Origin of the sequence: Streptomyces sp. NBC_01255 (assembly GCF_036226445.1) — a bacterium.
Lineage (GTDB): Bacteria > Actinomycetota > Actinomycetes > Streptomycetales > Streptomycetaceae > Streptomyces.
On record NZ_CP108474.1, the window covers coordinates 6,492,003 to 6,605,713 of the forward strand.

The 113,711-nt window shown below is 72.3% G+C and carries 102 protein-coding genes, 1 tRNA gene and 1 pseudogene (2 of these 104 cut by a window edge); 61 read left to right on the forward strand and 43 right to left on the reverse strand.

The genetic code is table 11. The features are described from left to right. Together OG357_RS29380 and OG357_RS29385 are read right to left on the reverse strand one after the other, a co-directional pair. A protein-coding gene (locus OG357_RS29380) for a hypothetical protein (protein ID WP_329624014.1) crosses the window boundary here: on the reverse strand, positions 1 to 74 show its start. The gene continues 613 nt to the left of window position 1, outside the view; only the first 74 of its 687 coding nucleotides appear in the window; its start codon is at positions 72 to 74; its stop codon lies beyond the left edge, outside the window. Positions 75 to 160: 86 nt separating this feature from the next. Continuing rightward, entirely contained in the window at positions 161 to 1,486 is a 1,326-nt protein-coding gene (locus OG357_RS29385) for a DUF2252 domain-containing protein (protein ID WP_329624015.1), read from the reverse strand. Between the two features lie 191 nt (positions 1,487 to 1,677). Here OG357_RS29385 and dnaE point away from each other — a divergent pair, with 191 nt between their 5' ends. Further along, complete coding sequence (dnaE, locus tag OG357_RS29390; RefSeq protein ID WP_329624016.1) at positions 1,678 to 5,217, forward strand: DNA polymerase III subunit alpha; 3,540 nt, start codon at positions 1,678 to 1,680, stop codon at positions 5,215 to 5,217. 75 nt (positions 5,218 to 5,292) lie between these two features. On the opposite strand, the gene OG357_RS29395 is transcribed toward dnaE, so the two are convergent. Further along, a complete protein-coding gene (locus OG357_RS29395) occupies positions 5,293 to 5,466 on the reverse strand; it encodes a hypothetical protein (RefSeq protein ID WP_317594289.1) in 174 nt (57 codons plus the stop codon). 250 nt (positions 5,467 to 5,716) lie between these two features. Here OG357_RS29395 and OG357_RS29400 point away from each other — a divergent pair, with 250 nt between their 5' ends. Genes OG357_RS29400 through OG357_RS29415 form a run of 4 tightly spaced genes read left to right on the forward strand, consistent with a single transcriptional unit; the run spans position 5,717 to position 9,554 of the window. Beyond that, a complete protein-coding gene (locus OG357_RS29400; RefSeq protein WP_329624017.1) occupies positions 5,717 to 7,018 on the forward strand; it encodes an NYN domain-containing protein in 1,302 nt (433 codons plus the stop codon). A 20-nt stretch (positions 7,019 to 7,038) separates the two neighbouring features. After that, entirely contained in the window at positions 7,039 to 8,010 is a 972-nt protein-coding gene (locus OG357_RS29405) for an ABC transporter ATP-binding protein (protein WP_329625734.1), read from the forward strand. Positions 8,011 to 8,062: 52 nt separating this feature from the next. Beyond that, entirely contained in the window at positions 8,063 to 8,890 is an 828-nt protein-coding gene (locus OG357_RS29410; protein WP_443066753.1) for an ABC transporter permease, read from the forward strand. Between the two features lie 34 nt (positions 8,891 to 8,924). Continuing rightward, positions 8,925 to 9,554 carry a DUF2567 domain-containing protein gene (locus tag OG357_RS29415; RefSeq protein ID WP_329624018.1) on the forward strand — a complete coding sequence of 210 codons (630 nt, stop codon included), beginning with the start codon at positions 8,925 to 8,927 and terminating at the stop codon, positions 9,552 to 9,554. 3 nt (positions 9,555 to 9,557) lie between these two features. Here the strand turns inward: OG357_RS29415 and ybaK are convergent, their stop codons facing one another. From ybaK to OG357_RS29435, 4 genes are all read right to left on the reverse strand, one after another. Further along, positions 9,558 to 10,055 (reverse strand): Cys-tRNA(Pro) deacylase, encoded by a 498-nt coding sequence (gene ybaK / locus OG357_RS29420; protein ID WP_329624019.1) that lies wholly within the window; start codon positions 10,053 to 10,055, stop codon positions 9,558 to 9,560. 32 nt (positions 10,056 to 10,087) lie between these two features. Further along, a complete protein-coding gene (locus OG357_RS29425; RefSeq protein WP_317594286.1) occupies positions 10,088 to 10,825 on the reverse strand; it encodes an LON peptidase substrate-binding domain-containing protein in 738 nt (245 codons plus the stop codon). A 10-nt stretch (positions 10,826 to 10,835) separates the two neighbouring features. Further along, a complete protein-coding gene (locus OG357_RS29430; protein ID WP_329624020.1) occupies positions 10,836 to 11,876 on the reverse strand; it encodes a hypothetical protein in 1,041 nt (346 codons plus the stop codon). Positions 11,877 to 12,040: 164 nt separating this feature from the next. Beyond that, a complete protein-coding gene (locus tag OG357_RS29435) occupies positions 12,041 to 13,690 on the reverse strand; it encodes an oxidoreductase (RefSeq protein WP_329624021.1) in 1,650 nt (549 codons plus the stop codon). A gap of 194 nt (positions 13,691 to 13,884) precedes the next feature. Here OG357_RS29435 and hisD point away from each other — a divergent pair, with 194 nt between their 5' ends. From hisD to OG357_RS29485, 10 genes are all read left to right on the forward strand, one after another. Next, positions 13,885 to 15,225: a histidinol dehydrogenase gene (gene hisD, locus OG357_RS29440; RefSeq protein ID WP_329624022.1), complete on the forward strand. Its 1,341-nt coding sequence runs from the start codon at positions 13,885 to 13,887 to the stop codon at positions 15,223 to 15,225. Further along, positions 15,204 to 16,352 (forward strand): histidinol-phosphate transaminase, encoded by a 1,149-nt coding sequence (locus OG357_RS29445; protein ID WP_329624023.1) that lies wholly within the window; start codon positions 15,204 to 15,206, stop codon positions 16,350 to 16,352. The genes hisD and OG357_RS29445 overlap by 22 nt, the downstream gene beginning before the upstream one ends. Continuing rightward, positions 16,349 to 16,942 carry an imidazoleglycerol-phosphate dehydratase HisB gene (gene hisB / locus OG357_RS29450; protein WP_015032911.1) on the forward strand — a complete coding sequence of 198 codons (594 nt, stop codon included), beginning with the start codon at positions 16,349 to 16,351 and terminating at the stop codon, positions 16,940 to 16,942. Before OG357_RS29445 ends, hisB begins: the two co-directional genes overlap by 4 nt. A gap of 2 nt (positions 16,943 to 16,944) precedes the next feature. Further along, positions 16,945 to 17,109, forward strand: a complete 165-nt coding sequence (locus OG357_RS29455; RefSeq protein ID WP_314618241.1) for a hypothetical protein — start codon at positions 16,945 to 16,947, stop codon at positions 17,107 to 17,109. Then, the gene (gene hisH / locus OG357_RS29460; protein ID WP_329624024.1) at positions 17,106 to 17,756 is read left to right on the forward strand and encodes an imidazole glycerol phosphate synthase subunit HisH; all 651 of its coding nucleotides are present in this window, start codon (positions 17,106 to 17,108) and stop codon (positions 17,754 to 17,756) included. The genes OG357_RS29455 and hisH overlap by 4 nt, the downstream gene beginning before the upstream one ends. Beyond that, positions 17,753 to 18,481 carry a bifunctional 1-(5-phosphoribosyl)-5-((5-phosphoribosylamino)methylideneamino)imidazole-4-carboxamide isomerase/phosphoribosylanthranilate isomerase PriA gene (priA, locus tag OG357_RS29465; RefSeq protein WP_329624025.1) on the forward strand — a complete coding sequence of 243 codons (729 nt, stop codon included), beginning with the start codon at positions 17,753 to 17,755 and terminating at the stop codon, positions 18,479 to 18,481. Before hisH ends, priA begins: the two co-directional genes overlap by 4 nt. Then, entirely contained in the window at positions 18,478 to 18,879 is a 402-nt protein-coding gene (locus OG357_RS29470; protein WP_329624026.1) for a RidA family protein, read from the forward strand. The genes priA and OG357_RS29470 overlap by 4 nt, the downstream gene beginning before the upstream one ends. Beyond that, the gene (hisF, locus tag OG357_RS29475) at positions 18,876 to 19,631 is read left to right on the forward strand and encodes an imidazole glycerol phosphate synthase subunit HisF (RefSeq protein ID WP_329624027.1); all 756 of its coding nucleotides are present in this window, start codon (positions 18,876 to 18,878) and stop codon (positions 19,629 to 19,631) included. The genes OG357_RS29470 and hisF overlap by 4 nt, the downstream gene beginning before the upstream one ends. 110 nt (positions 19,632 to 19,741) lie before the next feature. Beyond that, positions 19,742 to 20,329 carry an ArsR/SmtB family transcription factor gene (locus OG357_RS29480; RefSeq protein WP_329624028.1) on the forward strand — a complete coding sequence of 196 codons (588 nt, stop codon included), beginning with the start codon at positions 19,742 to 19,744 and terminating at the stop codon, positions 20,327 to 20,329. Further along, positions 20,326 to 21,582 (forward strand): MFS transporter, encoded by a 1,257-nt coding sequence (locus OG357_RS29485; RefSeq protein WP_329624029.1) that lies wholly within the window; start codon positions 20,326 to 20,328, stop codon positions 21,580 to 21,582. Before OG357_RS29480 ends, OG357_RS29485 begins: the two co-directional genes overlap by 4 nt. Here the strand turns inward: OG357_RS29485 and OG357_RS29490 are convergent. Then, positions 21,579 to 22,214 (reverse strand): TIGR03085 family metal-binding protein, encoded by a 636-nt coding sequence (locus OG357_RS29490; RefSeq protein WP_329624030.1) that lies wholly within the window; start codon positions 22,212 to 22,214, stop codon positions 21,579 to 21,581. The two genes, OG357_RS29485 and OG357_RS29490, sit on opposite strands and share 4 nt — an antisense overlap. An 84-nt stretch (positions 22,215 to 22,298) precedes the next feature. Here OG357_RS29490 and hisI point away from each other — a divergent pair, with 84 nt between their 5' ends. From hisI to lgt, 11 genes are all read left to right on the forward strand, one after another. After that, positions 22,299 to 22,649 (forward strand): phosphoribosyl-AMP cyclohydrolase, encoded by a 351-nt coding sequence (gene hisI, locus OG357_RS29495; protein WP_024757910.1) that lies wholly within the window; start codon positions 22,299 to 22,301, stop codon positions 22,647 to 22,649. A gap of 11 nt (positions 22,650 to 22,660) precedes the next feature. After that, positions 22,661 to 24,151 carry an anthranilate synthase component I gene (locus tag OG357_RS29500; RefSeq protein WP_329624031.1) on the forward strand — a complete coding sequence of 497 codons (1,491 nt, stop codon included), beginning with the start codon at positions 22,661 to 22,663 and terminating at the stop codon, positions 24,149 to 24,151. A 14-nt stretch (positions 24,152 to 24,165) separates the two neighbouring features. Continuing rightward, positions 24,166 to 24,819, forward strand: coding sequence for a TIGR02234 family membrane protein (locus OG357_RS29505; RefSeq protein ID WP_329624032.1), 654 nt, complete (start codon positions 24,166 to 24,168; stop codon positions 24,817 to 24,819). 150 nt (positions 24,820 to 24,969) lie between these two features. Beyond that, on the forward strand, positions 24,970 to 25,224 hold the full coding sequence (locus OG357_RS29510) for an HGxxPAAW family protein (protein ID WP_329624033.1): 255 nt from the start codon (positions 24,970 to 24,972) through the stop codon (positions 25,222 to 25,224). Positions 25,225 to 25,301: 77 nt separating this feature from the next. Then, positions 25,302 to 25,838: a DUF2752 domain-containing protein gene (locus tag OG357_RS29515; RefSeq protein ID WP_329624034.1), complete on the forward strand. Its 537-nt coding sequence runs from the start codon at positions 25,302 to 25,304 to the stop codon at positions 25,836 to 25,838. 154 nt (positions 25,839 to 25,992) lie between these two features. Next, positions 25,993 to 26,802, forward strand: coding sequence for an indole-3-glycerol phosphate synthase TrpC (trpC, locus tag OG357_RS29520; protein WP_317594268.1), 810 nt, complete (start codon positions 25,993 to 25,995; stop codon positions 26,800 to 26,802). Between the two features lie 7 nt (positions 26,803 to 26,809). Further along, entirely contained in the window at positions 26,810 to 27,100 is a 291-nt protein-coding gene (trpM, locus tag OG357_RS29525; RefSeq protein ID WP_329624035.1) for a tryptophan biosynthesis modulator TrpM, read from the forward strand. Between the two features lie 171 nt (positions 27,101 to 27,271). After that, entirely contained in the window at positions 27,272 to 28,510 is a 1,239-nt protein-coding gene (trpB, locus tag OG357_RS29530) for a tryptophan synthase subunit beta (protein ID WP_329624036.1), read from the forward strand. Further along, positions 28,507 to 29,343: a tryptophan synthase subunit alpha gene (gene trpA / locus OG357_RS29535; protein ID WP_329624037.1), complete on the forward strand. Its 837-nt coding sequence runs from the start codon at positions 28,507 to 28,509 to the stop codon at positions 29,341 to 29,343. The genes trpB and trpA overlap by 4 nt, the downstream gene beginning before the upstream one ends. A gap of 63 nt (positions 29,344 to 29,406) precedes the next feature. After that, a complete protein-coding gene (locus OG357_RS29540) occupies positions 29,407 to 30,249 on the forward strand; it encodes a DsbA family protein (protein ID WP_329624038.1) in 843 nt (280 codons plus the stop codon). A gap of 77 nt (positions 30,250 to 30,326) precedes the next feature. Then, the gene (gene lgt, locus OG357_RS29545) at positions 30,327 to 31,307 is read left to right on the forward strand and encodes a prolipoprotein diacylglyceryl transferase (protein ID WP_329624039.1); all 981 of its coding nucleotides are present in this window, start codon (positions 30,327 to 30,329) and stop codon (positions 31,305 to 31,307) included. Between the two features lie 70 nt (positions 31,308 to 31,377). Here the strand turns inward: lgt and OG357_RS29550 are convergent, their stop codons facing one another. The 7 genes from OG357_RS29550 to OG357_RS29580 all read right to left on the reverse strand — a co-directional run bounded on the left by OG357_RS29550 (position 31,378) and on the right by OG357_RS29580 (position 39,536). Then, the gene (locus OG357_RS29550) at positions 31,378 to 32,193 is read right to left on the reverse strand and encodes an HpcH/HpaI aldolase/citrate lyase family protein (RefSeq protein WP_329624040.1); all 816 of its coding nucleotides are present in this window, start codon (positions 32,191 to 32,193) and stop codon (positions 31,378 to 31,380) included. Then, a complete protein-coding gene (locus OG357_RS29555) occupies positions 32,190 to 33,431 on the reverse strand; it encodes a CaiB/BaiF CoA transferase family protein (RefSeq protein WP_329624041.1) in 1,242 nt (413 codons plus the stop codon). The genes OG357_RS29550 and OG357_RS29555 overlap by 4 nt, the downstream gene beginning before the upstream one ends. After that, positions 33,428 to 34,348 (reverse strand): ribokinase, encoded by a 921-nt coding sequence (gene rbsK / locus OG357_RS29560; RefSeq protein WP_329624042.1) that lies wholly within the window; start codon positions 34,346 to 34,348, stop codon positions 33,428 to 33,430. Before rbsK ends, OG357_RS29555 begins: the two co-directional genes overlap by 4 nt. Further along, positions 34,345 to 35,853, reverse strand: coding sequence for an ADP-ribosylglycohydrolase family protein (locus OG357_RS29565; RefSeq protein ID WP_329624043.1), 1,509 nt, complete (start codon positions 35,851 to 35,853; stop codon positions 34,345 to 34,347). Before OG357_RS29565 ends, rbsK begins: the two co-directional genes overlap by 4 nt. Beyond that, the gene (locus tag OG357_RS29570; RefSeq protein ID WP_329624044.1) at positions 35,850 to 37,016 is read right to left on the reverse strand and encodes an ADP-ribosylglycohydrolase family protein; all 1,167 of its coding nucleotides are present in this window, start codon (positions 37,014 to 37,016) and stop codon (positions 35,850 to 35,852) included. The genes OG357_RS29565 and OG357_RS29570 overlap by 4 nt, the downstream gene beginning before the upstream one ends. Further along, positions 36,982 to 38,286, reverse strand: a complete 1,305-nt coding sequence (locus OG357_RS29575) for an ADP-ribosylglycohydrolase family protein (RefSeq protein WP_329625736.1) — start codon at positions 38,284 to 38,286, stop codon at positions 36,982 to 36,984. Before OG357_RS29575 ends, OG357_RS29570 begins: the two co-directional genes overlap by 35 nt. Positions 38,287 to 38,540: 254 nt before the next feature. Then, positions 38,541 to 39,536 (reverse strand): ADP-ribosylglycohydrolase family protein, encoded by a 996-nt coding sequence (locus OG357_RS29580; RefSeq protein WP_024759535.1) that lies wholly within the window; start codon positions 39,534 to 39,536, stop codon positions 38,541 to 38,543. Positions 39,537 to 39,801: 265 nt separating this feature from the next. Between OG357_RS29580 and OG357_RS29585 the strand changes: the two genes are divergently transcribed. From OG357_RS29585 to OG357_RS29595, 3 genes are all read left to right on the forward strand, one after another. After that, on the forward strand, positions 39,802 to 40,530 hold the full coding sequence (locus OG357_RS29585) for a VIT1/CCC1 transporter family protein (RefSeq protein WP_317594256.1): 729 nt from the start codon (positions 39,802 to 39,804) through the stop codon (positions 40,528 to 40,530). A 498-nt stretch (positions 40,531 to 41,028) separates the two neighbouring features. Beyond that, positions 41,029 to 45,588: a glutamate synthase large subunit gene (gene gltB, locus OG357_RS29590; RefSeq protein WP_329624045.1), complete on the forward strand. Its 4,560-nt coding sequence runs from the start codon at positions 41,029 to 41,031 to the stop codon at positions 45,586 to 45,588. Beyond that, positions 45,581 to 47,041 (forward strand): glutamate synthase subunit beta, encoded by a 1,461-nt coding sequence (locus OG357_RS29595; protein ID WP_329624046.1) that lies wholly within the window; start codon positions 45,581 to 45,583, stop codon positions 47,039 to 47,041. Before gltB ends, OG357_RS29595 begins: the two co-directional genes overlap by 8 nt. 106 nt (positions 47,042 to 47,147) lie before the next feature. Here OG357_RS29595 and OG357_RS29600 read toward each other — a convergent pair whose 3' ends face one another. Continuing rightward, entirely contained in the window at positions 47,148 to 48,272 is a 1,125-nt protein-coding gene (locus OG357_RS29600; RefSeq protein ID WP_329624047.1) for an LLM class flavin-dependent oxidoreductase, read from the reverse strand. A gap of 122 nt (positions 48,273 to 48,394) precedes the next feature. On the opposite strand from OG357_RS29600, the gene OG357_RS29605 reads away from it, so the two are divergent. Then, positions 48,395 to 49,006 (forward strand): PadR family transcriptional regulator, encoded by a 612-nt coding sequence (locus OG357_RS29605; protein WP_329624048.1) that lies wholly within the window; start codon positions 48,395 to 48,397, stop codon positions 49,004 to 49,006. A 37-nt stretch (positions 49,007 to 49,043) separates the two neighbouring features. Here OG357_RS29605 and OG357_RS29610 read toward each other — a convergent pair whose 3' ends face one another. Further along, entirely contained in the window at positions 49,044 to 49,934 is an 891-nt protein-coding gene (locus tag OG357_RS29610; RefSeq protein WP_329624049.1) for an aldo/keto reductase, read from the reverse strand. 70 nt (positions 49,935 to 50,004) lie between these two features. Between OG357_RS29610 and OG357_RS29615 the strand changes: the two genes are divergently transcribed. The 5 genes from OG357_RS29615 (at position 50,005) to OG357_RS29635 (ending at position 54,125) form a co-directional block, all read left to right on the forward strand. Then, complete coding sequence (locus OG357_RS29615; protein ID WP_329624050.1) at positions 50,005 to 50,418, forward strand: MerR family transcriptional regulator; 414 nt, start codon at positions 50,005 to 50,007, stop codon at positions 50,416 to 50,418. 4 nt (positions 50,419 to 50,422) lie between these two features. Continuing rightward, a complete protein-coding gene (locus tag OG357_RS29620; RefSeq protein ID WP_443066754.1) occupies positions 50,423 to 50,803 on the forward strand; it encodes a VOC family protein in 381 nt (126 codons plus the stop codon). A gap of 76 nt (positions 50,804 to 50,879) precedes the next feature. Then, entirely contained in the window at positions 50,880 to 51,407 is a 528-nt protein-coding gene (locus OG357_RS29625) for a pyridoxamine 5'-phosphate oxidase family protein (protein ID WP_329624051.1), read from the forward strand. Between the two features lie 48 nt (positions 51,408 to 51,455). Further along, on the forward strand, positions 51,456 to 52,076 hold the full coding sequence (locus OG357_RS29630) for a TetR/AcrR family transcriptional regulator (RefSeq protein ID WP_317594248.1): 621 nt from the start codon (positions 51,456 to 51,458) through the stop codon (positions 52,074 to 52,076). A 309-nt stretch (positions 52,077 to 52,385) separates the two neighbouring features. Further along, positions 52,386 to 54,125 (forward strand): DEAD/DEAH box helicase, encoded by a 1,740-nt coding sequence (locus OG357_RS29635; RefSeq protein ID WP_329624052.1) that lies wholly within the window; start codon positions 52,386 to 52,388, stop codon positions 54,123 to 54,125. Here the strand turns inward: OG357_RS29635 and OG357_RS29640 are convergent. Beyond that, positions 54,050 to 54,955 carry a tyrosine-protein phosphatase gene (locus OG357_RS29640; protein ID WP_329624053.1) on the reverse strand — a complete coding sequence of 302 codons (906 nt, stop codon included), beginning with the start codon at positions 54,953 to 54,955 and terminating at the stop codon, positions 54,050 to 54,052. The genes OG357_RS29635 and OG357_RS29640 overlap by 76 nt on opposite strands. Positions 54,956 to 55,187: 232 nt before the next feature. On the opposite strand from OG357_RS29640, the gene OG357_RS29645 reads away from it, so the two are divergent. Further along, the gene (locus tag OG357_RS29645; RefSeq protein ID WP_329624054.1) at positions 55,188 to 55,613 is read left to right on the forward strand and encodes a ribonuclease domain-containing protein; all 426 of its coding nucleotides are present in this window, start codon (positions 55,188 to 55,190) and stop codon (positions 55,611 to 55,613) included. 24 nt (positions 55,614 to 55,637) lie between these two features. Here the strand turns inward: OG357_RS29645 and OG357_RS29650 are convergent, their stop codons facing one another. Both OG357_RS29650 and OG357_RS29655 read right to left on the reverse strand, forming a co-directional pair. Next, positions 55,638 to 57,107, reverse strand: a complete 1,470-nt coding sequence (locus OG357_RS29650) for an ankyrin repeat domain-containing protein (protein ID WP_329624055.1) — start codon at positions 57,105 to 57,107, stop codon at positions 55,638 to 55,640. A gap of 91 nt (positions 57,108 to 57,198) precedes the next feature. Further along, positions 57,199 to 58,083: a hypothetical protein gene (locus tag OG357_RS29655; RefSeq protein WP_317594243.1), complete on the reverse strand. Its 885-nt coding sequence runs from the start codon at positions 58,081 to 58,083 to the stop codon at positions 57,199 to 57,201. Positions 58,084 to 58,242: 159 nt separating this feature from the next. Here OG357_RS29655 and OG357_RS29660 point away from each other — a divergent pair, with 159 nt between their 5' ends. Beyond that, on the forward strand, positions 58,243 to 59,025 hold the full coding sequence (locus tag OG357_RS29660) for a S1 family peptidase (RefSeq protein ID WP_329624056.1): 783 nt from the start codon (positions 58,243 to 58,245) through the stop codon (positions 59,023 to 59,025). Between the two features lie 71 nt (positions 59,026 to 59,096). Here OG357_RS29660 and OG357_RS29665 read toward each other — a convergent pair whose 3' ends face one another. After that, on the reverse strand, positions 59,097 to 60,854 hold the full coding sequence (locus OG357_RS29665; protein WP_329624057.1) for a glycoside hydrolase family 35 protein: 1,758 nt from the start codon (positions 60,852 to 60,854) through the stop codon (positions 59,097 to 59,099). Between the two features lie 103 nt (positions 60,855 to 60,957). Between OG357_RS29665 and OG357_RS29670 the strand changes: the two genes are divergently transcribed. The 6 genes from OG357_RS29670 (at position 60,958) to OG357_RS29695 (ending at position 68,670) form a co-directional block, all read left to right on the forward strand. Beyond that, positions 60,958 to 61,845, forward strand: a complete 888-nt coding sequence (locus OG357_RS29670; protein WP_329624058.1) for a helix-turn-helix transcriptional regulator — start codon at positions 60,958 to 60,960, stop codon at positions 61,843 to 61,845. Positions 61,846 to 61,856: 11 nt separating this feature from the next. Further along, positions 61,857 to 62,180 carry a chorismate mutase gene (locus OG357_RS29675; RefSeq protein ID WP_056645811.1) on the forward strand — a complete coding sequence of 108 codons (324 nt, stop codon included), beginning with the start codon at positions 61,857 to 61,859 and terminating at the stop codon, positions 62,178 to 62,180. Continuing rightward, positions 62,180 to 63,166, forward strand: coding sequence for an asparaginase (locus tag OG357_RS29680; protein ID WP_329624059.1), 987 nt, complete (start codon positions 62,180 to 62,182; stop codon positions 63,164 to 63,166). Before OG357_RS29675 ends, OG357_RS29680 begins: the two co-directional genes overlap by 1 nt. Positions 63,167 to 63,223: 57 nt before the next feature. After that, positions 63,224 to 65,710: an aminopeptidase N gene (gene pepN, locus OG357_RS29685; protein WP_329624060.1), complete on the forward strand. Its 2,487-nt coding sequence runs from the start codon at positions 63,224 to 63,226 to the stop codon at positions 65,708 to 65,710. Between the two features lie 153 nt (positions 65,711 to 65,863). Next, complete coding sequence (locus OG357_RS29690) at positions 65,864 to 67,249, forward strand: pyridoxal phosphate-dependent decarboxylase family protein (RefSeq protein ID WP_329624061.1); 1,386 nt, start codon at positions 65,864 to 65,866, stop codon at positions 67,247 to 67,249. Further along, positions 67,246 to 68,670 (forward strand): lysine N(6)-hydroxylase/L-ornithine N(5)-oxygenase family protein, encoded by a 1,425-nt coding sequence (locus OG357_RS29695; protein WP_329624062.1) that lies wholly within the window; start codon positions 67,246 to 67,248, stop codon positions 68,668 to 68,670. The genes OG357_RS29690 and OG357_RS29695 overlap by 4 nt, the downstream gene beginning before the upstream one ends. A 40-nt stretch (positions 68,671 to 68,710) precedes the next feature. On the opposite strand, the gene OG357_RS29700 is transcribed toward OG357_RS29695, so the two are convergent. Then, positions 68,711 to 70,507: a bifunctional metallophosphatase/5'-nucleotidase gene (locus OG357_RS29700; RefSeq protein ID WP_329624063.1), complete on the reverse strand. Its 1,797-nt coding sequence runs from the start codon at positions 70,505 to 70,507 to the stop codon at positions 68,711 to 68,713. Between the two features lie 172 nt (positions 70,508 to 70,679). On the opposite strand from OG357_RS29700, the gene OG357_RS29705 reads away from it, so the two are divergent. Continuing rightward, complete coding sequence (locus OG357_RS29705) at positions 70,680 to 71,366, forward strand: SIMPL domain-containing protein (RefSeq protein WP_329624064.1); 687 nt, start codon at positions 70,680 to 70,682, stop codon at positions 71,364 to 71,366. Between the two features lie 146 nt (positions 71,367 to 71,512). After that, positions 71,513 to 72,940 (forward strand): pyruvate kinase, encoded by a 1,428-nt coding sequence (gene pyk, locus OG357_RS29710; protein WP_329624065.1) that lies wholly within the window; start codon positions 71,513 to 71,515, stop codon positions 72,938 to 72,940. A gap of 54 nt (positions 72,941 to 72,994) precedes the next feature. On the opposite strand, the gene OG357_RS29715 is transcribed toward pyk, so the two are convergent. Then, positions 72,995 to 73,067: transfer RNA gene (locus tag OG357_RS29715), tRNA-Leu, on the reverse strand. 116 nt (positions 73,068 to 73,183) lie between these two features. Here OG357_RS29715 and OG357_RS29720 point away from each other — a divergent pair. After that, positions 73,184 to 73,837, forward strand: coding sequence for an ANTAR domain-containing response regulator (locus OG357_RS29720; protein ID WP_317594233.1), 654 nt, complete (start codon positions 73,184 to 73,186; stop codon positions 73,835 to 73,837). An 82-nt stretch (positions 73,838 to 73,919) separates the two neighbouring features. Here the strand turns inward: OG357_RS29720 and OG357_RS29725 are convergent, their stop codons facing one another. From OG357_RS29725 to OG357_RS29755, 7 genes are all read right to left on the reverse strand, one after another. After that, a complete protein-coding gene (locus tag OG357_RS29725) occupies positions 73,920 to 74,636 on the reverse strand; it encodes an ABC transporter ATP-binding protein (protein WP_030325214.1) in 717 nt (238 codons plus the stop codon). Next, positions 74,633 to 75,667, reverse strand: a complete 1,035-nt coding sequence (locus OG357_RS29730; RefSeq protein WP_329624066.1) for an ABC transporter ATP-binding protein — start codon at positions 75,665 to 75,667, stop codon at positions 74,633 to 74,635. The genes OG357_RS29725 and OG357_RS29730 overlap by 4 nt, the downstream gene beginning before the upstream one ends. Before the next feature lie 3 nt (positions 75,668 to 75,670). Beyond that, positions 75,671 to 77,503, reverse strand: a complete 1,833-nt coding sequence (locus tag OG357_RS29735) for a branched-chain amino acid ABC transporter permease (protein ID WP_329624067.1) — start codon at positions 77,501 to 77,503, stop codon at positions 75,671 to 75,673. A 5-nt stretch (positions 77,504 to 77,508) separates the two neighbouring features. After that, the gene (locus OG357_RS29740; protein ID WP_317594229.1) at positions 77,509 to 78,438 is read right to left on the reverse strand and encodes a branched-chain amino acid ABC transporter permease; all 930 of its coding nucleotides are present in this window, start codon (positions 78,436 to 78,438) and stop codon (positions 77,509 to 77,511) included. A gap of 116 nt (positions 78,439 to 78,554) precedes the next feature. Further along, positions 78,555 to 79,790: a branched-chain amino acid ABC transporter substrate-binding protein gene (locus OG357_RS29745; protein WP_329624068.1), complete on the reverse strand. Its 1,236-nt coding sequence runs from the start codon at positions 79,788 to 79,790 to the stop codon at positions 78,555 to 78,557. 534 nt (positions 79,791 to 80,324) lie between these two features. Then, entirely contained in the window at positions 80,325 to 80,810 is a 486-nt protein-coding gene (locus OG357_RS29750) for a hotdog fold thioesterase (RefSeq protein ID WP_329624069.1), read from the reverse strand. A gap of 62 nt (positions 80,811 to 80,872) precedes the next feature. Further along, positions 80,873 to 83,155 (reverse strand): FdhF/YdeP family oxidoreductase, encoded by a 2,283-nt coding sequence (locus OG357_RS29755; RefSeq protein WP_329624070.1) that lies wholly within the window; start codon positions 83,153 to 83,155, stop codon positions 80,873 to 80,875. Between the two features lie 136 nt (positions 83,156 to 83,291). On the opposite strand from OG357_RS29755, the gene polA reads away from it, so the two are divergent. Both polA and OG357_RS29765 read left to right on the forward strand, forming a co-directional pair. Further along, a complete protein-coding gene (gene polA, locus OG357_RS29760; protein ID WP_329624071.1) occupies positions 83,292 to 86,012 on the forward strand; it encodes a DNA polymerase I in 2,721 nt (906 codons plus the stop codon). Positions 86,013 to 86,686: 674 nt separating this feature from the next. Continuing rightward, a pseudogene (locus tag OG357_RS29765) lies at positions 86,687 to 86,983 on the forward strand (serine hydrolase); the annotation flags it as partial. Between the two features lie 238 nt (positions 86,984 to 87,221). On the opposite strand, the gene OG357_RS29770 reads toward OG357_RS29765, so the two are convergent. Further along, on the reverse strand, positions 87,222 to 88,127 hold the full coding sequence (locus OG357_RS29770; RefSeq protein ID WP_329625737.1) for a DUF4184 family protein: 906 nt from the start codon (positions 88,125 to 88,127) through the stop codon (positions 87,222 to 87,224). Positions 88,128 to 88,402: 275 nt separating this feature from the next. Between OG357_RS29770 and OG357_RS29775 the strand changes: the two genes are divergently transcribed. From OG357_RS29775 to OG357_RS29785, 3 genes are all read left to right on the forward strand, one after another. Continuing rightward, positions 88,403 to 90,262, forward strand: a complete 1,860-nt coding sequence (locus OG357_RS29775) for a lytic transglycosylase domain-containing protein (protein WP_329624072.1) — start codon at positions 88,403 to 88,405, stop codon at positions 90,260 to 90,262. A 170-nt stretch (positions 90,263 to 90,432) separates the two neighbouring features. Continuing rightward, on the forward strand, positions 90,433 to 90,573 hold the full coding sequence (locus OG357_RS29780) for an SPW_0924 family protein (protein WP_107105423.1): 141 nt from the start codon (positions 90,433 to 90,435) through the stop codon (positions 90,571 to 90,573). Positions 90,574 to 90,582: 9 nt separating this feature from the next. Next, positions 90,583 to 91,575, forward strand: a complete 993-nt coding sequence (locus tag OG357_RS29785) for a DUF3068 domain-containing protein (RefSeq protein ID WP_329624073.1) — start codon at positions 90,583 to 90,585, stop codon at positions 91,573 to 91,575. Here the strand turns inward: OG357_RS29785 and hrpB are convergent. Both hrpB and OG357_RS29795 read right to left on the reverse strand, forming a co-directional pair. After that, positions 91,559 to 94,129, reverse strand: a complete 2,571-nt coding sequence (gene hrpB / locus OG357_RS29790; RefSeq protein ID WP_329624074.1) for an ATP-dependent helicase HrpB — start codon at positions 94,127 to 94,129, stop codon at positions 91,559 to 91,561. The two genes, OG357_RS29785 and hrpB, sit on opposite strands and share 17 nt — an antisense overlap. A gap of 68 nt (positions 94,130 to 94,197) precedes the next feature. Continuing rightward, positions 94,198 to 95,037, reverse strand: a complete 840-nt coding sequence (locus OG357_RS29795; RefSeq protein ID WP_329624075.1) for a class I SAM-dependent methyltransferase — start codon at positions 95,035 to 95,037, stop codon at positions 94,198 to 94,200. A 356-nt stretch (positions 95,038 to 95,393) separates the two neighbouring features. On the opposite strand from OG357_RS29795, the gene rpsA reads away from it, so the two are divergent. The 4 genes from rpsA to OG357_RS29815 all read left to right on the forward strand — a co-directional run bounded on the left by rpsA (position 95,394) and on the right by OG357_RS29815 (position 99,142). Further along, positions 95,394 to 96,902: a 30S ribosomal protein S1 gene (gene rpsA / locus OG357_RS29800; RefSeq protein WP_024757309.1), complete on the forward strand. Its 1,509-nt coding sequence runs from the start codon at positions 95,394 to 95,396 to the stop codon at positions 96,900 to 96,902. Between the two features lie 186 nt (positions 96,903 to 97,088). Beyond that, the gene (locus OG357_RS29805; protein ID WP_329624076.1) at positions 97,089 to 98,027 is read left to right on the forward strand and encodes a PAC2 family protein; all 939 of its coding nucleotides are present in this window, start codon (positions 97,089 to 97,091) and stop codon (positions 98,025 to 98,027) included. 31 nt (positions 98,028 to 98,058) lie between these two features. Next, positions 98,059 to 98,664: a dephospho-CoA kinase gene (gene coaE, locus OG357_RS29810; protein ID WP_329624077.1), complete on the forward strand. Its 606-nt coding sequence runs from the start codon at positions 98,059 to 98,061 to the stop codon at positions 98,662 to 98,664. A gap of 109 nt (positions 98,665 to 98,773) precedes the next feature. Further along, complete coding sequence (locus OG357_RS29815) at positions 98,774 to 99,142, forward strand: tetratricopeptide repeat protein (RefSeq protein WP_329624078.1); 369 nt, start codon at positions 98,774 to 98,776, stop codon at positions 99,140 to 99,142. A gap of 10 nt (positions 99,143 to 99,152) precedes the next feature. Here the strand turns inward: OG357_RS29815 and OG357_RS29820 are convergent, their stop codons facing one another. Next, on the reverse strand, positions 99,153 to 99,422 hold the full coding sequence (locus OG357_RS29820; RefSeq protein ID WP_329624079.1) for a DUF6343 family protein: 270 nt from the start codon (positions 99,420 to 99,422) through the stop codon (positions 99,153 to 99,155). A gap of 92 nt (positions 99,423 to 99,514) precedes the next feature. Then, positions 99,515 to 99,850 carry a hypothetical protein gene (locus OG357_RS29825; protein WP_329624080.1) on the reverse strand — a complete coding sequence of 112 codons (336 nt, stop codon included), beginning with the start codon at positions 99,848 to 99,850 and terminating at the stop codon, positions 99,515 to 99,517. 237 nt (positions 99,851 to 100,087) lie between these two features. Between OG357_RS29825 and OG357_RS29830 the strand changes: the two genes are divergently transcribed. The 3 genes from OG357_RS29830 (at position 100,088) to OG357_RS29840 (ending at position 105,210) form a co-directional block, all read left to right on the forward strand. Continuing rightward, positions 100,088 to 102,973: a DEAD/DEAH box helicase gene (locus OG357_RS29830; protein WP_329625738.1), complete on the forward strand. Its 2,886-nt coding sequence runs from the start codon at positions 100,088 to 100,090 to the stop codon at positions 102,971 to 102,973. Continuing rightward, positions 102,970 to 104,256 carry an SWIM zinc finger family protein gene (locus OG357_RS29835; RefSeq protein WP_329624081.1) on the forward strand — a complete coding sequence of 429 codons (1,287 nt, stop codon included), beginning with the start codon at positions 102,970 to 102,972 and terminating at the stop codon, positions 104,254 to 104,256. The genes OG357_RS29830 and OG357_RS29835 overlap by 4 nt, the downstream gene beginning before the upstream one ends. 138 nt (positions 104,257 to 104,394) lie before the next feature. Then, positions 104,395 to 105,210, forward strand: coding sequence for a chaplin (locus OG357_RS29840; protein ID WP_329624082.1), 816 nt, complete (start codon positions 104,395 to 104,397; stop codon positions 105,208 to 105,210). Positions 105,211 to 105,289: 79 nt separating this feature from the next. On the opposite strand, the gene OG357_RS29845 is transcribed toward OG357_RS29840, so the two are convergent. The 3 genes from OG357_RS29845 to OG357_RS29855 all read right to left on the reverse strand — a co-directional run bounded on the left by OG357_RS29845 (position 105,290) and on the right by OG357_RS29855 (position 107,771). Next, positions 105,290 to 105,979 (reverse strand): DUF2293 domain-containing protein, encoded by a 690-nt coding sequence (locus tag OG357_RS29845; RefSeq protein ID WP_329624083.1) that lies wholly within the window; start codon positions 105,977 to 105,979, stop codon positions 105,290 to 105,292. A 13-nt stretch (positions 105,980 to 105,992) separates the two neighbouring features. Further along, complete coding sequence (locus OG357_RS29850; protein WP_329624084.1) at positions 105,993 to 106,409, reverse strand: hypothetical protein; 417 nt, start codon at positions 106,407 to 106,409, stop codon at positions 105,993 to 105,995. Positions 106,410 to 106,559: 150 nt separating this feature from the next. Then, positions 106,560 to 107,771 carry a pyridoxal phosphate-dependent aminotransferase gene (locus tag OG357_RS29855; protein ID WP_329624085.1) on the reverse strand — a complete coding sequence of 404 codons (1,212 nt, stop codon included), beginning with the start codon at positions 107,769 to 107,771 and terminating at the stop codon, positions 106,560 to 106,562. Positions 107,772 to 107,862: 91 nt separating this feature from the next. On the opposite strand from OG357_RS29855, the gene OG357_RS29860 reads away from it, so the two are divergent. Together OG357_RS29860 and OG357_RS29865 are read left to right on the forward strand one after the other, a co-directional pair. Further along, entirely contained in the window at positions 107,863 to 108,510 is a 648-nt protein-coding gene (locus OG357_RS29860; protein WP_329624086.1) for a winged helix-turn-helix transcriptional regulator, read from the forward strand. 99 nt (positions 108,511 to 108,609) lie between these two features. Continuing rightward, positions 108,610 to 109,104 (forward strand): cupin domain-containing protein, encoded by a 495-nt coding sequence (locus tag OG357_RS29865; RefSeq protein ID WP_329624087.1) that lies wholly within the window; start codon positions 108,610 to 108,612, stop codon positions 109,102 to 109,104. Here the strand turns inward: OG357_RS29865 and OG357_RS29870 are convergent. Further along, positions 109,038 to 109,481, reverse strand: a complete 444-nt coding sequence (locus OG357_RS29870) for a MerR family transcriptional regulator (RefSeq protein WP_329624088.1) — start codon at positions 109,479 to 109,481, stop codon at positions 109,038 to 109,040. The genes OG357_RS29865 and OG357_RS29870 overlap by 67 nt on opposite strands. 27 nt (positions 109,482 to 109,508) lie before the next feature. Then, positions 109,509 to 110,261 (reverse strand): SDR family NAD(P)-dependent oxidoreductase, encoded by a 753-nt coding sequence (locus tag OG357_RS29875; RefSeq protein WP_329624089.1) that lies wholly within the window; start codon positions 110,259 to 110,261, stop codon positions 109,509 to 109,511. A 130-nt stretch (positions 110,262 to 110,391) separates the two neighbouring features. On the opposite strand from OG357_RS29875, the gene OG357_RS29880 reads away from it, so the two are divergent. Beyond that, positions 110,392 to 111,033 (forward strand): uridine kinase, encoded by a 642-nt coding sequence (locus OG357_RS29880; protein WP_329624090.1) that lies wholly within the window; start codon positions 110,392 to 110,394, stop codon positions 111,031 to 111,033. 177 nt (positions 111,034 to 111,210) lie between these two features. Here the strand turns inward: OG357_RS29880 and OG357_RS29885 are convergent, their stop codons facing one another. The 3 genes from OG357_RS29885 to OG357_RS29895 form a co-directional block, all read right to left on the reverse strand. After that, a complete protein-coding gene (locus tag OG357_RS29885; RefSeq protein ID WP_443066622.1) occupies positions 111,211 to 112,440 on the reverse strand; it encodes an IS701 family transposase in 1,230 nt (409 codons plus the stop codon). A 320-nt stretch (positions 112,441 to 112,760) separates the two neighbouring features. Next, complete coding sequence (locus OG357_RS29890) at positions 112,761 to 113,690, reverse strand: carbohydrate kinase family protein (protein WP_329624091.1); 930 nt, start codon at positions 113,688 to 113,690, stop codon at positions 112,761 to 112,763. Next, a protein-coding gene (locus OG357_RS29895; protein WP_329624092.1) for a pseudouridine-5'-phosphate glycosidase crosses the window boundary here: on the reverse strand, positions 113,687 to 113,711 show its final stretch. 965 nt of this gene lie beyond the right edge of the window; the window shows 25 of its 990 coding nt (coding positions 966-990); its start codon lies off the right edge, out of view — the gene reads right to left on this strand; the stop codon is at positions 113,687 to 113,689. The genes OG357_RS29890 and OG357_RS29895 overlap by 4 nt, the downstream gene beginning before the upstream one ends.

The following is a 113,711-nucleotide window of genomic DNA, read 5'->3' on the forward strand; positions in this document are numbered from 1 at the left end:
ACGGACAGCGTCACGACCAGTGCCGTGAAGAACGCCGCCCGCAGCGCTCTCAGCTGCGTCCCTGCCATGTCCATCGTCGTGGAGTGTCCCATGCCGTGCCGTAAGGGGTCGCTAAAGGAAGGCTGTGAACCGTCCCACCGGCCCCGGCAGACGGCAGCCCTTACAGCCCGGGGATCCGGCCGTTGCGGAAGAGGTCCACGAAGATCTGGTGGTCGGCCCGGGCCCGGGCCCCGTACGCGTGCGCGAAGTCGACGAGGAGATCGGCGAAGCCCTCCTCGTCGGCGGCGATCGCCGCGTCGATGGCCCGCTCCGTCGAGAAGGGCACCAGCGACTGCCCGCTGGACTCGTCCGCCGCCGCGTGCATGGTCGCCGTCGCCCGGCCCAGGTCCGCGACGGTCGCCGCGATCTCGTCGAGGTCGTCGATGTCCGACCAGTCCAGGTCCACCGCGTACGGTGAGACCTCGGCGACCAGCTGCCCGGCGCCGTCGAGCTCCGCCCAGCCCAGCCAGGGGTCGGCGTGCGCCTGGAGCGCCCGCTGCGAGATCACGGTGCGGTGGCCCTCGTGCCGGAAGTACTCCCGTACCGCCGGGTCCGTGACGTGCCGGGAGACCGCCGGGGTCTGCGCCTGCTTCAGGTAGATCACGACGTCGTTCTCCAGGGCGTCGCTGTGGCCCTCCAGGAGGATGTTGTACGAGGGGAGGCCGGCCGAGCCGATGCCGATCCCGCGCCGGCCGACGACGTCCTTGACCCGGTACGAGTCGGGGCGGACCAGGCTGGCCTCCGGCAGGGTCTCCAGATAGCCGTCGAAGGCGGCCAGGACCTTGTACCGGGTGGCCGCGTCCAGGTCGATCGCGCCCCCGCCGGCCGCGAAGCGGCGCTCGAAGTCGCGGATCTCCGTCATCGAGTCGAGCAGCCCGAAGCGGGTCTTCGCCCGGGCGGCGCGCAGGGCGCCGAGCAGCGCGCCGTCGGCGGTCTCCAGGGTGAAGGGCGGCACCTCGTCCTCGCCGGCGCCGGTCGCGAGGGCGTGGATCCGCTCGCGGTAGGCGGCGGCGCAGATCCGGACCCCTCGGGTGATCTGCTCGTCACTGAGCGCCTTCGCGTAGCCGATCAGGGCGAGCGAGGCGGCGAGGCGCTTCAGGTCCCAGGTGAAGGGCCCCACATAGGCCTCGTCGAAGTCGTTGACGTTGAAGACCAGCCGGCCGTTGGCGTCCATGTACGTGCCGAAGTTCTCGGCGTGCAGATCGCCGTGGATCCAGACCCGGCCGGTGCGCTCGTCCAGGTAGGGGCCTCCCTGGGCCTCCTTCTCCAGGTCCGCGTAGAAGAGGCAGGCCGTCCCCCGGTAGAAGGCGAAGGCGGAGCCGGCCATCTTCCGGAACTTGACGCGGAAGGCGGCGGGGTCGGCGGCGAGGAGCTCGCCGAAGGCGGTCTCGAAGACGGCGAGGATGTGCTCACCGCGCTCGGCGACGGTGGGCTGGGGGACCGACATTCGAGGTGCCTCCTGGTACCGGCCGTGTTGTGAGGCCAGTCATGACAAATGGGACGGGTGTTCTCTGTCTCTCAACGGGCGACCCTAGCTTCGAGTGCCCGACGTCTGTCAGTCCGGAGACGTAGACTTCCACGCTGTCCCCCCAGACTGTCCGCAGCCTGTTTCTCAGCGTTCTCCGGAGGCCTTCCGCCGTGACCAAGCCGCCCTTCACGCACCTCCACGTCCACACCCAGTACTCGCTGCTGGACGGTGCCGCGCGGCTCAAGGACATGTTCAACGCGTGCAACGAGATGGGCATGACCCATATCGCGATGTCCGACCACGGCAACCTGCACGGGGCGTACGACTTCTTCCACACGGCCAAGAAGGCCGGGGTGACGCCGATCATCGGCATCGAGGCGTACGTCGCCCCCGAGTCCCGGCGCAACAAGCGCAAGATCCAGTGGGGCCAGCCGCACCAGAAGCGGGACGACGTCTCCGGCTCCGGCGGTTACACCCACAAGACGATCTGGGCGGCCAACGCCACCGGACTGCACAACCTCTTCAAGCTCTCCTCCGACGCGTACGCGGAGGGCTGGCTGCAGAAGTGGCCCCGGATGGACAAGGAGACCATCTCCAAGTGGTCGGAGGGGCTCATCGCCTCCACCGGCTGCCCCTCCGGCGAGCTGCAGACCCGGCTCCGCCTCGGCCAGTTCGACGAGGCCCTGAAGGCCGCCTCCGAGTACCAGGACATCTTCGGCAAGGAGCGGTACTTCCTGGAGCTGATGGACCACGGCATCGAGATCGAGCGCCGGGTCCGCGACGGACTCCTGGAGATCGGCAAGAAGCTCGGCATCCCGCCGCTCGTCACCAACGACTCGCACTACACCTACGCGCACGAGTCGACCGCGCACGACGCCCTGCTGTGCATCCAGACCGGCAAGAACCTCTCCGACCCGGACCGCTTCCGCTTCGACGGCACCGGCTACTACCTCAAGTCCACGGACGAGATGTACGCCATCGACTCGTCGGACGCCTGGCAGGAGGGCTGCCGCAACACCCTCCTGGTCGCCGAGCAGATCAGCACCGACGGCATGTTCGTCGAGAAGAACCTCATGCCGAAGTTCGACATCCCGGAGGGGTACACCGACACGACCTGGTTCCGCGAGGAGACCATGCGGGGCATGCACCGCCGCTTCCCCGGGGGCATCCCCGAGGACCGCATGAAGCAGGTCGAGTACGAGATGGACACGATCATCTCGATGGGCTTCCCCGGCTACTTCCTCGTCGTCGCCGACTTCATCATGTGGGCGAAGAAGCAGGGCATCGCCGTGGGCCCCGGCCGAGGCTCCGCGGCCGGGTCGATCGTCGCGTACGCCATGGGCATCACCGACCTCGACCCGATCCCGCACGGACTGATCTTCGAGCGCTTCCTCAACCCCGAGCGCATCTCGATGCCCGATGTCGACATCGACTTCGACGAGCGTCGGCGCGTCGAGGTGATCCGGTACGTGACGGAGAAGTACGGCTCCGACAAGGTCGCCATGATCGGCACGTACGGCAAGATCAAGGCGAAGAACGCCATCAAGGACTCCGCGCGCGTCCTCGGCTACCCCTACGCCATGGGCGACCGGCTCACCAAGGCCATGCCCGCCGACGTCCTCGGCAAGGGCATCGACCTCAACGGCATCACCGACCCCTCGCACCCGCGGTACGGCGAGGCCGGCGAGATCCGCGCGATGTACGAGAACGAGCCGGACGTCAAGAAGGTCATCGACACCGCCCGGGGCGTCGAGGGCCTGGTCCGGCAGATGGGTGTGCACGCGGCCGGCGTGATCATGTCCAGCGAGCCGATCGTCGACCACGCCCCGATCTGGGTGCGGCACACGGACGGCGTGACCATCACGCAGTGGGACTACCCCCAGTGCGAGTCGCTCGGCCTGATCAAGATGGACTTCCTGGGCCTCAGGAACCTCACGATCATGGACGACGCCGTCAAGATGGTGAAGGCGAACAAGGGCATCGAGCTCGACCTGCTCGCCCTGCCGCTGGACGACCCCAAGACGTACGAACTGCTCTGCCGTGGTGACACGCTCGGCGTCTTCCAGTTCGACGGCGGCCCCATGCGCTCGCTGCTGCGGCTGATGAAGCCCGACAACTTCGAGGACATCTCCGCCGTCTCGGCCCTGTACCGGCCGGGCCCGATGGGCATGAACTCGCACACGAACTACGCCCTGCGCAAGAACAAGCAGCAGGAGATCACCCCGATCCACCCCGAGCTGGAGAAGCCGCTCGAAGAGGTGCTCGCGGTCACCTACGGCCTGATCGTGTACCAGGAGCAGGTGCAGAAGGCCGCCCAGATCATCGCCGGGTACTCGCTCGGCGAGGCCGACATCCTGCGCCGCGTGATGGGCAAGAAGAAGCCCGAGGAGCTGGCGAAGAACTTCGTCATCTTCCAGGAGGGCGCGAAGAAGAACGGCTTCAGCGACGAGGCCATCCAGGCCCTCTGGGACGTCCTGGTCCCCTTCGCCGGCTACGCCTTCAACAAGGCGCACTCCGCCGCGTACGGACTGGTCTCCTACTGGACCGCCTACCTCAAGGCGAACTACCCCGCCGAGTACATGGCCGGTCTGCTCACCTCGGTCAAGGACGACAAGGACAAGTCCGCCGTCTACCTCAACGAGTGCCGCCGCATGGGCATCAAGGTGCTCCCGCCGAACGTGAACGAGTCCGAGTCGAACTTCGCCGCCCAGGGCGACGACGTGATCCTCTTCGGCCTCTCCGCCGTGCGGAACGTCGGCACCAACGTCGTCGAGTCGATCATCAAGTCGCGCAAGGCGAAGGGGAAGTACAGCACCTTCCCCGACTTCCTCGACAAGGTCGAGGCCGTCGTCTGCAACAAGCGGACCATCGAATCGCTGATCAAGGCCGGCGCCTTCGACGAGATGGGCCACACCCGCAAGGGCATGGTCGCCCACCACGAACCGATGATCGACAACGTGGTGGCGGTCAAGCGCAAGGAGGCCGAGGGACAGTTCGACCTCTTCGGCGGCATGGGCGAGGAGACGAACGACGAGCCCGGCTTCGGCCTGGACGTCGAGTTCTCCGACGTCGAGTGGGAGAAGTCGTACCTGCTCGCCCAGGAGCGCGAGATGCTCGGCCTCTACGTCTCCGACCACCCGCTCTTCGGTATCGAGCACGTCCTGTCCGACAAGACCGACGCGGCGATCTCGCAGCTCACCGGCGGCGAGCACAGCGACGGCGCGGTCGTCACCATCGGCGGCATCATCTCGGGCCTCCAGCGCAAGATGACCAAGCAGGGCAACGCCTGGGCGATCGCCACCGTCGAGGACCTGGCCGGCTCCATCGAGTGCATGTTCTTCCCGGCCACGTACCAGCTGGTCTCCACCCAGCTCGTCGAGGACACGGTCGTCTTCGTCAAGGGACGGCTCGACAAGCGCGAGGACATCCCCCGGCTCGTCGCCATGGAACTGATGGTCCCCGACCTGTCGAACGCCGGGACCAACGCGCCGGTGATCCTCACCATCCCGACGGTGAAGGTGACCCCGCCGATGGTCAGCAGGCTCGGCGAGATCCTCAAGCACCACAAGGGCAACACCGAGGTGCGGATCAAGCTCCAGGGCCCCCGGACCACGACCGTGCTCCGTCTCGACCGGCACCGGGTGACGGCCGACCCGGCCCTCTTCGGGGACCTGAAGGTGCTGCTCGGCCCGTCCTGCCTGGCCGGCTAGCGGCCTCCGTACGGCCCATCACACCGGAAGGGGCGCGCCCGTCGTCACGGGCGCGCCCCTTCCGGTGCATACGTGTCAGTTGTGACCGAAGCGCTTCTGGCGGCCCTTGCGGGCCATGTCGCCCGGGGTCACCTGGGTGGCGCGCTGCTCGGCCTGCGACTCCATCGCGGACTGCTGCGCCTGCTGCGTGCCGCGTTCTGCTGCCGACGACTTCTGCTGCATACGGTCCTGCTTGCGGTTCTTGGCCATGGGGATGATGCCTCCTCAAAGGGATCTAGGGGCCAGGGCCGCTGTCAGATTCACACACGGGCGAATCGGCCGCATTTTGGATCATTACGGAACGTAACGGCCGGGTGAACGTGATATCCGCCACGCCGATGATCCAGTTCCGACCGTCAAGCTCCCGGCCGTCGGGCAGACTCGATGAGAACGAACGAGAACGAAGAGGTACCTAGCACCTTCCGACCCCCGAGTCCGACCCCGAGGTTCCCGAAAGAGGGTGGAACACGTGGACCGCTGCGTCGTCCTGGTGGACGCCGGCTACCTGCTGGGCGCCGCCGCCAGTCTCCTCGCCGGGGAACCGGCCCGCTCCAGGATCGCCGTCGACCACGCCGCGCTCATCCAGCAGCTGCGTGAACGCGCCGAGGCCGAGACGGCGCTGCCGCTCCTGCGGATCTACTGGTTCGACGGCGCACCCGACCGGGTGCCCCAGCCCGAGCACCGCAGACTGCGCGTGATGCCCCGGGTCACCGTCCGGCTAGGCGCCCTGACCAGGAGCGACGGGCGCTGGGCGCAGAAGGGCGTCGACGCGGCCATGCACACCGAGCTGACCGAGCTGGCGCGCAACAGGGCCTGCTCCGACATCGTGCTCGTCACCGGCGACGGCGACCTGCTGCCCGGCCTCATGTCCGCCAAGGAGCACGGCGTCGCCGTCCACCTGTGGGCCGTCCAGGCCGCCGACGGCGACTACAACCAGTCCGAGGACCTGGTGGCCGAGGCCGACGAGCGGCGCGTCCTCGACCGGACCTGGATCACCCGGGCCGTCCGCGCCCGGGACCTCACCGGCATCTGCGCGCCGCCGCCCGCCCCCCGCCCCGAGATCGCCGCCATCCTCTCGGCCCCGCTGCCCGAAGCCGCCCTCGCGGCCTCCGCCGAACGGGCCGCCGATGCCGCCGCGGCCGCGGCGCGGAACGGAGTCGGACCGGACTCCGCCGAAACGCCCGCCGCCTCCAACGGGCACGCCCACGGTGGCCCCGGCGCCGCCGCGGGCAAGGGCGTCCCCACGCCCAAGGACCTGGCGGGCCTGCGCGGCCCCAACGGCTCGGGCGCGTCGCTCGCCCCGGTGCCGCAGGGTGCGAGCGCGCTCCGCTGGTCCTCCGACCGGGGCTGGATCGACCGCCCGGCCACCTCCTCCCTCGGCGAACCGGCGGAGACCGCGTCCCTGCCCACCCTCGCCCTGCTCACCAGCGCCGAGCAGCGCTGGGCGGACCGCGAGGAGGACATCACCACCGTCGGCGGCGACCCCTTCGAGGTCGGGCAGGTGTTCGCCCGCCGCTGGATGGAGCGGCTCCCCGAACAGAGCCACGTCCAGAAGCTCTCCACCCTCTACCCGCGCATCCCGCACCGCATCGACGGCGAACTCCTCCGCTACGCCGCACGGTTCGGTCTCCTCGCGCACAAGGACGACCAGATCGACGAGCACGACCGGTACGCCATCCGGGCCGGCTTCTGGCGCGAGATCGACGTCCGGGCCGCCGCCGAACACGCCCCCGCGCCCGGGGCCGGCCCGGCGACCCCGTAGGCTCTTCCCCCGTGAGTACGGTGTGCGTGGTGCGGGATCTGGTCAAGACGTACCCCGCCACGCGGGGCAGGCGCGGCGCGCCCGCGACACCCGAGGTGCGCGCCACCGACGGGATCAGCCTCGACGTGCGCGGCGGCGAGATCTTCGGGCTGCTCGGACCCAACGGAGCCGGCAAGTCCACGCTGGTCCGCCAGCTCACCGGACTCATGCGCCCCGACTCCGGCTCCGTCGAGCTCCTCGGCCACGACCTCGTACGCCACCCCGAGCGGGCGGCCCGGCTCCTCGCCTACCTCGGCCAGGAGTCCACGGCCCTCGACGAGCTGACCGTCGCCCTCGCCGCCGAGACCACCGCACGTCTGCGCGGGCTCGGCGCCCACGACGCGCGCGCCGAGCGCGACGCCGTCCTGGAGGAGCTCGGCCTCACCGCGCTCGCCGGCCGGCCCCTCAAGAAGCTCTCCGGCGGCCAGCGGCGGCTCGCCTGCCTCGCCACCGCGCTCGTCGGCCGCCGGTCCGTCCTCGTCCTCGACGAACCCACCACCGGCATGGACCCCGTCGCCCGCCGGGCCGTCTGGGCCGCCGTCGACCGGCGGCGCGCCGAGGACGGCACCACCGTGCTGCTCGTCACCCACAACGTCATCGAGGCCGAGACCGTCCTCGACCGCGTCGCCGTCCTCGACCGCGGCCGGGTCATCGCCTGCGACACCCCGGCCGGACTCAAGGAACGCGTCGCCGGGGAGGTCCGGGTGGAGCTGGTGTGGCGCGAGGCGCCGCCGCTCCAGCTGCCCGAGGTCGCCGCCCTGCGCGGACTCGCCCAGGAGACCGGACGGCGCTGGATCCTCCGGCTCGCCCCCGACGAGGCCCGCGCGGCCGTCGCCACCGTCACCGGCGGGGCCGCCTTCGCCGCGCTCGACGACTTCACGCTGGCCACGCCCAGCCTGGAGGACGTGTACCTGGCGCTGGGCGGCGCGACCGAGGGACTGGTGAAGGCGTGAGCCGCGTTCCTCGTTTCCTCGTCCCGTACGTGACTGTCAGGAGCTGTACGCAGTGAGCACCGTGCCCGCCGAGGCCCTGCCGAACGGCGCGCTCCCCGTCCGCGCGCACGACGCCGAGGAGGGGGCGGCGCCCCTCGCCCCGCGCGCCCGGCTGCTGCCCGCGATGGCCGCCGTCTACCGCGCGCAGCTCTCGCGTGCCCGCGTGGCCCGCATCCCGCTGCTCTTCGTGGCCACCTTCCAGTCGATCGGGATCATGGTCCTGATGCGCGGGGTCGTCGACGGCGGCTCCGAGGCGCGGGCCGTCGTGGCCGGCTCCACCGTCCTCGTCGTCGCCTTCGTCGCGCTCAACCTGCTCGCCCAGTACTTCGGGCAGCTGCGGGCGAGCGGCGGCCTCGACCACTACGCCACCCTGCCCGTGCCGCCGGCGGCCGTCGTGCTCGGCGCGGCCGGCGCGTACGCCTCCTTCACCGTGCCCGGGACCGTCGTCACCGCCGTCGCCGGGTCCGTGCTCTTCGGGCTGCCCCTCGGCCAGCTGTGGATCCTCGGCGCCGTCGTCCCGCTCGCCGGGGCGGCCCTCGCCGGACTCGGCGCCGCGCTCGGACTCCTCGCCCCCCGCCAGGAGCTGGCCACGCTCCTCGGCCAGCTCGGCATGTCGGCGGCGCTGCTCCTCGGCGTGCTCCCGGCCGAGCGGCTGCCGGAGCCGATCGGCTGGGCGCGGGACCTGCTGCCGTCGACGTACGGCGTGGAGGCCCTGGCCCGTACCTTCGACCCGCACCCGGACTGGCCGGCCGTCGGCCTCGACCTCGCCATCTGCGGGGCCGTCGGCGTGGTGTCCCTGGCGGTCGCCACCTGGGCCTACCGGCGGGCGGCCGTCCGCTGAGGCGGGCCACAGACACACCTGGCACGATGGCGGGGTGACCGCACCCCTGACTCCGCCTCACCAGCCTCCGCACGACCCCGACTGGCCCCCGCCGCCTCCGCCGCTCGGCCCCGCAGGGGACCCGATCACGGCGGCCGAGGTCCTGCGGGGTGTCGTCGTGACCGCCGTCTTGGCGGTCGCGGGTGCGGTGCTGGGAGTGCTGTGGCTGTGGCTGGCGCCGCGCGTCCTGCTGATCTCGGACGGCAAGGGGGTCTACCTCCGCGACTCCGAGGGCGAGTCCGCCATCGGCGCGGACGGGACGTTCGTGCTCCTCGCCCTGGCCTTCGGGGCGGTCGCCGCGCTCGTCGTCTTCCTGCTGCGCCGGGAGGGCGGGGTGCCGCTGGTGCTCGGCCTGGCGCTCGGCGGCGTCCTCGGATCGCTGCTCGCCTGGGGCGTGGGGACGTACTTCGGCCCGGCGCGGGACGTGGTCGCCCACGCGAAGGCGGTCGGCCCCAACGTCGTCTTCGAGGCACCCCTCGAACTCGACATGGCGGCCGCGGCGATGCTGGCCTGGCCGCTCGCCGCGATGATCGTCCACCTGGCGCTCACGGCCCTCTTCGGCCCCCGCGACCCGGAACCGGAGTACTGGGGGCCGCACCCGCAGCCCGAGCAGAAGTCGCTCTGAGGGTCAGCCGCGGCCGATCGGGGCCACGACCGCCGAGGTGAGGGCGGCCAGGTCCGCGGGGGAAAGCTCGACCTCCAGGCCGCGGCGGCCCGCCGAGATGCAGATCGTCGCGTGGTCCGAGGCCGAGGCGTCGAGGACCGTACGCAGGCGCTTGCGCTGGCCCAGGGGCGAGATACCGCCCCGGACGTACCCCGTCGTGCGCTCCGCCGCCGCCGGGTCCGCCATCGCCGCGCGCTTCCCGCCGACCGCCGAGGCCAGCGCCTTCAGGTCCAGCTGCCCCGCGACCGGGACCACCGCGACCGTCAGCTCGCCGTCGACGTCCGCCACCAGCGTCTTGAAGACCCGGTCGGGGGAGACGCCGAGTGCCTCCGCCGCCTCCTCGCCGTACGAGGCGGAGGCCGGGTCGTGCTCGTACGCGTGCAGGGTGAACGGGGTCCCGGCCGTGGTCAGCGCGACCGTCGCCGGGGTGCCCCCGCTGTTCTTCTTCTGCTTCTTCGCCACGCGCTCTTCCTCGGATCGTGACCGGGTTCGGCTCAGTTCGGGTTCGTCGGACCCTGTGTCAGGTCGACCGCCGGCAGCGAGGGCAGATGCCGCAGCACCGCCGTCTCCGCGCGCAGCAGCGCCAGCTCCTCGCGCAGCCGCGTCGCCGTGTCCGGGGCCTGGAGCAGCCGCTGCTTCGACGGGGTGTCGAGCACCGCCGCCGCCGCGACCAGATACGACACCACCGACGGGTCGTCCGGCAGGTCGCTCGTCGTCAGCGACCGCTCCCGCGCCCCCGCAAGCCGCTTCTGGTAGTTCCGGAAGGCCCGCAGCACACCCTCGGAGAGGGTGCCCGCGTCCTCGCCCCGTTCCTCCGGGATCTCCTCGACCTCGGCGACCAGGAACGGCCCGCTCGCGTCGACCGAGAGGAGCTTCACCCGGGTCGTCCCGGTCGCCATCACCTCGAAGCTGCCGTTGGAGCGCTCGCGGATGCTCGCCGCGTCGGCGATGCAGCCGACCCGGTGGAAGGCCTGGACGGGGTCCGCGCCGAAGCCGGCCGCGGGGCCCTTCTCCGGCAGCGCCGTCGGGTCCGGCATTCCGGGAGCGGTCGGCGCGACCTCGCGCCCGTCACGGATGGCGACGACGGCGAAGCGGCGCGGCTCCGTGTCGTCGATCGTGAGCAACTCCCGCATCATGGCGCGATAACGCTCCTCGAAGACGTTCAGCGGCAGCACGAGGCCGGGGAACAGCACCGTGTTGAGCGGGAACAGAGGCAGGCGAGCGGTGGTCACGGCGGCAAGCCTAATGGCCGCCGCGACCGCCCCGTCCGGCCCGTCCGTCTCCGGGCCTCCACAAGGGCGTCCGGCCGGCCGACTCCGCCCGTACGACGTCCCGTACGGCCAGGAACCGGCGCAGAGGATCCTCCTGTACGGCTCCCCGTGGCGCACCCCACGGAAAGGAGGTCGCGTGGGGGCCGATCCGGCCGAACTCGTCCAGTGCCTCGTCCCACCGCGCCCGCTCCACCAGCACGAACGCGAGCAGATTGCGGACCTCGGCGGGCCACGGGTCGCCCGCCGGGAAGGCCGCCGACAGCGCGAGGGCCCGGTCGGCCGCCCGGTCGAGCCGTGTCGCGGCCGCCGAACGGTCCGGCCTGGGCAGCGCCCGGAGCCGGTCGTAGGCCGCGCGGACCGGGAGTGCCCGCACGAGCGAATCCGCCGCGGCGTCGTCGGCGGCCTGCTCGGCGAAGTCGAAGGCGGCCCGGTGTGAGCCGTACCACTGCGCGGAGAGGTACTTGAGCGCCGCGACGTGGCTGCCGTAGTGGTGCGGGGAGCGGCGCACGGCCTGCTCCCACAGTGTCTCGAAGACGGCGTGCCCGGCGTGCGCCCCGCGCGCGTGGTCCAGGGCCAGCCGCCACGGCACCGGATCGTCGGGCGCTTCCTCGGTGACCGTGCGGATCAGCGGGTCGAGCTCGCGCAGCCGTTCGGCCCGGGCGGGGGACTCCCAGGCCCGGCGGACGGCGAGCTGGGCCGAGACAAGGAGGGCGTCGGGGTCGCGCGGCGCGGCGGAGAGCCAGTGGGCCAGCCAGTCGCCCCTGTTGTACGCGAAGGTGGCGAGCCGGGTGACGTACCGGTCGCGGTCCTCCCACTCGGCGGCGTCCCGGGTCGTGGCGAGCAGCTTCGCCGCGGGTTCCGGGTCGGCCAGGGCGGCGGCGACCAGGGCGGGGGCGAGCCGCGCGTCCGGGGCGTCGAGCAGCACGTCGTCGTCCGGCACGAGCCCGGCGGCGAGCCGCGGGGTGTGCCGGGCCGAGCGGACGGCGCCGATCAGAGCGCGGAGGAAGGCCATGGTGCGACGTATTTTCCCACCGGGCCGTGCTGTTTCACGCCCATCTGCCCAGCCCTTTCACCCCCACCTCACCCGGCCCCCTCACATCGCCGCCTCCTCGCCTCCTGCGGCGCGCCTCCCCGCCCTCCCGCGGCGCGACTCCTCGGCCTCCGAGGCCCGCCCGGTCAGCCGCGGCGCAGAAGGCGCGTCGCGCCCGCCGCCACCGTCGTCGCCAGGATCCAGCCGAGGAGTATCAGCGCCGCCGCCGCCCACTGCCAGACACCCTCCAGACGCCAGTAGCCCTCCTGCCCGAGGTTGATCACCGGCAGCAGGAGGTCCAGTGCGTACAGCGTCCCGTTCCACTCCGGACCCTCGTCCTTCTTGAGCGGTATCGGGGGGTACCGCGAGAAGGCCACCGTGCCCGCCGCCCACAGGATCGCCATCCACAGCGCCGCCCGGCCGGGCCGGTAGCCGTACGCCACCGTCCAGTCCTGGACGAACCCCCACAGCTTTCCCGCCAGCGGCAGCGTCTCCCGCCGGCGCCGCTGCTTGGCGAGCAGCACCTCGCGCGCGTCCGCGTCCTCCCCGCTGTTGCGCAGGACCGTCGCCAGGCGTTCGTACGGCTCGGGGGCGTACTCCGGGGTGGCCGCCGCCACCCACTCCAGGCGCCGGGACAGCGGGAAGTGTCCGTACGGCACGAGGTTCTCGTAGACGAACCCGCCCATCGCCAGGCCGCCGGGCCCCGGCCAGCTGGTCGACAGGTCGATCAGCGTGACGATCCTGGCGCCGTTGAGCACCACCCGCCCCTCCTCCGGGCGCTCCCCGTTGAACCGCAGCTCCGGGGTGGCGATCCGGCGCAGGGACACCTCCTCCCGGCGCGAGCCGTTCAGCAGGAAGCGGGCGTGGTTCAAGTCCACCGCGTCGCCGAACCGGCCGTCGTCGAGCCGGACGCCGCCGTGGCACTCCACGGGCTTGCGCCGGGCGCCGTGGGCCGGCGTCACGCCGTACGGCGGGGTGGCCATCGAATGGCCCGTGTTCCCGGAGTTCCCGGAGTTCCCCGACGTCTCCGCGTTTCCCGAGGCCTCCGGCTCCTCGTACACCCATGCCGCGTTCAGGTAGAGCGAGCGCTCCACCGTGAGTTGCGGGGCGTTGAGCGCGCGGCGCTGCTGGGCCCCGCGGAGCACGCTGCCCCGCAGGCTGAGCGAGACGCCGACCTTCGCGCCGCGCAGGCTCAGCTCGCCGTGCGTCTCGATCAGTTCGGCCTGGAGGTCCTGGGCCACCACCATCCCGTCGGCGGTGATGGCCCGCCCGCGCCGGTCCGGCCACACCTGGATCTGGTTGATGAGCAGGTCCGTGCCGATCTGCGCGTCCGTGAGCCGGATACCGCGTCCCACCCGGCAGCGCGGGAGATGCAGATCGCCCGTCGTGTGCAGCCGGGCCGCCTCCAGGCGCGGTATGGCGCAGGCGACCATCCGCAAGGTGCCGAACTGGGCCTCGGGGAGCACCACCTCGCCGTCGAAGCGGCAGCCGTGCAGCTCCACGTACGGCCCTATCGTCCCGCCGGCCAGATTCAGCACGCCGGTGATCCGCACCCCGCGCAGCTTCAGCGCGGCCACCCGTCCCGACCGGGCCTGCGGCCCGTCGAGCAGCAGCAGCGCCACCACGTCGGCGCGGACGCTCCGCTCCGGACCCCACTCCCGCGACCCGAACGGGTCGTCCCGCTCGGCGACCCCCTCCGTCAGATCGCAGGTCCTGCCGATCCGGAACGCCCGCCACACGGCCCTCTCCGGGCCCGTCAGCCCGTCGGGCATCCCGTCCTCGTGCGGCTCGGTCACGCCGCCCCCTCGCTTTCCCCGTGAATCCGGCCATGCCGTTGATGGATTCGCACAGCCGTTCTTCCCGCTGTGTGACGGGCTGAACGCTAACGGTCAGGTGTGGCGACAAGACGCCACTGTGGCGGGTATCAGCGCGTGTATCAGCCAGTGATACACGCGACCGGCGCCGTGGTGCCGTCTGCGAGAATTGACCCGTGATCTCTCGAATCGATCTGCGCGACGAAGCCCTCCCCGAGGGTGCCGCCCTGCGCGACCTGCTGCCCCGTGCCGAGTTCGACGTGGAAGCCGCCCTGGAGACGGTGCGGCCGATCTGCGAGGACGTGCGGCATCGTGGCGCGGCGGCAGTGATCGACTATGGCGAGAAATTCGACCATGTGCGGGTCCCGAGCCTGCGCGTGCCCGCCGAGGCGATCAGCCGTGCCCTCGAAGAGCTCGACCCGGCCGTCCGGGCCGCCCTCGAGGAGTCCATCCGGCGCACCCGCCTCGTCCACCGCGAGCAGCGCCGCACCACGCACACCACCCAGGTCGTCCCCGGCGGCACGGTCACCGAGAAGTGGATCCCGGTCGAGCGCGTCGGCCTGTACGTGCCGGGCGGCCGCGCCGTCTACCCGTCCTCCGTCGTGATGAACGTCGTCCCGGCGCAGGAGGCCGGTGTCGAGGGCCTGGCCGTAGCCTCGCCCCCGCAGAAGGAGTTCGGCGGACTGCCGCACCCGACGATCCTCGCCGCCTGCGCCCTGCTCGGCGTCGACGAGGTGTACGCCGCCGGCGGCGCCCAGGCCGTCGCCATGTTCGCGTACGGCACCGAAGCACGCGCCGACGAGCCCGGCTGCGCCCCCGTCAACCTGGTGACCGGCCCCGGCAACATCTACGTGGCCGCCGCCAAGCGCCTCCTCAAGGGCCGTATCGGCATCGACGCCGAGGCCGGCCCGACGGAGATCGCGATCCTCGCGGACTCCACCGCCGACCCCGTGCACGTCGCCGCCGACCTCATCAGCCAGGCCGAGCACGACCCCATGGCCGCCTCCGTCCTCGTCACCGACTCGGAGGAGCTGGCCGCCGCCACCGAGGCCGAGCTGAAGACCCAGGTCGCCGCCTCCAAGCACGTCGACGACCGGATCGTCCCGGCCCTGGCCGGCCGCCAGTCCGCGATCGTCCTCGTCCGCGACCTCGCCGACGGCCTCAAGGTCGTCGACGCGTACGGCGCCGAGCACCTGGAGATCCAGACCCGTGACGCGGCCGCCGTCGCCGACCGGGTCCGCAACGCGGGCGCGATCTTCGTCGGCCCCTGGGCCCCCGTCTCGCTCGGCGACTACTGCGCCGGCTCCAACCACGTTCTGCCCACCGGCGGCTGCGCCTGCCACTCCTCGGGCCTCTCCGTGCAGTCGTTCCTGCGCGGCGTGCACATCGTGGACTACACGCGCGACGCGCTCGCCGAGGTCGCCCACCACGTGGTGACCCTCGCCGAGGCCGAGGACCTCCCGGCCCACGGCGCCGCGATCAAGGCCCGGTTCGGATGGAAGGTCCCCCAGCAGTGACCGAGATCCGCAACCCCGACCGATCCCCCTGGGACGAACTCCCCGTCCGGGACGAGCTGCGCGGCAAGTCCCCGTACGGCGCGCCCCAGCTCGACGTCCCCGTCCAGCTGAACACCAACGAGAACCCCTACCCGCTGCCCGAGGCGCTCGTCGCCCGGATCGCGGAGCGCGTCGCCGACGCCGCCCGGAGCCTCAACCGCTACCCCGACCGGGACGCGGTCGAGCTGCGCACCGAGCTCGCCCGCTACCTCTCCCGCACCGGGAAGCACCCGGTCTCCGTCGAGAACGTCTGGGCGGCCAACGGCTCCAACGAGGTCCTCCAGCAGCTGCTGCAGACCTTCGGCGGCCCGGGCCGTACCGCGATCGGCTTCGAGCCCTCGTACTCGATGCACGCACTGATCGCCCGCGGCACCGGCACCGGCTGGATCTCGGGCCCGCGCAACGACGACTTCACCATCGACCTGGTCGCGGCCGAGAAGGCGATCGCCGAGCACCGCCCGGACGTCGTCTTCATCACCTCGCCCAACAACCCCACCGGCACCGCCGTCGACGCCGACACCGTCCTCGCCCTGTACGAGGCGGCCCAGGCGGCCAAGCCCTCCATGGTGGTCGTCGACGAGGCGTACGTGGAGTTCAGCCACCGCGACTCGCTGCTGCCCCTCATCGAGGGCCGGCCGAACCTGGTGGTCTCCCGGACCATGTCCAAGGCCTTCGGTGCCGCCGGGCTGCGCCTCGGCTACCTCGCCGCGCACCCGGCCGTGGTCGACGCCGTCCAGCTGGTCCGCCTGCCGTACCACCTCTCCGCCGTCACCCAGGCCACCGCGCTCGCCGCCCTGGAGCACACCGACACCCTCCTCGGGTACGTCGAGCAGCTCAAGGTCGAGCGCGACCGGCTCGTCACCGAACTGCGTGCCCTCGGCTACGAGGTCACCGAGTCCGACGCCAACTTCGTGCAGTTCGGCAGGTTCGCCGACACGCACGCGGCCTGGCAGCGGATCCTCGACCGGGGCGTCCTGGTCCGGGACAACGGCGTACCGGGCTGGCTGCGGGTCACCGCGGGCACCCCCGAAGAGAACGACGCGTTCCTCGACGCGGTCCGTGAACTGATGAAGGAGCAGAAGCGATGAGCCGCGTAGGCCGCGTTGAGCGCACCACCAAGGAGACCTCCGTCGTCGTCGAGATCGACCTCGACGGCACCGGAAAGGTCGACGTGTCGACCGGGGTCGGCTTCTACGACCACATGCTCGACCAGCTCGGCCGGCACGGTCTGTTCGACCTCACCGTCAAGACCGACGGCGACCTGCACATCGACTCGCACCACACCATCGAGGACACCGCCCTCGCCCTCGGCGCCGCCTTCAAGCAGGCCCTCGGCGACAAGGTCGGCATCTACCGCTTCGGCAACTGCACCGTCCCGCTGGACGAGTCGCTCGCCCAGGTGACCGTCGACCTCTCCGGCCGTCCGTACCTCGTGCACACCGAGCCCGAGAACATGGCGCCGATGATCGGGTCGTACGACACGACGATGACCCGGCACATCTTCGAGTCCTTCGTCGCGCAGGCCCAGATCGCGCTGCACATCCACGTCCCGTACGGTCGCAACGCCCACCACATCGTGGAGTGCCAGTTCAAGGCCTTCGCCCGCGCCCTGCGCTACGCCTCGGAGCGCGACCCGCGCGCCGCCGGAATCCTCCCCTCCACGAAGGGCGCGCTCTAACCGTGAACGGCCTCTCCACCATCCTCATCGTCGTCGGGCTCTTCCTGCTCGGCGGCATCTACTCGTTCGTGAAGCAGCAGATGCCCAAGGGCCTCATCGTGCTCGTCGCCTTCGGCGCCGTGCTGTCGCTCGCCGCCGGCGTGATGCGGCTGGACGTGTGGTCATGAGCGTGACCGGCAGCCCCAAGAAGGTCGTCGTCTTCGACTACGGCTTCGGCAACGTCCGCTCCGCCGAGCGCGCGCTCGCCCGGGTCGGCGCCGACGTCGAGATCACCCGCGACTACGACAAGGCGATGAACGCCGACGGACTCCTCGTCCCCGGCGTCGGCGCCTTCTCCGCCTGCATGGACGGCCTCAAGGAGGCCCGCGGCGACTGGATCGTCGGCCGCAGGCTCGCCGGCGGTCGTCCCGTCATGGGCATCTGCGTCGGCATGCAGATCCTCTTCGCCCGCGGCATCGAGCACGGCGTGGAGAGCGAGGGCCTCGACGAGTGGCCCGGTACGGTCGAGCCGTTGAACGCCCCCGTCGTACCGCACATGGGCTGGAACACGGTGGACGCGCCCGAGGGCAGCGAGCAGTTCGCGGGCCTCGACGCCGACGCCCGGTTCTACTTCGTGCACTCCTACGCGGTGCGCGAGTGGAGCCTCGAGGTCGGCAACCCCAACATGCGCGCCCCCAAGGTCACCTGGGCCACCCACGGCGAGCCGTTCGTCGCGGCCGTCGAGAACGGCGCCCTGTGGGCGACCCAGTTCCACCCCGAGAAGTCCGGCGACGCCGGAGCCCAGCTCCTCACCAACTGGATCGGAACCCTGTGAGCACTCTCGAACTCCTCCCCGCCGTCGACGTGCGCGACGGCCAGGCCGTGCGTCTCGTGCACGGCGAGTCCGGCAGCGAGACCTCCTACGGCTCCCCGCTGGAGGCGGCCCTCGCCTGGCAGAACTCGGGCGCCGAGTGGCTGCACCTGGTCGACCTCGACGCCGCCTTCGGCACCGGTGACAACCGCGCGCTGATCGCCGAGGTCGCGCAGGCCATGGACATCAAGGTGGAGCTCTCCGGCGGCATCCGCGACGACGCCTCGCTCGCGGCGGCGCTCGCCACCGGCTGCACCCGCGTCAACCTGGGCACCGCGGCCCTGGAGACCCCCGAGTGGGTCGCCAAGGTCATCGCCGAGTTCGGCGACAAGATCGCCGTCGGCCTCGACGTGCGCGGCACGACCCTGCGCGGCCGCGGCTGGACCCGCGACGGCGGCGACCTGTACGAGACGATGGCCCGCCTCGACGCCGAGGGCTGCGCCCGCTACGTCGTCACCGACATCGCCAAGGACGGCACGCTCCAGGGCCCCAACCTGGAGCTCCTGAGGAACGTCTGCGCGGCCACCGACAAGCCCGTCGTCGCCTCCGGCGGCGTCTCCTCCCTGGACGACCTGCGGGCCCTGTCCGGTCTCGTCCCGCTGGGCGTCGAGGGCGCGATCGTCGGCAAGGCGCTCTACGCCAAGGCGTTCACCCTCGAAGAGGCGCTGGAGGCGGTGGCCGCCGTATGACCGATTCCGTACGCAAGGTGGTGACCGGCGCCCCCTGGGAGGAGCAGTTCGGCTACTCCCGCGCGGTGGAGCTGCCGAACGGCCTGGTCCTGGTCTCCGGCTGTACGTCGGTGGTCGGCGGCCAGATCGCCGGGGGAGGCCCCTACGAGCAGACGGTCAACTCCTTCAACGTGGCCCTCGACGCGCTGAAGCAGCTGGACCTGGGTGCGGAGCACGTCGTACGGACCCGGATGTACATCACGCACGCCCGAGACGTGGACGAGGTCGGCCGCGCCCACAAGGAGTTCTTCGACACCGTCCGTCCGGCCGCGTCGATGATCATCGTCTCCGGCTTCGTCGACCCGAGCCTGGTCGTCGAGGTCGAGGTCGAGGCCTACCGGGGGGAGGAGTCCGCATGAGCCTCGCCGTACGGGTGATCCCCTGCCTGGACGTGGACAACGGCCGGGTCGTCAAGGGCGTCAACTTCCAGAACCTCCGTGACGCGGGCGACCCCGTCGAGATGGCCAAGTTGTACGACGCCGAGGGCGCCGACGAGCTGACCTTCCTCGACATCACCGCCTCCTCCGGGAACCGCGAGACCACCTACGACGTGGTGCGCCGTACCGCCGAGCAGGTCTTCATCCCGCTCACCGTGGGCGGCGGGGTCCGCGCGGCCGGGGACGTCGACAAGCTGCTGCGGGCCGGGGCCGACAAGGTGGGCGTCAACACCGCCGCCATCGAGCGCCCCGAGCTGATCAAGGAGATCGCGGAGCGCTTCGGCCGCCAGGTGCTCGTCCTCTCCGTGGACGCGCGCCGGACCGAGTCGGGCTCCTTCGAGGTCACCACCCACGGCGGGCGCCGGGGCACCGGCATCGACGCCGTCGAGTGGGCGCACCGGGCCGCCGAGCTGGGCGCGGGCGAGATCCTGCTCAACTCGATGGACGCGGACGGCACCAAGGACGGCTACGACACCGAGATGATCGCGGCCGTGCGCAAGCACGTCACGGTCCCGGTGATCGCCTCCGGCGGCGCCGGCAAGCTCTCCGACTTCCCGCCGGCGGTCGCGGCCGGCGCGGACGCGGTGCTCGCCGCCTCGGTCTTCCACTTCGGCGATCTGCGGATCTCGCAGGTCAAGGACGCACTGCGGGAGGCGGGCCACCCGGTCCGCTGAGCGGTCGTCACGAAGGGCCCCCACGGGGGCCCTTCTTCTTCCCCGGATGTGCAGGATTATTTGTGCAATTTATGTTGTGCAAGTTTTCCTGCGCATCTAGGGTCGGTGTCATGACCTCGCAGGAGAACCGTCGGATCACCGACCTCGGCACCCTCAAGGCCATCTCGCACCCGCTGCGGATGCGCCTCTACCGCGCCCTCTTCGTGGCCCGCACCGCCACCGCGTCCCAGCTCGCCGACCAGGTCGACGAGGCCGTCTCGCTCGTCAGCTACCACCTGCGCAAGCTCGCCGACCACGGCCTCATCGAGGAGGCCGAGACCCGGTCGGCGGACGGCCGCGAGCGCTGGTGGCAGCCCAGCTCGTACGGCGTCTCCATCCACGACGAGGACGTCCGGGGCACCCCCGAGCTGGCCGCCGCGAGCGACGCCCTCGGCCGCACCATCAACGAACAGCGCACCGAACTCCACCGGCGCTTCCTCGACGAGCGTCTGACCTGGTCCGACGCGTGGCGCTCCGCCTCCATCAGCTCCGAGTGGCTGCCCCGCCTCACTGCCGCCGAACTCGCCGCCCTCGAAGAGGAGCTGGGCGCCGTCCTGGAGAAGCACGACCAGAAGGCCCGCGCCGCCGAAGCGGCCGGGGACACCGAGGGCCGCGAGAACGTCGCCATCCACCTCCACGCGTTCCCGTACCGCTCATGACCGCCACCCAGCTCGCCCCCGTCGAGCGCCCCGCCTACCGCGACCCCAACATCCTGCGCTGGCTCGGCGCGTACACCGCGTCCGCCACCGGCGACATGGTCTACCACCTGGCCCTCTCCTGGGCCGCCGTGCAGAGCGGCACCCCCGCGCAGGCCGGGATCGTCCTCGCCCTCAGCGCCGTGATGCGCGCCCTGCTCATGCTCGGCGGGGGAGTGGTCGCCGACCGCTTCGGGCCCTGGCGGGTCGTCATATCCTCCGACGCCGTCCGCTGCGTCGTCGTCCTCGGCCTCGCGGCGACACTGGCCCTCGCCACCCCAGGCCTCTGGGTCCTCGCCGCCGTCGCGCTCGTCTTCGGAGCCGTGGACGCCCTGTTCATGCCCGCCGTCGGCGCCCTGCCGCCACGGATCGCCTCCGCCGGACAGCTCGGCCGGGTCCAGGGGATGCGGGGCCTCGCCTACCGGATCTCGGTCCTGGTCGGCGCCCCGCTCGGCGGACTCGCGGTCGCCCTCGGCGGGTCGGCCGCCGCGTTCGGCGCCGCCGGGCTGCTCTTCGCCCTCTCGCTGCCCCTGCTCCTGACGCTCCGCCTCAGGGCGCTGCAGCCCGGTGAAGGGGCGGAGGTCCGCGCGAAGACCACCGCCCTGCAGGACCTCACCGACGGACTGCGCTACATCCGCCGCCACCGCGTCCTCGGCCCGCTGGTCGTCGTCATCGCCCTCAGCGACCTCGGCTTCGTCGGTCCCCTCAACGTCGGCCTCGCGCTCCTCTCCGACCAGCGCGGCTGGGGCGCCGCCGGCATCGGCTGGATCCTCGCCGGATTCGGTACGGGCGCGGGGGCCGCGTCCCTGCTCCTGACCGTCAGGGGCCGCATCCCGCGCGCCGGGTTCGTCCTCTCCTGGACCATCGCCCTCGGCGCGGTGTCGATCGCCGCCCTCGCGTACGTACCGCAGCTGCCGGTGGCCGTCGCCGTGTCCGTCTCGGTCGGCCTGCTCGCCGGCCTCAGCGGCGCCCTGTGCGGAGCACTCACCCAGACCGAGTGCGACCCCGCCTACCTGGGCCGGGTCACCTCGGTCACCACCTTCTTCAGCCTCGGGATCGCCCCAATGAGCTTCCCGCTCACCGGCGCGGCCGTCGGCCTGTGGGGGCCCGCCCCCGTCTTCACCGCCAGCGCCGCGGTCTGCGCCCTCGGCGGGATCTACGGCCTCTCGGTGAAGGCCCTCCGCCGCGCCGAGCTGCCGCGTACCGAGAAGGTCTAGATCCCCAGCTGCTTCGTCTCGCGGAGCCGCTCGATCGCGTCGGGCTCGCCCTCCAGGGCCACCTTCGCCGCCGCCTGGCGCCCGTACAGGTACATCACGAGCTCGCCCGGCTCCCCGGAGGCCGTCACCACCGGGGTGCCGCGGTGCGCCACCGCCGTCTGGCCGTTCGGGCGGCGCAGCACCAGGCCCACCGGGGCCTTCCGGCCGAGGAGCCGGGCCATGCGCTCCAGCCGGGACCAGAGGGCGTCCGCGAAGACCGGGTCGAGCTCGCGCGCCGACCACTCCGGCTGGGCCCTCCGCACGTCCTCCGCGTGGACGTAGAACTCGACGACGTTCGCCCCCTCGTCCACCTGCTTGATGGTGAACGGGGAGAACCGCGGCGGGCCCGTACGGATGAGCTGGATCAGCTCCTCGTACGGCTTGTCGGCGAACTCCGCCTGTACCCGGTCCTGCCGCTCCTTCAGCGCCGGTACGAGCGAACCCGCCGCGGCGTCCGGGCGCCGCTCGCGGACCACCACATGGGCCGCGAGATCCCGGGTCCGCCAGCCCTCGCAGAGCGTCGGGGCGTCCGGGCCCGCCGCCTCCAACAGATCGGCGAGCAGAAGCCGTTCACGTTTCGCATGCGTCGACATGCCCGCCAGCGTACGACCGGCGCCACCGGTCCGCCCAGTGGACGTCCCGCCGGACACCGCGCCCGAGCGCGGCACAATGGCGCCATGAGCAGCAATCTCGACCCGGCCATCGCCGCCCGCCTCAAGCGCAGCCCCGACGGGCTGGTGCCCGCCATCGCCCAGCAGTACGACACCGGCGAGGTGCTGATGCTCGGCTGGATGGACGACGAGGCCCTCCACCGCACCCTCACCACCGGCCGCTGCACCTACTGGTCCCGCAGCCGCAACGAGTACTGGGTCAAGGGCGACACCTCCGGGCACGTCCAGCACGTCAAGTCCGTCGCCCTCGACTGCGACGCCGACACCGTCCTCGTCAAGGTCGACCAGGTCGGAGCCGCCTGCCACACCGGCGACCGCACCTGCTTCGACGCCGACGTGCTCCCGCTCTCCCAGTAAGGTCTGGCGCCATGGATCTCGAGACCTTCCGCAAGCTGGCGGCCGACCGCCGCGTCATCCCCGTCAGCCGCAGGCTCCTCGCGGACGGCGACACCCCGGTCGGGCTCTACCGCAAGCTCGCCGCCGAACGCCCCGGCACCTACCTCCTCGAATCCGCGGAGAACGGCCGCAGCTGGTCCCGCTACTCCTTCGTCGGAGTCCGCAGCGACGCCACCCTCACCGTCCGGGACGGCGAGGCCCACTGGCTCGGCACGCCGCCCGTCGGCGTCCCCACGGACGGCGACCCGCTCCAGGCCCTGCGCGCCACGGTCGAGACCCTCCACACCCCCCGGAGCCCCGAGCCCGGGATGCCCCCGTTCACCGGCGGCATGGTCGGCTACCTCGGTTACGACATCGTCCGCCGCCTGGAGAAGATCGGGGACTCCACCCGCGACGACCTGAAGCTCCCCGAGCTCACCATGCTCCTCACCAGTGACCTCGCGGTCCTCGACCACTGGGACGGCACGGTCCTGCTGATCGCCAACGCGATCAACCACAACGACCTGGAGACCGGCGTCGACGAGGCGTACGCGCACGCCGTCGCCCGCCTCGACGCCATGGAGGCCGACCTGGCCCGCCCGGTCGCCACCGTCCCCGCCGCGCTCCCGCCCTCCGAGCTCCCCGAGTTCTCCGCTCTCTGGGGCGGCCCGGCCTACCAGGACGCCGTCGAGGACATCAAGGAGCGCATCCGGGCCGGCGAGGCCTTCCAGGTCGTCCCCTCCCAGCGCTTCGAGACCCCGTGCGCCGCCTCCGCGCTCGACGTCTACCGGGTCCTGCGGGCCACCAACCCCTCCCCGTACATGTACCTCTTCCGCTTCGAGAACGGCTTCGACGTCGTCGGATCCAGCCCCGAGGCCCTCGTCAAGGTCGAGGACGGCCACGCGCTGCTCCACCCCATCGCCGGCACCCGGCACCGCGGCGCCACCCCGCAGGAGGACCACGACCTCGCCGAGGAGCTGCTCGCCGACCCCAAGGAGCGCGCCGAGCACCTCATGCTCGTCGACCTCGGCCGCAACGACCTCGGCCGGGTGTGCGCACCCGGCTCCGTGGAGGTCGTCGACTTCATGTCCGTCGAGCGCTACTCGCACGTCATGCACATCGTGTCCACCGTGACCGGCAAGGTCGCCGAGGGACGGACCGCCTTCGACGTCCTCACCGCCTGCTTCCCGGCCGGCACGCTCTCCGGCGCGCCCAAGCCCCGCGCCATGCAGATCATCGAGGAGCTCGAACCCTCCCGGCGCGGCCTGTACGGCGGATGTGTCGGTTATCTCGATTTCGCCGGCGACGCGGACACGGCCATCGCCATCCGCACCGCCCTGCTGCGCGACGGCACCGCGTACGTGCAGGCCGGAGCGGGTGTCGTCGCCGATTCCGATCCGGTCGCCGAGGACAACGAGTGCCGCAACAAGGCCGCGGCCGTGCTCCGCGCCGTCCACACCGCCAACCGGATGAACGGCTCCTGAGCCCGTAGGGGATAGTGGGGTACGTGAGTGCCGTACCCGTACCCCAGCCCCGGGCAGCCCGCGTGGCCGTCCCCACCGGCGGAGGCCGTCGCAGCCTGGCCGCGGCCCTCTTCCTCGGCGCCCTCGGTGCCACCGTCGTCCTGCTCTCCGCCGGCCAGATCTGGGCGGAGGGCGTCGCGTCCGTCAGCGGCGGCACCGTCCCCGTCGCGGCCGACGGCGGCGCCGTCACCGGTGTGCCGACCGCCCTCGCGATCGTCGGCCTGGCCGCGCTCTTCGCCGTCTTCGCCGTCCGCCGCACCGGCCGCACCCTCGTCGCCGCGCTCCTCGCGCTGAGCGGCGCGGGCGCCGCCCTCGCCGCGGTCCTCGGCGCCTCCGACAGCTCCGCCCTCGATGCGGAGGCCGCCCGGATCAGCGGCGACACAGCCGCCGTCGTGTCCGGCCTGACCCACACCGCCTGGCCGTACGTCACGGCCGCCGGCGCCGTCCTCATCCTGGTCGCCGGCCTCTTCGCGCTGCGCTTCGGCAAGACCTGGCCGGCGATGGGCGGCCGCTACGAGCGGTCCGGGACTCCGCGCACCGGGCGCACGGCCCCCGCGGTCGACCCGGACCGGCCCGAGGACCTCTGGAAGGCCCTGGACCGCGGCGAGGACCCCACCCGCGGCGAGTGAGCCGACGACGGTGACGCGGAGGCTCACCGCGACGCGTGATCGTCCGGGCACCCCCGATTCATCCTCGCGCGCCCGCGTGCGGGACAATGAACACGGAGTGTCCGCGCACGCGAGACCTCACCATCGAGCAACAGCAACGAGGAGCAACTCATGGCGGGCAGCGCCCACGGACACACCCCGGCCGCCTGGACCGGTGTCATCATCTCCTTCATCGGCTTCTGCATCGCCGGCGTCTTCATGGTGGCCGCCAACCAGCCCGGATTCTGGGCGGGCATGGGTGTCATCGTCCTCGGCGGCATCGTCGGCGGCGCGATGAAGGCCGCAGGCCTCGGCATGCCGAAGGAGTCGGCGGCCGTCGTCGCCGCCCGCGAGGCCGCGACCGCGACCGCGCAGGCCCGTTCCTGACGCGACACGACGTACCTGTAGGCGCAGTCCGGCCGTGCCGGGCTGCGCCTTCGCGCGTCAGGGGCGAGAATCACCGGGTGGACCCGCAGCCGACGGCCGAAGCCGACAATCCCCTCGCCCGACCGGGTGAATCCGCCCGACCGGGTGAATCCGCCCGGGCGGATGCTCCGGCGCCGACCGCGCACCCTGTTCCCCTTCCGCCGTGGGCCCGGCCTCGGCCGCTCGCCCGGCGGCTGCTCGCGCCGGTCGCGACCCTCGCCGGGGTCGCCGCCGCCTTCGCCTACGTCGGGGCCGTCGACCCCAACGAACCCGGGCACTACCCCGTCTGCCCCCTGCTCCGCTTCACCGGCATCTTCTGCCCCGGGTGCGGCGGACTCCGCAGCGCCCACGCCTTCGTCCACGGCGACCTCCCGGCCGCCCTGGGCGCGAACGCCCTCGCCGTCCTCGGCTACGGACTCTTCGCCGTCGTCATGGTCCTCTGGCTGGTTCGCGCCATCCGCGGGGTGCCGATGCGCCTCGCGATCTCCCCGGTCTGGTGGTGGGGGATCGGCGCCGTCCTCGCCCTCTTCACCCTGGTCCGGAACCTCCCCTTCGGCTCCGCGCTGGCCCCGTGAGGGTCCGCGCGCTCCCGGGTAAACCCCTACGGGAGTCCCAGCAGGTGGGACGCCACTCCGGCCGATGCGAGTCCGGGGCCGTCCTGCGGATAGGATCGATGTGGCTGAACCTGGTTCCTCATCACCATCACCGTCCCGGAAGGGGGCCCCTCGCGTGAGTGTGCTCGACGAGATCATCGAAGGCGTACGCGCCGACCTCGCAGAGCGGCAGGCGCGGGTCACCCTCGACGAGCTCAAGGAGCGCGCCGCCAAGGCGCCGCAGGCCAAGGACGGCGTCGCCGCACTGCGCGGCGACGGCGTCAAGGTGATCTGCGAGGTCAAGCGCTCCAGCCCGTCCAAGGGCGCGCTCGCCGCGATCGCCGACCCCGCAGGACTTGCCGCGGACTACGAGGCGGGCGGCGCGGCCGTCATCTCCGTCCTCACGGAAGAGCGCCGCTTCGGCGGCTCCCTCGCCGACCTGGAGGCCGTGCGCGCCCGGGTCGACATCCCCGTCCTGCGCAAGGACTTCATCGTCACCGCGTACCAGCTCTGGGAAGCCCGGGCGTACGGAGCGGATCTCGCGCTCCTCATCGTCTCCGCCCTGGAGCAGGAGGCGCTGGTCTCCCTCATCGAGCGTGCCGAGTCCATCGGGCTGACCCCGCTGGTCGAGGTCCACGACGAGGACGAGGTCGAGCGCGCCGTCGACGCGGGCGCCCGGATCATCGGCGTCAACGCCCGCGACCTCAAGACCCTCAAGGTCGACCGCACCACCTTCGAGCGTGTCGCCCCCGAGATCCCGGCGCACATCGTCAAGATCGCCGAGTCCGGCGTCCGCGGCCCGCACGACCTCATCGCGTACGCCAACGCCGGCGCAGACGCGGTCCTGGTCGGCGAGTCCCTCGTCACCGGCCGCGACCCGAAGGCCGCCGTCGCCGACCTGGTCGCCGCCGGCGCCCACCCGGCCCTCCGCCACGGCCGGAGCTGACCCCGACATGACCGCCGTCCGCGCCACGCCGACCCCTCCGGGCACCGCCCGGGGGACCGTCGTCGTGGCGTCGGCGGTCACCGGACGCGGCGGCCGACTGCGTACCGCCGCCGCGTTCGTACCGGCACCGCACGCCCCGCTGGCCAGGGGCTGCCGACCGCGCGGCTGCCGTGCACCCGCCCGCCGTGTCCACGGCCGCCGGGTCCGGTACGTGATCGGCGACGAGCCCGGCCAGGTCAACGGCATGCGATGGCGCGCGCGCCCCGCGCGCACCACCACGGACACCACCACCGCCTGACAAGGCCGGCCCTTGCCTCCGCCACTTCGTCGTGGCCGGGGTGCCCTCCCATGGGAACTCGGGTGCGGCCCTGACAGGCCGCGGTGTCTCCGTTCGTGAGGAGGTCGCGCGCATATCGTGACCACCGTCAGCACGTCACCCGGGGCACTCGGCCCCGCGAGGAGCATCCGCATGTCCAGCGAGTTCTTCATTCCGGACCTGGAAGGCCAGGTCCCCACCGCCGAGGGGTATTTCGGCGCGTACGGCGGCAAGTTCATCCCGGAGGCCCTCGTCGCCGCCGTGGACGAGGTCGCCGTCGAGTACGACAAGGCCAAGTCCGACCCCGAGTTCGCCCGCGAGCTCAACGACCTGATGGTCAACTACACCGGCCGCCCGAGCGCCCTCACCGAGGTCCCCCGGTTCGCCGAGCACGCCGGCGGTGCCCGGATCTTCCTCAAGCGCGAGGACCTCAACCACACCGGCTCGCACAAGATCAACAACGTGCTCGGTCAGGCCCTCCTGACCAAGCGCATGGGCAAGACGCGGGTCATCGCCGAGACCGGCGCCGGCCAGCACGGCGTGGCCACCGCCACCGCCTGCGCCCTCTTCGGCCTCGACTGCACCATCTACATGGGCGAGATCGACACCCAGCGCCAGGCCCTCAACGTGGCCCGGATGCGGATGCTCGGCGCCGAGGTCATCGCCGTGACGTCCGGCAGCCGCACCCTCAAGGACGCCATCAACGAGGCCTTCCGCGACTGGGTCGCCAACGTCGACAGGACGCACTACCTGTTCGGCACCGTCGCCGGCCCGCACCCCTTCCCGGCCATGGTCCGCGACTTCCACCGGGTCATCGGCGTCGAGGCCCGCCGCCAGATCCTGGAGCGCGCCGGACGCCTCCCCGACGCGGCGATCGCCTGCGTCGGCGGCGGCTCCAACGCCATCGGCCTCTTCCACGCCTTCGTCCCGGACGCGGGCGTGCGCCTGATCGGCTGCGAGCCGGCCGGTCACGGCGTCGAGACCGGCGAGCACGCGGCCACCCTCACCGCCGGCGAGCCCGGCATCCTGCACGGTTCGCGCTCGTACGTCCTCCAGGACGAGGAGGGCCAGATCACCGAGCCGTACTCGATCTCGGCCGGCCTCGACTACCCGGGCATCGGCCCCGAGCACGCGTACCTCAAGGACAGCGGGCGCGGCGAGTACCGCGCCGTCACCGACGACGCGGCCATGCAGGCGCTGCGACTGCTCTCCCGTACGGAGGGCATCATCCCGGCCATCGAGTCGGCGCACGCCCTCGCCGGGGCCCTGGAGGTCGGCAAGGAGCTCGGCAAGGACGCGCTGCTCCTCGTCAACCTCTCCGGGCGCGGCGACAAGGACATGGACACGGCCGCCCGCTACTTCGGGCTGTACGACGGGGAGGGCTCCAAGTGACGACCGGGACTGCATTCACGGGCAGGGTCCAGCTGCTGAGCGAGACCCTCGCCAAGGCCAAGGCCGAGAACCGGGCGGCGCTCATCGCCTACCTGCCGGCCGGCTTCCCGACCGTCGACGGCGGCATCGCGGCCATCAAGGCCGTCTTCGACGGCGGCGCGGACGTCGTCGAGGTCGGTCTGCCCCACAGCGACCCGGTCCTCGACGGCCCGGTCATCCAGACGGCCGACGACATCGCCCTGCGCGGCGGCGTCAAGATCGCCGACGTCATGCGGACGGTCAAGGAGGCCTACGAGGCCACCGGCAAGCCCGTCCTCGTCATGACGTACTGGAACCCGATCGACCGGTACGGCATCGAGCGCTTCACCGAGGAGCTCGCCGCGGCCGGCGGTGCGGGCTGCATCCTGCCCGACCTGCCGGTCCAGGAGTCCGCCGTCTGGCGCGAGAACGCCGACAAGCACGGTCTCGCCACCGTCTTCGTCGTCGCGCCCAGCAGCAAGGACGCGCGCCTCGCCACCATCACCGCGGCCGGCTCCGGCTTCGTCTACGCCGCCTCGCTCATGGGTGTCACCGGCACCCGCGAGTCGGTCGGCGAGCAGGCCGCCGACCTCGTCCGCCGCACCCGCGCCACCTCCGAACTGCCGGTGTGCGTCGGACTCGGCGTCTCCAACGCCACCCAGGCGAAGGAGGTCGCCGTCTTCGCCGACGGCGTCATCGTCGGCTCCGCCTTCGTCCAGCGGATCCTGGACGCCGACGGCGACGAGGCCGCAGGGCTCGCCGCCGTAAGGGAACTGGCGGGCGAACTCGCGGCGGGCGTGCGTCGCGTTTCGTAACCCATTCGGGTGGATCCAGGACCGGGGAGGCACGTACGTGCCTCCCCGGTTCGTTCTGTGGGCGTGAGCGAGAAGAACCGTGGTGACGGTAACCGGAGCGCGCGGGAGCGCCTCCAGCAGCAGCGCGAGCGCGACAAGGCCCGCGAGAAGCAGCGGCGCGTCCTGATCGTGTCGGCGGCGGTGGTCGGCGTCCTCGGCCTGGCCGCGGTGGTCGGGGTGATCGCCGCGAACAGCGGCGACGACGGCGGATCGGACAAGGCGGGCCCGGTGGTGGCGCCGACGGGGTCCGTCGAGGGCGACAAGCCCGCCATCCCCACGGGCAAGGCGGACGCCCCGTCGACGCTCGCGATCTGGGAGGACTTCCGCTGCCCGGCGTGCGCCCAGTTCGAGAACGTCATGCGGGACGCCATCCACGAGCTGGAGGCCTCCGGCGCGCTCAAGACCGAGTACCACCTCGCCACCCTCATCGACGGGAACATGGGCGGCAGCGGCTCGCTGCGCGCGGCGAACGCGGCCGCGTGCGCCCAGGACGCGGGGAAGTTCACCGCGTACCACGACACGCTCTACATCAACCAGCCGCCGGAGACGGACGACGCCTTCGGGAACAACGCCAAGCTCCTCGAACTGGCGGCGAAGGTGCCCGGGCTCGACACGCCCGCCTTCCGCAGCTGTGTCGAGGACGGCACGCACGACACCTGGGTGGCGAAGTCCAACGAGGCCTTCCAGAACGGCGGCTTCCGCGGCACCCCGACCGTCCTCCTCAACGGCGAATCGATCTTCCCGACGAAGGGGAACGAGCAGATCTCCCCGGAGAACCTGAAGAAGTGGGTCGCCGAGGCCAACAAGGGCAAGAAGCCGGGCACGGCCTCTCCGGCGGCCTCCTCGGCCGCTCCCTCGGCCGGCTAGTCCGGCGGGTTAGTTACCCATACGTTGCCGGGTGGGCTGCCGTCGCGCCCGCCCGGCAAGGTAGCGTCGGACCTGCCATGGACCTTGCCTACATTCCCAGCCCATCGACCGGCGTGATCAATCTCGGACCGGTCCCGCTGCGCGGCTATGCCTTCTGCATCATCATCGGTGTCTTCGTCGCCGTCTGGTACGGCAACAAGCGCTGGATCGCCCGGGGCGGCACCGCCGGCACCGTGGCCGACATCGCCGTCTGGGCGGTGCCCTTCGGCCTCGTCGGCGGACGCCTGTACCACGTGATCACCGACTACCAGCTGTACTTCAGCGAGGGTGAGAACTGGGTCGACGCCTTCAAGATCTGGGAGGGCGGCCTCGGTATCTGGGGCGCCATCGCGCTCGGCGCGGTGGGTGCCTGGATCGGCTGCCGTCGACGGGGCATCCCGCTCCCGGCGTACGCGGACGCGATCGCGCCCGGTATCGTCCTCGCCCAGGCCATCGGCCGCTGGGGCAACTGGTTCAACCAGGAGCTCTACGGCAAGCCGACGGACCTGCCCTGGGCTCTGAAGATCACCGAGAGCGCGAACCGCGAGGCCGGGCTGTACCACCCGACCTTCCTGTACGAGTCGCTCTGGTGCGTCGGCGTCGCCGTCCTGGTCGTCTGGGCCGACCGCCGCTTCAAGCTGGGCCACGGGCGTGCCTTCGCGCTCTACGTCGCCGCGTACTGCGCGGGCCGTGTCTGGACCGAGTACCTGCGCGTCGACGAGGCGCACCACATCCTCGGTCTGCGACTGAACGTGTGGACGGCGATCATCGTCTTCCTGCTCGCGGTGATCTACATCGTGATCTCGGCGCGGATCCGGCCGGGACGCGAGGAGATCGTGGAACCCAAGGCTGACAAGGCCGAGAAGGCCGGGAAGGCCGGGGACGACGACATCGTGGACGGTGAGCTCGAGGACGCGGCTCTGGACGCGGACGCGGACGACGTGGATACGGATACGGACGCGGATACGGACGTGGAGCACGGTGCCGACAACGGCGCCGGGTCGGCCGCCAAGGGCTGATCCCGCTTTCCTCCTTCGTCGAAGGGCCGTCGGACCGAGAGGTTCCGGCGGCCCTTTCGCGTGCCGGGGCTCAGGCCGTGCGGGAGGCGAGGGCGAGGACCCGGTGGGCGCCCTCCACGACCGCCGCGTCGACGAAGCGGCCGTCGGGGAGGGCCAGGGCGCCCCGGTCGGCCGCGGCCGCCGCGACGACCTCCCGCGCCGCGTCGATCTCCTCCGGGGTGGGGAGGTAGGCCCGCTCGATGACGGGGAGCTGGCGGGGGTGGATCGCGGCCCGGCCGAGGAAGCCCATCGCGCGGCCCCGGGCGCAGCCGGCGGCCAGGGCGTCCAGGTCGCCGATGTCGGGGTGGACCGACTGGGCGGGCGGGGGCAGGGCGGCCGCGCGGGCCGCGACCACCACGCGGCTGCGCGGCCAGTCGAGCCCCCGGTCGTCCCGTACCCCGAGGTCGGCGCGGAGGTCGGCCTCGCCGAGCGCGATGCCGCGCACGGCGGGGTGGGCGGTGGCGATGGCGTACGCGTGCTCCACGGCGAGGGCGTTCTCCAGGAGCGGGTAGAGGGGGAGACCAGGGGCGAGGCCGGCGATCCGGTGGATGTCAGTGGCGTGTGTCACCTTGGGTACACGGAGACCGCAGAGGCCGGGGAGGGGGGCCAGGGTGGGGATGTCGAGCGGGGAGTGGACGCGGACGTGCACCGGGACGGGGTGGGCGTCGGCGAGCAGATCGACCGTGGCGTCGAGGGCGTACGCCTTGCGGTGCGGGGCGACCGCGTCCTCCAGGTCGACGATGACGACGTCGGCGCCGGACGACAGGGCCTTGCACACGACCTCGGGGCGGTCGCCGGGGACGTACAGCCAGGTGAGGGGAGTGCGCAGGCGCTCCATATCGTTCATACCGCTCCCCGGGCGCGGAGGGCGTCGATCTCGGCGGGCGTGAGGCCGAGTTCGGTGAGGACGCCGTCGGTGTCGGCGCCGTGGGGGCGGCCGGGCCAGCGGATCGCCCCGGGGGTCTCGGAGAGCCGGAAGAGCACGTTCTGCATCCTGATCGGGCCGAGTTCCGGGTCCTGCACCTCGGTGACGGTGCCGAGCGCCTGGTACTGCGGATCGTCGAGGACGTCCCGGATGTCGTAGACCGGGGCGATGGCGGCCTCGGCCTTCTCGAAGCAGGCCATGGCCTCGTCGCGGGTGTGACGCGCGATCCAGGTGCCGACCGCCTCGTCCAGGACGTCCGCGTGCTCGGCGCGGCCCGTGCCGTCGGCGAACCACGGCTCGTCGATGAGCTCCGGACGCCCGACGAGGCGCAGCACGCGCTCGGCGATCGACTGGGCCGAGGTGGAGACGGCCACCCAGGAGCCGTCGGCGGTCCGGTAGGTGTTGCGCGGGGCGTTGTTGCGGGAGCGGTTGCCGGTGCGGGGCTGGACGTAGCCGAGCTGGTCGTACCAGAGGGGGTGGGGTCCGATGACGGAGAGCATCGGTTCGATGATCGCCATGTCGACGACCTGGCCGCGGCCGGTCGTGTTCCTGGCGGTGAGCGCGGTCATCACCGCGTACGCGGTGGCGAGGGCGGCGATCGAGTCGGCCAGGCCGAAGGGGGGCAGGGTGGGCGGGCCGTCGGGCTCGCCGGTGATGGAGGCGAAGCCGCTCATCGCCTCGGCGAGGGTGCCGAAGCCGGGGCGGTGGGCGTACGGGCCGAACTGGCCGAAGCCGGTGACGCGGGCGAGGACGAGACGCGGGTTGACGGTGGAGAGCTCCTCCCAGCCCAGACCCCAGCGTTCCAGGGTGCCGGGGCGGAAGTTCTCCACGATCACGTCGGCGTCGGCGGCGAGCTTGAGGAGGGTGTCGCGGCCGCCCGGCGCGGAGAGATCGAGGGTGATCGTCCGCTTGTTCCGGCCGAGGACCTTCCACCACAGGCCGACACCGTCCTTGGCGGGGCCGTGGCCGCGGGACGGATCGGGCTTGCGGGGGTGCTCGACCTTGACGACGTCGGCGCCGAAGTCGCCGAGCATCGTGGCGGCGATCGGTCCGGCGAAGAGGGTCGCGAGGTCGAGCACGCGCAGTCCGTGGAGGGGCGGTGCGGCGGGAGCGGCGGTGTGCGGGGTGGTCTGCGGGGTGGTCTGCGGGGTGGTCGTCATACGGGGTCGGCCTCCAGGTCGTCGAGGGAGCCGAAGGCCGCCTCGATCTCGGTCCGGTACGGCATCGAGGTCGACGCGCCCTCGCGCTGGACGGACAGCGCGGCGGCGGTCTGCGCCCAGGCGAGCGCCTCCGGGACGGGCCGGCCCTCGCCGAGGGCGACCGCGAGGGCGCCGACGAAGGTGTCGCCGGCGGCGGTGGTGTCCACGGCCCTGACGCGGGGGGCGGGCACGGTGACCGGCTCGGCGCCGCGTGCCGCGTACAGGCTGCCGGCCGAGCCCAGCGTGACGACGACCTCGGGGACGTCCCGCAGCAGAGCCTGGGCGGCGGCGCGCGGGTCGGTGAGTCCGGTGAGCGCGGTGGCCTCGTGCTCGTTGGGGACCAGCAGGTCGGTGGCGGCGAGGAGTTCGGGAGGGAGCTGCTGGGCGGGGGCGGGCGTGAGGACGGTGCGGACGCCGAGGCGGCGGGCGGTCGTGGCGCCCTCGGTGACGGCGGAGAGGGGGAGTTCGAGCTGGAGGAGCAGGGTGTCGGCGGTGCCGATGAGGGCTTCGTCGCCGTGGCTGAGTGAGGTGACGGCGGCGTTGGCGCCGGGGACGACGACGATCGCGTTGCCGCCCTCGTCGTCGACGACGATGTGGGCGGTGCCGGACGGGCCCTCGGCGGTCCGCAGGAGGTCGGTGTCGACCGCGCAGTGCTCCAGGTTGGCCCGGAGGCGTACGCCGAAGTCGTCCGCGCCGACCGCGCCGATCATCGCCACCTCGGCGCCGGCGCGGGCGGCGGCCACGGCCTGGTTGGCGCCCTTGCCGCCGGGGACCGTGCGGAACGCGCGGCCGGTGACCGTCTCGCCGCGGGCCGGGGCCCTCGATACGAAGGCGACGAGGTCCATGTTCATGCTGCCGAGTACGACGATGCTGGTCATGGGCGTACTGCCTCCAGATGTGTCAGTTCGGCCAGGGTGTCGAAGCCGATGTCGTCGAAGGACGGGACCGAGGTCGCGAGACGGTTCTTGAGGGGGGTGGTCCAGTGTTCGGGCAGCCGGTCGGGGTGACCGGCGAGCAGCCCGGCGACCGAACCGGCGGTGGCGCCGTTGGAGTCGGTGTCCCAGCCGCCCGACACCGCCGCGCAGACGGAGCGGGAGAAGTCGCCGTCGCCGTGGGTGAGGGCGGCGGCGAGGAGGGCGGCGTTGGGGACGGCATGGACCCAGTGGTACCCGCCGAGCCCGGCGTGCAGGCGGTCGACGACCGTGTCGAAGTCGTCGTGGGCGCGGGCGGAGTCGATGCCGAGGCGGACGGCCCGGGCGAGGCGGGAGCGGGGCGGGATCACGCCGAGTCCGGCGGTGAGCGACCGGTGGACGTCGGCGGTGCCGGTAGCGGCGGTGGCGAGGGTGGCGGCGACGAACATGGCGCCGTAGACGCCGTTCGCGGTGTGGGTGAGCGCCGCGTCCCGGTACGCCTGCGCGGCGGCGGCGGCCGGGTCGCCCGGGTGGGTCCAGCCGTGGACGTCCGCCCGGATCTGGGCGCCGATCCACTCGCGGAAGGGGTTGCGGCGGACGGCGGTGAGCGGGGGCTCGACGCCGTCGAGGAGGTTGCGGTAGGCGACGCGCTCGGCCGTGAAGGTGCGGCCGGCGGGGAGTTCGTCGAGCCAGAGGCGGGCGACGTCGGCGGTGGTGAAGCCGCGGCCGTACCGCTGGAGGAGCAGCAGGTTGAGGAGGGGGTAGTTGAGGTCGTCGTCCTCGGGCATCCCGTCGATGTTCTCGGCGAGGGAGGTGGTGGCGGAACGACGGTTCCAGGGGTGGGCGGCGAGCAGTTCGGGCGGTACGCCGCGGGCGGTGAACCAGGTCGAGAGGGGCCAGTTGCCGGCGGCGCGGGCGAGGGCGCGGATGGCGGGGAGGGGAAGCTTCTCGACGGGCTTGCCGAGCAGACACCCGGCGGCCCGCCCGAGCCAGGCGGCGTGCAGCCGGTGGAGGAGGGCGTTGCTTTCCCCCACCCCGCCCCTTCCCGAAACTCTGACGAGACCGGGGGCGCCGCCCCCGGACCCCTGGGTCCCCGGCGCTTCGCGCGGGGGGAGCCGGGGTGCTCCGCCGCCGGTCCCGGCAGGGTTGGGGGGCGGGGGTACCACCCGGGCGGAGCTCTGGGGGAGGGCGGTGAGGGGGGTCGTCAGTGCCTGGATGCTCGGTAGCGACGTCGGTTCGTGGTGCGAGGAGGGGGTGGGGAGGGACGCAAGGGTGTCCAGGAGTTCCTCCGCGAGGGGGCGGAGGTCCGGGCGGGGCTCGGCGGAGGCGCCGGCCGTGTCCGGGGCCGGGGTGCCGCCCGCCGCCGCCCAGCGGGTGGCGATCGCGTGGGTGTCGCGGCCGTCCTCCGCCGCCTGGCGGAGCTCGTGGCCCACCAGGTCCTCCGGCTGCACCCAGGTCAGCCGGAGGTTCACCGGTCCGCGCTCGTCAGCGTCGCGAACGCCGACTCGTGCGCCCGGCGCGCCTCCTCGTCCCGGGCGAAGACCTCGCGCGTCACCCGGGCCAGTGCCGCCGCCGGGGCGTGCAGGTCGAGCCGGCTCGCCTCCGCGACGCGTTTCGCCCAGTCGGCGGGGACGGCGGACTCGCCGTGCAGCGCGCCCACGATCGCGCCCGCCATTGTGGCGATCGAGTCGCAGTCACGGCCGTAGTTGACCGAGCCCAGGACCGTACGGCGGTAATCGCCCTCGCCGACGAGGAGCATGCCGAGGGCGATCGGGAGTTCCTCGATCGCGTGCAGGCGAGACGGGCGGCGGGCTCCCAGGGAGGGAGAGCGGTAGTCCGGGCCGACCGTGTCGAAGGGGGCCACCGCCGTCCGGAGCGGAGTGAGCGCGGACTCGAAGTCCGTGTGGCGGGCCGCCACTTCGGCGACCGCTTCGATCGCCGACCTCGTGCCGTCCTTGGCGAGAGACAGGGCTGTGTCGACGACCGTGCCCGGCGTGGCGCCCGGTGCGCACGCCGCCGCTACCGCCGCCGCGAACACGCCCGCCGCCTCCCGGCCGTACGAGGACTGGTGCGCGCCGGCGACGTCGAGGGCCTCGGCGTAGGCGGCCGCCGGGTGGGCGGCGTTGACGAGTCCGACCGGTGCCATGTACATCGCGGCGCCGCAGTTGACGATGTTGCCGTCGCCGGCCTCGCGCGGGTCCACGTGGCCGTAGTGGAGCCGGGCCACGAGCCACTTCTCGGCGAGGAAGATCCGCTGGAGGGGGAGCGCCTCGGCTTCCAGCTCCGGGATCCAGACGGGGGCGCCCATGAGTTCGGGGACGAGGAAGTCCGCGACCGCGTACGCGTCGAGGTGGCCGCGGACCTTCTCGTACACCCGGATCAGGGCGTGGGTCATCAAGGTGTCGTCGGTGACGTGCCCGTCGCCCTTGTGGTACGGCGCGATGGGGCGGGCGGTGCGCCAGTCGTCGCCGTTCCAGGGGCCGACGACGCCGGTGACGCGGCCGCCGTGACGCTCCAGGATCTGCTGGGGGGTGTAGCCCTCGACGGGGCCGCCGAGCGCGTCGCCGACGGCGGCCCCGAGAAGGCTGCCGGTGATCCGGTCATCCAGGGTGGGCACATCCAGTGTGGGGGTCATGTCGGAATTGTCCACCTGAGGTGGTCGGTTCCGTGGCTCCTAGCAGCCCGGCGAGTTCGACCAGGTCCGTCCCCGCGAACCGCGGCAGCGCGCACCCCGCGAGCGTCCGGCAGGCCTCGCGCCAGGTCGCCGGTACCGAACGGCCGCCGCCCAGCGCGCCGGTGAGCGCGCCCGCGAGCGCGGGGGCGGAGTCCGCGACCCGGGAGAGGCAGACGGCGGCCGGTACCGCGGCCGTCATCTCGCCCCGGGCGGCGGTGGCGAGGGCGAGGGCGACCGGGACGGTCTCGGCCGCGGCGATCCCGTAGCTGTAGACGTGGTCCACGATCTGGTGCTCCAGGAGCGGGACCAGTTCGAAGGCCGAACCGGCCGTCTGGGCCAGCTTCACCGCGTACCGGGCGTTGCGGCCGATCTCGGTGACGGGCGGGAGTTCGGCGAGCGCCGCCTCGACGGCCTCGTCGACCGTCGCCCCGCCGAGCGCCGCGGCGATGGCCGCCGCCGTCGCGCGGGCGCCGTGGACGCCGTCGCCGTCCTGGGTGTACCGGGCGTCGAACTCGGCGAGTTCGGCGGCGGCGCGCGGGTCGCCGGGGTGGACGACGGCGAGGACGGCGGCGCGGACGCAGGCGGCGTCGTCGAAGTAGTGCGGGTTGTCGTGGCCGGTGGCGGGCGGGCGCAGGCCGGTGGCGAGGTTGCCGAGCCCGGCGCGTACGGAGATCCGGGCGCGGAGGGGGAGGATGGCGGACTCGACCTCGGGGGCGCGGTCGGCAGCGGCGGCGACCTGGCCGGCGAGGGCGTTCCAGGCGAGGTCCACGGCGGCGCGGAGGCGGCGCTCCGGGGGGAGGCCGGCGAAGACGGGGCCGGAGGCGGTGAGGATCGCCTCGGCGGTGAAGGCCGCCCACTCGGCGTCGTCGGAGGGGCCGAGGCGGAGGGGCTCGGGGGGCTGGTTGAGGGCGATGGGGACGGGGAGGGTGGTCGTCGCGTTCTGCTCGGCGAAGGTGTCGAGCTCGCGGGTGAGGCGGCGGGTCCACTCCGGCATGCGGGCGGCGCGGTGGCGGGCGGCGGGCCAGCCGGCGGCGTCGCCTGCGGCGAGCCCGAGGAGGAGGCCCTCGACGGCGTCGCGGCCGGCCCTGCGGGTGGCCTCGGGCTCCGGGGCCTCGTGGGTGCCGCCCCACGAACCGGTGCCGCGTACCGGGGCGGATCCAGGCGGGGCGTCGGCGCCCGGCAGCGGGGCGGGGTCCTGCGGGTCACCGAGCAGGGGGCCGGTACCCGGCATCGGGGGCTGTGCCCACCCTCCCCCAGAGCTTCGCATGGGAGGTTCCCCCAGCCCTGCGGGACGATTGCCCACAGCGGTGGTGGCGGCGCACACAGCGGTGGCGCCCGCAGCGGTGGCCGCGCCAGGGGCGGCGGCCCCGGTGGGGACGTGGGCGGCCGCGCCCGTGGCGGTGGCCCCGGTCCTGGCGGCGGCGGTGGCCCCGGCGATCCCGGTGGCCGTGTCGGCGGCCGTGGGTTCCATCGTGATGTCCGCGCTCATGACAGGGTCTCCTCCGGGGTCAGAAGGTCCGCGACGTCCAGGACGTGGTAGCCGCGCATCGAGGGCAGGCAGCTGCCGGTGACCGGGGCGATCGCCGTCGCCCATTCCTCCGGGATCGCCGGAGCGCCCGACATCGCTCCGGCCAGGGCGCCGGCGACCGCTGCCGTCGTGTCGGCGTCGCGGCCCATGTTGACCGCGGTCAGGACCGCCGTACGGAAGTCCCCGCGGGCCGCCGCGAAGGCGCCGAAGGCCAGGCCCACCGCCTCCGGTGCCAGGTCCGTCCACGGGTAGCCGCCGATGACGACCGCCGAGCGGACCTGACGCTCGCGGGTGAGCGGGTCCGGCTGGACGCGCTGGGCGGCGACGACCGCGCGGCGCAGGGAGCGGGCCGTCCAGGAGTCCATCGGGACGACGGAGAGGGCCGCCGCGATGATCGAGGTCACCCCCGCGCCCGCCATCGCCGCCGCGACGCCCGCGGCGACGGCCTGGCCCCCGTAGATGCCTTCTCCCTCGTGGCTGACGCTGCCGTCGATCGCGACGAGGCGCGCCGCCTCCGCCGGGCGTCCGGCGGCGAAGACCCCGAACGGTGCGGCGCGCATCGCGAGCCCGTCGCTCCAGGCGTGGCGGTGCTGGGCGGAGATGGGCGCGGCGAGTCCCCGGCGAAGGTTCTCCAGCGTGCCGCGCTCCGAGAAGCCCGCACCGCGGAAGGGGCCTTCGTCGAGGTCGGCGATCCAGTGGTGCCAGGCCCGTTCGACGTGGTGGACGGTGAGCGCCGAGCCGTGCCGGGCGAGGAGCAGGGCCGAGAAGATCGCGTACTCGGTGTCGTCGGTGCCCGCCGGACGGTCCGTCACGAAGCCCTCGATGCGGCCCCATCGGCGGCGGATCTCCGAGGGGCGCATGTTCTCCGCGGGGGCTCCGAGGGCGTCGCCGACGGCGAGGCCGAGGAGCGCCCCTCTCGCCCGTTCACGCGTGTCGCATGCCGTGGTCGTCATTCTCGCGGCCCCTTCCTCGGTGGGGGCGCGCAGTTCGGCGCCCCGATGCCTGGATCTGTGCCACCGCGGGCCGCGAACTCGCCGAAGAAACGTCTCTGTCACCCGGCTGACACCTCGCCAGAATCAGGTTCACCCGGCACGCAACTCCTAAGGGGGGCCTTAGTAAGTACGGCCTGCCTTGCTGGCGGGCCCCTTACATCGCGCGTATTTTCGAGGTGTTGGGGGCGGCGGGTGCGACCCGGCCCGCCGGAACAAGGGGAGAGTCATGTCCATCATCGAAGCCCAGGCGCCACTGCACGAGGCCCATCGCGACAACCACACGCACCGAGACGTGAACGGCGGTTGGCTGCGGCCCGCGGTGTTCGGCGCGATGGACGGCCTCGTCTCCAACCTCGCCCTGATGACCGGCGTCGCCGGTGGCGCGGTGTCCACGCAGACCGTGGTCATCACCGGCGTCGCGGGACTCGCCGCCGGCGCCTTCTCCATGGCGGCCGGCGAGTACACCTCCGTGGCCTCGCAGCGCGAGCTCGTCCAGGCGGAACTGGACGTCGAGCGTCGTCAGTTGCGCAAGCACCCCATCGACGAGATGGAGGAGCTCGCCGCGCTGTACGTGTCCCGGGGCGTCGAGCCCGCGCTCGCCCGCGAGGTCGCGATGCAGTTGTCGAAGGACCCCGAGCAGGCCCTGGAGATCCACGCCCGCGAGGAGCTCGGCATCGATCCGGACGACCTGCCGTCGCCGATGGTCGCCGCCGTGTCGTCCTTCGGCTCCTTCGCGCTCGGCGCCCTGCTGCCCGTGCTGCCGTTCCTGCTCGGCGCGACCGCGCTCTGGCCCGCCGTGCTGCTCGCGCTCCTCGGGCTCTTCGCCTGCGGCGCGCTGGTGGCCCGGGTGACCGCCCGCGGCTGGCTCTTCAGCGGGCTGCGCCAGCTCGTCCTGGGCGGGGCCGCGGCCGCCGTGACGTACGGGCTCGGGATGCTCTTCGGAGCGGCGCTGTAGCTCCGGATATCGGAACGGATTCCGTAGCCGTAAGGGAGATCGGGAGGGCCTCGCAAGGGGCCTTTCCGGCATTTCGGGGCACCTTTTCGGGATGTAAGGCCCGTATCGGCTGTGACGTATATCCCTGGCTCGATCCGCCGCCGCGATGAGACACTATGCACGACGCCACATAAGTAGCCGGTTACTCGGCGGTTTCGAACCCGTGACCAACGGGAATGAGGCATGAGCGTCGTTGGGCAATGAGGCCCACTCCATGACGGACCGCCGGAAGCCCGGAGATCCTCCGGCTCCCCCCGGTCCGTCCCCTGCGGAAACGTCCCTGTTCCCGCATCCCATAGGTGAGAACGCACCACCACTGCGTGTCGGTGGTGTCCGCATGCTGGAATGAGCTATCCACTTCGCGAGAAGCCAGCCATCATGTAACCTGCACGAAATTTCGCGGAGGGCCAACGTCGTCCCTCGGCAGTTACATATGCCAATACGACGACGGGAGAGCCGATGCGTTCCGACGCCTGGTCGCCCATGGACGGTCGCCCCGCTCCGCAGGGGATGTACGACCCCCGTAACGAACACGACGCCTGTGGTGTCGGGTTCGTGGCCACCCTCACCGGTGTAGCCAGCCACGCGCTGGTCGAGCAGGCGCTGACCGTACTGCGCAATCTCGAGCACCGCGGCGCCACCGGCTCCGAGCCCGACTCCGGCGACGGCGCCGGCATCCTTTTCCAGGTCCCGGACGCCTTCCTCCGCGAGGTCGCCGGATTCGAGCTCCCCGAGGCCGGTGCGTACGCCGTCGGCATCGCCTTCCTCCCCGAGGACGGCACGGACGAGACCGTCTCGAAGATCGAGACGATCGCCGCCGAAGAGGGCCTCACCGTCCTCGGCTGGCGCGAGGTCCCCGTCGCCCCCGAGCTGCTCGGCGCCTCCGCCCGCTCCACCATGCCGGTCTTCCGCCAGGTCTTCGTGGCCGATGGGGAGAGCACGGGCATCGCGCTGGACCGCAAGGCGTTCGTGCTGCGCAAGCGCGCCGAGCGTGAGGCCGGGACCTACTTCCCGTCGCTCTCCGCCCGCACGATCGTCTACAAGGGCATGCTGACCACCGGCCAGCTGGAGCCCTTCTTCCCGGACCTGTCGGACCGCCGCTGCGCCTCCGCCGTGGCCCTGGTCCACTCCCGGTTCTCCACCAACACCTTCCCGAGCTGGCCGCTGGCCCACCCGTACCGCTTCGTCGCCCACAACGGTGAGATCAACACCGTCAAGGGCAACCGGAACTGGATGACCGCCCGCGAGGCGCAGCTCGACTCCGACATCCTCGGAGAGGGTTCGCTGGACCGGATCTTCCCGATCTGCACCCCGGACGCCTCCGACTCGGCCTCCTTCGACGAGGTCCTGGAGCTGCTCCACCTCGGCGGCCGTTCCCTGCCGCACGCGGTCCTGATGATGGTCCCGGAGGCGTGGGAGAACCACGACTCCATGGACCCGGCCCGCCGTGCCTTCTACCAGTACCACTCCACGATGATGGAGCCCTGGGACGGACCGGCCTGCGTCACCTTCACCGACGGCGTCCAGGTCGGCGCGGTCCTCGACCGCAACGGTCTGCGCCCCGGCCGCTACTGGGTCACCGACGAGGGCCTCGTCGTCCTCTCGTCCGAGGTCGGCGTCCTCGACATCGACCCGGCCAAGGTCGTCCGCAAGGGCCGCCTCCAGCCCGGCAAGATGTTCCTCGTCGACACCGCCGAGCACCGGATCATCGAGGACGACGAGATCAAGGCCGGTCTCGCCGCCGAGAACCCGTACGCGGAGTGGCTGGAGACCGGCGAGATCGAGCTCTCCGACCTCCCCGAGCGCGAGCACATCGTGCACACCCACGCCTCGGTCACCCGCCGCCAGCAGACCTTCGGCTACACCGAGGAAGAGCTCCGCGTCATCCTCGCCCCGATGGCCCGCACCGGCGGCGAGCCGCTCGGCTCCATGGGCACGGACTCGCCGATCGCGGCCCTGTCCGCCCGCCCGCGGCTGCTCTTCGACTACTTCACCCAGCTCTTCGCGCAGGTCACCAACCCGCCGCTCGACGCCATCCGCGAGGAGCTCGTGACGAGCCTCCGCTCCTCGCTCGGCCCCCAGGGCAACCTGCTCGACCCGACCTCCGTGTCGTGTCGCAGCGTCACCCTGCCCTTCCCGGTGATCGACAACGACGAGCTCGCCAAGCTCATACACATCAACGCCGACGGCGACATGCCCGGCATGAAGGCCGTGACCCTCTCCGGTCTCTACCGGGTCTCCGGCGGCGGCGAGGCCCTCGCGGCCCGCATCGAGGCGATCTGCGCCGAGGCCGACACCGCGATCGAGGGCGGCGCCCGCCTGATCGTGCTCTCCGACCGGCACTCCGACGCCGAGCACGCGCCGATCCCGTCGCTGCTGCTCACCTCGGCCGTCCACCACCACCTCATCCGCACCAAGCAGCGCACCAAGGTGGGCCTGCTGGTCGAGGCCGGTGACGTCCGCGAGGTCCACCACGTCGCCCTGCTCATCGGCTACGGCGCCGCGGCGGTCAACCCGTACCTCGCCATGGAGTCCGTCGAGGACCTGGTCCGCGCCGGCACCTTCATCGAGGACATGGAGCCCGAGCAGGCCATCCGGAACCTGATCTACGCCCTCGGCAAGGGCGTCCTCAAGGTCATGTCGAAGATGGGCATCTCGACCGTCGCCTCCTACCGCGGCGCCCAGGTCTTCGAGGCCGTCGGCCTCGACGCCGGCTTCGTCGCCACGTACTTCAACGGCACGGCCACCAAGATCGGCGGCGCCGGCCTCGACGTCGTCGCCAAGGAGGTCGCCGCCCGCCACGTCAAGGCGTACCCCGTCTCCGGCGTCCCCTCGGCGCACCGCGCCCTGGAGATCGGCGGCGAGTACCAGTGGCGCCGCGAGGGCGAGCCGCACCTGTTCGACCCGGAGACCGTCTTCCGCCTCCAGCACGCCACGCGCAACAAGCGGTACGACATCTTCAAGCAGTACACGGAGCGGGTGAACGAGCAGTCCGAGCGCCTCATGACGCTCCGCGGCCTCTTCGGCATCACCGCCGACCGCCCGTCGATCTCCGTCGACGAGGTCGAGCCGGTCAGCGAGATCGTCAAGCGGTTCTCGACGGGTGCCATGTCGTACGGCTCCATCTCCCGCGAGGCGCACGAGACCCTCGCCATCGCCATGAACCAGCTGGGCGCCAAGTCCAACACCGGTGAGGGCGGCGAGGACCCGGACCGCCTGTACGACCCGGCGCGCCGCTCCTCCATCAAGCAGGTCGCCTCCGGCCGCTTCGGCGTCACCAGCGAGTACCTGGTCAACGCCGACGACATCCAGATCAAGATGGCGCAGGGCGCCAAGCCCGGCGAGGGCGGCCAGCTGCCCGGCCACAAGGTCTACCCGTGGGTCGCCAAGACGCGTCACTCGACGCCCGGCGTCGGCCTCATCTCGCCGCCGCCGCACCACGACATCTACTCCATCGAGGACCTGGCTCAGCTGATCCACGACCTCAAGAACGCCAACCCGGTCGCCCGCATCCACGTGAAGCTGGTCTCCGAGGTCGGCGTCGGCACGGTCGCCGCCGGTGTCTCCAAGGCCCACGCGGACGTCGTCCTCATCTCCGGCCACGACGGCGGAACGGGCGCCTCCCCGCTGACCTCCCTGAAGCACGCGGGCGGCCCCTGGGAGCTCGGCCTCGCCGAGACCCAGCAGACCCTGCTGCTCAACGGCCTGCGCGACCGCATCGTCGTCCAGACCGACGGCCAGCTCAAGACCGGCCGTGACGTCGTCATCGCCGCGCTGCTCGGCGCCGAGGAGTTCGGTTTCGCGACCGCGCCGCTCGTCGTCTCCGGCTGCGTCATGATGCGCGTCTGCCACCTCGACACCTGCCCGGTGGGCATCGCCACCCAGAACCCGGCGCTGCGCGACCGGTTCTCCGGCAAGGCCGAGTACGTCGTCAACTTCTTCGAGTTCATCGCCGAGGAGGTCCGCGAGCTCCTCGCCGAGCTGGGCTTCCGCACCATCGAAGAGGCCGTCGGCCACGCCGAGCTGCTCGACACCAGCCGTGCCGTCACGCACTGGAAGGCGCAGGGTCTCGACCTGGAGCCGCTCTTCTACGTGCCCGAGCTGCCCGAGGGCGCGGTCCGCCACGCCCTGATCGAGCAGGACCACGGTCTGGAGAAGGCCCTCGACAACGAGCTGATCCAGCTCGCCGCCGAGGCCCTCAACGCCGCCTCCGCCGAGGAGGCGCAGCCGGTCCGCGCCCAGGTCGCGATCCGCAACATCAACCGGACCGTGGGCACCATGCTCGGCCACCAGGTGACGAAGAAGTTCGGTGGCGCCGGCCTCCCGGCCGACACCATCGACATCACCTTCACCGGCTCCGCCGGCCAGTCCTTCGGCGCCTTCCTGCCGAGCGGTGTCACCCTCCGCCTGGAGGGCGACGCGAACGACTACGTCGGCAAGGGCCTCTCCGGCGGCCGCGTCGTCGTCCGCCCGGACCGCGGCGCCGACCACCTGGCCGAGTACTCGACCATCGCGGGCAACACGATCGGCTACGGCGCGACCGGCGGCGAGCTGTTCCTGCGCGGCCGCACCGGCGAGCGCTTCTGCGTCCGCAACTCCGGCGCGCTGGTCGTCTCGGAGGGCGTGGGCGACCACGGCTGCGAGTACATGACCGGCGGTACGGCGGTCGTCCTCGGCGAGACCGGCCGCAACTTCGCGGCGGGCATGTCGGGCGGTGTCGCCTACGTCATCGACCTCGACCGGGACAACGTCAACTCCGGCAACCTGGGAGCGGTCGAGACCCCGTCGGACTCCGACAAGGCGTGGCTGCACGACGTCGTGCGCCGCCACCAGGAGGAGACCGGCTCGACGGTCGCGGAGAAGCTCCTCGCCGACTGGGACGCCGCGGCGGCCCGGTTCAGCAAGATCATCCCCACCACGTACAAGGCAGTGCTCGCCGCCAAGGACGCCGCTGAGCTCGCCGGTCTCTCCGAGACCGAGACCACCGAGAAGATGATGGAGGCGGCGACCAATGGCTGACCCCAAGGGCTTCCTGACCACCGGGCGCGAGGTCGCCAAGACCCGGCCGGTGGGCGAGCGAGTCAGAGACTGGAACGAGGTCTACGTTCCCGGCTCCCTGCTGCCGATCATCAGCAAGCAGGCCGGCCGCTGCATGGACTGCGGCATCCCGTTCTGCCACAACGGCTGCCCCCTCGGGAACCTGATCCCCGAGTGGAACGACTACGCCTACCGCGAGGACTGGTCGGCGGCGCAGGAGCGTCTGCACGCCACCAACAACTTCCCGGAGTTCACCGGCCGCCTGTGCCCGGCTCCGTGCGAGTCGGCGTGCGTGCTCGGCATCAACCAGCCGGCCGTCACGATCAAGAACGTCGAAGTCTCCATCATCGACAAGGCCTGGGACGCCAACGACGTCAAGCCGCAGGTGCCCGAGCGCCTGTCCGGCAAGACCGCCGCCGTCATCGGCTCGGGCCCGGCGGGTCTCGCCGCCGCCCAGCAGCTGACCCGGGCCGGCCACACCGTGGTCGTGTACGAGCGCGCCGACCGCATCGGCGGCCTGCTGCGCTACGGCATCCCCGAGTTCAAGATGGAGAAGCGGCACATCAACCGCCGCATCGAGCAGATGCGCGCGGAGGGCACCAAGTTCCGTACCGGCATCGAGATCGGCCGCGACCTGACCTCGACGGACCTGCGCAAGCGGTTCGACGCCGTGGTCATCGCCGCCGGCGCCACCACCGCGCGTGACCTGCCCGTCCCGGGCCGCGAACTCAACGGCATCCACCAGGCGATGGAGTACCTGCCGCTGGCGAACAAGGTCGTCGAGGGCGACTTCGTGGCCCCGCCGATCACCGCCGAGGGCAAGCACGTCGTCGTCATCGGCGGCGGCGACACCGGCGCGGACTGCGTCGGTACGGCGCACCGCCAGGGCGCGGCCTCGGTCACACAGCTGGAGATCATGCCGAGGCCGGGCGAGGACCGGAACGCCGGCCAGCCCTGGCCGACCTTCCCGATGCTGTACAAGGTCACCTCGGCGCACGAGGAGGGCGGCGAGCGGGTCTACTCCGTCTCCACCACCCACTTCGAGGGCGACGAGGACGGCAACGTCCAGTTCCTCCACCTCGTCGAGGTCGAGTTCGTCGAGGGCAAGCTGACCCAGAAGCCGGGCACGGAGCGCAAGATCCCCGCCCAGCTGGTCACGCTCGCGATGGGCTTCACCGGCACGGACGTGGAGAACGGTCTGGTCGCCCAGTTTGGTCTGGACCTGGATGCGCGGGGTAACATCGCCCGTGACGCGGACTTCGCCACCAACGTCGATGGCGTGTACGTCGCCGGTGACGCGGGTCGCGGCCAGTCCCTCATCGTGTGGGCCATCGCCGAGGGCCGCTCCGCCGCCCGTGGCGTGGACCGCTACCTGACCGGAGCCAGCTCGCTGCCGGCCCCGATCCGCCCGACGGACCGTTCGCTGACGGTCTGATCCCGCCGGATCACCCCCTGAACGTCCCGTACAACGACGTACGGAACTGAGCGCGGCGCCCCCCGAATGTCCCCGACCGGACGACTGGGAGGGCGCCGCGGTGCGTTCACTCGCCGGAGAGTGCCCGGAAGTGCGGGATGACCTTCGTGCCCCACTGGCGGATGGTCTCCAGGCAGACCTCCTGCGGCACCGTGCCCATCTGGATCAGGCACATCACCTCGTCCACGCCGATCTCCCGCAGCCGCTCCACGTAGGCGATCGCGGTCGCGGAGTCCCCGTAGGCGTGGTCGGTGTTGTACGTGCCGGTGTCGACCGGCCGGGCCGGGATGTCCGCCTCGTGCAGCCGGGCCACCAGCTTCTGCCGCTCCTCCTCCAGGGCGCCCGCGTGGTCCTCGTCCTCCGCGTAACCGGTGGGCGCCGGGGCGCCGCCGTACCAGTGGGCGATCGACTCGGCGAAGAAGCGCTGGCCGCGCGTGCCGAGCCGCAGGGCGCGGTCGGCGTCGTCCAGGACGATCGTCGGGCAGAGGGCGGAGAAGTGGTCGTTGACCTCGGTGGAGACGAACCGCGATCCGTCCCGTACGGCGAGGGTCTCGTCGTACACCGCGCGCATCGCGCGGACGTCGTCGGCGCCCGCGAACCCCATCACCAGCGCGCCGATGCCGAGTTCGGCCGCCTGCCGGAGCGAGTCGTGCTGCGAGCAGGCCATGAAGAGCGGCGGGTGCGGATGCTGCACGGGGCGCGGCAGGACCGCGCCGGGGCCGATGTCGAGGGAGCCGTGCCACTCGAACTCCGGCTCGCGCCACGCCGCGGCGAAGATCCGCAGGGCCTCCTCCGTCTGCGGCCGGGTGTCCTCGGGGTCCACCCCGAACATCCGCATCTCCTGGCGGGTCGCGCCCCGGCCGGCGCCGACGTCGAGGCGGCCGCCGGAGAGCACGTCGAGCATGGCGGCGCGTTCGGCGACCCGGACGGGGTGCTGGTACCCGAAGGGCATGGTGACCACACCGTGCCCGACGCGGATGGTCCGCGTACGGGCGGCGACCCAGGTCAGGAAGATCTCGGACGCGCTCATGTGGGCGTACTGGGTGAGGGAGTGGTGCTCGACCGCCCAGACACGGTCGAAGCCCATCTCCTCGGCGAGGACTGCCTGTTCGACGCAGTCGTGGATGACCGCGCGTTCGCGTGCGGGGGTGGGGTCGACGAGCTGTGCTTCGAAGATCATGGAGAACTTCACGGTGAGCTCCTCCCGAACCTGTGCGGGTGCGCTGCGGCTGCGGCTCGCTGCGACAGGTATGCCTAATCGAAATACTTCTAGCAGGCATAGATGGAAGAGGGAAGCGCCGTACACTTCCGTCCGTGGACGAGACGACGGAGGGGGCCCCGGAGGCACTGCCCGGGCTTCCCGCGACCAGCTGGGCCGTGCTCGGACTGCTCTCCTTCGGACGGGAGTTGTCCGGCTACGACCTCAAGAAATGGTCCGACCGGTCGCTGCGCCTCTTCTACTGGAGCCCGTCGTTCAGCCAGATCTACAGCGAGCTCAAACGGCTGGAGACGACCGGCTACGCCACCTCGCGCCTGGTCGCACCCGAGACCGGCACGCGCGACAAGCGCGTCTACCGGATCACCGACGCGGGCCTCGCCGCCGTCCGCCTCTGGGCCCGCACGGCCCCCCTCGACCCGCCCGTCCTCAAGCACGGGCCGATGCTGCGGCTCTGGCTGGGCCATCTCCTCGAACCCGACCGGATGCGCGAGATCCTGGCCGGACACCGGGAGTACGCCGAGGGGATGCGGCTGCGCGCCGAAGCCGACGTGGCGGACGCCGGGGCCGACGAGGCGTGGGCGTACCCCCGGCTCACCCTCACCTGGGCCGAGCGGTACTACGCGGCCGAGCGCGACCTGGCCGACGCCATGCTCGCGGACATCGAGCACCTGGGGAAGGGGACGGGGGAGGAGCGCCCATGGCCATGACCCGCCCCTGTCCGCCGCCCCGCCGGGGCCGTCGGCGTCAGCCTTCCTCCCCCAGCCGCGCGAACTGCTCCTCGGTGAGCGTGAGATCGAGCGCGCCCAGGTTCTCCAGGAGGTGCGCCGCCGAGGACGTACCGGGGATGGGGAGGATGTGCGGGGCCCGGTGCAGGAGCCAGGCCAGGGCCGTCTGGGACGGGGTGGCGCCGACCTCGCGGGCGACGCGGGCCACGCGGCCGTCCGGCCCCGCGTGCCCGCCCATGGCGATCGGGAAGAAGGGGACGAAGGCGATGCCACGCCCCGCCGTGTGCTCGACGACAGCCTCGTGGTCGCGGGTCGCCAGGTTGTAGAGGTTCTGCACGGCCGCGATCGGCGTGACGGACTCGGCCTCCTCCAGCTGCGCGACCGTCACCTCCGAAAGGCCGACGTGCCGGACCTTGCCCTCCTCCTGGAGCCGGCGCAACGCCCCCACCTGCTCGGCGACCGGGTAGTTCTCGTCGAGACGGTGCAGATACAGCAGGTCGATCCGCTCCGTACCCAGCCGGCGCAGGCTCAGTTCGGCCTGCTGGCGCAGATAGGCGGGGTGCCCGAGCGGCACCCACTCGGTGGGGGAGGGCCTGACCACACCGACCTTGGTGGCCACCGCGACGGTGTCGCCGTACGGGCGGAGCGCCTCGGCGAGGAGCTCCTCGCCCGCCCCCAGCGCGTACGCGTCGGCCGTGTCGAAGAGGGTGACCCCCGCCTCGGCGGCCGTCCGCAGCAGGGCCAGCGCGGCCGTCCGGCCGGCCGGGGCCGACCAGATGCGGGCCTCGGGGCCGGTCGGGTCGCCAGGGCCGTCGGCGAGGCGCATCGTGCCGTAGCCGATGCGCCGGACCGGGAGGTCGCCCCCGAGCTGGAATATCGTCGTGTCAGCGGAGTCCGCGTTGTTTGTCATGTCCGGAACCGTAGGAGCTCACACCGGTGTGAGCTTCAAGCGGAAACGGGCCGATGTGAGGGGGGTCACAGTGAAGATCGGTGAGCTGTCACGCGAGACCGGGGTCGGTGTCCGGCTGCTCCGCTACTACGAGGAGCAGGGTCTCCTCGCCTCGGAGCGCACCCCGGGCGGGCAGCGGGTGTACGGCCCCGACGCCCCCGCGGTCGTCCGCCGCATCCGGGCCCTCCTCGGCGCCGGACTGCCGACCCGGGTCATCGCCGAGGTCCTGGACTGCGTGTGCGGCAGCGAGGCGGAGATCGAGCCCTGCCTCAGTCCGATGCTCGTCGCCCAGCTCGACGCCATCGACGAGAAGATCCACGGCCTCCAGGACACCCGTTCCTCCCTCGCGGCGCTCGTCGCGGTCACCGAGAACAGGCAACTCGTCGCCGACGACCGGGCGATGGGTATTCCAGTGGCCGACTCCGGGACGCACGGGCGATCATGACGCCATGACTTCTCTCGTACGACACGTCACCATCGACTGCGCCGACGCCTACGCCCTGGCGAGCTTCTGGGCCGTGGCGCTGGACGCGAAGCTCGGCGCCGACGACTTCCCCGGAGACCCCGAGGCCATCGTCGAGTCGCCCGGCGTGAGCCTCCTCTTCATCCAGGTACCCGAGGCGAAGTCGGTGAAGAACCGCGTCCACCTCGACCTCCAGCCGCAGGACCGCACCCGCGACGAGGAGATCGAGCGGCTGCTCGCCCTCGGCGCCACCCTCCTCGACGACCGGCGGAACGCCGACGGCACCGGCTGGGCGACCCTCGCCGACCCGGAGGGCAACGAGTTCTGCGTCGAGCGCAGTGCGGGGGAGCGTGCCGCGACCTCGTAGGGAGTGCGCTGAGCCCAGGGAAACGTTCGGAGTAATCCGGACAGAGGGTGTCGGGTATCCGGTGTTTCCTGGAGTCATGGGAGACAAGGGACACACCGCAGCCAACGCAGCCACCTGGCCGGCCTTCGAGGCCGCCGAACCCGAGCTGGCCGCGGCCGTGCGCGAGCGCTTCGGCCAGTACACGCACCACGCGCTCGCCACCGTACGGAAGGACGGCTCGCCCCGGCTCAGCGGCATCGAGGCGGACTTCCGCTTCGGCGAGCTCTGGCTCGGCATGATGCCGCACTCCCGGAAGGCGCTCGACCTGCGCCGCGACCCGCGCTTCGCGCTGCTCGCCAACCCCGGCTCCGGCACTGGCATGGGCGGCGGGGACGTCCGCGTCTCCGGGCGGGCGGTAGAGATCACCGACCCGGAGACCGTCGAGCGGTACGCGGCCGACGCGGGCGCGCCGCTGCCCTTCCACCTCTTCCGGGTGGAACCCACCGAGGTCGTACGGATCCGGGTGGAGGGCGACGAGATGGTCCTGCGGACCTGGGCCCCCGGGCGTCCCGTGCGGACGATCCGGCGCGGCAACGACGACAGCCCGCCGCGCGAGGAGTCCTGAGGCACCCGCCAGGGCCCGCCGGACACGCCCTGGGGCGAGAATGGGCGGGTGCCGAACACTGCCAGCAAGAAGAAGACCCAGGTGAGCGCCGGGCCCGAGCGGCGCCGTGAGCTCCTCGACACGGCGGCCGAGGTCTTCGCCGCCCAGGGGTACAACGCCACCACCGTCCGCAAGATCGCGGACGCCGCCGGCATGCTCGCCGGCAGCCTCTACTACCACTTCGACTCCAAGGAGTCGATGCTCGACGAGATCCTCTCCGGCTTCCTGAACGAGCTGTGGGAGGGGTACGACGCCGTCCTCGGCGCCGGGCTCGGGCCCCGCGAGACCATCGAGGCGCTGGTCACCGAGTCCTTCCGGGAGATCGACCGGCATCGCGCCGCCGTCGCCATCTACCAGAAGGAGTCCCGGCACCTCACCGACCTGCCCCGCTTCCACTACCTCGTGGACTCGCAGGAGAGGTTCGAGAAGGCCTGGCTCGGTACGCTGGAGCGCGGTGTCGCGGCCGGGGTGTTCCGCGCCGACCTCGACGTCCGGCTGACCTACCGGTTCGTGCGCGACACGGTCTGGGTCGCCGCGTCCTGGTACCGGCCCGGCGGCCGGCACAGCCCGGAGGAGATCGCCCGCCAGTACCTGTCGATGGTCCTGGACGGCGTCGCCGTACGCGCGTGACCGACAGGCCCGTCGCCTCCGGCGATCACGGAACGGCTGTGAAGTCGCCCACGTCGCGGCGCCCGGGCCTGGTGTGATCCGTCCAGGCATCGGTCGGGCGGGGCGGGAAGGTCCTGAGGCGCACTATTGTTCCGGTAGAGACATCCGGAGTGCGTATCGCGTGTTCCGGGAGAAGCAGCCGGGGTCCGTTCACGTGCTCCGGGAGACACAGCCGGGGCCCGTTCACGTGTTCCGGGTAGAACAGCCGGGGCCCGCATCGTGCAGGTGCGGGCCCCGGCTGTGCCGCGAGCACCGGCCAGGAAGGCACGCATGACCCGCTCCGAACGCCCCTTCAAGCGCAGCTCCCGCACCGCCCAGGTGAAGTCCACGTCACAGCCGAAGGCCTCCCGCGGTGGCCGTCGTCCCACCGCGCCCCCGCCGCCGAGCGAGTTCACCCCGCCGGAGACGGTGACGCCCGCGCTTCCCGCGGTGGCCTCCTTCGCCGACCTGGACATGCCCGAGGGCCTCCTGCGGATTCTGGGCGAGCAGGGTGTGACGGAGCCGTTCCCGATCCAGGCCGCGACCCTGCCGAACTCCCTCGCCGGGCGCGACGTCCTCGGCCGGGGCCGCACCGGCTCCGGCAAGACCCTCGCCTTCGGCCTCGCGCTGCTCGCCCGCACCGCCGGCCGCCGCGCCGAGCCGACCGCGCCCCTCGCGCTGGTCCTGGTGCCCACCCGCGAGCTCGCGCAGCAGGTCACGGACGCCCTCACCCCGTACGCCGGCGCCCTGCGCCTGCGGATCACCACGGTCGTCGGCGGCATGTCGATCTCCCGGCAGTCCTCCGCGCTGCGGCGCGGCGCCGAGGTCCTCATCGCCACGCCCGGCCGGCTCATGGACCTCATCGAGCGCGGCGACTGCCGTCTCGACCGGGTCGCCGTCACCGTCCTCGACGAGGCCGACCAGATGGCCGACATGGGCTTCCTGCCGCAGGTCACCAAGCTGCTCAAGCAGGTCGAGCCGGGCGGTCAGCGGCTGCTCTTCTCGGCCACGCTCGACCGGAACATCGACAAGCTGGTCAAGATGTTCCTGGACGACCCGGTCGTGCACTCGGTCGACCCCTCGGCCGGTGCCGTGACCACCATGGAGCACCACGTCCTGTACGTCATGGACGAGACCGACAAGAAGGCCGTCACGCTGAAGATCGCGGCCCGCGACGGCCGGACGATCCTCTTCCTCGACACCAAGCGGTCCGTGGACCGGCTGGTCAAGCGGCTCCTCGCCAACGGCGTACGGGCCTCGGGCCTGCACGGCGGCCGCTCGCAGCCGCAGCGGAACCGGACCCTGGACCAGTTCAAGACCGGCCAGGTCACCACGCTCGTCGCGACGAACGTGGCGGCCCGCGGCATCCACGTCGACGACCTCGACATGGTCGTGAACGTCGACCCGCCGATGGACCACAAGGACTACCTGCACCGCGGCGGCCGGACCGCCCGCGCCGGCGAGTCCGGCAGCGTCTTCACCCTGGTCCTGCCCGAGCAGAAGCGGGACATGGGCCGGCTGATGTCGAACGCCGGGATCAGCCCGCGCACGGCGCAGATCAAGTCCAGCGACCAGCACCTGACCGACCTGACCGGCGCCAAGGAGCCCTCCGGCGTCCCGATCGTCATCGAGACGCCGCAGCCGACCCAGCCGCGCAAGGCGGCGGGAGCCGGTGGCAGCGGCGCCGGTGGCGGCCGAGGCCGTCGTCGCCGTCCCGCCCCCGCCGGTGGCGGAAGCGGGACGGGCTCGACCACGTCGATGGGCTCGGGGCGCGCCTCCGGCTCCGGTACGTCCACGGGCCGTGGATCCGGCTCCGCGGGCGGCTCCGGGCGCTCCGCGGGCGGCACGGGCCGTGCCGCGGCCGGTGCGGGTCGCGGCTCCGGCGGTGGCCGGGGCGCCGGCTCCGGCGCGGGTGCGGGTCGCGGTGCCGGGGCGGGAGCCGCCCGCGGCGGACGTCAGGCGCCGAGCACGAGCCGTTCCCGCAGCGCCAGCACGTCGCGGAACTCCAGGCCGAGGCCGACGGAGCAGTAACGGAGAAGGCTTCCGTATGAGGCCCGGACCTGGTCGAGGGCAGTGTCGAGATACTCCGGACGTACTTCCTGGAGCGGCACGATCAGGTCCGGGTTCTGCATGAGCCCGCCCTGCTTGAGTCCCTCGCGCACCTTGGCGTCGTAGGCGGCGCGGATGGTGTTCGAGGCCAGGTAGTCGTCGCGGGCCGACGCCGTCGGCACGCCCAGCAGGGTGAGCAGGAGATAGCCGGTCCAGCCGGTGCGGTCCTTGCCCGAGGTGCAGTGGAAGAGCACCGGCCCCCGGGCGGGGTCGCCCAGGTCCCGCAGGTTCGCGGCGAACGCGGCCCGGTTCGCGGCGTCGGTGACGAAGGTCCGGTACACGTCGCTCATGAAGGCGGCCGCCCGCCCGCCGCCGAGCATCTCCTCCTGCCGCACCGGGTCGCGGGAGCCGATCGCGGCCATCAGCTGCCCGAACAGACCGTTGTCGGTGATGGGCCGGGCGACCGGGACCGTACCGGCCGGCAGGCGGTCGGCGCCGTCGTACTGCACCTCCAGCGGGATCCGCAGGTCGACGACGGTCCCGAGGCCGATTCCGGCGAGGGTGGTGAGGTCGGCGGCGGTGAGCTTGCCGAGGTGGTCGCCCCGGTAGGCGAGGCCGTGGCGGACCCGGCCGCCGTCGTAGGTGCGGTATCCACCGAGGTCACGGACGTTGACCGCGCCCTGGAGCGGGATCTGGCGGATCGTGTTCCGGGGTGCTCGCGGTTTCGCGTGCGCCTGCGCGTTCGTGGGCAGGGCCGTGAACAGGGCGGTGGCGCCGGTGGTGGTGAGCAGCGCGCGTCGGGACAGGGGCATGGCCGGACTCCCTCATGAACATACGGGCTGACGGGCGGACGGGCCCACCAAACGTTTGTTAGGCGACTGGGGAGGAAGGTAGCAGCCGCCGGGGCCGTACGGGAGAGGCCTGCTCGTGATCGGTGAAACGTCGTGCACGACATCCGCACGAGTGGTGACGAGCGGTGAACGTCCGGGGAATTGAAGAGGGTTGGCCTTCCGGGGGCCGCTCTACGCGCGTCATCATCCAGCCATGCGAATCCCCCCTCGATTCACCCTCGCCGGCGGTGTCGCCACCGCCCTCCTCTCCTCCCTCCTCCTCGGGGCCCCCGCCACCGCCGCGCCGGCCCCCGCACCCGCGACCGTCGCGTCCTCGCTCGCGGCGACCGCGGCCGTCGGGGACATCTGTTACTCCGACCTGCCGTCCCAGGCCCACACCACCCTGCGGCTGATCGACGCGGGCGGCCCCTTCCCGTACCGCCAGGACGGCGCCGTCTTCCAGAACCGGGAAGGGATCCTCCCGTCCCACTCGCTGGGCTACTACCACGAGTACACGGTCAAGACCCCGGGCGTCTCCACCCGCGGTGCCCGCCGGATCGTGACCGGGAACTCGTTCCAGGAGGACTACTACACGGCCGACCACTACGCCTCGTTCGACCTGATCGACCACGACTGCTGATCGACCACTCCTGCTGATGTCCCGTCAGCCGCGGCGCGGGGCCGTCCACTCCAGACGGGTCCTGACCCGGGCGTCCCGGACGTGTTCGAGGGCGGCGAGTGCCGTCTCGCGCGCCGCGCCGTCCGGGTCGCCGTCCGCGAGGATCGTCGCCAAGGCGTCCACGGCCCGCGGGTCCTGACGGATCGCCAGGCCGCGCGCCGCCTCCGCCGCCGTCTCCGGATCGTCGTCGCCGAGCCGCTCGGCGAGCCCCTCCCGTACGAGAGGGGTGTCGTCGGGCAGCTCGGCGAGGGCGAGCGTCGCCCAGTCCCGCACCCGGGCGTCGCCGTCCCGGCTCAGCGCGAGGAGCACCCCGAGGGCCTCGGTGTGCCCCGCCGGCACGATCCCGGCCAACGCCCCCGCGACCGCCCGCCGTACCGCCGCCTCCGGATGCCCGGCCGCCGCGAGCAGCTCGGGCACCGCCTCCGCGTCCCCGCACTCCCCGAGCGCGAGCACCGTCGACAGCAGGGGTTCCCGCGCCGTGGGCCCGGCCTCCGCGGCCAGCGGGCGCAGCACCGGCAGCGCGCTCGCCGCGAAGCCCGGCAGCGCGCCGAGCACCCGCGCGCCGAGCGCCCGCCGCAGCGGATCGCGATAGGCGCACCAGCCCGCCGCCGCCACGAAGGTCTCCTCGTCGGCCCGGCCGGCCAGTTCGGCCACCGCCGTCGTCCAGGCGTCGAGCTCCGGATCCCCGCAGCGCAGCGCCCGCGCCGCGAGTTCCTCGTGCGGGGTGCGCAGCCCGATCGCCGCCTCCAGGAGCGTGGCGATCGCCGCGTGACCGGTCTGCCGCTCGTCGCCGCGCGTGGGAGCGCCGTCCTCCCGCAGCAGCTCGACGACGACCGTCACCCCGCCGTCCTCCCGGACCCGGCGGACGACCGCCTCGTACGTCTGCCCGCCGTCGTTCCCCGCGACGAGCCCGCGCCGCAGCTCGGCCGCGATGTCGGCGCCGATCCACCGCCGCGCCTCCCGCAGCGCGGCCTCCGGGGCGGCCGCCCCGTGGTCGAGCAGCGCCCGTACGCAGGCGGTGGAGCCGCGCCGGGCGGCGGCGACGAGCGGGAGGAAACCGTCGGGTCCCGGGCGGTCCGGGTCGGCGCCGTGCTCCAGGAGCACCCGCGCCGTGCCGGCGTGGCCGAGCCGGAGCGCCCAGGCGAGCGCCGTGAAGCCGAACTCCTCCTCCTGGTCGGCCGGCGCGCCGCCCGCGAGCAGCGCCCGGACGACCTCGGCGTGCCCGCCGCAGGCCGCCCCGCACAGGGGCAGGTCGCTGTCCTCCTCGCCACTGCGCCGCCCCGGATCGGCACCGGCGGCGAGCAGCACCCGGACGATCCCCGGCTCGTCGCCGACGGCGGCCCGGTACAGCGCGGTCTCCCCGTCCTCCCGGCCCTCGGGGTCCGCCCCGCTCCGCAGGGCGCGTACGGCCCCGTCCTCGTCCCCGGCTCGGATGGCGTCGAACAACGTACTCATGCGCCGACCCTGACGCCCCGTCCGTACATGGCGCAAATCCATTCCCCGTACGGCGGCGGGCCCAGGCACTTTCGCGTCCCCGTGGGGCCGGTCAGGCCGCGCACTCCAGGACCGAGCCGCACACCCCGCACCGCGCCCGCAGGGTCCGCCCCGCGGGGACCCGCAGCCGCTGGAGGCAGACCGGGCAGGCGAAGGAGACGCCGGTCGCCGGGGTCCCGCCGTCGAAGGAGTACGGGGCTCCCGCCGCCGCCCGGCCCTGGCGCCGCTCCCTGCCGTACCGCCGCCGCTCCGCCCAGCCCGCCCCGGCGAGCGGCGGCTGCCGCCGCTCCCGCTCCGCCTCGGCCCGGCCCCGTACCCACGCCTCGTACGCCACCGCGCTGGTGAACCACGGCGAGGGGTCCTCCCCGAAGACCTCGGCCCGCTTGGCGAGGACGTAGCCGAACTCCTCCGGGGTCAGATAGCCGAGCTTCTGGCTCTCGACCCCGTCCTGTCGGTACGCGTCGAGGAGCAGCCAGCCCGCGCCCAGGTAGGTGGTCACGACGTCGGTGAGGATCTCGTTCTCCGCGGTGCCGGGGAAGCCGAGGCCGAGCCGGTGCAGCAGGACGTGGGTGATCTCGTGGGCGAGGGCCGCGCCGATGTCCCGGCGGCGGGTCCGGAAGCGGTCGTTGAGTTCGACGAAGTACTCGGGTCCGGCGGCGAGCTCGACGGTGGCCGCGTGCTCCATGGGGCGGAAACTCGCCACGATGCGGGCGTCGGGGAGCCGTAGGTGGTGGACGAGCGCGCGGGCCACCCGCTGGGTGCCCAGATGGAGGTCCTCGTCGTCGCCGATGGCCATGTCGGCGGCCGGCACGCTCGCCGGAAACCGCTGGACACCGTCGGGGGAGAGGCGCCGGTAGAGCGCGGTGAGCGAGTCCCGGACCGCCGCGCGGTGCGGGAAGCCGTGGCCGACACGGTCGGCCCCCTGGCGGTTCGGCATACCGGATCCCCCCTCCCGTCCACTGTACGGTCCCTCCACCGGTTCTGGCCGAAAAGGCTTTCTTGTGGCGGCAGTTGAGCGCTGTCCATAATCCGGACATGGCTTGACGGGCGCATGTCATTCCCGTCGGGCTCAACCCCCCATGAAAAAGGAGCACGCGTGAAGAAGAACCGTCTGGTCAGCGCCCTCCAGAAACTCGCGGCAGCCGGCGCCGTCGTCCTCGCCGCCGTCAGCCTCCAGCCCACCACCGCCTCCGCCGCCCCGGCGCCCGTCGTCGGCGGCGTGCGCGCCGCGCAGGGCGAGTTCCCCTGGATGGTCAGGCTCTCGATGGGCTGCGGCGGCTCGATGCTGACCCCGCAGATCGTCCTCACCGCCGCCCACTGTGTGAGCGGCTCCGGCAACAACACCGGCATCACCGCCACCGTCGGAGTCGTGGACCTCCAGTCCAGCAGCGCGATCAAGGTCAAGTCCACCAAGGTCCTCCAGGCCCCCGGCTACAACGGCACGGGCAAGGACTGGGCCCTGATCAAGCTCGCGTCGCCGATCACCTCGGTCCCCACCCTCAAGATCGCCGACACGACCGCGTACAACAGCGGCACCTTCACCGTGGCCGGCTGGGGTGGCACCCGCGAGGGCGGCGCGCAGCAGCGCTACCTGCGCAAGGCGAACGTCCCGTTCGTCTCGGACGCCTCCTGCCAGGCCTCGTACGGCAGCTCCCTCGTCCCCGCCGAGGAGATCTGCGCCGGGTACCCCGAGGGCGGGGTCGACACCTGCCAGGGTGACTCCGGCGGCCCGATGTTCCGCAAGGACAACGCCGGCGCCTGGATCCAGGTCGGCATCGTGAGCTGGGGCGAGGGCTGCGCCCGGGCCGGCTACCCCGGCGTCTACACGGAGGTCTCGACCTTCGCCGCCGCGATCAAGTCGGCCGCGGCCACGCTGTAACGGCGAACCGTGAACGGGTGCCCCGGAGCGGCCTCGGCTCCGGGGCACCTTCACGCGCGTGATGCCCTTGTTCAGTGTGAAAGGACATCGAGGACGACCTCCGCCCCCGCCCCGCCCGCCAGCTCAAGCACCCACACCTCGTTGGCGCCCTCCCGCAGCACCGGCCCCGGCACGAACAGCGACTCCTGCGGGCCGACGCTCCAGTACCGGCCCAGGCAGAAGCCGTTCACCCAGACGAAGCCGCGCGTCGCGTCCGGGAGCGAGAGCATGGCGTCTCCCGGACCCGTCACGTCCACGACGGCCCGGTAGAGCCCCGGCCCCCCCTCCCCGGCCACCGGCCGGAACGGCACCTTCGCCACCGCCGCCGACTCGAAGGCGTCCAGGCGCAGGCCCTGAGCCCGGAACCCGTGCAGGTACTGCCGCTCGTGCCGCACCCCGCCGGCGATCCCCTTCGGCTCGGCAAGCCGCGGCCCGTAGTTGACCCGGCCGAGCGACTCCACCCACAGGTCCACCACGGCCGGCCCCGCCACCGGCTCCACGAGCGTCGAGTCCTCGGCGTCGAGCACCCCCGCCGGGACCCCGTCGACGCACACCGTCGCCCGGTCCCGCAGCCCCGTCACCCCCAGCGCGTACGGCTGCCGGTGCCCCGGGACCTCCACCCGGTAGCGGACCAGGCCCCGGTCCACGCCCAGCTCCTCGAAGGACGGCGGCACCGGCGCCCGCGCCTCCTCGTCGCCGAGCACCTCCAGGACCTCGTCGAGCGGCGCCCACTCCACGAGGCCGCCCCGCACCGGGGCCGCCAGCCGCGCCGGCGGCTCGGGCAGCGCGGGCAGCGGCCCCTCCGCGAACTCCGCGAGCACCTCGCGGAAGCGCCGGAACTTCTCCGTCGGCCGCCCCGCCTCGTCCACCGGCGCGTCGTAGTCGTACGAGGTCACCGTCGGCCGCAGCACCCCGTCGTGCAGCTCACCCGTCCGGTTCGCCCCCGCCCAGCCGCCGAAGTTGGTCCCGCCGTGCGCCATGTACACATTGACCGACGCCCCGCACTCCAGGATCTCCCGCAGCGCCGTCGCCGCGTCCGCCGCGTCCCGCACCGCGTGCTCCGTGCCCCAGTGGTCGAACCAGCCGCACCAGAACTCCATGCACATCAGCGGGCCCTTCGGCTGATGCCGCCGCAGCGTCGCGAACCCCTCCCGCGCCCCCGAGCCGAAGTTCGCCGTCGCGAGCACCCCCGGCACCGAACCACCCGTCAGCATGTGGTCCTCAGGACCGTCCGACGTGAAGAGCGGCATGCTCACCCCGCACGCGCGCAGCAGCTCCGCCACCCACTCCAGATACGCCCGGTCGCTGCCGTAACTCCCGTACTCGTTCTCCACCTGCACCAGGATCACCGGGCCGCCCCGGTCGACCTGCCGCTCCACCACCTGCGGAAGCAGCCGCCGGAACCAGGCCTCCACCGCCGCCAGGAACTCCGGGTCGAGGGTCCGCACGCGCCGCCCGAGTGGTCCCGTCAGCCAGTGCGGAAGCCCGCCGTTCTCCCACTCGGCGCAGATGTACGGACCCGGGCGCACGATCGCGTGCATCCCGGCCCGCTCCACCGCGTCCAGGAACCGGCCGAGCGCCTCCACGTCCCCGTACCGACCGGGCTCCGGCGCGTACAGGTTCCAGGGGACGTACGTCTCGACGCAGTTCAGGCCCATCGCGCGCAGCATCCCGAGCCGGTGCTCCCAGTGCGCCTCGTGCACCCGGAAGTAGTGCAACGCCCCCGAGAGGAGGCGCACCGGCCGCCCGTCGAGCAGAAAGTCCTCGTCACCCACAGCGAACGTGCTCATGACCTCACCCTCGCCCTCTGGCGGCGGACCGGTCCATGGACAAAGATCGTCGCAGTTTGGACGTTAGAGACGTCGCAGCGGACGTCAGGGAGGCCCACCCGGCATGTACCACACCTGGATGCGCTACTTCACGCCCAGCCCGGTCCACCACCGCCTCGGCCTCGTCTGCCTCGGCGTCGGACTCCAGCACGGCACCCTGCCCACGGTCGGACCCCGCACCCTCGACCACCACGTCGCCGTCGTCGTGTCCGCGGGCAGCGGCTGGTACCTGGGCGCCGACGGGCGCCGCACCGTCGTCACCGCCCCCGCCCTGATCTGGCTCACCCCCGGCACCCCCCACCACTACGCCGCCGACCCCGGCACCGGCTGGGACGAGGCCTTCGTCGACTTCTCGGGACCCGCCACCGCCACGTACACCGAGCTCGGCTACATCGAGCCCGACCGGCCCGTCGTGCCCCTCTCCGACGCCGCCCCCGCCCGCGCCGCCATCAGCCGCATAGCCCGCGCCGCCCGCCCCGGCAACCCCCTCCTGGAGGTCGAGACCGGCGCCGCCGTCCACGAGCTGCTCGTCGCGCTGCGCCGCGCCCGCGCCGACACCAACGCCGACGGCGACCCCGTCCTCGCCGCCCTCGCCCGCGACGCCTTCCAGCCGCTCTCCGTCGCCGAACATGCGGCCCGGCACGGCATGACCGCCGCCGAACTGCGCACCGCCGTCCGCCGCGCGGCCGGCTGCAGCCCCAAGGACTACCTGCTCACCGTCCGCCTCGGCCGCGCCAAGGAACTCCTCGCCGCCACCGAGCTCCCCGTCGCGGCCGTCGCCCGCCGCGTCGGCTACGACGACCCCGCCTACTTCTCCCGGCTCTTCACCCGCCGGGTCGGCACCGCGCCCATCCGCTTCCGCGAGCAGCAGGGGCGGTCCGTCCACGGCGGCTGGAGCAACCGCGTACCGGATCCCGAACACCCGCCCACGATCCAGCCGAGATCGGTCTAAGCTCGCAGATCATGAGTGACTCCACCCTGCCCCGCCCGGTCGACGACTCCGTACGGGCCGAACTGACCCGGCTCCGCGAGAGCATCGACAACATCGACGCCGCGGTCGTGTACATGCTCGCCGAGCGCTTCAAGTGCACCCAGCAGGTCGGCGTCCTCAAGGCCGAGCACAAGCTGCCGCCCGCCGACCCCGCCCGCGAGTCCCGCCAGATCGCCCGGCTGCGGGAACTGGCCGAGAGCGCGAGACTGGACCCGGCCTTCGCGGAGAAGCTCCTGAACTTCATCATCGCGGAGGTCATCCGCCACCACGAGACGATCGCGGACGGAGCACGCTGATGGCCCGCGTCACGGTCTTCACCCTCGGAGGGACCATCTCCGCGCGAGGCGGTGACGCGGCCCGCATGACCGGCCAGGAGGTCCTGGCAGGTCTCGGCGCGCCCGAGGACGTCGTCCTCCGCGACTTCCGGCGGGTCCCCAGCTCGTCCCTCACCCACGCGGACCTCGCGGACCTCGCCGCCGAGGTCCGTGCCACCGTCGCCGACGGCTCCGGCGTGGTCGTCGTCCAGGGCACGGACACCCTGGAGGAGACCGCCTTCCTCCTCGACCTGCTCTGCACCACCGAGCAGCCCATCGCCGTCACCGGCGCCATGCGCCGCCCCGACCTGCCCGGCGCCGACGGCCCCGCCAACCTCGCCGCCGCGCTCGCCGTCGCCGCCGACCCCGCCTGCCGGAACCTCGGCGTCGTGGTCGTCCTGGCCGACGAGATCCACGCCGCCCGCCTCGCCCGCAAGACCCACACGACCTCGGTCGCCACCTTCGCCTCGCCCGGGGCCGGCCCGATCGGCACCGTCGTCGAGGGCGAGCCCCGGATCCTGCTCCGCCCCGCCGCCCGCGCCGCGCTCTGCCCGCTGACGTTCGACCCCGAGGTCAGGGTCGCCCTCCTCACCCTCTCCCAAGGCGACCGGGGCGAATTCCTCGAAGCCGTCGACGACCGCTTCCGGGGCCTCGTCGTCGCTGCGTTCGGCGCCGGCCACGTCCCCACCTGGTTCGTCGAACCGCTCGCCGAGCTCGCCCGCCGCATCCCGGTCGTCCTCGCCTCCCGTACGGGCGGCGGAGCGACCCTCTCGCACACCTACCGCGGCCCCGGCTCCGAGTACGACCTGCTGCACCACGGACTGATCCCCGCCGGCCCCCTCGACCCCGCCAAGGCCCGGATCCTCCTCCACACCCTGCTCTCCAGCGGCGCGGCCGGCCCCACCGGCTACGACCGCCCCCGCATCACGGCCGCCTTCGCCCACCTGAACGGCTCCGGACTCGCCTGAGCCGCGTTACCCCACCACCCCTGCCACGGGCCGGAGCCATCAGGCAGCATGGGCCCCATGTCCGTACTGACGCGCGACGAAGCGCAGACCCGTGCCCAGCTCCTCGACGTCCACCGCTATCTGGTGGACCTCGACCTCACCACCGGCGCCGAGACCTTCGGGTCCACCAGCACCGTCCGATTCACCGCCCGCGCCGCCGGGGACACCTTCGTCGAGCTCAAGCCCGAGACCCTCCACTCCGCGACCCTCGACGGAGTGGCCCTCGACACCGCCGCCCTCACCGGCAACCGGCTCCCGCTGACCCTCGCCGAGGGCGAGCACGAGCTGATCGTCACCACGACCATGCGGTACTCCCGCACGGGCGAGGGCATGCACCGCTTCACGGACCCCACCGACGACGAGTCGTACGTCTACACGCAGCTCTTCATGGAGGACGTCCAGCGGGTCTTCGCCGCCTTCGACCAGCCCGACCTGAAGGCCGTCTTCGAGCTGACCGTCACCGCCCCCGAGGGCTGGACCGTCCTCGCCAACGGCATCACCGAGCGGCAGCCCGACGGGCGGTGGAAGGCCGCCCCCACCCAGCTGCTCTCCACCTACTTCGTGTGCGTCGCCGCCGGCCCCTGGCACTCGGTCCGCACCGAGCACGCCGGGCTCCCCTTCGGTATCCACTGCCGCCGCTCCCTCGCCCCCCACCTCGACGCCGACGCCGACGAGATCTTCGCCGTCACCAAGGCCTGCTACGACCGGTACCACGAGAAGTTCGACGAGCCGTACCCCTTCGACTCGTACGACCAGGCCTTCGTCCCCGAGTTCAACTCCGGCGCCATGGAGAACCCCGGCCTCGTCACCTTCCGCGACGAGTTCGTCTTCCGCTCCGCCGTCACCGTCACCGAGCGCCAGACCCGCGCCATGGTCATCGCCCACGAGATGGCCCACATGTGGTTCGGCGACCTCGTCACCCTGCGCTGGTGGGACGACATCTGGCTGAACGAGTCCTTCGCCGAGTACATGGGCTACCAGACCCTCAACGAGGCCTGCGCCGACCTCTTCCCCGACACCTGGGTCGACTTCGGCGTCACCCGCAAGGCCTGGGGGTACGAGGCCGACCAGCGGCCCTCCACCCACCCCGTCGCCCCGGACCCGGAAGCCGTCCCCGACACCGCGTCCGCGCTCCTCAACTTCGACGGCATCTCCTACGCCAAGGGCGCCTCAGCCCTCCGCCAGCTCGTCGCCTGGCTCGGCGAGAAGGACTTCCTCGCCGGCATCAACATCCACTTCAAGCGGCACAAGTTCGGCAACGCCACCCTCGCCGACTTCATCGACAACCTCGCCGCCGCCACCGACCGCGACGTCCACGCCTGGGCCGAGCAGTGGCTGCGCACCACGGGCGTCGACACGCTCACCCCGCGCCTCGACGGCGAGGGCAACCGCTGGCGGCTCACCGTCGACCGCGAGGGCAGCCGCCCGCACCGCGTCGACGTCGGCGTGTACGACCGGGACGGCTCCGGCGACCTCGTCCTGCGCGAGCGGCGCGCCGTCGACGTCCCGCAGGAGGCGCCCGCCGAGCTGACCGGACCGCGCCCCGCCCTCGTCGTCCTCAACGACGAGGACCTCACCTACGCCAAGCTCCGCTTCGACGAGATCTCCGAGGAGTCCGCCCTGCGCGGCCTCTCCCGCATCCCCGACGCGCTGACCCGCGCCGTCGTCTGGAACGCGATGCGGGACATGGTCAGGGACGGCGACCTCGCCCCCGCCGACTACCTGGAGTTCGCCCTCGCGCACCTGACCGAGGAGACCGAACTCTCCCTCGTCCAGGGCGTCCTGAGCTTTGCCCGCACCCAGATCGCTGACCGGTACGTCACCGAGGACGAGCGCCCCGCCGCCCTCGCGACGATCGGCGAGATCGCCCGCGCGCTGCTCCGCCGCACCGAGGACGGCGAGGCCCCGGGCCTGCGCCTCACCGCCGTGCGCACGTACATCGACAGCGCCACCACGCCCGCGAAGATCGCCTCCTGGCTGGAGGAGGGCACCGTCCACGGCGGCCCCGAGCTCGACCCCGAGCTGCGCTGGCGGATCCTCGCCCGCCTCGCCGTCCTCGGCGCCACCGACGAGGCGGTGATCGCCGCCGAGCTGGCGCGCGACCCGAGCGCCACCGGCCAGGAGGGCGCCGCCCTCTGCCGGGCCGCCCTCCCGGACCCGGCGGCGAAGGAGGCCGCCTGGTCGGCCCTCTTCGACACGGACGACCTGTCCAACTACCTCTTCACCGCCACCGCCCGGGGCTTCTGGCAGCCCGAACAGGCCGAGCTGGTACGGGAGTACGTGCCCCGCTTCTACACCGCCGCCACCGCCCTCGGCGACCGCCGCGGCGCGGCGATGGGCGAGGCCGCGGGCCGGTACGCCTTCCCGTCGTACGCGATCGACGCCGACTCCCTGGCCCTCGGCGAGTCCCACCTGACAGCCGACACCATGATCCCGGCGCTCCGCCGCAAACTCGTCGACCAACTCGACGACCTCCGCCGCGCGCTGGCGGTCCGCACCGCCTGACCCCCCGCTGTGGGCAATCGTCCCGCTGGGGCTGGGTGACCCCCAGCCCAGCGGGACGATTGCCCGCACTGGGGCAAGGCCGCCGTCCCCCGTTCGGGTCACAACACCCGACTCCCCGGACATACCCCGACAACCCCCGGCACGCTGTCGTCCATGCGTGCCGCACCCCCACCCCTCGCCGGAGGCGCCCCCGGCGCCGACGCCCTTCGTCCCCTCCTGGACACCGTCCTCGACGCACTCCGTGCCGGCGCGGAGGAGAGGGGCGGGCCGCTCCCCGCAGGCGGGCCCGAGGCCGTCGCGGCGCGGGTGGCGGCCCTCGGAGCCGTACTCCCCGAGACCGGGACCGGCGCCGGCGAGGCGCTCCGTGCCCTCGTCACCGCCCTCGCCGCCGGCGCCGCCGACCCCGCGCACCCGCTCTGCGCCGCCCACCTCCACACCCCGCCCCTCGCGCTCGCCGCCGCAGCCGATCTCGCCGCCTCCGCGCTCAACCCGTCCATGGACTCCTGGGACCAGGCCCCCGCCGCCTCCGCCCTCGAAGCCCTGGTCACCGCCGCCCTCGCCGCCGAGGTCTTCCCCGCGGCGGAAGCCCCCGACGCCCTCGTCACCACCGGCGGCACCGAGTCCAACCAGCTCGCCCTGCTCCTCGCGCGCGAGCGTCACGCCGGACACGGGGCCGTACGGACCGTCGTCGGGGCCAACGCCCACCACTCCCTCCACCGCGCCGCCTGGCTCCTCGGACTCCCCGCCCCGGTCACGGTCCCCACCCCGCACGGCGTCCTCGAACCGGCCGCCCTGGCCGAGGTCCTGACCACGACCCAAGGCCCCGTCCTCGTCGTCGCCACCGCCGGCACCACCGACGAGGGCCTGATCGACCCGCTCCCGGAGCTCGCCGACGTCGCCGCGGCCCACCGCGCCGAACTCCACGTCGACGCCGCCTACGGAGGCCCCGTCCTCCTCAGCACCGCCCACCGCCGGCTCCTCGACGGCCTCGACCGGGCCCGTACCGTCACCGTCGACCTCCACAAGCTCGGCTGGCAGCCGGCCGCCGCCGGACTCCTCGCCGTACGCGACGCCGCCGACCTCGCCGTCCTCGGCCACACCGCCGACTACCTCAACGCCGACGACGACACCGAGGCCGGGCTCCCCGACCTCCTCGGCCGCTCCCTGCGCACCACCCGCCGACCCGACGTCCTCAAGACGGCCGTCACCCTCCGCGCCCTCGGCCGCTCCGGCCTCGGCGCCCTCGTCGACGCGTGCATGGCCCTCGCCCAGGACCTCGCCGACCTCGTGGAGAAGACCCCCGGCCTCGACCTGCGCGCCCGGCCCACCCTCACGACCGTCCTCTTCCGGCCGGCGGAAGCCACCGACGACACCGTCGCCGCGATCCGCCGCACCCTCCTCGCCGAGGGCCGCGCGGTCCTCGGCCGCGCCGAGGCGGACGGCCGCCTCTGGCTCAAGGCCACCCTGCTCAACCCCCACGCCACCCCCGGCGACCTGGCACAGCTCATCACCCTCGTGGAAGGCAGCACGCACCGATGACCGGCAGCACCGGCAGCACCCCCAAGGACGACGACCTCGACCAGCCCCACGACCTGGTGGGTGTCGGCATCGGCCCCTTCAACCTCTCGCTCGCCGCCCTCGCGCACGGCGTCCCCGGCGGCCTCTCCGCCACCTTCTACGAGCAGCGGCCCGCCTTCCACTGGCACCCCGGCCTCCTCATCGAGGGCGCCACCCTCCAGGTCCCCTTCCTCGCCGACCTGGTGACCCTCGCCGACCCCGCAAGCCCCTGGACCTTCCTCAACTACCTGAAGAGCCGCGAGCGCCTCTTCCCCTTCTACTTCGCCGAGAGGTTCCACATCCAGCGCGCCGAGTACGACGCGTACTGCCGATGGGTCAGCGAGCGGCTCCCCGGGCTCCACTTCGGCCACCAGGTCGACTCCGTCCGCTGGAACCCCGAGCGCCGCCTCTTCGAGGTCGACTTCACCCAGATCGACCCGGACGGCGAGGCCGAGGCCCTCGGTCGCGCCTACACCCGGAACGTCGTCCTCGGCGTCGGCACCGAGCCGTACGTTCCCGAACCCCTCCGGCCGCTCGCCGAGGCCCCCGGCGTCCCCGTGATCCACTCCGCCGACTACCTCGCCCACCGCGAGACGCTCCTCGCCGCCGGTCACGTCACCGTCATCGGCTCCGGCCAGTCCGGCGCCGAGATCTTCCTCGACCTGCTCCGCGCCCGCCCCGCCGGAGCCGAGAAGATCCACTGGCTGGCCCGCACCGAGGCCTTCGCCCCCATGGAGTACTCCAAGCTCGGCCTGGAACACTTCACCCCCGACTACACCCGCTACTTCCACTCCCTGCCCGAGCCCGTACGCGGCGAACTCGTCCCCCGCCAGTGGCAGCTGCACAAGGGCATCGACGCCGACACCATCGCAGCCATCCACGACGAGCTCTACCGCCGCACCCTGCGCGGCGGCTGGCCCGACGCCGTCCTCACCCCCGGAGTCGGCGTCCGCACCGCGGGCCGCGTCGCCACCACCCAGGTCGAACTCCACCTGGAACACCTCCAGCAGGGCACCCGCTCCCGGCTCACCACCGACGCCGTCGTCCTCGCGACCGGCTACCGCGAGCGCCCCGTGGACCGGATGCTCGCCGGACTCGACCCGTACCTGCGCCACGACGCGGCCGGCCGCGCCCGGATCGACGAGCGGTACCGGCTGGTCCTCGATCCCTCCGTCACCGGCTCCGTCTACGTCCAGAACGCCGAGAAGCACACCCATGGTGTCGGCGCCCCCGACCTCGGCCTCGCCGCCTGGCGCAGCGCGACCATCCTCAACGCGGTCACCGGCAAGGAGCCCTACCCGCTGCCGCGCCGCACCGCCTTCACCAGCTTCGGCCTGGAGACACGAGAGGCGCCGAGCATCCCGGCCCAGGACCGGAAGCTGACGCCCCTCGTACAGCATTGACGTACTGACCGACGTACTGACCGACGTACTGACCGACGTACTAGAAGACCGGCACGCCGTCCCGGGTCAGCTTCCAGTCCACCGACGCGAACAGACCCGGGTCGACCGTCCCCTTCGCCTTCACCCACTGGATGATGGTGTTGCGGATCTCGTCCGAGTTCGCCCACAGCTGCTGCGCGTTCGCGACGTGCGGGAACGCGCCGCCGCCGCTCGCCCGGTAGTTGTTGACCGCGAGGACGAACTTCGCGGCCGGGTCGAGCGGCTTGCCCTCGAAGGACAGGTTCACGATCCGCGCACCGGCCGGCTTCGCGATGTCGATCTCGTACGTCAGACCCGACACGGCGTCGTAGTTGTAGTCAGGCGTCCCGGCCGCGTTGGTGAGCAGCGCGGTGTCCACCGGCGCCCCCGCCGCCGTCTGGACGTAGTACTTCGCCGAGTACTCCAGGTACTCCTTCAGCTGGGCACCCGTCATGAGCCGGGCCTCCAGGGTGTTCTCGAACGGGTACAGCCCGGCGGCGTCCTTGATGGTGACCTGGCCGGCCGGGATCCGGGCCGTGCGCGAGAAGCAGGAGGCCTGCGAGAGCACCGGCAGGGCCGCGTGCGCGCCGCCCGCGAGGGCCGCCTTCACCGTCTCCGCCTGGACCACGTTGATCAGGTCGATGATCGGCTCGTCCTTCCACGGCGCGTCGGCCGTGGTCATGGCCGCGGTGGAGGTGCCGATGACCTGATTGACGTACGCGACGACCTTCTCGTGCTCGTCCGCGAGCAGCCCGGTGATCTCCGGGTCCTCCGCCACCGTGTTGGAGTTGAGGACCTGCGCGCCGCACTTCTCGACGACCCAGCGGCCCTTCTCCCACACCAGGTCGAAGTCGATGAGGGTGAGGCGCTGGCCCCACTTGAGCGGCTCGGACAGGACGACGTCCTTGCCGGTCTCCTTGTTCTTCACCCGGTACTCGGGGATCTCGGTGTGCGCGTGGCCGACGAGGATCGCGTCGATGCCCGGCACCTGCTCGGCGACGAGCCCGGCCGCGTTCTCGATGTGGGGGAGCTGGTCACCGTACGAGGACGTGCCGCTGGAGCCGGAGTGCGCCGATACGACGACCACGTCCGCGCCCATCGAGCGCAGCCGCGGCACCCACTTCGCGGCCTGCTCCTCAAGGCCGGGGAAGACCATCTTCCCGGAGACGTTCGCCTTGTCCCAGATGGCGATGCCCGGATTGGTCAGGCCGAGTATCGCGACCTTGACGTCCCTGCCGTGCGGGGTGCGCATCCGGTGCATGCTGTACGGGGCGAAGGCCGGGCGCAGGGTCTTCGCGTCGAGCGCGTTGGCGCCGAGCAGCGGGAAGTCGCACTGCTCCTCGAACTTCCGCAGCACCGGGATGCCGTAGTTGAACTCGTGGTTGCCGAGCGCGGCGGCGTCGTAGCCGATGGCGTTCATCGCCTGGGCCATCGGGTGGACCGGGCCGCCGGCCTGGGTGATGGGGTCGACCTTGGCGTAGTAATAGGACAGCTGGGTGCCCTGGATGGTGTCGCCGGCGTCGATGAGGAGGGTGTTGCGGCGGCCCTTCGCCGCGCGGACCTGGTCGACGAGGGTGGAGATCTTGGCGAGACCGATGTCGTTGTGCGCCTTGTCGTCGAACTCCTTGTCCGTGAAGTAGTCCCAGTTGAAGACGTTGCCGTGCAGGTCGGTCGTCCCCATCACGGTGAACGAGTACCGCTTCGCCGGCTTGGGGCGGCGCCCGTGGGCCTCGGCGGGAGCGACGGCGCCCGCGGTGAGGGCGGCTCCGGCCCCGACGGCCACGGAGCTCTCCAGGAACGTCCGGCGGTTCAACGGCATGTGCTTCTCCTTGGTTCGATGGCGTTGTTCGCGGCGCGCGATCGGACACAGGATCAGGCGCACAACGCGCGTAGATTCTGGCTCAGGCGGCACGTCGGCAACAGCCCTTTCGGGTTACGGAGTGGGAAAGTGTTCGGTGGACGATCGTTACCGAACATGGAGGAGTCAGGACGTGACGCAGGAACACGCGACCCCCGGGGCCCCGCAGGTGACGGTGCGTGGCGAGGGCCGGCTGGAGGTCGACCCCGAGTTCGCCCGGATCTGGGTGAGCGTCTCCGCGCGCGGCACGGACCGCTCGGCGACGCTCACGGAGCTGACCCGGCGGAACGCGCGGGTGCTCGACCTCGTCAAGGCGCAGGGGGAGGCGGTCCAGAAGCTGGAGACGGGCCGGTTCTCGATCTCGCCGGAGCTCGGCAGGCGTGGGCGCGGCGAGCGGGTCCACGCCTTCGTGGGCCGGGTGCGGCTGACGGCCGAGCTGACCGATTTCACGGCCCTCGGGGAGCTGGTGACCCGGCTCGCCGATCTGGAGATGACGGCTGTCGACGGGCCGTGGTGGGAGCTGCGGCCGGACTCCCCGGCGTACGCGGAGGCGCGGCGTCTCGCGGTGACGGAGGCCGTGCAGCGGGCGCGGGCGTACGCGTCGGCCCTCGGCACCTCGCTCGCCTCACTCCTCGAACTCGCGGACGCCGGTCTCGCGGGGCCCGGCATGCCGGGGCTGCCTCCGGTCTTCGCGGCGGCGCCGGCGGGCTTCGCGGCGGAGCGGGCCGGCGAGGCGCCTCCGCTGGACCTCGAACCGCAGCGGCAGACGGTCACGGCCGAGGTCGTCGCGCGCTTCACGATGATGCCGCCCGCACTCTGAGACAAGGGGCGCGAGGGCGCGAAAATCGCTCATCGGAGCACCCCGGTGCACAGATTCAAGACTTGTCAACAGCCTTTCATGGAAAGGTTGTTGAGTAGTCATGTCCCGCCGATTTCCTACTGATGGGTAAGGCCTAGGCTCGACTTATGCGCCGAGCGAAAATCGTTTGTACCCTTGGGCCCGCCACCGAAACATACGACCAGATCAAGGCGTTGATCGAGGCCGGAATGGACGTGGCCCGCTTCAACCTCAGTCACGGCTCGTACGTCGAGCACGAGGAGCGCTACCAGCGCGTACGCAAAGCCTCCGACGAGACGGGCCGCAGCGTCGGTGTCCTCGCCGACCTTCAAGGCCCGAAGATTCGTCTCGGCCGCTTCCGTGACGGCCCCGTACTCCTTGAACGCGGCGACGACTTCACCATCACCGTCGAGCCGATGGAAGGCGACCGCCACTGCTGCGGGACGACCTACTCCGGCCTCGCCGCGGACGTGACCGCCGGTGAGCGCATCCTCGTCGACGACGGCCGCGTCACCCTGGAGGTCACCTCCGTCGAAGGGCCGCGGGTGAACACCCTGGTCATCGAGGGCGGCATGGTCTCCGACCACAAGGGCCTCAACCTGCCCGGCGTCGCCGTCTCCGTACCCGCCCTGTCCGAGAAGGACATCGAGGACCTCCGCTGGGCCCTGCGCATCGGCGCCGACGTCATCGCCCTCTCCTTCGTCCGCAGCGCCCAGGACATCGTGGACGTCCACCGGATCATGGACGAGGAGGGCCGCCGGCTGCCCGTCATCGCCAAGATCGAGAAGCCGCAGGCCGTGGAGAACATCGAGGAGATCGTCGCCGCCTTCGACGGCATCATGGTCGCCCGCGGCGACCTGGGCGTCGAAATGCCCCTGGAGCAGGTGCCGATCGTCCAGAAGCGGGCGGTCAAGCTGGCCAAGCGCAACGCCAAGCCGGTCATCGTCGCCACCCAGATGCTTGACTCGATGATCGAGAACTCCCGCCCCACGCGCGCCGAGGCGAGCGACGTGGCGAACGCGGTCATCGACGGCACCGACGCCGTCATGCTCTCCGGCGAGACGAGCGTCGGCCGCTATCCGATCGAGACGGTCCGCACCATGGGCCGGATCGTCGAGGCCGCGGAGGAGGACGTCCTCGCCAAGGGCCTGCCGCCGCTGACCGAGCGCAACAAGCCCCGCACCCAGGGCGGCGCCGTCGCCCGGGCCGCCGCCGAGATGGGCGACTTCCTCGGGGCCAAGTTCCTCGTGGCCTTCACCCAGTCCGGCGACACGGTCAAGCGGCTCTCCCGCTACCGCTCGCCGATCCCGCTGCTCGCCTTCACGCCGGACCCGGCGACGCGCTCGCAGCTCAACCTCACCTGGGGTGTGGAGACCTTCCTCGGTCCGCACGTCGACTCCACGGACGCGATGGTGGCGCAGGTGGACGAGGAGCTGCTGCGGATCGGGCGCTGCAAGAAGGGCGACATCGTGGTCATCACGGCGGGGTCCCCGCCGGGTGTCGCCGGCTCGACGAACCTGGTCCGGGTCCATCACATCGGCGAGCCCTTGACCTAGGCCGTTCGGCGGAGCGCAGGACGCTCGACTCGCACCTTGGAATCAAAGGTAAAGTGCCCCGGGTGGGATTCGAACCCACGCTGTATGGTGTTTGAGACCACTGCCTCTTCCGCTGGGCTACCGGGGCATCCTTCAAAACGAAGGTCGGTGATCACCCGCCGTGTCCCTACCTTACAGGAGGTGGGTAGGCTCATGGTGAGCTGTATCCGCCTCCGAAACGAGGCCATCGAACGAGGAGCCCGCGTGACCGCCCCCGAGTCGCCCCAGCCCGCCGACGACGCCGAGCCGTCGCACGTCCCGCCGCTGACGACCCGCGTCGTCATCGCCGAGGACGAGGCGCTCATCCGCCTCGACCTCAAGGAAATGCTCGAGGAAGAGGGCTACGAGGTCGTCGGTGAGGCCGGCGACGGCGCCACCGCCGTCGAGCTCGCCCGCGAGCACCGCCCCGACCTCGTCATCCTCGACGTCAAGATGCCCGTCCTCGACGGCATCTCGGCCGCCGAGAAGATCGCGGGCGAGTCCATCGCCCCGGTCCTCATGCTGACCGCCTTCTCGCAGCGCGAGCTCGTCGAGCGGGCGCGGGACGCCGGCGCCATGGCGTACCTGGTGAAGCCGTTCAGCAAGAGCGACGTGGTGCCCGCCATCGAGATGGCCGTCTCCCGCTTCGCCGAGCTGCGCGCGCTGGAGAAGGAGGTCGCCGACCTCTCCCTCCGCCTGGAGACCCGCAAGCTGGTGGACCGCGCCAAGTCGATCCTGCAGACCCAGTACGGGCTTACGGAACCGGCCGCGTTCCGCTGGATCCAGAAGACCTCCATGGACCGGCGCATGTCGATGCAGCAGGTCGCCGAGGCGGTCATCGAGGACGCCGAGGAGAAGAAGGCGGCCAAGGGCCAGTAGCCGGAGCTTTACCGCACGAAAGGAAGGCCCGCCCCACGTCACTGTGGGGCGGGCCTTCCGTCTGTGGTGCGGACCGGGCCGGTCAGTCCTCGCCGAGGTACGCCTTGCGGACGGACTCGTCGTGGAGCAGGTTCTGTCCCGTGCCCGAGAGCACGACCTTGCCGATCTCCATGACGTGACCTTGGTCCGCCAGGGCGAGCGCGGCCTGGGCGTTCTGCTCGACGAGCAGGATCGTGGTGCCCTGGGCCTTCAGCTCCGCGATCGTCGCCATGATCTTCTGCATCATGATCGGCGAGAGACCCATGGAGGGCTCGTCGAGCATGAGCAGCTTCGGCTGGGACATCAGCGCCCGGCCCATGGCGAGCATCTGCTGCTCACCGCCGGAGAGCGTGCCGGCGGCCTGCTTGCGACGCTCGCCCAGGATCGGGAAGAGGTCGTAGGCGCGCTGGACGTCCTTGGCGATGCCCGCGGTGTCCTTCCGGAGGAAGGCGCCGAGGAGGAGGTTCTCCTCGATGGTCATGCGGGGGAAGATGTGCCGGCCCTCGGGGGAGTGGGCCAGACCCAGCGAGACGATCTTGTGCGCGGGGATCTTGCGGAGGGACTTGCCCTCGAACTTGATCTGGCCGCCGACCGGCTTGAGGAGCCCGGAGAGGGTCCGCAGGGTGGTGGTCTTCCCGGCGCCGTTGGTGCCGATGAGGGTGACGACCTCACCGGCGTTGACCGAGAAGGAGATGCCCTTGACGGCCTCGATCTTCCCGTAGGCGACGCGCAGGTCCTCGACTTCGAGCAGTGCGGTCATGCGTCGTTCTCCTTGCCCGAAGCAGGGTCGTGCGGGGTGGCCTCCGAGGACTCCGGGGCGTCGGCGGCCTCAGGGGCGTCCTCGGCGGGGGCCTCGTCGGCGTCCTCCTCCGAAGGCACGTCCTCCTCCGAAGGCGCGTCCTCCTCGGCGGGCGCGTCCTTGGAGAGCGCGTCCTTCGCGGGGGCCTCCTTGGCGGGGGCCTCCACCTCCGGCGTGCTCTCCGCGACGGGCTCGCCCAGGTACGCGGCGATGACCCGCTCGTCGCTCTGGACGGTCTGGCTGTCGCCCTCGATCAGCTTCTGGCCCTGGACGAGCACGGCGACCCGGTCGCAGAGGTTGAAGATGAACCGCATGTCGTGCTCGATGACGAGCACGGCGATGCCCATGTCCCGGATGGCGAAGATGAGTTCCTCCGCCGCCCGCGTCTCCTGCGGGTTCATGCCGGCGGTGGGCTCGTCGAGCAGGATCAGACCGGGGTCGCTCGCGAGGGCGCGGGCGATCTCCAGCTTGCGCTGCTCTCCGTACGGGAGGTTCTTGGCGAGGTGCTGCGCCTTGTCCTGGAGGCCGATGAACTCCAGGAGCTCCATGGCCCGCTCGGTCGCCTCCGCCTCGGCCTTCTTGAAGCCGGGCAGACGGAGAAGCGCCGACCAGAGGCCCTGCTTCATCCGGGTGTGGCGTCCGACGAGGACGTTCTCCAGGACCGTCATGTTGTGGAACAGACGGATGTTCTGGAAGGTACGGGCGATGCCGGCGTCGGTGACCTTGTACGACGTGGGCGGCAGGACCGTGCCCTTGTACCGGACCTCACCCTCGGTGGGGACGTAGAGACCGGTGAGGCAGTTGAAGAAGGTGGTCTTGCCGGCGCCGTTGGGGCCGATGAGACCGACGATCTCGCCGCTGTTGACGGTCAGGTTCACATCGCGGACGGCGGTGAGGCCGCCGAATCGCATGGTGACCCCGCGTGCGTCGAGAACGGCCTCGCCGGCGGTCGGCGCGGTGGTCGCGTCGGCGGTCTTCGTGGTGGTCGTCATGGTTCAGGCACCTGCCTTCGCGAGCGGGGCGGGCGTCTCGTCGTTCTCGTGGAACTCCAGCTGGTTGCGCCGGTTGGCGATCATGCCCTCCGGGCGGAAGCGCATGAGCAGGATCAGCGCGACGCCGAAGGCGAAGAGCTGGTACTCGCCCATGAACTGGAGCTTGTTGGGAATGAGGAAGAGCAGCGAGGCACCGACCAGCGGGCCGCTCATCGTGCCCATGCCGCCGAGGACGACGGCCGCGAGCAGGAAGGCGGAGTTGGGCGGGATCGGACCGGCGAACAGGTACTGCTCCGGCGTCACCGTGTAGGTGACGTGGGCCTGCACGGTGCCGGCGAGACCGGCGAGCGAGGCGCCGAGCGCGAAGGCGATGAGCTTGACCCGGAAGCCGTTGATGCCCATGGCGAGCGCCGCGGTCTCGTCCTCGCGGATGGCGACCCAGGCGCGGCCGATGCGGGAGTCGCCGCTGCGCCGGAAGACCAGCACGACGACCGCCATGATCAGCAGCATCAGGAAGAAGTAGTTCGCGAAGCGGCCGATGGTGAATCCGGCGATCGCGTGCTCCGCGCCGAAGTCGAACCCGAAGATGTTCAGGTTCGGGATGGACGCGATGCCGTTGGAGCCGTTGGTGATGTCCGGACCGGAGGTGCCGTCGGTGTTCATGACGGCGATGCGGAAGATCTCACCGAAACCGAGCGTCACGATGGCGAGGTAGTCGCCGCGCAGCCGCAGGGTCGGGGCGCCGATGAGGACACCGAAGACCAGGGAGGCTCCGGCGCCGACCAGGACGGCGGCCCAGAAGGGGAAGTGCACGCCGAACGGGGAGGTCGGGGCTCCCGAGACGAGGGCGGCCGCGTAGGCGCCGACGCCGAGGAAGGCGACGTAACCGAGGTCGAGGAGACCGGCGAGGCCGACGACGATGTTCAGGCCCAGGGCGACTGTGGCGAAGATCAGGATGTAGACACCGAGCGTCGCGTACTGGTCGTCGGTCTGGGTGAAGGGGAAGAGCGCCGCCGCGGTGAACGCGCCCGCGATGGTGAGGTTCTGGTGCTTCTTGGTGAGCTGCGTGGCCTGCTGCATGAGGCCCGACTTGCTGATTGCGGCGAAGCCGACGCCGGCCGTGATCAGGAAGCCGAGGAACAGCTCGTCGTACTCGGTGCCGACGCCGTAGGTGAAGACGCCGAGCGCCACGGCGAGGATGCCCGTGATGATCAGGATCTCGACCGAGGAGTGCATCGGGGGCAGCTTGCGGGCGGTGCCGGTGGCGGCGAAGGCGCCCTTGAAGGCCGTCCAGCCGTTGCCGGCGCGGTGCTTGAACTGGTCCCAGCCGGTGTCCTCGGGGTCCACGGGGTGCACCGCGGGCCGCTCGAAGGGAAGGGCGAGGGCGCCGAGAAGGGTGATCAGGGTGGCGAGGGCGACGATCGCGCCGCCCGGCTCCAGGTTGACTGGCCCGCCCAGCGAGATGCTGATCGCGGCGACGGTGTACCAGGTGGTGCCGAAGGCGGCGAGCGCGGCGACCTTGACGGCCGCGTCGGCGCCGGCCGGGGTCAGCCAGCGGGTGCCCTTGACGCCGTACGAGGAGAGGGCGAAGAGGGCGGTGAGCAGACCCAGGACAAGAACCTGGAGCTGGAGGCCGGCCGGGGAGCCGTAGTACGTGAGGTCGCCGGGGAACGTGGGCGTCCAGGTCCAGGCGAGGAAGCAGCTGGCGACCGTGAGGACGGCGCCGCCCAGGACGAGCGCGCGGGCGGCCTTCGCCGGCACGAAGCCGATCAGACCGGTCGCCTCGTCACGCTTGGAGACCGATGGTGCCTGGGGGTTCTCGGAGATGGTGGTCATGGTGCTCACGCCCTGTCCGCGACGCGCTCGCCCAGGAGGCCTTGTGGCCGGGCGAGGAGTACGACGATGAGGAGTACGAAGGCCCAGACGTCGGCCCAGGACTGGCCGCCGAGCTGCTCCATACCGGGGATGTGGCTGACGTACGCCGTCGCCATGGTCTCGGCGATACCGAGGACGACTCCGCCGATCATGGCTCCGTAGATGTTGCCGATACCGCCGAGGACGGCGGCCGTGAAGGCCTTGAGTCCGAGGAGGAAGCCCATCTTGTAATCGACGACGCCGTACTTGAGGCCGTAGGCGACGGCGCCGACGGCGGCCATCGCGGCGCCGAGGGCGAACGCGATCACGATGATCCGGTCGGTGTTGACACCCATGAGCTTCGCGGTGTCCGGGTCCTGCGCCGTGGCCTGCATGCCGCGGCCGACGCGGGTGCGCATCACGAAGAAGGCGAGGACGGCCATGCAGATCGGGGCGGCGATCAGGAGGAAGACGTCACCGGTCTGGATGGTGATCGGGCCGAGCTCGATCGGGCCGCCGGGGATCTGCGGGAAGGTCCGGGCGGACTTCGCCTCGGGGTACCACACCCACACCGCGTACTGCAGGGCGAGCGAGAGACCGATGGCCGTGATGAGCGGGGCGAGGCGGGGGCCGCCGCGCAGCGGACGGTAGGCGAACCGTTCCGCTCCGACGGCTATGGTCGTCGCGACGAGCACGGCACCGATGATCATGACGGGCAGCGCGACCCACATGCTGGTGCCGCCGGGCAGGATGAGCCAGACCGTGAGCGCCCCGAAGCCGCCGGTCATGAAGATCTCGCCATGGGCGAAGTTGATGAGCTGGACGATGCCGTAGACCATCGTGTAGCCGACGGCGACGAGCCCGTACATGGATCCCAGTAGCAGGCCGTTGACCAGCTGCTGCGGCAGTTCGTTCACCGCATTGTCCTCCGAGACTTTCGACGGATGTGACACCGCGCGGGGAGCCTGGTGCGGCCCCCCGCGCGGTGAAAGTGGTGCTGAATGGTGCTGGTGGTGCGGAGTGGGGAGGCGGATCAGCCGCCGAAGGTCCCGGACTCGACCGGCTTGAACGCGCCGCCCTCGACCTTGTAGACGGTCAGCTGCTTGTTGGTGGTGTCACCGAACTCGTCGAAGGAGACCTTGCCGGTCACACCCTCGAAGGAGACGCCCTGCATGGCCTCGACGACCTTGGCGCGCTCGGGGACCTTGCCGCCGTTGCCCTCGGTGGCCTTCTTGACGGCCTCGATGATCGCCCAGGTGGAGTCGTAGGCGTAGCCACCGTAGGCCTCGTAGGCCTCCTTGTAGCCCTTGGCCTTGTAGTTGGTCAGGAACTCCTTGGCGGAGGCGAGCTCCTCGATCGGCGAGCCGACGGAGGTGGCGATGTCGCCGTTGGTCGCGGCCGCGCCGCCGAGCTTCACGTACTCGGGGCTGAAGATCGCGTCGCCACCGACGACGGTGACCTTCGCGCCGGCTTCCTTGATCTGCTTGGCCAGCGGGCCGGCGGCCGGGTACTCGCCACCGTAGTAGACGACGTCGGCGCCGGAGCTCTTCACCTTGGTCGCGACCGCGGAGAAGTCCTTGGTGTCGGGGTTGATGTGCTCGGTGCCGAGGACCTTGCCGCCGAGCTTCTCGAACTCGCCCTTGAAGGTGCCCGCGAGGCCGGCGCCGTAGGTCTTCTTGTCATCGATGATGAAGGCCTTGGTCTTCTTGGCCTTGTTGAAGACGTACTGGGCGGCGAACGGGCCCTGGATGGCGTCCGTGGTGGCGGTGCGGAAGTACGACTTGTAGCCGCGCTTCTTGTCGCCGGAGGACCAGTTGACACCCTGGGTCAGGGCCGGGTTGGTGTTGGCCGGGGAGACCTGCACCAGCTTCGCGTCGTCGAAGACCTTCTGCATCGACTCGGCGACGGAGGAGTTCAGCGGGCCGACGACGCCGAGGACGCTCTTGTCGGCGACGAACTTGACCGCGTTCTGCTGGCCGGCGGAGGGCTGCGCCTGGTCGTCCAGGGACTCCAGCTTGAAGGTCACGCCCTTGACGTAGGCCTTCTCGTTGGCCGTCTTGACCGCGAGGTCGGCCGAGTTCTTGATGCCGAGGCCGAGGGCGGACAGCTCACCGGTGAGCGGAGCGTCGAGACCGATGGTCACGGTGACGTTGCCACCGTCGCCGTTCTCGGCGGCGCCGCCCTTGTCGTCACGCGATCCGCAGGCGGTGAGGGTGAGTGCACCCGCGGTGACCGCGGTGGTGAGTATGAGCAACGAACGGTTTCGCACGAAGGGTCCTTTCCCTGGCGCGGCCCCCTCGGATGAGGCGGTGCCGTGAAGCTGCGGAGCGAGGGGTGCCGTTGTCGAGCGCCGGGCCGTACTGGGTGGTACAGGGCCGTGCCGTTAGGACGCGCCCGGCGGCGCGGTGACTGGCGGTGACTCTAAGCGCAGGTGGGGAGGGTCGGGGAGCGCCGAGGACATGATGTGACTGTCTTGTTATGCCGACGGGGAAAGAGTGTGCGCGGCGACAGGGAATACCGGGGCATAGGGGTTGGTATTGAGGTGTTCACATAGTGAGAACATGCAGTTCCGCTAAGGGGCTTGAGGTTTTTTGGTACTGACGGTCCGCTGAGCGAACTCTCCGGATATCGGACAGTGGCAGAAACCTCAGCGGACGAATCAGCCCTTCCGTTCCTCTCGATTTCTCCCCGTTCACCTCCCGAACGAAGATCACGGAGAGTGACAGTGGGCGGAATCGAAGAGGGGACGACGAAGGGGCGGCACCCTGCCGGGTGCCGCCCCTTGATCGTCGGTCCGTGTGCGTCAGCCGCCCGCGACGATCCCCGCGTCCTTCGCCGTGACCTCGCGCAGCAGGCAGGTCAGCCGAGCCGAGCAGACCCGCCTGCCCTCCTCGTCGCTGATCACGATCTCGTACGTGGCGGTGGACCGCCCGCGGTGCACGGGGGTCGCCACGCCCGTCACGAGGCCGCTGCGCACCCCGCGGTGATGGGTGCAGTTGAGGTCGACGCCGACCGCGATCCTGGACACCCCGCCGTGCAGCATCGAGCCGATGGAGCCCAGCGTCTCGGCGAGCACCGCGGAGGCGCCGCCGTGCAGCAGCCCGTACGGCTGCGTGTTGCCCTCCACCGGCATCGTGCCGACGACCCGCTCGGCCGAGGCCTCCAGGATCTGCACGCCCATCCGGTTGCCGAGGTGCCCGGCGGAGAAGAGCGCGGGCAGGTCGACTCCCAGTGCCGCGTACTCGTCGATGACCTCCTGCGGGAACTTCACGTGCTGCTGTTCGCCCATGGACCGGCTCCGTTCGTCTCTGTACGGCTGCGTGTCGCGTTCCGACCCGCCTGAGCAAACGCTTAGGCGGACTGCGATTGTTCCAGACGGACGATCACGGACTTGCTGGCGGGTGTGTTGCTGACGTCCGCCGTGGACTCCAGCGGGACGAGCACGTTCGTCTCCGGGTAGTAGGCCGCCGCACAGCCCCGCGACGTCGGGTAGTGCACCACCCGGAAGCCGGGCGCCCGCCGCTCGGTCCCGTCCGTCCACTCGCTCACCAGATCCGTGTACGCCCCGTCGGCGAGCCCGAGCGCCGCCGCGTCCTCGGGGTGGACGAGGACGACCCGGCGGCCGCCCTTGATGCCCCGGTAGCGGTCGTCCAGGCCGTAGATCGTGGTGTTGTACTGGTCGTGCGAGCGGAGCGTCTGGAGCAGCAGCCGGCCCTCCGGCACCTTCGGGTACTCGACGGGCGCGGCCGTGAAGTTGGCCTTGCCGGTCTTCGTGGGGAAGCGGCGCTCGTCGCGCGGGCCGTGCGGCAGCGCGAAGCCGCCGGCGTTCGCCGCGAGACGGGCGTTGAAGTCCTCGAAACCGGGCACCACGCGCGCGATGCGGTCCCGGATCGTGGCGTAGTCGGCCTCGAACTCCTCCCAGGGCGTGGCGGATCCGTCCCCGAGGGCGGCCCGCGCCATGCGCGCCACGATCGCCGGCTCGGACAGCAGGTGCGGGCTCGCCGGCGGCAGATTGCCGCGCGAGGCGTGCACCAGACTCATCGAGTCCTCGACCGTCACGATCTGGCGGCCGCTCTTCTGCACGTCCTTGTCCGTGCGCCCGAGCGTGGGCAGGATCAGCGCGCGCGTGCCCGTGACCGCGTGCGAGCGGTTCAGCTTCGTCGAGACATGGACGGTCAGCCGGGCCTGCCGCATCGCCGCCTCCGTCACCTCCGTGTCGGGGGTCGCCCCCACGAAGTTGCCGCCCATCGCGAAGAACACCTTCGCCTCGCCGTCGCGCAGCGCCTGGATCGAGCGGACCACGTCGTAGCCGTGGTGGCGCGGCGAGACGATCCCGAACTCCTTGTCCAGGGCGTCGAGGAAGGCCGGCGCGGGGCGCTCGAAGATCCCCATCGTCCGGTCGCCCTGCACGTTCGAATGGCCCCGCACCGGGCACACGCCCGCGCCCGGCCGCCCGATGTTCCCGCGCAGCAGAAGGAAGTTGACCACCTCGCGGATGGTCGGCACGGAGTGCTTGTGCTGGGTGAGGCCCATCGCCCAGCAGACGATCGTCCGCTCCGACGCGAGCACCATCTCCAGGGCCCGTTCGATCTCGGCGCGGTCGAGACCGGTCGCGGCGAGCGTCTCGTCCCAGTCGGCCGCCCGCGCCGCCGCCGTGAACTCCTCGTACCCGTGGGTGTGTTCCCGTACGAACTCCTCGTCGACCGCCCCGGGCGTCTCCAGTACCAGCTTGTTGAGGAGCCGGAAGAGGGCCTGGTCGCCGCCTATCCGGATCTGGAGGAAGAGGTCGGTGAGCGCGGCGCCCTTGAGCATGCCCTGCGGGGTCTGCGGGTTCTTGAACTTCTCCAGACCGGCCTCGGGCAGCGGATTGACCGAGATGATCTTCGCGCCCGCGGCCTTCGCCTTCTCCAGGGCGGAGAGCATCCGGGGGTGGTTCGTGCCCGGGTTCTGCCCCGCCACGACGATCAGGTCGGCCCGGTGCAGGTCCTCAAGGGAGACGCTGCCCTTGCCGATCCCGATGGTCTCGGTCAGCGCCGAACCGGAGGACTCGTGGCACATGTTGGAGCAGTCCGGCAGGTTGTTCGTGCCGAACTCGCGGGCGAAGAGCTGGAGCAGGAACGCGGCCTCGTTGCTGGTCCGGCCCGACGTGTAGAACAGCGCCTCGTCGGGGGAGCCCAGGGCCCGGAGCTCCTCGGCGATGATCGCGAAGGCCCGCTCCCAGGTCACCGGCTCGTACCGCTCGCCGCCCTCCGGCAGCAGCATGGGCTGGGTGATCCGGCCCTGCTGGCCCAGCCAGTACCCGCTGCGGGTCGCCAGGTCCGCCACCGGATGCGCGGCGAAGAACTCCGGGGTCACCCGGCGCAGCGTCGCCTCCTCGGCGACCGCCTTCGCGCCGTTCTCGCAGAACTCGGCGACGTGCCTCTTGTCCTCCTCCGGCCACGCGCAGCCGGGGCAGTCGAAGCCGTCCTTCTGGTTGACCTTGAGCAGGGTGCGCGCGGTGCGCCGCAGCCCCATCTGCTCCCGCGCGATCCGCAGCGTGTGCCCGATGGCGGGCAGGCCCGCTGCGGCGTGCTGCGGCGGCGTGACCTGCGGTGCGTCCTGTACCGGGTCACCGGCCGGGGGCTTGCTGACCATCGCGCTCTCCCTTGAGCGGTAATCCTGTGGCGTACGTCTCCGATCCTGTCACGCGCCACTGACGGAGGGGCGGGCCGGGCAGTGCGACGGGGCATGTGCGACCGGGAATGTCAGTGGGGCGTGGGAGGATCGTTCCGTGGCCGAGACAGCATCGAAGAAGACCGAGAAGACCGAAGCGGACCGCCCGCGACTCCTCCTCATGGACGGGCACTCCCTGGCGTACCGCGCGTTCTTCGCGCTGCCCGCGGAGAACTTCACCACCGCTACGGGCCAGCCGACGAACGCGATCTATGGTTTCGCCTCGATGCTGGCGAACACCCTCCGCGACGAGGCGCCCACGCACTTCGCGGTGGCGTTCGACGTGTCCCGCAAGACCTGGCGGTCCGAGGAGTTCCCGGAGTACAAGGCGAACCGCTCGAAGACCCCCGACGAGTTCAAGGGGCAGGTCGAGCTGATCGGCGAGCTCCTCGACGCGATGAACGTGCCGCGCTTCGCCGTCGACGGCTTCGAGGCCGACGACGTCATCGCGACCCTCACCACCCAGGCCGAGGCCGAGGGCTTCGACGTCCGGATCTTCACCGGCGACCGGGACTCCTTCCAACTGGTCTCCGACCGCACCACCGTGATCTACCCCACCAAGGGCGTCTCCGAGGTCACCCACTTCACCCCGGAGAAGGTCCAGGAGAAGTACGGCCTGACCCCCTCGCAGTACCCCGACTTCGCCGCCCTGCGCGGCGACCCGTCCGACAACCTCCCCGGCATCCCCGGCGTCGGCGAGAAGACCGCCGCCAAGTGGATCAACCAGTTCGGTTCGTTCGACGAGCTCGTCGAACGCGCCGAGGAGGTCAAGGGCAAGGCCGGCCAGAACTTCCGCGACCACCTGGAGTCGGTGAAGCTCAACCGCCGCCTGACCGCGATGGTCACGGACGTCGAGCTGCCGAAGGGCGTCACGGACCTCGCCCGCGAGCCGTACGACCGCGGGGCGGTCGCCCTCGTCCTCGACACCCTGGAGATCCGCAACCCCTCGCTGCGCGAGCGGCTCCTCGCCGTCGACCCGGGTGCCGCCGAGGACACCGCCCCGGCCCCGGAGGCGGGCGTCGAGATCGACGGCACCGTCCTCGGCGCCGGCGAGCTCGCCCCCTGGCTCGCCGAGCACGGCGCCGAGCCCCTCGGCATCGCCACCGTCGACAGCTGGGCCCTCGGCACGGGGAACGTGAGCGAGGTCGCCCTCGCCGCCGCCGGGGGAGCCGCCGCCTGGTTCGAGCCCAGCGCCCTCGACGAGACCGACGAGCGGGCCTGGGCCGCGTGGATCGCCGACCCGGCCCGCCCGAAGGTCATGCACAACGCCAAGGGCGCCATGCGGGTCTTCCCCGAGCACGGCTGGAGCATCGCGGGCGTCACCATGGACACCGCCCTCGCCGCCTACCTCGTCAAGCCAGGCCGGCGCTCCTTCGCGCTCGACGCGCTCTCCGTCGAGTACCTCCACCGCGAGCTCGCCCCGGCCGCCGCCGCCGACGGCCAGCTCGCCTTCGGCGCCGACGACACCGCCGAGGCCGAGGCCCTCATGACCCAGGCCCGCGCGGTCCTCGACCTCGCCGACGCCTTCGACGAGCGGCTCGGCGAGGTCGGGGCCCGCGAGCTCCTCCACGACGTCGAGCTGCCCACCTCCGTCCTCCTCGCCCGCCTGGAGCGGCACGGCATCGCCGCCGACCGCGACCACCTGGAGGCCATGGAGCAGCAGTTCGCCGGCGCCGTGCAGCAGGCCGTGAAGGAGGCGCACGCCTCCGTCGGCCACGAGTTCAACCTCGGCTCGCCCAAGCAGCTCCAGGAGGTCTTCTTCGGCGAGCTGAACCTGCCGAAGACCAAGAAGACCAAGACCGGGTACACGACGGACGCCGACGCGCTCGCCTGGCTGGCCGGCCAGACCGAGCACGACCTGCCCGTGATCATGCTCCGCCACCGCGAGCAGGCCCGGCTCCGCTCCACCGTCGAAGGCCTGATCAAGACCGTCGCCGCCGACGGCCGGATCCACACCACCTTCAGTCAGACGGTCGCTGCCACCGGACGCCTCTCGTCCACCGACCCGAACCTGCAGAACGTGCCGGTGCGCACGGACGAGGGCCGGGCCATCCGGCACGGCTTCGTCGTCGGCGAGGGCTACGAGGCCCTCATGACCGCCGACTACAGCCAGATCGAGCTGCGGGTCATGGCCCACCTCTCCGAGGACGAGGGCCTCATCGAGGCCTTCGCCTCCGGCGAGGACCTGCACACCACGGTCGCCTCCCAGGTCTTCGGTGTCGAGCGGTCCGCCGTCGACGCCGAGATGCGCCGCAAGATCAAGGCCATGTCGTACGGGCTGGCCTACGGCCTCTCCGCCTTCGGCCTCGCGCAGCAGCTGAGCATCGACCCGGGCGAGGCCGCCGGCCTGCGGGACACCTACTTCGAGCGCTTCGGCGGGGTACGGGACTACCTGCGCCGGGTCGTCGACGAGGCCCGCGCCACCGGCTACACGGAGACCATCCTCGGCCGCCGCCGCTACCTGCCGGACCTCAACAGCGACAACCGGCAGCGCCGCGAGTCCGCCGAGCGGATGGCGCTCAACGCCCCGATCCAGGGCACGGCCGCCGACATCGTCAAGGTCGCCATGCTCAATGTCGACAGGGCACTGACGGAGGCGGGCCTCGCCTCCCGGATGCTCCTCCAGGTCCACGACGAAATCGTGCTCGAACTCGCCCCCGGCGAGCGCGAGCAGGTCGAGGCCCTGGTCCGCGAACAGATGTCCGCCGCGGCAGACCTCCGAGCCCCACTCGACGTCTCCGTCGGCGTAGGCCACGACTGGGACTCGGCGGCCCACTGACGCAGGGGGCGCGCGCCCACAGTGCGGCCCGCCCGGGGTGTGGGCCCGCGCCTTGCCCGTGTGGGCCCGCGCCCGCCCGTGCGGGCCAGGCCCGCCGCGGGCCCCCGCTGTGGACCGTCGCCCCCCCGTGTGGGCAATCGTCCCGCAGGGCGGGACGGGTGGGCACACGGGACGGCGCCCCCTGCCGGGCCTAGGCTTCGGCGCCGGTACGGTACGTCCCCGGGCCCGCGACCAGTGCGGACCGGTCCTGGGATGTGCGCCAGGTGGACCAGTCAGGGGGCGGGCCGACGGTCGGGCTCCCAACACTGGGGAGCATGATCACGAGCCGCCGCTCCCGCCTCCGGGCCTGGGCCCTCCTAGGGGCGCTCCTCGGAGCATCGGGCACCACCTGGCCCGCCGAGGCACACCAGGCCCCCGCCCTCTGCACCTCGTCCCAAGACCCCGCCCTGGCGACCCGGATGTCCCAGGACATCGTCGCCGCACTCAAGGACCGCGACGCCACGGTCTCGGTCGCCGTCCACGACCCCCGGCGCGGGCTGCGCTGCGGGCTCGGCGACGCCCGGCTCTACGACTCCGCCGGCATCGCCAAGGTCCTCATCATGCAGGCCGTCCTCGGGCCGGCCGAGGAGCTGGGCCGCGCGCCCACCCGGCTGGAGGCCCAGCGGATGAAGGCCATGATCACCCGCTCCGACAACACCTCCGCCACCGACCTGTGGCAGGGACTCTCGCGCGCCCGGCTGAACAGGGTGCTCCGCGAGGCCGGCGCCCAGGACACCGTCCTCGGCCACGACCGCTACTGGGGCCTCACCCGCACCACCGCCCGCGACCAACTGGCCCTGCTCGCCGCCGTCTCCCGCCGCACCGAGGCGCTCACCCTGATGGGGCAGGTCGTCAGCAGCCAGGCCTGGGGCGTCACCGCGGGCGCGCCCCGCACGGTCAAGGTCCACCTCAAGAACGGCTGGCTGCCCCGCGCCACCCACGAGTGGCGCGTCCACAGCATCGGCATCGTCCGCGGCACGGGCACGGGCACGGGCACGGGCACCACCACCGGCACCGGCAGCGCCGTCGTCGACTACCGGATGGCCCTCCTGAGCCACGACAACCCCACCATGCGGTACGGAGTGCGCACCTTGGAGGGGATCGCCCTCGCCGTGCACCGCGGACTCGCGGGCAGCACGGCGGCCCGCGGATTCACCCCCGGGGACAGGATCAGCGAGACCCCGGACGGGAGCGCTCCGCGCGGCGAACCGGGGCCTCGCCCTCCGGCGCCGGGTGGGACGTGGCCGGGGCACCGGCCGCAGGAGTGGGGGACGTACCCAGGAGCCGTGCCCCCGTCCCGTACAGCACGAGCCCGACGGCGAGCCCCGCGCCGGCTCCGAAGCATGCCGTCGGAATGACGTCCAGGGGCGTCTCGATCCGGTTCCAGCCCCAGTACGCGGCCCAGCGCAGCACCCGGTGGGCCACCCCGGCGAGGACGCAGCCGCCGATGAGGCCGACCGCGACGAGCCGCCCCCGCCGGCCCGGGACCGGGATCCGGGCGGGCAGCTCGGTGTCCGGCGCGGTGGAGCGCAGCGCCCGGAACGTGAACCAGCAGAGGAGCCCCAGGGCCAGCGCGGAACCCCCGTACTGCGCGTAGAGGTAGACGGGGAACCCGGCCACGAGCTCGCCGAGGAAGGGGATCGCCCGCGTGCCCCAACGGTCGATGTGGGTGAAGGAGTCCCACACCACGTGGGTCGTCGAACCGACCACCGCGGAGAGGAAGAACCAGCCGGCGAGCACCGCCGTGTGCCGGTCCCGCCAGGGACGTCCCCGTACGAGCCCGTACACCCGCCCGCGCCACCGGGCGGGCAGCAGCGCGACGAGCGGCTCGCGCACGGTCAGCCACAGGGCCACAAGGGTCGCGGTGATCAGCACGTCGGCCGTGACGATCCCGACGGGGGAGTGGGTGACGTCGCCGAAGGCCATCGCCCCGGGCACCGCCGTGGCCGCGAAGTAGGTCATGTCGGGCGCGAAGGAACCCGCGACGAGAGCGGAGGCGACCAGCGGTCCGCGCGCGGTCCCGTCACGGCGCAGCCCGGGCAGGACGGCGGCGGCATGGCTGAGCGTGAACGGCAACGGGAGCTCCCACTCGGTTCCGGTGGTGACGGCCGCGGCGGAACGGCCGCAGTGCAAGAGGGTCAGGACCCGCAGGTCGGTTCCCGTCCCGAGCCGGTCAGCCCGTATACGTGAGGAGGCCACCGGTCCGGGTCCGATCGCCAGGAGGCCGAGAGGTGACGAAAGCGTGAAACACGGTCAGGCGTCAGTGCCCGGTGGTCCGGAGTTGGCATAGGGTCGCCAGAGGTCACACGCGGGGAGCGTGGGACTCAGTCGATGGGGAGGGGACCACAGGTATGGCAGCGCAATTGGGCCGCCGGCTGCGCAAGGGGGCCACCAGCGGTGCGGTGGTGGCCGCGGCGGTCGCGGCGCTCGCCGCTTCGCAGGCGCCCGACATGATCCCGCCGCCCACGGACAACGCCGGCGGCGACCGGGCCATCGGCGCCGGGGACACCGCCACGCCGCCGACCGACGGTTCCGCGACCGGCGATTCGCCGTACTACACCGAACTGCCGCCGCTGAACACCCCGATCAAGCCCGGGGCGCCCACCAACCTGCCGGTGATCACCGGGCCCGCCGAGGCCGGCATACCCGCGTCCGTCCTCTCCGCCTACAAGCGGGCCGAGGCGTCGGTCCGCTCGACCGACCCCGGCTGCAACCTGCCGTGGCAGCTGCTCGCCGGCATCGGCAAGGTCGAGTCCGGCCAGGCGCGCGGCGGCGGCGTCGACGCCAACGGCACCACTCTCTCGCCGATCCTCGGCCCCGCCCTCAACGGCGTCGGCTTCGCAAACATCTCGGACACCGACGACGGCGCCTACGACGGCGACAAGACACACGACCGAGCCGTCGGCCCGATGCAGTTCATCCCGTCCACCTGGGCGACCTGGGGTCAGGACGCCAACGGTGACGGCAAGAAGGACCCGAACAACATCTACGACGCCGCGCAGGCCGCCGGTCTCTACCTCTGCGCCAACGACCGGAACCTCGCGCTCCAGGCCGACCTCGACCGCGCCGTCCTCAGCTACAACCGCTCGAGGGAGTACCTGAACACGGTCCTGTCCTGGTTCGAGTACTACAAGCGCGGCACCCACCAGGTCCCGGACGGTACGGGAGTGCTGCCGGTCGACCGCAGCGACACCCGCGGCCGGGGCAACCGCCCCACGCCCACGCCGCCGCTCTCGCCCCTCCCGACGACGCCCGCGCCGACGCCCCCCGCGTCGAAGCCGGTCCCGCCGAAGCCGCCGAAGCCGTCCGTGCCGCCGACCACCCCGCCGACGACGGACCCGAGCAAGCCGCCGACCACCCCGCCCACGACTCCGCCGACGAAGCCCACCACCCCGCCGACGACGCCGCCCACCGTCCCGCCGGCCGTCAAGGTCACGCGGCTCGCGACCGTGACGACCGGTCCGCTGACGACCACCACCGGGAACGTCTTCGCCAAGTCCCCCACGGTCGCGGCGCTCGACGCCTCGGGCGCACCGGTCGTCGGGGTGAGCATCAGCTTCGAGATCGTCGGAACCACCGACGCCCGCTTCGCCGGGGGGGCGGCCAAGGCCACCGTCACGACCGGCGCCAGCGGCATCGCCGCCGCTCCCGTGCTTCGGGCGGGGGAGAAGCTCGACTCGTTCAAGGTTCGGGCCACGGTCGTGGGCCGCACCCCCCTGGTCACCACCGAGTTCACCGCGACGGTCACCGAGCGCAAGGCGGACACCCTCACGCGGCTCGACGGCGAGGCCGCCTTGTCCGCGACCACCGGCACCGGGTTCACCCATCAGCTGCGGGTGAAGGCCACCGACAAGGGCGCGCTCGCCCCCGGCGTCCTCGTCACCGGCCGCATCGTCACCTCGAAGACCGCGACCGAGCCGAGCGCTGACGGACCGTACTTCAAGGGCGACGCGGGCGCGACGGCCAGGACCACGACCTTCACGACCGACGCGGACGGTCTGATCCCCCTTGCCGCCGACGGCCTTCTCGCGGGCGGCAAGGCGGGCACGTACTTCCTCCAGCTGACGACGCCCGGCGGCGGCAGCGTCTTCGTCGAGCTCACGGTCACGGCGCCCGAGCCCACCCCTGAGCCGTCGACCCCGGAACCGACACCCCCCACGACCGACTCGCCCGAGGCCACCTCCTCTCCCTCCTCCTCGCCCTCGGCCTGACCGAAGGACCGCTCCCCGCGTCGCGTCCTCCAGCGCCGCCCCTCCGTCCGCACCGGACGCGGGGGCGGCGTTCCGCGTTACCCGGGTGCAACGTGTTCTCATCTCGCGGCCGCATTGCTACGGTGCCCCCGCCCTGACGCCCTATCAGATCCAGCCGCGGGAGGCCGACCATGCGCGCCCTTGTCGCCGTCGCCATCGGACTCGCCCCAGTCCTCCTCTTCGTCCTCCTCGTGTCCCTGGTCGATCTGCCGCCCGACGGGCCCACCTCGCCCAAGCCCCTGCTGACCGCCGATCCCGGCCCCAAGAAGTAGGGGGATACCGTGCGCCGCCGAGCCAGCCTCGTCCTGCTCGCCTTCGCCGTCTGCTTCGCCGCCATGGCGCCGACCCTGCGGTGGTACGCCTTCCCGCGCCTGGCGAAGATCCCGCCGAACCAGTACCAGGAGACCGTCCTGGAGGCCCGGCCCGCGACCCTCCTCAACTACGCCACGCTCAAGGCCGAGAAGGTCGAGAAACTCACGATCGTCCAGACCCTCAAGGGCAACGTGGAGGAGTCGCAGCGGATCGAACGCGACGCCGGGCGCGACGTCGTCGTCTGGGACGCCCTCGCCTACGTCATGGGCCCCGACGGCAAGATGGTCTCCAAGGTCCCCGAGCGGTACATCTTCGACGCCCATACCCAGGACCCCGTCCACGCCACCGGCGAGTCGGTCGACGGCGACCCGGTCCGGCGCGAGGGCATCGAGTTCAAGTGGCCCTTCCTCACCGAGAAGCGGGACTACCAGTACTTCGACGCCCAGACCCGCACGTCCGCCCCCATCCACTACAAGGGCACCCAGACCTTCCGCGGCATGGAGGTCTACTACTTCGAGCAGACCATCCCCTGGACCAAGGTCCCCATGCCCAAGACCATGCCGGTCAAGATCCCCCCGGAGGTCCTCGCCGAATCCGGCCTCACGCGCTGGTACACGACCAAGCGCATGTTCTGGATCGAGCCCGTCACCGGCGCCCCCGTCAACGGCGAGGAGATCCACCGGGAGGAGCTCCGCAACGCCAAGACGCTGATGGGCCAGGACACCATCACCGTCTTCGAGGGCCACGTGAAGATGCGCGAGGACTACGTCAAGAGCGTCGGCGAGCTGGTCGAATCCAACCGTCTGATGGTCCTGATGCTCGTCTCCTACATGCCGTGGAGCCTCACTGTCCTCGCCCTCGCCCTCCTCGCCCTCGCCTTCTGGCTGGAAGCCCGCTCCCGCCGTGCGGCGGCACCGCCGGTGCCGTCGGTGCCGACGGGGTCCGTCACCGCTCCCGTCTGAGCCGCGCGCTGGTGTGCCGGGTCGGCTCCGCCGCGGAAGGGTCCTCCGGCCACGGGTGCTTCGGATACCGGCCCCGGAGCTCCGCCCGCACGGCGCGGTAACCCTCCCGCCAGAACGACGCCAGGTCGGCGGTGACCGCCGCCGGCCGCCCGGCGGGGGACAGCAGATGGACCAGCACCGGCACCCCCGCCACCCGCGGCGTCTCGGCCAGACCGAACATCTCCTGGAGCTTCACCGAGAGCACCGGCCGCCCGCCGCCGTACTCGACCCGTATCCGCGAACCGCTCGGCACCTCGATCCGCTCCGGTGCGAGCTCGTCCAGCCGGCCCGCCTCGCCCGTCGCCCAGGGCAGGAGCCGCCGCAGCGCCTGCCCGGCGTCGATCCGCCCCAGATCGGCCCGGCGCGCGGCCCGGGACAGCTCCGGCTCCAGCCACTCCTCGGCCCGGTCGACCAGCGCCCCGTCCGCAACGTCCGGCCACGGGTCGCCCAGCTCCCCGTACAGGAAGGCGAGCCGCTCGCGCAGCTCCGAGGCGTCCCGGCTCCACCGCAGCAGCCCGAGTCCCTCCCGCCGCAGCCCGTCGAGCAGCGCCTCCCGGACGAGGGCGCGCTCGGCCCCGGACCCGAGGGGCCGCACGGTCAGCTCGACCGCGCCCAGCCGGTCCACCGAGCGCGCGACCACGTCCCCGTCCTCCCAGCGGACCTCCTCGCCCGTGGCCCGCAGATGATCCGCCGCCCACCGGGCGGTGCTCTCGTCGACCACGGCCGCCAGTCGCACCCGCGCCGTGGCGTCCCGCGCCGTACGGTCCGCCACCGCCACCGCCAGCCACGGAGTGGAACGCAGCCCCGACCCCTCGGCGATCCGGGCCCCGCTGCCCGACACCATCAGATAGCCGCCCTGCTCCCGCGCCCTGGCCACCCGCTCCGGAAAAGCCAGCGCGGTCACCAAGCCGGCCACGGCGTCCTCACCGCCCGCCCGCGAACCGGCCCCCGCCTTCGCGTCCCGCCCCGGTTCGGCCGTCCCGCCGGCCGAACCGGCCGAACGCTCCAGGCGCCGTGCCTCCGCCTTCCAGCGGGCCGCGTAGCCGTCCGCGCCCCGGCGGGCCGACTGCCAGGCCGCCGTCAGATCGTCCCCGTACTCCCGGGGAGGCTCCTCGGTCAGCAGCGCCACCACCTCCGCCGCCCGCCGGACACCGACCTCGGCGGCTCCGTCGAGCAGCGCCCGGCCCAGCCGGGGGTGGAGTCCGAGCCGGGACAGCCGCACTCCGCGCTCGGTGGCCTTGCCGTCCTCGTCCACGGCACCGACGGCCGCCAGCACGGAACGGGCCGCCGCCATCGCCCCGGCGGGCGGGGCGTCGAGCAGGGCGAGCCCCTCCGCCGTCGGATCGCCCCAGCACGCGACCCGCAGAGCGAAGTCCGCCAGATCGGCGATCCGGATCTCGGGTGAAGGGAACCGCACCCGATTCCCGTCCTCGGCCTCCGCCCAGCACCGGTAGACGGTGCCGAAGGCCTCGCGCATCGACCGCCCGGACCGCTGCGTGGCCGCCGCGACCGACACCGGCACCGTCGCCAGCGACCCCAGCCCCCGCGCATGGTCCATCCGCGGCTCCCGCGCGAGCCCCGAATCCACGACGATCCGGACCCCCGGCACCGTCAGGCTCGACTCCGCCACCGACGTCGACAGCACCACCCGGCGCCGCCCGCCCGGCTCGGCACCCCGCAGGACCGCGTCCTGCACCGCCGCCGGCGCCCGACCGTGCAGCTGGAGAACCTCCGCGTCCAGCCCGGCGAGCAGTCCCGCCGTCCGGGCGATCTCCCCCGTACCGGGAAGGAAACAGAGGACGTCCCCCTCGTGCCGCTCCATCGCCAGCCGGACCGTCGCCGCCACATGGCGCAGCAGAGCGGGATCCACCCACGTGCCGTGCGAGGGCCTGATCCCCGCCGGGGGAGCGGCGAACCGGACCTCGTATCCGTGTCCCTCGCCCTCGCTCCGCACGATCGGCGCGGGGTCGCCGCCGTCCACGACCGTGAGCAGCCGCGCCCAGGCCTCGGCGTCACTCGTCGCCGAGGCCGCGATCAGCTTCAGCTCCGGCCGCAGGGCCGCACGTACGTCCACCAGGAAGGCCAGGGCCGTATCGGCGTCCAGATGCCGCTCATGGCACTCGTCGAGCAGCACCACGTCCACGCCGGCCAGCTCGGGATCCCGCTGGAGCCGCTGGAGCAGAAGGCCCGTGGTCACCACCTCGATCCGGGTCGCGGGACCCACCCGGCGCTCGCCGCGCACCGAGAAGCCGACCGTCCCGCCGACCTCCTCGCCGAGCAGCCAGGCCATCCGCCGGGCAGCCGCGCGCACCGCCATCCTGCGCGGCTCGGCCACCAGCACCCGCCGCTTCGGTCCGTCCCCTATAAGCCCCGCGAGCGCGAGCGGCACCAGCGTCGTCTTGCCGGTGCCGGGCGGCGCGTGGAGCACCGCCGTGCCGCGCTCCGCGAGCGCGGTCAGCAGCTCGGGGACGGCATGGCGGACGGGAAGCAGGTCGAGTGCGTCGTTTCGGATCACGCACTCAGTCTCATACGCGAGGAGAAGAGGTGGGTCCGGTTGTCCACAGGCGCCACCTACTAATAGGACTAATCCTGGCGTTCGCAGACGAAGATCGCCGTGCCCGGGATCAGGTTCCCCCGGAGCGGGGACCAGCCGCCCCACTCCTGGCTGTTCCACGCCGGCCACTCCGGCTCGACCAGGTCCACGAGCCGGAAACCGCCCGCCACCACGTCCCGCACCCGGTCCCCGAGCGTCCTGTGGTGCTCCACGTACACGGCCCGGCCCTGCTCGTCCTGCTCGACGTAGGGCGTGCGGTCGAAGTACGAGGCCGCCACCGAGAGGCCCTCCGGCCCCGGCTCGTCCGGGAACGCCCAGCGGATCGGGTGCGTCACCGAGAAGACCCAGCGGCCGCCGGGTCGCAGCACCCGGCGCACCTCGCGGAAGACCCGTACCGGATCGGCGACGAACGGCACCGCGCCGTACGCCGAGCAGACCAGGTCGAAGGAGCCGTCCCGGAAGGGCAGCGCCCCGGCGTCCGCCTCGACCAGCGGCACGCCCCCGCCGATCCGCAGCGCGTGCTGGAGCTGCCGGTGCGAGAGGTCGAGGGCCACCGGCCGGGCACCCTGCGCCGCCAGCCAGCGCGAGCACTGCGCCGCGCCCGCGCCGATCTCCAGGACATCGCGCCCCTTCAGCGAACCGGCCGGCCCGAGCAGTTCCGCCTCGGCCTCGTCGAGCCCCTCGGGGCCCCAGACGAACCGGTCGTCGCCGAGGAACGCCCCGTGCTCGCTCTGGTACTCGTCCGCGTTCCGGTCCCACCAGCCGCGGCTCGCCCGGCTGCTCTCCGCGTCCCCCGCGTCACGCCGGGTCGCCTCGGCGTCGTCCTCGGCCTCATCGTGGCCCTCGTGCTGTTCGTACTCTTGGTTCATCTCGCCCGCCGATGTAGTTTGCGCTCAGTGCCGCCCCGCGGCCGACCCCGCCGATGCGGCGTGGATCGGCGCGGCGGACAAGAAATAGTGCCGGGTTTGCACGGTTCTGCCCCCGGTGCGCGCTTCGCGCATTGACCCTGTCCGGCCGCCCCCGTATGCTAAAGGTTGCGCTGCGGGCCTGCGCGCCTCAGACGGAGCAGGCCGCGCTCGTACCTGTTGTATGTCCCCTCGGTTTTCGAGGCACTTTTCCGTTCGCGGGGAGGGGCCTCATTGGCTGTCCGGCTTCTTGGTGCGATACGGGCTCTCGGCGTAGCAGTACCTACGACTTTCTGTCCGTAACCGGAGCCCTTACCCACATGACGAGCAGCACCGAGACCACCGCCACCACCCCGCAGGTTGCGGTCAACGACATCGGTGACGAGGAAGCATTCCTCGCCGCGATCGACGAGACGATCAAGTACTTCAACGACGGCGACATCGTCGACGGCGTCATCGTGAAGGTCGACCGGGACGAGGTCCTGCTCGACATCGGTTACAAGACCGAAGGCGTGATCCCGAGCCGTGAGCTCTCGATCAAGCACGATGTCGACCCGAACGAGGTCGTCAAGGTCGGCGACGAGATCGAGGCCCTGGTTCTCCAGAAGGAGGACAAGGAAGGCCGTCTGATCCTGTCCAAGAAGCGCGCTCAGTACGAGCGTGCCTGGGGCACGATCGAGAAGATCAAGGAAGAAGACGGCATCGTCACCGGTACCGTCATCGAGGTCGTCAAGGGTGGTCTCATCCTCGACATCGGCCTCCGTGGCTTCCTGCCGGCCTCCCTCGTCGAGATGCGTCGCGTCCGCGACCTCCAGCCCTACGTGGGCAAGGAGCTCGAGGCGAAGATCATCGAGCTGGACAAGAACCGCAACAACGTGGTCCTGTCCCGCCGTGCCTGGCTCGAGCAGACCCAGTCCGAGGTTCGCCAGACGTTCCTCACCACCCTGCAGAAGGGTCAGGTCCGCTCCGGCGTCGTTTCCTCGATCGTCAACTTCGGTGCCTTCGTGGACCTGGGTGGCGTCGACGGTCTCGTGCACGTCTCCGAGCTGTCCTGGAAGCACATCGACCACCCGTCCGAGGTTGTCGAGGTCGGCCAGGAGGTCACCGTCGAGGTTCTCGACGTTGACATGGACCGCGAGCGTGTCTCCCTGTCGCTGAAGGCGACGCAGGAGGACCCGTGGCAGCAGTTCGCCCGTACGCACCAGATCGGTCAGGTCGTCCCGGGTAAGGTCACGAAGCTGGTTCCGTTCGGTGCGTTCGTCCGCGTGGACGAGGGCATCGAGGGTCTGGTCCACATCTCCGAGCTGGCCGAGCGCCACGTGGAGATCCCGGAGCAGGTCGTCCAGGTCAACGACGAGATCTTCGTCAAGGTCATCGACATCGACCTCGAGCGTCGTCGCATCAGCCTCTCGCTGAAGCAGGCCAACGAGTCCTTCGGTGCCGACCCGGCCTCGGTCGAGTTCGACCCGACCCTGTACGGCATGGCCGCGTCTTACGACGACCAGGGCAACTACATCTACCCCGAGGGCTTCGACCCCGAGACCAACGACTGGCTCGAGGGCTTCGAGACCCAGCGCGAGGCCTGGGAGACCCAGTACGCCGAGGCGCAGTCTCGCTTCGAGCAGCACCAGGCTCAGGTCATCAAGTCCCGCGAGGCCGACGAGGCCGCCGCTGCCGAGGGCGCTGCCGCCCCGGCCGCCGGTGGCAACGCCGGTGCGGGCATCTCGGGTGGTTCGTACTCCTCGGAGTCGGACGACAACTCCGGCGCCCTGGCGTCGGACGAGGCGCTCGCCGCCCTCCGCGAGAAGCTCGCCGGCGGCCAGAGCTGAACAGGCTCTCCGCTGAGCGCTAGCCGCTAGCACATCGAGGCCCGCTTCCCTTCGGGGGAGCGGGCCTCGGTCGTTTCCGCAGCTCTGCCGGGCCCACCGGACTCCTCCTCCGGAAGATCGGCCCGCGCGGGAATGGTGATGCGGCGCACGGCGTTGCCAGAGAGAACACGAGGAGGAGCGGTAATCGTGCTTGATCCCCAGGATTTGTACGAATGGGACCCGAAGGGCCTGGCCGTCGTGGACCTGGCCCTGGCGCAGGAGTCGGCCGGGCTGGTCATGCTGTACCACTTCGAGGGCTACATCGACGCCGGCGAGACGGGTGAGCAGATCGTCGAGCGGCTGCTCGACACCCTGCCCCACCAGCTGGTGGCCCGCTTCGACCACGACCGGCTCGTGGACTACCGCGCCCGCCGCCCCCTGCTGACCTTCCGACGGGACCGCTGGACCGCGTACGAGACGCCGACCATCGAGGTCCGCCTCGTCCAGGACGCCACCGGGGCGCCCTTCCTGGTCCTCTCGGGCCCCGAGCCCGACGTCGAGTGGGAGCGGTTCGCCGCCGCCGTCCGGCAGATCGTCGAGCGGCTCGGCGTGCGCCTCGCGGTCAACTTCCACGGCATCCCCATGGGCGTTCCGCACACCCGCCCCGTCGGCCTCACCCCGCATGGCACCCGCACCGACCTGATGCCCGGGCACAACAGCCCCTTCGACGAGGCCCAGGTCCCCGGCAGCGCCGAGTCCCTCGTCGAGTACCGGCTCTCGGAGGCCGGCCACGACACCCTCGGCGTCGCCGCCCACGTCCCGCACTACGTGGCTCGCTCGCCGTACCCGGACGCGGCCCTGACCGTCCTCGAGGCCGTCACGGCCGCCACCGGCCTCGTGCTGCCCGGCGTCGCCCACGCACTGCGGACGGAGGCCCGCCGCACCCAGACCGAGATCGACCGCCAGATCGGCGAGGGCGACGACGAGCTGGTCGCGCTCGTGCAGGGTCTTGAGCACCAGTACGACGCGGTGGCCGGCGCGGAGACCCGCGGCAGCCTGGTCGCCGAGCCGGTCGACCTGCCGTCGGCCGACGAGCTGGGCCGCGAGTTCGAGCGCTTCCTCGCGGAGCGGGAGGGCGACGCGTAGCCCTCTCCGGCCAGGCCCTAAGCTGCCGCTCATGCTGAAGGTGGGCCTGACCGGCGGGATCGGCGCCGGCAAGAGCGAAGTGTCGCGGCTGCTCGTCTCGTACGGAGCCGTGCTTATCGACGCGGACCGGATCGCCCGCGAGGTCGTCGAACCCGGGACACCCGGGCTCGCGGCCATCGTGGACGCATTCGGGGACGGCGTCCTGACCGAGGGCGGAGCACTCGACCGGCCGAAGCTCGGCTCTATCGTGTTCGCCGACGCCGACCGGCTGGCCACCCTGAACGCCATCGTGCACCCCCTGGTCGGGGCCCGGTCGGCGGAGCTGGAGAGCCGGGCGGCCACCGGAGACGTCGTCGTCCACGACGTCCCCCTGCTCACCGAGAACGGGCTCGCGCCGCTGTACGACCTGGTCGTGGTCGTGGACGCGACCCCCGAGACCCAGCTCGACCGGCTCGTACGCCTCCGGGGCATGGACGAGGCCGAGGCCCGGGCCCGGATGGCCGCCCAGGCCACCCGCGCTCAGCGGCTGGCCGTCGCGGACCTCGTGATCGACAACGACGGTCCGCTGGACGCACTGGAACCGCAGGTGCGGAAGGTCTGGGACGAGCTGGAGCGCCGGGCCGCCGCCCCGGCCTGAGACACGCCCCGCGGCAACGCACGGGCGCCGCGGGCGCCCGGCGGGACGTCGGCGGAATGCGGCCGCCGGGTTCGGTGTTCCTTCACTTCATCGAGGGAAGGATGCCACCGTGGCAGACAGGAACCCGGAAACCCACGTCATCGACTTCCGCGCCGCCGAGCACCTGCTGGCCGCGCGGGACCCGCAGGGCGCCGTGAAACTGCTGGACTCGGTGATCGCCGCCCACCCCGAGAACACGGCGGCGCGACTGCTGCGGGCCCGGGCGTTCTTCGCCGCCGCCCAGCTCCGACCGGCACAGCTGGAGTTCGAGCTGGTCCTGGAGCGCGAGCCGGACAACGCGTTCGCCCACTTCGCGCTGGCCCGCACCTTCGAGCGCTCCGGGAAGTCCGCCCAGGCCACCCGGCACTTCCGGCTCGCCGCCGCTCTCGACCCGAAGCCCGAGTACCTCCAGGCGGCGGGGTTCGACTCGCGGAACTGACGGCTGCGGTTCAGCGGCCAGTGCCGCCGTGGTCGGGCTCGTAGGGCGGGATGTCCCGGCCCGGCTGCCAGTGCGGGCCTTGGTGGAGGTGGTGCACGACCATCGCCAGGTCGACCGTGACCACCAGGAGCAGCACTCCGCAGGCAGCCGCCCAGCCAGGGCGGCCCACCAGAGAGAACACGGTCGTGCCGAAGAGGGCCCAGAGCAGCCCCCACACACTGAGCCAGAACCGCAGCCGCAGCGCGCTGCGCGCGGTGGCCGGCTCGTTCCCGGAACGCATGACGGTCACCCCTCCCGTGGGGTCCCCGATTCACTTCCAGGATGGACCCGCGGCGGGGTAGGGGGAAGGGGCGCAGGGCGCTGCCGGGGTCACTAGTGGATGACGCTGTAGCTGCGCCAGGGCAGGTGGCCCGGCACGATTCCGTCGCTGGTGTTGATGGGGAGGTAGGTGGAGTCCTCGCCCTGGCAGTTCCGGGTCCGGTACAGCACGATGTCGGTCAGGCTCTCGTTCGCGACCCTGGTCGCACCGGACGGCGCCAGGCGGTGGCAGCCGTTCACCGAGGGGCTGGTCACGGAGATCAGCAGCTCGCGTTCCGTCTCGTAGGCGATCGGCCCCACGGTGGTGCGGCCGAGGCCCGAGCAGCCGGCGACCGTGAGAGTGAGCAGGACGGCTCCGGTGGCCGTCGTGAGACGCCGGCGAACGGACATGGCGAATCCTCTTCTGTCGTGCGAAGGCGGCGGTCGGCAGCACCCCGGATCCACCCCGGTCCAGGCCACCATGCCGTCTGCGGGACCCCGTGTCATCCGCTGATGGGCCGCCCGGGGGAACGGCCCTGGCGGCCGTTGTCAGACCCCACCCGTAAGGTCGGAGTTCCATAGGAGAACCGGGCGGAGATCCCGTCGGAATCCGCCGCGCAGCGGGAGGAGAGCAGAGCCGTGACGCCCATCTGGACCACCGGCGCCGCCGTCTTCCTCCCGGCCGCCCTGCCGCGCGAGGGCCGTGTCGCCTTCTGGGCCCCCGACGGGAGCGCCCTGCCGGACATCACCGTGCCCGGCGGGGGACCCGAGCCCGCCGAAGCCGGTCCGGCGACCCCCGAAGGGCCGGAGCGCGTCGAGCTGACCGTCGTCCGGCGGCACGGCAGCGGAGCCCGTACCCGGACCGTGCCCGCCGTCACCCTCCCCGTCGCCGCCGCCCTTCCTCATCTCGTCGCGGCCCGCCACCACCCGGCCGCGCATCCCGCCACCGCCTGCTGGGGAGCCGCCGCCCTGCACGCCCTGCAGCTGATCGCCCGAGGCCGGCTGCTGCCCGGGCTCACCGCCGACGACCTGGACGCCTGGCGGGCCGGCCCGCTGGACGCCGACGACATCGCCCACCTGCGGGCCGTGGCCGCGGCCATGCCGTACGAGGCGCACGCCGTGCCCGTCCCCGGATCCGGCCCGCTGCGGCTGCCCGAGCCCGAGGCGCTCGTGCGCGCCTTCCTCGACGCGGTCGCCGACACCCTGCCCCGCACCCCGGCCGCCGCCCACGCCGTGGGGGCGCCGTTCGCGGCCCGGGCGCCGCAGCACCTGCCCCGCGCGCGTGCCTGGGCCGCGGAGGCCGCCGCCGGGATGGACGCGGGCGTACGGGTCTCCCTCCGCCTCGACCTGTCGGGGTACGAACTCTTCGACATCGCCGACACGGACGCCGGAGAAGAGAGCGGTGCCGAGCGACAGGCCGCCGCCGCGATCCTCCAGATCCACAGCCTCGCCGACCCGACCCTCGTCATCGACGCCCTCGCCCTGTGGGCGGGGGAGGGCGAGCACTTCGGGCCGCGCGCCCGGATCGACGCGGTCCTCGCCCTGCGCCGGGCCGCCCGCGTCTGGCCCCCGCTGGCCCGGCTCCTGGAGCGGGACGTGCCCGACGTCCTCGCCGTCACCGAGGACGAGCTGTACGAGCTGCTCGGCCCCGCGGCGGCCCGGCTCGCCGACGCCGGGGTCGCCGTGCACTGGCCTCGCGAGCTCGCCCGCTCGCTGAGCGCCTCCGCCGTCGTCCGTCCCGCCCTCTCCGCGCCCGGCTCCGCGACCGACGGCACGGCCTTCTTCGACAGCGAGGAGCTCCTGCGGTTCAACTGGCAGCTGGCCCTCGACGGCGATCCGCTCACCGAGCGCGAGATGGACCTCCTCGCCGAGGCCCACCGGCCCGTCGTACGCCTCCGCGACCAGTGGGTCGTCATCGATCCCGACCTCGTCCGCAAGGCCCGCAAGCGCGAACTGGGCCTCCTGGAGCCGGTCGACGCCCTCGCCGTCGCCCTCACCGGCACCGCCGAGGTGGACGGCGAGACCGTCCCCGCCGTCCCCGTCGGAGCGCTCGCCGCCCTCCGGGACCGGCTCATGGCCGGCCCCGAGGCCGTGCAGGCCCCGCCCGGCCTGACCGCCACCCTCCGCGACTACCAGCTCCGCGGCCTCGCCTGGCTGGACCTGATGACCTCGCTCGGCCTCGGCGGCTGTCTCGCCGACGACATGGGCCTCGGCAAGACCGTCACGCTCATCGCCCTCCACCTGCGCCGCGCCCGCCGCGCCCCCACCCTCGTCGTCTGCCCGGCGTCCCTCCTAGGCAACTGGCAGCGGGAGATCGAGAAGTTCGCTCCCGGCACCCCGGTGTGCCGCTTCCACGGCGCCGACCGGGGACTCGACGGAGTGGACGGCGGCTTCGTCCTCACCACCTACGGCACCCTGCGCACCAGCGCCGCCCGACTCGCCGAGCGGGACTGGGGCATGGTCGTCGCCGACGAGGCACAGCACGTCAAGAACCCGTTCTCCGCCACCGCGAAGGCCCTGCGCGAGATCCCCGCACCGGCCCGGGTCGCCCTCACCGGCACCCCCGTGGAGAACAACCTCTCCGAACTGTGGGCCCTCCTCGACTGGACCACCCCCGGTCTCCTCGGACCGCTCAAGGCCTTCCGCTCCCGCCACGCCCGAGCCGTGGAGAACAACGAGGAGATCGAGCACGCGGAGGCCGTCGAGCGGCTCGCCCGGCTCGTGCGGCCCTTCCTGCTGCGCCGCCGGAAGTCCGACCCCGGGATCGTCCCCGAGCTGCCGCCCAAGACCGAGTCCGACCACCCCGTGTCCCTCACCCGGGAACAGGCCACGCTCTACGAGGCCGTCGTCCGCGAGACCATGGCGCAGATCGAGGCAGCCGAGGGCATCGCCCGCCGCGGGCTCGTCATGAAGCTGCTGACCTCCCTCAAGCAGATCTGCAACCACCCCGCGCAGTACCTCAAGGAGCAGTCGCCGCGCGGCAGCGGCACCGCCCGGCTCGCCGGCCGCTCCGGCAAGCTCGCCCTGCTCGACGAGCTCCTCGACACGATCCTCGCCGAGGACGGGTCCGTGCTCGTCTTCACCCAGTACGTGTCGATGGCCAGGCTCCTCGCCGACCACCTGGCCGCGCGCGGCATTCAGGCCCAACTCCTCCACGGCGGCACCCCGGTGGCCGAGCGCGAGCGGATGGTCGACCGCTTCCAGGCCGGCGAGATCCCCGTCTTCCTGCTCTCCCTCAAGGCCGCGGGCACCGGCCTCAACCTCACCCGGGCCGGCCACGTCGTGCACTACGACCGCTGGTGGAACCCGGCCGTGGAGGAACAGGCCACCGACCGGGCCTACCGGATCGGACAGACCCAGCCGGTGCAGGTCCACCGGCTCGTGGCCGAGGGCACCGTCGAGGACCGCATCGCCGAGATGCTGCGCGCCAAGCGGGCCCTCGCCGACGCCGTCCTCGGCTCGGGCGAGGCCGCCCTGACCGAACTGACCGACCGCGAGCTGGCCGACCTGGTGTCCCTGAGGAGGCAGGCGTGAACCACCCGCGCTCCGCCCGTGGGGCCCTGCCCCGTCACGACGACCGCCGGCGCAGCTTCCCGCAGGTCGCGCCCCGCGAGGCGCCCGACGGGCGGTTCGCCGCCACCTGGTGGGGCAATGCCTGGGTCGAGGCGCTGGAGGACGCGGCCCTCGACCCGGCGCGCCTCGCGCGCGGGAAGGCGTACGCGGGGCGCGGCCATGTCGACGCGATCACCGTCACTCCCGGCCGGGTCGTCGCCTACGTCCACGGCAGCCGCCCCCGCCCGTACCGCACCGAGATCAGGATGCGGACCCTCGGCGACGACGGCTGGGAGCGGTTCCTCGACGAGGCCACCGCCCGCCCCGATCACATCGCCGCGCTCCTCGACAAGGACGTGCCGCACGCCCTGGAGGCCGTCACCGGCCTGCTGCCCGCGCCGGGGGACCTCGTCCCCGACTGCTCCTGCCCGGACGACGGTTACCCCTGCAAGCACGCCGCCGCCCTCTGCTACCAGGCGGCGAGACTCCTCGACGAGGACCCGTTCGTCCTCTTCCTGATGCGCGGTCGCGGCGAGCAGGAGCTGCTCGCCGAGCTCACCCGGCGCAACGCGGCGCGGTCCGCCGCCGAGACGTCCGCCGCCGCGCCGCCGATGCCGACGGTCCCCGCCCGCGTCGCGCTCGCCGCGACGGCGGCCGGGGTGGCGGCAGGAGCGGGACTCCCGCCACTGCCCCGGCCATTGACGCTCCCCGACCGGCCCGGACGTCCGGCCGTCTTCCCGCCCGACCCCGAAGCCCCCGATCCGCTCGCGCTCGACCTCCTCGCGAGCGAGGCGGCGGTCCGCGCCCACACCTTCCTCGCCACCGGACACGATCCGGTCGCCGCGCTCACCCCCTGGCAGGACGCGGTCCGGCTGGCCGCCGCGCACCCCGGCTCCGGGCTCACCGCCTCGACCCGCGCGCTCTACCGCGACCTGGCGTACGCGCTGGACCGCACGCCCACGGACCTCGCCCGTGCCGTCGCCGCCTGGCGGCAGGGCGGCGCCGCCGGACTCGCCGTCCTGGAGGAACCCTGGGACCCGCCGGCCGGACCGTTCGACCGGGCCCGACCCGCGCTGCTCGCCGCCGACTTCCCTGCCTTCCGGCCCTGGCGCAACCGGCTCTCGACGGAATCCCTCCAGCTCCGGCTGGGCCGGGACGGCCTCTGGTACGGCTACGAGTCGGACGGGGGCCGCGAGGACTGGTGGCCGCGCGGCGACCCCGATCCGGACCCGGTCGGCGCGCTCACCGACCTGCTGGGAGGGTGATGGGAGGGGAGCCGACACTCGAACGGCGCCCCACTCGAAGGAGTGAATCCCGCCAACGGCCGGATCCGGCACCCACGTTTGTCGCGTTGATTCCGGTACGGGCACTTGCCCGTGTACACCTCCGGAAGGCAGGAAGCCATGAGGCAGATTCGCCGAAGTGGTCTGGCCACACTGATGGTCACGGGTGGGGCGCTCGCGCTCTCGGCGGGCGCCGCGCACGCCGACGCCGATGCCCAGGGCGCCGCGGTCGGTTCGCCGGGAGTGATCTCCGGCAACACGGTGCAGCTGCCCGTCCACGTGCCGGTCAACGTCTGTGGCAACACGGTCAACGTGATCGGACTGCTCAACCCGGCGGCCGGCAACAGCTGTGCCAACAAGTCGGCCGCGCCCGAGCCCGGTGGCTACGGCGAGGAGGACGGCGGCGGCCGGTCGCACAAGGACCTGCCCGGCACCCCGCGCGGCGGCGAGCAGGGCGGCGGCTCCCACGGAGGCGGTTCCTCCGACGGCGGTTCCTCCAACGGCGGTGGCGCCACGGCCGAGACCCACACCGAGGGTTCCCCGGGGATCCTCTCCGGCAACGGCCTCCAGCTGCCGATCGACCTCCCCGTGAACGTCAGCGGGAACTCGGTCAACGTCGTCGGCATCGGCAACCCGGCCGTGGGCAACACCGCGGTCAATGGCCCCGGCAAGCCCGTCCAGCCGATCGAGAAGCCGACGCCGCGCCCGCAGACCCCCGTCAGGAACGTGCCGGTTCCGCGCGCCGAGGAGACCGAGAAGCCCGCCCCCGCGCCCGTGCCCGCCCCGGCCCACGCGCCGCAGACCGAGTCCGAGTCGGTCGCACTGGCCGCCACCGGTTCGGACACCGTCGGCTACGCCGCCGCGGGGAGCGCCGCGCTGCTGCTCGGCGGCGCCCTGATGTACCGCCGCGCCCGCCGCACCGGAGACCAGGTCTGACGGTCTCCTCCTCGCGCCGGGAACCGGACCCGAGGTCTTCCCTGCGCGCCCCGACCGACGCGCGCTGACACCCGAGCCGTCAGCCGCGTCGCGGCCCGCGCGTATCCACGGCGCCATGGCGCCAGGCCCGGAGCACCGTCTCGATGGCGGGAGCGACCCTCGTCCGGGCCTGGTGCCGGGGAACCCCCTGCATCAGCAGGCTGTCGTACGGCGTGTCCACATGCCGTACGGAGGCGCGTACGGCGGCGGTGACGGCGCCCCGGTCGAGAGACCGGCCCGCGGCCGTCCGCCCTACGCGCCCGCTGCCCTTCGCCGACGCGTGCTCGGAGATCTCCGTGGCCCGGTCCGCCGGGCAGGACGGGAACAACCGGAGGATCTCGGCCCGCAGGGTCGCGGTGATCTCGGCGTCGAGCGCCGCACGCCGCGCCGCGTCCCGGGCCCGCCGCCTGGCCCGCGCCTCCGCGTCCGCCAGGCAGGCCGCCTCCGCCCGTGCGAGCGCCGCCTCTTCGACGAGCAGGCCCTGACGCTCGTACCGCGTACGGCGCTTGTTGTGCCGTACCACCACGGCCCAGAGGACACTGCCCTCCCTGGCGCGCCGGGTGAGCGCCGTGTCCCCCCGGCGCAGGAACACCAGATGGCCGAGGTCGGCGCAGTCCAGACAGACCAGGGCGTGGTACTCGACGACCATCCGCTCCAGCGGCCCCTGGTGGCACTCCGAGCACCGGCGCCGCCGCAGCGGCTCCACGACGACCGGGGCGACGAGGTCCACGTCCGGTCTCCCCTCAGCGGACGCCGGGCGCGGCGGCGGCGATGAACGTGGCGAGCGCCTCCTTCGCCTGTTCCGATCGGCGGGCCCGGTCCGCCTCGTCGACCGCGTCGTGCATGCAGTGGGAGTCCACGAAGGCCGCCTCGGCGAGCCGTCGGGTCTCCGGGTCGTCGCAGACCAACTGGACGCGGAAGAGGGCCTGTCGGGCGGCGGTGCGCTGCCGGTAGGAGGCATGGCGGGACTCCTCCGCCTCCTTCGACCCGGGCTTCATGGCTGCCCGGAACCAGCGGTCGTTCTGGCTGTGCCGGTAGTCGACGACCGCGCCCGCGAAGGCGCTGTACGTCTCGATCCGCTCCTGGCGGAGCTGTTCGTTCCGGGCGAGCGCGGCCGTCCGCTCGGTGGTCCTGCCCTGGAACCAGTGTGTGGCGACCACACCCAACAGCGTTCCCATCACGGCTATCAGCGCCACATCCATGACCGGCCGGCCCTCCCCGTTTCCTCGGCCGAAGTCCTCGGCCGATGCGCTCGTCCGCGCCCGAAGATCCTTCGGACCCTCAGATCATGACAGCCGGGGGGCGGGACGTCACTGGCGGTAGCTGCTCAGGAAGCGGCCGATGCGGCTGATGGCGGCGTCGAGGTCGTCGGCGTACGGCAGGGTCAGGATGCGGAAGTGGTCCGGGCGCGGCCAGTTGAAGCCCGTTCCCTGGACGACCTGGATCTTCTCCCGCAGCAGCAGGTCGAGGACGAACTTCTCGTCGTCGTGGATCTTGTGCACGGCGGGGTCGAGGCGCGGGAAGGCGTACAGCGCGCCCTTCGGCTTCACGCAGGAGACGCCGGGGATCTCGTTGAGCTTCTCCCAGGCCCGGTCGCGCTGTTCGCGCAGCCGGCCGCCGGGGGCGGTGAGCTCGTGGATCGACTGCCGGCCGCCGAGCGCGGCCTGGATGGCGTACTGGGCGGGGGCGTTGGGGCAGAGCCGCATGGAGGCCAGCATGGTGAGGCCCTCCAGATAGCTCCTGGCGTGCTGCCTCGGCCCGCTGACGACCAGCCAGCCGGACCGGAAGCCCGCCACCCGGTACGTCTTGGAGAGCCCGCCGAAGGTGAGGACGACCAGGTCGGGGGCGAGGGAGGCGGCCGGGTAGTGGACGGCCTCGTCGTAGACGATCTGGTCGTAGATCTCGTCGGCGAAGACCATCAGGCCGTGGCGGCGGGCGAGATCGAGGATGCCCTCGACGATCTCCTTCGGATAGACCGCCCCGGTGGGGTTGTTGGGGTTGATGATGACGACGGCCCGGGTCCGGTCGGTGATCTTCGACGCCATGTCGTCGAGGTCCGGGTACCAGTCGGCCGACTCGTCGCAGAGGTAGTGCACCGCCTTGCCGCCGGCGAGGGTGGTGACCGCCGTCCAGAGCGGGAAGTCGGGGGCGGGGATCAGGACTTCGTCGCCGTCCTCCAGAAGCGCCTGGACGGCCATGGAGACCAGTTCCGACACGCCGTTGCCGAGGAAGACGTCGTCGACGTCCACCTCGGGCAGGCCCATGGCCTGGTAGCGCTGGGCGACGGCGCGGCGGGCCGAGAGGATGCCGCGGGAGTCCGTGTAGCCATGGGCCTTCGGGAGCATCCGGATCATGTCCTGGACGATCTCCTCGGGCGCCTCGAAGCCGAACAGCGCAGGGTTCCCGGTGTTGAGGCGCAGGACGCTGTGGCCCGCCTCCTCCAGCGCGTTGGCGTGTTCGATCACCGGGCCGCGGATCTCGTAGCAGACCTCGCTCAGCTTGCTCGACTGCCGGAACTCCATGTCCGACCTCCCCTGGTCCGCGGAATCAGTGTTGCTTGGTTTTACCAAGTTCGAGCTTGGAAAGTCCAACAACATGTCTAGACTGCGTCGCATGCCACGTCAGCCACGCCGCAGCTACGACCAGCACTGTGCCGCCGCGCGCGCCCTCGACCTCGTCGGCGACCGCTGGACCCTGCTCGTCGTCCGCGAACTCCTCGCCGGGCCGCGCCGCTACACCGACCTCCACGCCGACCTGCCCGGCGTCAGCACGGACATGCTCGCCGGCCGCCTCAAGGACATGGAGAGCGCCGGACTCGTCACCCGGCGGCGGCTCCCGCCGCCCGCCTCGGCGTCCGTGTACGAACTCACCCCGCGCGGCCGGGACCTGCTGCCCGTCCTGCGCTCGCTCGCCGCGTGGGGGGCGTCCGGCCTGGGCGAACCGCGGCCGACCGACGCCGTCCGTGCGCACTGGTACGCGATCCCGCTCCTCGGCCCGCTCACGGAGCTCGGTGCGGGGGTCGTCCAGGTGACCTTGGACGAGGGGGAGTTCCACGTACGGATCGACGGCGACGGTGGCGTGGAGTACGGGGACGGGGTGTACGAGGGCGGCCGGCCGAGTGGTGGGGCGGGTGACGGTCCCGACGCCTGGCTGCGGACCGACGCGGCGACCTGTCGCGCCCTCGCGGAAGGGGAGTTGACGCTCGCCGGGGCGATCGAGTCGGGGCGCGCCACCCTCGAACGGCTCACCCGCGTCCCTTGATCCAATCCCCTGTCCGGGACCTCCGCTTCCGAGTAGCGTATGGCCGTTTCGGCGGCCGTCGAACGCACGGCCGCTCCACGAACTCGGAGGGGAATCGTCATGGGGCCGGTGCAGGGAATACGTGAGGCGGGGCGCGGCGCGCGCCTGCGCAGAGGGCTACTCGTCGCGGGTGCGGTCGCCGCGGTGGCGGTCGTGCCGTCCGCCGCGCTGGCCACGCCCGGCAGCGGCGTCAGCGGGACCGTGCTCGCCAAGGGCACCTCGGACGGCAAGCTGAAGATCAAGCCGCCCAAGGGCGACACCGATGTGGTCGTCCGGACCATCACCATCGCCCCCGGCGGCTCCACGGGGTGGCACCACCACCCCGGACAGCTCGTCGCCGTCGTCCAGGCCGGCACGCTCACCCGTACCCTCGACGACTGCTCGGTCGAAGTGACCCCGGCGGGCGAGGCGTTCATCGAGCCCTCGGGCGGCAAGCACGTCCACATCGGCCGCAACCTCGGCACCGAGCCGGTCGTCCTGTACGTGACCTACCTGCTGCCCGAGGGGGCGCCGCTCTCGGTCGACGAGCCGGCCCCGGCCTGCGCCCAGGGCTGAGCGCCCGCCGGGGACGTGGCCGGCGACCCGGGGACCGACCGGTCCAGCGACGCCGCGAGCCGGTCCCGGGCCGCCGTCTGCGCCGCGATCCGCGCGTCGAGGACGGCCAGCCGCTCGCGGGCGATCTCCAGCCCGCGGGCGGACGGGGCGGCGGCCGCGACGTCCCCGTCGAGGCACGAGCGGAACGCGGACACGTCGTCGAGCGTGAGCCCGGCGTCCAGCAGGTACCGGATGTTGGACACGCGCGCGACGGCGCCCTCCTCGTACACCCGGTATCCGTTGTCCGCCCGGGCCGACGCGAGGAGTCCCGCCTGCTCGTAGTGGCGCAGCGCGCGGGGTGACACCCCTGTCCGCCGGGCCAGTTCACCGATGCGCAAGGGGCGCCACCTCCGCACGCAGTCGTATCACGTGACCAGCGCGCCCCCGTCGACGGGCAGGACGGTGCCCGTGAGGAAGCCGGCGTCGGGTGAGGCGAGCGACGTGATCACCCGCGCGACCTCCTCGGGCCTGCCGATGCGGCCCAGCGGCGTGTGGGCGAGCTGCCACGCCCGCAGCGCCTCCAGCCGCTCGGGGGAGAGGCCCATGTGGTCGGCGATCGGTGTCTCGATCGCGCCGGGCGCGACGGCCACCACACGGATGCCGTCGGGCGCGAGCTCCAGCGCCCAGCACCGGGTCAGGGTCTCCAGGGCGCTCTTCGTCGCCGGATACACGGAGTTGGCGGGCCAGCCGCGCTGCCCGATCGCCGTCGACACGTTCACCACCACGCCCCGGGACCCCTTGAGCGCGGGGACGGCGGCCTGGGTGAGCAGGACGGGGGCGACGAGGTTCGTCTCCAGGAGCGGGGTGATCACGGAGCGGTCGAGGGTGCCGAGCGGGCCGCCGGAGGAGATCCCGGCGTTGTTGACGAGGACGTCGAGGCGGCCGTGCGCGGCCACCGCCGCCTCGACGATCCCCTCGGCGGCGCCTTCCGCCGTCACGTCCGCGACGAACGGGTGGATTCCGGGGTGTCCCTCGGCGGCCTCGCGCAGCGGCTCCTTCCTGCGGCCGACGGCGACGACCGTCGCCCCCTGTCCGGCGAAGGCGCGCGCGGTGGCCCGGCCGATGCCGGTGCCCGCGCCGGTGACGACGACGACCCTGGTGGGTGTGATGGTGTCCATGAATCCGATGGTCGAACAGTGACGCCAGTGACAAGGTCAAGCCGGGGCGCGGGAACAGGCCGTGACACGGCGACGGGTCGGGACGGGATGTCGCGCCGGGGCAGGGGAAGCGGCAGGCAGGATGAGTGGGATGCGATACGAGGCGATCACCTGGGAACGGCTGGCCGGCACGCTCGCCGGGCACCTTGACGCGGCCACGCCCGGCGACGGCGGACCATGGCTCAAGGTCGGCATCGACGGGCCGCCCGCCGCACCCGGCGGCGAGCTCGCCGGACTCCTCGCCGAGGCGCTCCGGGCGCGCGGCCGCGCCGTCCACGTGGCCGGGACGGGCGGCTTCCTGCGTCCCGCTTCACTCCGGTACGAGTACGGGAAGCGGGACCCCGACGCGTACTACGACGGGTGGACCGACATCAAGGCCCTGTGGCGCGAGGTCTTCGCGCCGCTGGAACCCGGCGGCACCGGACGCGTGCTGCCCGACCTGTGGGACCCGGCCACGGACCGGGCGACCCGCAGCCCGTACGTGACGCTGCCGCCCGGCGGGGTGCTCCTGCTCCACGGGCCGTTCCTCCTCGGCCACTGGTTCCCCTTCGACCTCACCGTGCACCTGCGGCTCTCGGCCGCGGCCCTCGCCCGGCGCACCGAGGAGTCCTGGACGCTGCCCGCCTTCGCCCGGTACGAGGCGGAGGTCGACCCCGCCACGACCGCCGACGTCGTCGTACGCGCCGACGACCCGCGCCACCCGGCCTGGACCGGGGGCCAGTCCGGGGACTAGTACTCCAGCCGGACTTTGATGTTTTGCCTGGTCAACGGCTTGGGTTTGGGGAGTGTAGCGGGGTGGTGCTGGAAGCGGGGCGGGTTCACCTGGCCCGTCCCGCGAACGAGTGCCCTCGCCGTGTGTAGTGACATCTGCGGGCTCTGGCCTGGTGCCGACGGCGCCATCGTGACCAGTTCATCGAGTGGTCGCCCTGTGCAGCAGGATGTCGGTGGGCAGCTGCCAGGAGACGGCGAATCTCGGCTGGTGTGAGGTCCACGAGGTCGGGAGTGTTCTGCTCGGTTCCCCTTTTTCCCTCGCGTGGGCGGCGGTGACGGCCAGGAACGCGTGGGCGAGCATGGCGAGAGTGATGTGCCGGTGCCAGCCGGTGTAGCGGCGGACTTCGTACTGGTCCAGGCCGCATTCGTTCTTCGCGCTCTGGAAGCACTCCTCGATCTTCCAGCGGCAGCCGGCGATCCCCACGAGGTCGGTGAGGGTTGCCTGCAGGGGTGCCGAGGCGAGGAAGTAGGCGAGCTCGTCCGGCTTGGTGATGCTGCGGCGGGCGAGCATCCATCGCTGGCGGGTGGGCTCGTCGCCGTCGAATTCCCAGACAGCCGGCAGCCGGGCCGCGGCCCAGTCGTAGATTCGGGGCCCCTTGGCGCCGTCGCCGCAGGAGAGCTGCTGCCACGCTTCTGGCGGAGCCTGGCCGATGAGATGGTCGATGCGGGGGCCGTGGACCTGCTGGGACTTCGGTACGGCCATGACATAGGACAGGCCGACGTCTTCCAGGAACCGGCGGAAGCGGGAGTCCTGCCCGTAGGCGGCATCCGCGGTGACCCAGGCGACGGGCAGCGGGGAGGCGAGTGCTCGCAGGACCATGGTGCGGGCCAGGTCGTTCTTCGTCGCGAAGCCACGCTCGCTGGGGATCTTGGCAGCACGGCAGCGCTCGAGGTCGTCGGTCCAGGACTTGGGCAGGTAGAGCTCGCGGTCGACCAAGGCATGGCCCAGGGTGGTGGCGTAGGCGGCGAAGACACCGATCTGGCAGTTCTCGGTGCGGCCGGCTGTGCCGGAGTACTGCCGTTGCACCCCGGCTGAAGTGACACCCTTCTTGACGAAGCCGGTGTCGTCGATGATCAGGACACCGTCGTCGGCGCCGAGGTGCTCGGCGACGTAACCCTGCAGGTCATCACGGATTCCGTCGGCTTCCCACCGGCTTTTCGCCAGGAGGTGCTGCAGTCCGTCCGGCGTGGAGTGCCCGGCAAACTCGGCCAGTTGCCAGGAGTTCTTGCGGCCCACCGGGCCGAGCAGACCACGGACGTAGTCCCGCATCCGGCGTCGCGGCTCAACACGTGAGAAGCGGTGCCCGACTTGCAGGAAGAGTTCTTCCAGTTCGTGTTCCCACTCGTTGGCGGTTACGTCATCAGTCACACATGGTGGCTGTCCAGCCCGATGTCACTACACACGGCGAGGGCACTCGTTCGCGGGACGGGCCAGGTGAACCCGCCCCGCTTCCAGCACCACCCCGCTACACTCCCCAAACCCAAGCCGTTGACCAGGCAAAACATCAAAGTCCTGCTGGAGTACTAGGGCCTGTCCGGCGGATCATGGCCGGGGCCCCGGCGTCTGGCACGGCACCTCGCCGCGTTGCCGAAACGCCCGAATAGCTCCGCTATTAGTGCGCTCCGGCGCCTTGCGATGCACCGCACCAGACGCCGCGACCTATCCGACCCTGATCCGCCGGACAGGCCCTAGACGGTCGCCCCGGGTGTGGGGTCCAAGGGTCTGCCTCCCACGACGGTGACCGCCTCCGCGCCCGCGCGGCAGCCCGCCTCCGCGGCCTTCACCGGGTCCGCGCCCGCCAGCCGGACCGCCAGGAACGCGCCGGTGAAGGCGTCGCCCGCGCCCGTCGAGTCCACCCGGAGCGCCGCGGGCACCGGAGGCGCCGCCACCCGTGCCGTGACCGCGCCGCCCTCGGCGACCAGAGCGCCCGCCGGTCCGAGGGTGACCACGACGAGCGGATGGCGCCGGCTCAGATCCGCGGCCGCCGCTTCCGGTTCACGGCACCCGGTCAGCAGCCGGGCCTCGTCGGCGTTGGGCAGCAGTACGTCGGCACCCGCCGTCGCCTCCAGGAACCCGTCCACCCCCAGCTCCGCGAGGAACCCCGCGGAGGCCGGGTCCACGCTCACCGGAACGCCCGCCTCCCGCGCGTCCCGCAGCGCCCGCCGGGCCGTCTCGCGGCTCGCCGGGGCGAAGAACAGATAGCCGGAGAGGTGCAGCGCGGCCACGCCGTCGAGTACGCCGGCGCTCCAGTCGGCGGGGGAGAGGCGCAGCGCGGCGCCGCTGTCGGTGAGGAAGGTCCGCTCGGCCGAGGCGTCGACGAGCGCGATCACGGTGGCCGTCGCCGCCTCCGCGTCCCGGACGAGCAGCGGGCGCACCCCCGCCCGTCTCAGCGCCCGCTCGTGCCAGTCCGCCGCGTCCGTCCCGACCCGGCCGAGCAGCCGCACGTCCTCGCAGCCGGAACGCACCGCCCAGCAGGCCGCGTTGGCCCCGGCGCCGCCCGGGAGGGTCCGGATCTCCGCCGCCGTGTCCGTCGCGGGCGCGAGGGGCGTCCGGTGCCGGGCGACGACGTCCGTCACCACGTCCCCGACGACCAACAGCGCGCGCCCCAGCCGGCTCACCGTCCGCCCGCGCCGGGAGCC

Excerpts from the sequence above, each read along its gene's own strand:
- OG357_RS29385 (WP_329624015.1), bottom strand. The coding sequence starts at position 1,486 with ATGTCGGTCCCCCAGCCCACCGTCGCCGAGCGCGGTGAGCACATCCTC.
- OG357_RS29395 (WP_317594289.1), bottom strand. The coding sequence starts at position 5,466 with ATGGCCAAGAACCGCAAGCAGGACCGTATGCAGCAGAAGTCGTCGGCA.
- OG357_RS29430 (WP_329624020.1), bottom strand. The coding sequence starts at position 11,876 with ATGGCCTTCCTCCGCGCTCTGATCGGCGCCGTCCGCTCGGCCCGGCAC.
- OG357_RS29445 (WP_329624023.1), top strand. The coding sequence starts at position 15,204 with ATGGAAGGTCCCCCAGCAGTGACCGAGATCCGCAACCCCGACCGATCC.
- hisB (WP_015032911.1), top strand. The coding sequence starts at position 16,349 with ATGAGCCGCGTAGGCCGCGTTGAGCGCACCACCAAGGAGACCTCCGTC.
- hisH (WP_329624024.1), top strand. The coding sequence starts at position 17,106 with ATGAGCGTGACCGGCAGCCCCAAGAAGGTCGTCGTCTTCGACTACGGC.
- OG357_RS29470 (WP_329624026.1), top strand. The coding sequence starts at position 18,478 with ATGACCGATTCCGTACGCAAGGTGGTGACCGGCGCCCCCTGGGAGGAG.
- hisF (WP_329624027.1), top strand. The coding sequence starts at position 18,876 with ATGAGCCTCGCCGTACGGGTGATCCCCTGCCTGGACGTGGACAACGGC.
- OG357_RS29480 (WP_329624028.1), top strand. The coding sequence starts at position 19,742 with ATGACCTCGCAGGAGAACCGTCGGATCACCGACCTCGGCACCCTCAAG.
- OG357_RS29485 (WP_329624029.1), top strand. The coding sequence starts at position 20,326 with ATGACCGCCACCCAGCTCGCCCCCGTCGAGCGCCCCGCCTACCGCGAC.
- OG357_RS29490 (WP_329624030.1), bottom strand. The coding sequence starts at position 22,214 with ATGTCGACGCATGCGAAACGTGAACGGCTTCTGCTCGCCGATCTGTTG.
- hisI (WP_024757910.1), top strand. The coding sequence starts at position 22,299 with ATGAGCAGCAATCTCGACCCGGCCATCGCCGCCCGCCTCAAGCGCAGC.
- OG357_RS29500 (WP_329624031.1), top strand. The coding sequence starts at position 22,661 with ATGGATCTCGAGACCTTCCGCAAGCTGGCGGCCGACCGCCGCGTCATC.
- OG357_RS29510 (WP_329624033.1), top strand. The coding sequence starts at position 24,970 with ATGGCGGGCAGCGCCCACGGACACACCCCGGCCGCCTGGACCGGTGTC.
- trpM (WP_329624035.1), top strand. The coding sequence starts at position 26,810 with ATGACCGCCGTCCGCGCCACGCCGACCCCTCCGGGCACCGCCCGGGGG.
- trpB (WP_329624036.1), top strand. The coding sequence starts at position 27,272 with ATGTCCAGCGAGTTCTTCATTCCGGACCTGGAAGGCCAGGTCCCCACC.
- lgt (WP_329624039.1), top strand. The coding sequence starts at position 30,327 with ATGGACCTTGCCTACATTCCCAGCCCATCGACCGGCGTGATCAATCTC.
- OG357_RS29550 (WP_329624040.1), bottom strand. The coding sequence starts at position 32,193 with ATGAACGATATGGAGCGCCTGCGCACTCCCCTCACCTGGCTGTACGTC.
- OG357_RS29555 (WP_329624041.1), bottom strand. The coding sequence starts at position 33,431 with ATGACGACCACCCCGCAGACCACCCCGCAGACCACCCCGCACACCGCC.
- rbsK (WP_329624042.1), bottom strand. The coding sequence starts at position 34,348 with ATGACCAGCATCGTCGTACTCGGCAGCATGAACATGGACCTCGTCGCC.
- OG357_RS29570 (WP_329624044.1), bottom strand. The coding sequence starts at position 37,016 with ATGACCCCCACACTGGATGTGCCCACCCTGGATGACCGGATCACCGGC.
- OG357_RS29575 (WP_329625736.1), bottom strand. The coding sequence starts at position 38,286 with ATGCCGGGTACCGGCCCCCTGCTCGGTGACCCGCAGGACCCCGCCCCG.
- OG357_RS29580 (WP_024759535.1), bottom strand. The coding sequence starts at position 39,536 with ATGACGACCACGGCATGCGACACGCGTGAACGGGCGAGAGGGGCGCTC.
- OG357_RS29585 (WP_317594256.1), top strand. The coding sequence starts at position 39,802 with ATGTCCATCATCGAAGCCCAGGCGCCACTGCACGAGGCCCATCGCGAC.
- gltB (WP_329624045.1), top strand. The coding sequence starts at position 41,029 with ATGCGTTCCGACGCCTGGTCGCCCATGGACGGTCGCCCCGCTCCGCAG.
- OG357_RS29595 (WP_329624046.1), top strand. The coding sequence starts at position 45,581 with ATGGCTGACCCCAAGGGCTTCCTGACCACCGGGCGCGAGGTCGCCAAG.
- OG357_RS29610 (WP_329624049.1), bottom strand. The coding sequence starts at position 49,934 with ATGACAAACAACGCGGACTCCGCTGACACGACGATATTCCAGCTCGGG.
- OG357_RS29620 (WP_443066754.1), top strand. The coding sequence starts at position 50,423 with ATGACTTCTCTCGTACGACACGTCACCATCGACTGCGCCGACGCCTAC.
- OG357_RS29625 (WP_329624051.1), top strand. The coding sequence starts at position 50,880 with ATGGGAGACAAGGGACACACCGCAGCCAACGCAGCCACCTGGCCGGCC.
- OG357_RS29635 (WP_329624052.1), top strand. The coding sequence starts at position 52,386 with ATGACCCGCTCCGAACGCCCCTTCAAGCGCAGCTCCCGCACCGCCCAG.
- OG357_RS29640 (WP_329624053.1), bottom strand. The coding sequence starts at position 54,955 with ATGCCCCTGTCCCGACGCGCGCTGCTCACCACCACCGGCGCCACCGCC.
- OG357_RS29645 (WP_329624054.1), top strand. The coding sequence starts at position 55,188 with ATGCGAATCCCCCCTCGATTCACCCTCGCCGGCGGTGTCGCCACCGCC.
- OG357_RS29650 (WP_329624055.1), bottom strand. The coding sequence starts at position 57,107 with ATGAGTACGTTGTTCGACGCCATCCGAGCCGGGGACGAGGACGGGGCC.
- OG357_RS29655 (WP_317594243.1), bottom strand. The coding sequence starts at position 58,083 with ATGCCGAACCGCCAGGGGGCCGACCGTGTCGGCCACGGCTTCCCGCAC.
- OG357_RS29665 (WP_329624057.1), bottom strand. The coding sequence starts at position 60,854 with ATGAGCACGTTCGCTGTGGGTGACGAGGACTTTCTGCTCGACGGGCGG.
- OG357_RS29670 (WP_329624058.1), top strand. The coding sequence starts at position 60,958 with ATGTACCACACCTGGATGCGCTACTTCACGCCCAGCCCGGTCCACCAC.
- OG357_RS29675 (WP_056645811.1), top strand. The coding sequence starts at position 61,857 with ATGAGTGACTCCACCCTGCCCCGCCCGGTCGACGACTCCGTACGGGCC.
- OG357_RS29680 (WP_329624059.1), top strand. The coding sequence starts at position 62,180 with ATGGCCCGCGTCACGGTCTTCACCCTCGGAGGGACCATCTCCGCGCGA.
- pepN (WP_329624060.1), top strand. The coding sequence starts at position 63,224 with ATGTCCGTACTGACGCGCGACGAAGCGCAGACCCGTGCCCAGCTCCTC.
- OG357_RS29690 (WP_329624061.1), top strand. The coding sequence starts at position 65,864 with ATGCGTGCCGCACCCCCACCCCTCGCCGGAGGCGCCCCCGGCGCCGAC.
- OG357_RS29695 (WP_329624062.1), top strand. The coding sequence starts at position 67,246 with ATGACCGGCAGCACCGGCAGCACCCCCAAGGACGACGACCTCGACCAG.
- OG357_RS29700 (WP_329624063.1), bottom strand. The coding sequence starts at position 70,507 with ATGCCGTTGAACCGCCGGACGTTCCTGGAGAGCTCCGTGGCCGTCGGG.
- pyk (WP_329624065.1), top strand. The coding sequence starts at position 71,513 with ATGCGCCGAGCGAAAATCGTTTGTACCCTTGGGCCCGCCACCGAAACA.
- OG357_RS29725 (WP_030325214.1), bottom strand. The coding sequence starts at position 74,636 with ATGACCGCACTGCTCGAAGTCGAGGACCTGCGCGTCGCCTACGGGAAG.
- OG357_RS29730 (WP_329624066.1), bottom strand. The coding sequence starts at position 75,667 with ATGACGACCACCACGAAGACCGCCGACGCGACCACCGCGCCGACCGCC.
- OG357_RS29735 (WP_329624067.1), bottom strand. The coding sequence starts at position 77,503 with ATGACCACCATCTCCGAGAACCCCCAGGCACCATCGGTCTCCAAGCGT.
- OG357_RS29750 (WP_329624069.1), bottom strand. The coding sequence starts at position 80,810 with ATGGGCGAACAGCAGCACGTGAAGTTCCCGCAGGAGGTCATCGACGAG.
- OG357_RS29755 (WP_329624070.1), bottom strand. The coding sequence starts at position 83,155 with ATGGTCAGCAAGCCCCCGGCCGGTGACCCGGTACAGGACGCACCGCAG.
- OG357_RS29775 (WP_329624072.1), top strand. The coding sequence starts at position 88,403 with ATGGCAGCGCAATTGGGCCGCCGGCTGCGCAAGGGGGCCACCAGCGGT.
- OG357_RS29780 (WP_107105423.1), top strand. The coding sequence starts at position 90,433 with ATGCGCGCCCTTGTCGCCGTCGCCATCGGACTCGCCCCAGTCCTCCTC.
- OG357_RS29795 (WP_329624075.1), bottom strand. The coding sequence starts at position 95,037 with ATGAACCAAGAGTACGAACAGCACGAGGGCCACGATGAGGCCGAGGAC.
- rpsA (WP_024757309.1), top strand. The coding sequence starts at position 95,394 with ATGACGAGCAGCACCGAGACCACCGCCACCACCCCGCAGGTTGCGGTC.
- coaE (WP_329624077.1), top strand. The coding sequence starts at position 98,059 with ATGCTGAAGGTGGGCCTGACCGGCGGGATCGGCGCCGGCAAGAGCGAA.
- OG357_RS29820 (WP_329624079.1), bottom strand. The coding sequence starts at position 99,422 with ATGCGTTCCGGGAACGAGCCGGCCACCGCGCGCAGCGCGCTGCGGCTG.
- OG357_RS29825 (WP_329624080.1), bottom strand. The coding sequence starts at position 99,850 with ATGTCCGTTCGCCGGCGTCTCACGACGGCCACCGGAGCCGTCCTGCTC.
- OG357_RS29840 (WP_329624082.1), top strand. The coding sequence starts at position 104,395 with ATGAGGCAGATTCGCCGAAGTGGTCTGGCCACACTGATGGTCACGGGT.
- OG357_RS29855 (WP_329624085.1), bottom strand. The coding sequence starts at position 107,771 with ATGGAGTTCCGGCAGTCGAGCAAGCTGAGCGAGGTCTGCTACGAGATC.
- OG357_RS29860 (WP_329624086.1), top strand. The coding sequence starts at position 107,863 with ATGCCACGTCAGCCACGCCGCAGCTACGACCAGCACTGTGCCGCCGCG.
- OG357_RS29865 (WP_329624087.1), top strand. The coding sequence starts at position 108,610 with ATGGGGCCGGTGCAGGGAATACGTGAGGCGGGGCGCGGCGCGCGCCTG.
- OG357_RS29875 (WP_329624089.1), bottom strand. The coding sequence starts at position 110,261 with ATGGACACCATCACACCCACCAGGGTCGTCGTCGTCACCGGCGCGGGC.
- OG357_RS29880 (WP_329624090.1), top strand. The coding sequence starts at position 110,392 with ATGCGATACGAGGCGATCACCTGGGAACGGCTGGCCGGCACGCTCGCC.